This window comes from Rhizobium sp. WYCCWR 11146 (assembly GCF_013591995.1).
GTDB classification, from domain to species: Bacteria; Pseudomonadota; Alphaproteobacteria; order Rhizobiales; family Rhizobiaceae; genus Rhizobium; species Rhizobium indicum.
The window spans coordinates 127289-234860 of sequence record NZ_JACCEY010000019.1 but is presented as its reverse complement, the minus strand read 5'-3'; the positions used below and the strand labels follow the sequence as shown (position 1 = coordinate 234860).

General features: G+C 61.2%; 92 protein-coding genes, 1 tRNA gene, 1 pseudogene and 1 riboswitch. Of the genes and pseudogenes, 37 read left to right on the top strand and 57 right to left on the bottom strand.

Features of this window, described 5'->3' with window-relative positions; all coding sequences use genetic code 11:
- The 3 genes from HX899_RS14295 to HX899_RS14285 all read left to right on the top strand — a co-directional run.
- Positions 1–867: LysR family transcriptional regulator (locus tag HX899_RS14295; RefSeq protein ID WP_181292715.1), on the top strand; the 867-nt coding region annotated here is incomplete at its 5' end.
- A 68-nt stretch (positions 868–935) separates the two neighbouring features.
- Positions 936–1172: an Lrp/AsnC ligand binding domain-containing protein gene (locus HX899_RS14290; protein WP_138331878.1), complete on the top strand. Its 237-nt coding sequence runs from the start codon at positions 936–938 to the stop codon at positions 1170–1172.
- Between the two features lie 249 nt (positions 1173–1421).
- Positions 1422–2600, top strand: coding sequence for a glycosyltransferase family 4 protein (locus tag HX899_RS14285; RefSeq protein ID WP_138331879.1), 1179 nt, complete (start codon positions 1422–1424; stop codon positions 2598–2600).
- A gap of 72 nt (positions 2601–2672) precedes the next feature.
- Here HX899_RS14285 and HX899_RS14280 read toward each other — a convergent pair whose 3' ends face one another.
- The 9 genes from HX899_RS14280 to epmA form a co-directional block, all read right to left on the bottom strand.
- The gene (locus HX899_RS14280) at positions 2673–5984 is read right to left on the bottom strand and encodes an oligosaccharide flippase family protein (protein WP_181292714.1); all 3312 of its coding nucleotides are present in this window, start codon (positions 5982–5984) and stop codon (positions 2673–2675) included.
- Positions 5985–6066: 82 nt separating this feature from the next.
- Positions 6067–7245, bottom strand: a complete 1179-nt coding sequence (locus HX899_RS14275) for a glycosyltransferase family 4 protein (RefSeq protein ID WP_181292713.1) — start codon at positions 7243–7245, stop codon at positions 6067–6069.
- A 45-nt stretch (positions 7246–7290) separates the two neighbouring features.
- Positions 7291–9771, bottom strand: a complete 2481-nt coding sequence (locus HX899_RS14270) for a glycoside hydrolase family 2 protein (RefSeq protein WP_181292712.1) — start codon at positions 9769–9771, stop codon at positions 7291–7293.
- Positions 9772–9787: 16 nt separating this feature from the next.
- Positions 9788–10750, bottom strand: a complete 963-nt coding sequence (locus HX899_RS14265; protein ID WP_210273763.1) for a DUF1839 family protein — start codon at positions 10748–10750, stop codon at positions 9788–9790.
- An 8-nt stretch (positions 10751–10758) separates the two neighbouring features.
- Positions 10759–11667 (bottom strand): amino acid--[acyl-carrier-protein] ligase, encoded by a 909-nt coding sequence (locus HX899_RS14260; RefSeq protein WP_181292710.1) that lies wholly within the window; start codon positions 11665–11667, stop codon positions 10759–10761.
- A 5-nt stretch (positions 11668–11672) separates the two neighbouring features.
- Entirely contained in the window at positions 11673–12854 is a 1182-nt protein-coding gene (locus tag HX899_RS14255; protein ID WP_138331885.1) for an acyl-CoA dehydrogenase family protein, read from the bottom strand.
- Positions 12854–13105: an acyl carrier protein gene (locus HX899_RS14250; protein WP_003543737.1), complete on the bottom strand. Its 252-nt coding sequence runs from the start codon at positions 13103–13105 to the stop codon at positions 12854–12856. The genes HX899_RS14255 and HX899_RS14250 overlap by 1 nt, the downstream gene beginning before the upstream one ends.
- Positions 13106–13368: 263 nt before the next feature.
- On the bottom strand, positions 13369–14421 hold the full coding sequence (locus HX899_RS14245; protein WP_171600242.1) for a lysine-2,3-aminomutase-like protein: 1053 nt from the start codon (positions 14419–14421) through the stop codon (positions 13369–13371).
- Positions 14418–15479, bottom strand: a complete 1062-nt coding sequence (epmA, locus tag HX899_RS14240) for an EF-P lysine aminoacylase EpmA (protein ID WP_138331887.1) — start codon at positions 15477–15479, stop codon at positions 14418–14420. Before epmA ends, HX899_RS14245 begins: the two co-directional genes overlap by 4 nt.
- A gap of 149 nt (positions 15480–15628) precedes the next feature.
- Here epmA and efp point away from each other — a divergent pair, with 149 nt between their 5' ends.
- Positions 15629–16198, top strand: a complete 570-nt coding sequence (efp, locus tag HX899_RS14235; RefSeq protein WP_012759420.1) for an elongation factor P — start codon at positions 15629–15631, stop codon at positions 16196–16198.
- A 221-nt stretch (positions 16199–16419) separates the two neighbouring features.
- Here the strand turns inward: efp and HX899_RS14230 are convergent, their stop codons facing one another.
- The 6 genes from HX899_RS14230 to metA form a co-directional block, all read right to left on the bottom strand.
- On the bottom strand, positions 16420–17148 hold the full coding sequence (locus HX899_RS14230; protein ID WP_130822695.1) for an SIS domain-containing protein: 729 nt from the start codon (positions 17146–17148) through the stop codon (positions 16420–16422).
- Positions 17149–17165: 17 nt separating this feature from the next.
- Entirely contained in the window at positions 17166–18317 is a 1152-nt protein-coding gene (nagA, locus tag HX899_RS14225) for an N-acetylglucosamine-6-phosphate deacetylase (RefSeq protein ID WP_181292709.1), read from the bottom strand.
- Positions 18317–19348, bottom strand: a complete 1032-nt coding sequence (locus HX899_RS14220; protein ID WP_181292708.1) for an SIS domain-containing protein — start codon at positions 19346–19348, stop codon at positions 18317–18319. The genes nagA and HX899_RS14220 overlap by 1 nt, the downstream gene beginning before the upstream one ends.
- The gene (locus HX899_RS14215) at positions 19345–20118 is read right to left on the bottom strand and encodes a GntR family transcriptional regulator (protein ID WP_181292707.1); all 774 of its coding nucleotides are present in this window, start codon (positions 20116–20118) and stop codon (positions 19345–19347) included. The genes HX899_RS14220 and HX899_RS14215 overlap by 4 nt, the downstream gene beginning before the upstream one ends.
- A 134-nt stretch (positions 20119–20252) precedes the next feature.
- A complete protein-coding gene (locus tag HX899_RS14210) occupies positions 20253–21275 on the bottom strand; it encodes an aldose epimerase family protein (RefSeq protein ID WP_138331890.1) in 1023 nt (340 codons plus the stop codon).
- 226 nt (positions 21276–21501) lie between these two features.
- The gene (metA, locus tag HX899_RS14205; protein ID WP_027668526.1) at positions 21502–22425 is read right to left on the bottom strand and encodes a homoserine O-succinyltransferase; all 924 of its coding nucleotides are present in this window, start codon (positions 22423–22425) and stop codon (positions 21502–21504) included.
- A gap of 48 nt (positions 22426–22473) precedes the next feature.
- Positions 22474–22551: riboswitch (SAM riboswitch) on the bottom strand.
- A gap of 114 nt (positions 22552–22665) precedes the next feature.
- Between metA and HX899_RS14200 the strand changes: the two genes are divergently transcribed.
- Positions 22666–24555 (top strand): ABC transporter ATP-binding protein/permease, encoded by a 1890-nt coding sequence (locus tag HX899_RS14200; protein WP_181292706.1) that lies wholly within the window; start codon positions 22666–22668, stop codon positions 24553–24555.
- 71 nt (positions 24556–24626) lie between these two features.
- Here the strand turns inward: HX899_RS14200 and HX899_RS14195 are convergent, their stop codons facing one another.
- The 4 genes from HX899_RS14195 to HX899_RS14180 all read right to left on the bottom strand — a co-directional run bounded on the left by HX899_RS14195 (position 24627) and on the right by HX899_RS14180 (position 28439).
- Positions 24627–25256, bottom strand: coding sequence for a hypothetical protein (locus HX899_RS14195; RefSeq protein ID WP_181292705.1), 630 nt, complete (start codon positions 25254–25256; stop codon positions 24627–24629).
- 120 nt (positions 25257–25376) lie between these two features.
- Positions 25377–27194, bottom strand: a complete 1818-nt coding sequence (locus HX899_RS14190) for an ABC-F family ATP-binding cassette domain-containing protein (RefSeq protein WP_181292704.1) — start codon at positions 27192–27194, stop codon at positions 25377–25379.
- Positions 27195–27197: 3 nt separating this feature from the next.
- A complete protein-coding gene (locus HX899_RS14185) occupies positions 27198–27854 on the bottom strand; it encodes a thiamine diphosphokinase (RefSeq protein ID WP_017962520.1) in 657 nt (218 codons plus the stop codon).
- Positions 27855–27911: 57 nt separating this feature from the next.
- Positions 27912–28439, bottom strand: coding sequence for a MarR family winged helix-turn-helix transcriptional regulator (locus HX899_RS14180; RefSeq protein ID WP_164049083.1), 528 nt, complete (start codon positions 28437–28439; stop codon positions 27912–27914).
- A 116-nt stretch (positions 28440–28555) separates the two neighbouring features.
- Here HX899_RS14180 and HX899_RS14175 point away from each other — a divergent pair, with 116 nt between their 5' ends.
- Positions 28556–30094 carry an MDR family MFS transporter gene (locus tag HX899_RS14175; RefSeq protein WP_181292703.1) on the top strand — a complete coding sequence of 513 codons (1539 nt, stop codon included), beginning with the start codon at positions 28556–28558 and terminating at the stop codon, positions 30092–30094.
- Positions 30095–30485: 391 nt separating this feature from the next.
- A complete protein-coding gene (locus tag HX899_RS14170; RefSeq protein ID WP_129422071.1) occupies positions 30486–32030 on the top strand; it encodes a M48 family metalloprotease in 1545 nt (514 codons plus the stop codon).
- Between the two features lie 113 nt (positions 32031–32143).
- On the opposite strand, the gene HX899_RS14165 is transcribed toward HX899_RS14170, so the two are convergent.
- The 5 genes from HX899_RS14165 to HX899_RS14145 form a co-directional block, all read right to left on the bottom strand.
- Positions 32144–33007 carry an RNA polymerase factor sigma-32 gene (locus HX899_RS14165; RefSeq protein ID WP_012759432.1) on the bottom strand — a complete coding sequence of 288 codons (864 nt, stop codon included), beginning with the start codon at positions 33005–33007 and terminating at the stop codon, positions 32144–32146.
- A gap of 381 nt (positions 33008–33388) precedes the next feature.
- Positions 33389–33961, bottom strand: a complete 573-nt coding sequence (locus HX899_RS14160) for a CarD family transcriptional regulator (protein ID WP_003543775.1) — start codon at positions 33959–33961, stop codon at positions 33389–33391.
- Positions 33962–34354: 393 nt separating this feature from the next.
- Positions 34355–34693 carry a ferredoxin FdxA gene (gene fdxA, locus HX899_RS14155; protein WP_180194904.1) on the bottom strand — a complete coding sequence of 113 codons (339 nt, stop codon included), beginning with the start codon at positions 34691–34693 and terminating at the stop codon, positions 34355–34357.
- A gap of 194 nt (positions 34694–34887) precedes the next feature.
- On the bottom strand, positions 34888–35292 hold the full coding sequence (locus tag HX899_RS14150) for an RNA-binding S4 domain-containing protein (protein WP_180194905.1): 405 nt from the start codon (positions 35290–35292) through the stop codon (positions 34888–34890).
- A 2-nt stretch (positions 35293–35294) separates the two neighbouring features.
- Positions 35295–38531, bottom strand: coding sequence for a helicase-related protein (locus HX899_RS14145; RefSeq protein ID WP_180194906.1), 3237 nt, complete (start codon positions 38529–38531; stop codon positions 35295–35297).
- 823 nt (positions 38532–39354) lie between these two features.
- On the opposite strand from HX899_RS14145, the gene HX899_RS14140 reads away from it, so the two are divergent.
- Positions 39355–39510, top strand: a complete 156-nt coding sequence (locus tag HX899_RS14140; protein ID WP_007632343.1) for a DUF3309 family protein — start codon at positions 39355–39357, stop codon at positions 39508–39510.
- A 27-nt stretch (positions 39511–39537) separates the two neighbouring features.
- Positions 39538–39795, top strand: coding sequence for a YMGG-like glycine zipper-containing protein (locus tag HX899_RS14135; RefSeq protein WP_003589657.1), 258 nt, complete (start codon positions 39538–39540; stop codon positions 39793–39795).
- A 601-nt stretch (positions 39796–40396) separates the two neighbouring features.
- Here the strand turns inward: HX899_RS14135 and HX899_RS14130 are convergent.
- Positions 40397–41122 carry a beta-ketoacyl-ACP reductase gene (locus tag HX899_RS14130; protein ID WP_138331900.1) on the bottom strand — a complete coding sequence of 242 codons (726 nt, stop codon included), beginning with the start codon at positions 41120–41122 and terminating at the stop codon, positions 40397–40399.
- Between the two features lie 71 nt (positions 41123–41193).
- A complete protein-coding gene (locus HX899_RS14125) occupies positions 41194–42375 on the bottom strand; it encodes an acetyl-CoA C-acetyltransferase (protein ID WP_012759437.1) in 1182 nt (393 codons plus the stop codon).
- 238 nt (positions 42376–42613) lie between these two features.
- Between HX899_RS14125 and phaR the strand changes: the two genes are divergently transcribed.
- Positions 42614–43186, top strand: coding sequence for a polyhydroxyalkanoate synthesis repressor PhaR (gene phaR, locus HX899_RS14120; RefSeq protein ID WP_029870831.1), 573 nt, complete (start codon positions 42614–42616; stop codon positions 43184–43186).
- Here phaR and HX899_RS14115 read toward each other — a convergent pair.
- The 5 genes from HX899_RS14115 to mtgA all read right to left on the bottom strand — a co-directional run bounded on the left by HX899_RS14115 (position 43181) and on the right by mtgA (position 46342).
- Complete coding sequence (locus HX899_RS14115; protein WP_138331901.1) at positions 43181–43588, bottom strand: hypothetical protein; 408 nt, start codon at positions 43586–43588, stop codon at positions 43181–43183. The two genes, phaR and HX899_RS14115, sit on opposite strands and share 6 nt — an antisense overlap.
- Before the next feature lie 145 nt (positions 43589–43733).
- Complete coding sequence (rpmF, locus tag HX899_RS14110) at positions 43734–43919, bottom strand: 50S ribosomal protein L32 (RefSeq protein WP_003543812.1); 186 nt, start codon at positions 43917–43919, stop codon at positions 43734–43736.
- A 155-nt stretch (positions 43920–44074) separates the two neighbouring features.
- Complete coding sequence (locus HX899_RS14105) at positions 44075–44722, bottom strand: glutathione S-transferase family protein (protein ID WP_181292702.1); 648 nt, start codon at positions 44720–44722, stop codon at positions 44075–44077.
- 13 nt (positions 44723–44735) lie between these two features.
- Positions 44736–45458, bottom strand: a complete 723-nt coding sequence (locus HX899_RS14100; protein WP_181292701.1) for a DUF1868 domain-containing protein — start codon at positions 45456–45458, stop codon at positions 44736–44738.
- Between the two features lie 146 nt (positions 45459–45604).
- On the bottom strand, positions 45605–46342 hold the full coding sequence (gene mtgA, locus HX899_RS14095; RefSeq protein ID WP_128460421.1) for a monofunctional biosynthetic peptidoglycan transglycosylase: 738 nt from the start codon (positions 46340–46342) through the stop codon (positions 45605–45607).
- Positions 46343–46477: 135 nt separating this feature from the next.
- Between mtgA and HX899_RS14090 the strand changes: the two genes are divergently transcribed.
- Positions 46478–47392: a polyprenyl synthetase family protein gene (locus tag HX899_RS14090; RefSeq protein WP_181292700.1), complete on the top strand. Its 915-nt coding sequence runs from the start codon at positions 46478–46480 to the stop codon at positions 47390–47392.
- Positions 47393–47402: 10 nt separating this feature from the next.
- Here HX899_RS14090 and hisC read toward each other — a convergent pair whose 3' ends face one another.
- The 4 genes from hisC to HX899_RS14070 all read right to left on the bottom strand — a co-directional run bounded on the left by hisC (position 47403) and on the right by HX899_RS14070 (position 51858).
- Positions 47403–48464 carry a histidinol-phosphate transaminase gene (hisC, locus tag HX899_RS14085; protein WP_181292699.1) on the bottom strand — a complete coding sequence of 354 codons (1062 nt, stop codon included), beginning with the start codon at positions 48462–48464 and terminating at the stop codon, positions 47403–47405.
- 16 nt (positions 48465–48480) lie between these two features.
- Positions 48481–49731 carry a flavodoxin-dependent (E)-4-hydroxy-3-methylbut-2-enyl-diphosphate synthase gene (ispG, locus tag HX899_RS14080; protein ID WP_171378240.1) on the bottom strand — a complete coding sequence of 417 codons (1251 nt, stop codon included), beginning with the start codon at positions 49729–49731 and terminating at the stop codon, positions 48481–48483.
- Positions 49732–49827: 96 nt separating this feature from the next.
- Positions 49828–51018: an MFS transporter gene (locus HX899_RS14075; protein WP_181292698.1), complete on the bottom strand. Its 1191-nt coding sequence runs from the start codon at positions 51016–51018 to the stop codon at positions 49828–49830.
- A gap of 63 nt (positions 51019–51081) precedes the next feature.
- Positions 51082–51858 (bottom strand): DeoR/GlpR family DNA-binding transcription regulator, encoded by a 777-nt coding sequence (locus HX899_RS14070; RefSeq protein ID WP_181292697.1) that lies wholly within the window; start codon positions 51856–51858, stop codon positions 51082–51084.
- Positions 51859–52070: 212 nt separating this feature from the next.
- Between HX899_RS14070 and HX899_RS14065 the strand changes: the two genes are divergently transcribed.
- The 4 genes from HX899_RS14065 to HX899_RS14050 all read left to right on the top strand — a co-directional run bounded on the left by HX899_RS14065 (position 52071) and on the right by HX899_RS14050 (position 55409).
- Positions 52071–52940, top strand: coding sequence for a DMT family transporter (locus tag HX899_RS14065; RefSeq protein WP_181292696.1), 870 nt, complete (start codon positions 52071–52073; stop codon positions 52938–52940).
- A gap of 152 nt (positions 52941–53092) precedes the next feature.
- Positions 53093–53866 (top strand): amino acid ABC transporter substrate-binding protein, encoded by a 774-nt coding sequence (locus HX899_RS14060; RefSeq protein ID WP_181292695.1) that lies wholly within the window; start codon positions 53093–53095, stop codon positions 53864–53866.
- Between the two features lie 104 nt (positions 53867–53970).
- Positions 53971–54651, top strand: a complete 681-nt coding sequence (locus HX899_RS14055; protein ID WP_181292694.1) for an amino acid ABC transporter permease — start codon at positions 53971–53973, stop codon at positions 54649–54651.
- Complete coding sequence (locus HX899_RS14050; protein ID WP_181292693.1) at positions 54648–55409, top strand: amino acid ABC transporter ATP-binding protein; 762 nt, start codon at positions 54648–54650, stop codon at positions 55407–55409. The genes HX899_RS14055 and HX899_RS14050 overlap by 4 nt, the downstream gene beginning before the upstream one ends.
- A 44-nt stretch (positions 55410–55453) precedes the next feature.
- Here HX899_RS14050 and HX899_RS14045 read toward each other — a convergent pair whose 3' ends face one another.
- From HX899_RS14045 to HX899_RS14035, 3 genes are all read right to left on the bottom strand, one after another.
- Positions 55454–56026: an NADPH-dependent FMN reductase gene (locus HX899_RS14045; RefSeq protein WP_138331911.1), complete on the bottom strand. Its 573-nt coding sequence runs from the start codon at positions 56024–56026 to the stop codon at positions 55454–55456.
- 189 nt (positions 56027–56215) lie between these two features.
- The gene (gene pyc / locus HX899_RS14040) at positions 56216–59680 is read right to left on the bottom strand and encodes a pyruvate carboxylase (RefSeq protein WP_181292692.1); all 3465 of its coding nucleotides are present in this window, start codon (positions 59678–59680) and stop codon (positions 56216–56218) included.
- Positions 59681–59895: 215 nt separating this feature from the next.
- Positions 59896–60651: a LuxR family transcriptional regulator gene (locus HX899_RS14035; protein WP_181292691.1), complete on the bottom strand. Its 756-nt coding sequence runs from the start codon at positions 60649–60651 to the stop codon at positions 59896–59898.
- A gap of 318 nt (positions 60652–60969) precedes the next feature.
- Between HX899_RS14035 and HX899_RS14030 the strand changes: the two genes are divergently transcribed.
- From HX899_RS14030 to HX899_RS14020, 3 genes and pseudogenes are all read left to right on the top strand, one after another.
- The gene (locus tag HX899_RS14030) at positions 60970–62733 is read left to right on the top strand and encodes a glucan ABC transporter ATP-binding protein/ permease (protein WP_181292690.1); all 1764 of its coding nucleotides are present in this window, start codon (positions 60970–60972) and stop codon (positions 62731–62733) included.
- A 263-nt stretch (positions 62734–62996) separates the two neighbouring features.
- Positions 62997–63092: pseudogene (locus tag HX899_RS35660) on the top strand (transposase); the annotation flags it as partial.
- Positions 63093–63715: 623 nt separating this feature from the next.
- Positions 63716–64069: a VOC family protein gene (locus tag HX899_RS14020; RefSeq protein WP_181292688.1), complete on the top strand. Its 354-nt coding sequence runs from the start codon at positions 63716–63718 to the stop codon at positions 64067–64069.
- A 50-nt stretch (positions 64070–64119) separates the two neighbouring features.
- On the opposite strand, the gene HX899_RS14015 is transcribed toward HX899_RS14020, so the two are convergent.
- The 13 genes from HX899_RS14015 to HX899_RS13955 all read right to left on the bottom strand — a co-directional run bounded on the left by HX899_RS14015 (position 64120) and on the right by HX899_RS13955 (position 85453).
- Positions 64120–65358: an OpgC family protein gene (locus HX899_RS14015; RefSeq protein WP_181292687.1), complete on the bottom strand. Its 1239-nt coding sequence runs from the start codon at positions 65356–65358 to the stop codon at positions 64120–64122.
- A 100-nt stretch (positions 65359–65458) separates the two neighbouring features.
- A complete protein-coding gene (locus tag HX899_RS14010; RefSeq protein WP_181292686.1) occupies positions 65459–73978 on the bottom strand; it encodes a GH36-type glycosyl hydrolase domain-containing protein in 8520 nt (2839 codons plus the stop codon).
- 648 nt (positions 73979–74626) lie between these two features.
- A complete protein-coding gene (locus HX899_RS14005; protein WP_003543858.1) occupies positions 74627–74791 on the bottom strand; it encodes a hypothetical protein in 165 nt (54 codons plus the stop codon).
- Between the two features lie 127 nt (positions 74792–74918).
- The gene (locus HX899_RS14000) at positions 74919–75107 is read right to left on the bottom strand and encodes a hypothetical protein (RefSeq protein ID WP_020052143.1); all 189 of its coding nucleotides are present in this window, start codon (positions 75105–75107) and stop codon (positions 74919–74921) included.
- Positions 75108–75269: 162 nt separating this feature from the next.
- Positions 75270–76019, bottom strand: a complete 750-nt coding sequence (locus HX899_RS13995) for an ABC transporter ATP-binding protein (RefSeq protein ID WP_181292685.1) — start codon at positions 76017–76019, stop codon at positions 75270–75272.
- Positions 76016–76849: an ABC transporter ATP-binding protein gene (locus HX899_RS13990; RefSeq protein WP_138331920.1), complete on the bottom strand. Its 834-nt coding sequence runs from the start codon at positions 76847–76849 to the stop codon at positions 76016–76018. The genes HX899_RS13995 and HX899_RS13990 overlap by 4 nt, the downstream gene beginning before the upstream one ends.
- On the bottom strand, positions 76846–77781 hold the full coding sequence (locus tag HX899_RS13985) for an ABC transporter permease (protein ID WP_171600263.1): 936 nt from the start codon (positions 77779–77781) through the stop codon (positions 76846–76848). The genes HX899_RS13990 and HX899_RS13985 overlap by 4 nt, the downstream gene beginning before the upstream one ends.
- Complete coding sequence (locus tag HX899_RS13980) at positions 77778–78845, bottom strand: ABC transporter permease (protein ID WP_181292684.1); 1068 nt, start codon at positions 78843–78845, stop codon at positions 77778–77780. Before HX899_RS13980 ends, HX899_RS13985 begins: the two co-directional genes overlap by 4 nt.
- Before the next feature lie 18 nt (positions 78846–78863).
- Positions 78864–80507 (bottom strand): ABC transporter substrate-binding protein, encoded by a 1644-nt coding sequence (locus HX899_RS13975; RefSeq protein WP_181292683.1) that lies wholly within the window; start codon positions 80505–80507, stop codon positions 78864–78866.
- A gap of 37 nt (positions 80508–80544) precedes the next feature.
- Positions 80545–81603, bottom strand: coding sequence for a dipeptidase (locus tag HX899_RS13970; RefSeq protein ID WP_029874673.1), 1059 nt, complete (start codon positions 81601–81603; stop codon positions 80545–80547).
- A 249-nt stretch (positions 81604–81852) separates the two neighbouring features.
- Positions 81853–82878 carry an ABC transporter permease gene (locus tag HX899_RS13965; protein WP_181292682.1) on the bottom strand — a complete coding sequence of 342 codons (1026 nt, stop codon included), beginning with the start codon at positions 82876–82878 and terminating at the stop codon, positions 81853–81855.
- A 34-nt stretch (positions 82879–82912) separates the two neighbouring features.
- On the bottom strand, positions 82913–84454 hold the full coding sequence (locus HX899_RS13960) for a sugar ABC transporter ATP-binding protein (RefSeq protein ID WP_138389377.1): 1542 nt from the start codon (positions 84452–84454) through the stop codon (positions 82913–82915).
- A gap of 69 nt (positions 84455–84523) precedes the next feature.
- Positions 84524–85453 carry a sugar ABC transporter substrate-binding protein gene (locus tag HX899_RS13955; RefSeq protein ID WP_138331927.1) on the bottom strand — a complete coding sequence of 310 codons (930 nt, stop codon included), beginning with the start codon at positions 85451–85453 and terminating at the stop codon, positions 84524–84526.
- 375 nt (positions 85454–85828) lie between these two features.
- Between HX899_RS13955 and HX899_RS13950 the strand changes: the two genes are divergently transcribed.
- Complete coding sequence (locus tag HX899_RS13950) at positions 85829–86326, top strand: DUF1993 family protein (protein ID WP_181292681.1); 498 nt, start codon at positions 85829–85831, stop codon at positions 86324–86326.
- Between the two features lie 101 nt (positions 86327–86427).
- Here the strand turns inward: HX899_RS13950 and HX899_RS13945 are convergent, their stop codons facing one another.
- Complete coding sequence (locus HX899_RS13945) at positions 86428–87972, bottom strand: alkaline phosphatase family protein (protein WP_181292680.1); 1545 nt, start codon at positions 87970–87972, stop codon at positions 86428–86430.
- Positions 87950–88933, bottom strand: a complete 984-nt coding sequence (galE, locus tag HX899_RS13940; RefSeq protein WP_181292679.1) for a UDP-glucose 4-epimerase GalE — start codon at positions 88931–88933, stop codon at positions 87950–87952. Before galE ends, HX899_RS13945 begins: the two co-directional genes overlap by 23 nt.
- Positions 88934–89201: 268 nt before the next feature.
- Between galE and HX899_RS13935 the strand changes: the two genes are divergently transcribed.
- Complete coding sequence (locus tag HX899_RS13935) at positions 89202–89846, top strand: ThuA domain-containing protein (RefSeq protein ID WP_181292678.1); 645 nt, start codon at positions 89202–89204, stop codon at positions 89844–89846.
- A gap of 186 nt (positions 89847–90032) precedes the next feature.
- Here the strand turns inward: HX899_RS13935 and HX899_RS13930 are convergent, their stop codons facing one another.
- Positions 90033–90287: a DUF2934 domain-containing protein gene (locus tag HX899_RS13930; RefSeq protein ID WP_018448355.1), complete on the bottom strand. Its 255-nt coding sequence runs from the start codon at positions 90285–90287 to the stop codon at positions 90033–90035.
- A 201-nt stretch (positions 90288–90488) separates the two neighbouring features.
- On the opposite strand from HX899_RS13930, the gene HX899_RS13925 reads away from it, so the two are divergent.
- From HX899_RS13925 to HX899_RS13910, 4 genes are all read left to right on the top strand, one after another.
- On the top strand, positions 90489–91925 hold the full coding sequence (locus HX899_RS13925; protein ID WP_181292677.1) for a DUF6880 family protein: 1437 nt from the start codon (positions 90489–90491) through the stop codon (positions 91923–91925).
- Between the two features lie 36 nt (positions 91926–91961).
- Positions 91962–92522 (top strand): thioredoxin domain-containing protein, encoded by a 561-nt coding sequence (locus tag HX899_RS13920; protein WP_129422107.1) that lies wholly within the window; start codon positions 91962–91964, stop codon positions 92520–92522.
- A 301-nt stretch (positions 92523–92823) separates the two neighbouring features.
- Positions 92824–94455, top strand: a complete 1632-nt coding sequence (locus HX899_RS13915; protein WP_181292676.1) for a glycosyltransferase family 39 protein — start codon at positions 92824–92826, stop codon at positions 94453–94455.
- Positions 94452–94592, top strand: coding sequence for a hypothetical protein (locus tag HX899_RS13910; RefSeq protein WP_171600144.1), 141 nt, complete (start codon positions 94452–94454; stop codon positions 94590–94592). The genes HX899_RS13915 and HX899_RS13910 overlap by 4 nt, the downstream gene beginning before the upstream one ends.
- Positions 94593–94734: 142 nt before the next feature.
- Here HX899_RS13910 and HX899_RS13905 read toward each other — a convergent pair.
- Positions 94735–94824, bottom strand: a tRNA-Ser gene (locus HX899_RS13905).
- Between the two features lie 304 nt (positions 94825–95128).
- Between HX899_RS13905 and rplU the strand changes: the two genes are divergently transcribed.
- The 4 genes from rplU to HX899_RS13885 all read left to right on the top strand — a co-directional run bounded on the left by rplU (position 95129) and on the right by HX899_RS13885 (position 97117).
- On the top strand, positions 95129–95446 hold the full coding sequence (rplU, locus tag HX899_RS13900) for a 50S ribosomal protein L21 (protein WP_003543907.1): 318 nt from the start codon (positions 95129–95131) through the stop codon (positions 95444–95446).
- 34 nt (positions 95447–95480) lie between these two features.
- Positions 95481–95750: a 50S ribosomal protein L27 gene (gene rpmA / locus HX899_RS13895; RefSeq protein ID WP_003543909.1), complete on the top strand. Its 270-nt coding sequence runs from the start codon at positions 95481–95483 to the stop codon at positions 95748–95750.
- Positions 95751–95876: 126 nt separating this feature from the next.
- Positions 95877–96533 carry a GNAT family N-acetyltransferase gene (locus HX899_RS13890; protein WP_027668026.1) on the top strand — a complete coding sequence of 219 codons (657 nt, stop codon included), beginning with the start codon at positions 95877–95879 and terminating at the stop codon, positions 96531–96533.
- A complete protein-coding gene (locus tag HX899_RS13885) occupies positions 96530–97117 on the top strand; it encodes a GNAT family N-acetyltransferase (protein WP_138331935.1) in 588 nt (195 codons plus the stop codon). The genes HX899_RS13890 and HX899_RS13885 overlap by 4 nt, the downstream gene beginning before the upstream one ends.
- 37 nt (positions 97118–97154) lie before the next feature.
- Here the strand turns inward: HX899_RS13885 and HX899_RS13880 are convergent, their stop codons facing one another.
- Entirely contained in the window at positions 97155–98021 is an 867-nt protein-coding gene (locus HX899_RS13880; RefSeq protein ID WP_181292675.1) for an endonuclease/exonuclease/phosphatase family protein, read from the bottom strand.
- An 84-nt stretch (positions 98022–98105) separates the two neighbouring features.
- Here HX899_RS13880 and obgE point away from each other — a divergent pair, with 84 nt between their 5' ends.
- The 7 genes from obgE to modC all read left to right on the top strand — a co-directional run bounded on the left by obgE (position 98106) and on the right by modC (position 105670).
- Positions 98106–99182: a GTPase ObgE gene (gene obgE / locus HX899_RS13875; protein ID WP_064649458.1), complete on the top strand. Its 1077-nt coding sequence runs from the start codon at positions 98106–98108 to the stop codon at positions 99180–99182.
- The gene (gene proB / locus HX899_RS13870; RefSeq protein ID WP_138331937.1) at positions 99169–100338 is read left to right on the top strand and encodes a glutamate 5-kinase; all 1170 of its coding nucleotides are present in this window, start codon (positions 99169–99171) and stop codon (positions 100336–100338) included. Before obgE ends, proB begins: the two co-directional genes overlap by 14 nt.
- Positions 100331–101614, top strand: coding sequence for a glutamate-5-semialdehyde dehydrogenase (locus HX899_RS13865; RefSeq protein WP_138331938.1), 1284 nt, complete (start codon positions 100331–100333; stop codon positions 101612–101614). The genes proB and HX899_RS13865 overlap by 8 nt, the downstream gene beginning before the upstream one ends.
- Complete coding sequence (locus tag HX899_RS13860) at positions 101589–102251, top strand: nicotinate-nucleotide adenylyltransferase (protein ID WP_138331939.1); 663 nt, start codon at positions 101589–101591, stop codon at positions 102249–102251. The genes HX899_RS13865 and HX899_RS13860 overlap by 26 nt, the downstream gene beginning before the upstream one ends.
- 524 nt (positions 102252–102775) lie before the next feature.
- Positions 102776–103567, top strand: coding sequence for a molybdate ABC transporter substrate-binding protein (gene modA / locus HX899_RS13855; RefSeq protein WP_138331940.1), 792 nt, complete (start codon positions 102776–102778; stop codon positions 103565–103567).
- Positions 103568–103904: 337 nt separating this feature from the next.
- A complete protein-coding gene (gene modB, locus HX899_RS13850) occupies positions 103905–104606 on the top strand; it encodes a molybdate ABC transporter permease subunit (RefSeq protein WP_138389362.1) in 702 nt (233 codons plus the stop codon).
- On the top strand, positions 104603–105670 hold the full coding sequence (modC, locus tag HX899_RS13845; RefSeq protein ID WP_181292674.1) for a molybdenum ABC transporter ATP-binding protein: 1068 nt from the start codon (positions 104603–104605) through the stop codon (positions 105668–105670). Before modB ends, modC begins: the two co-directional genes overlap by 4 nt.
- Here modC and HX899_RS13840 read toward each other — a convergent pair whose 3' ends face one another.
- Positions 105671–106048, bottom strand: coding sequence for a winged helix-turn-helix domain-containing protein (locus HX899_RS13840; protein WP_181292673.1), 378 nt, complete (start codon positions 106046–106048; stop codon positions 105671–105673).
- 212 nt (positions 106049–106260) lie between these two features.
- On the opposite strand from HX899_RS13840, the gene rsfS reads away from it, so the two are divergent.
- Positions 106261–106701: a ribosome silencing factor gene (rsfS, locus tag HX899_RS13835; RefSeq protein ID WP_181292790.1), complete on the top strand. Its 441-nt coding sequence runs from the start codon at positions 106261–106263 to the stop codon at positions 106699–106701.
- A 117-nt stretch (positions 106702–106818) separates the two neighbouring features.
- The gene (rlmH, locus tag HX899_RS13830; RefSeq protein WP_181292672.1) at positions 106819–107301 is read left to right on the top strand and encodes a 23S rRNA (pseudouridine(1915)-N(3))-methyltransferase RlmH; all 483 of its coding nucleotides are present in this window, start codon (positions 106819–106821) and stop codon (positions 107299–107301) included.
- Positions 107302–107572 lie beyond the last annotated feature (271 nt).

Genomic DNA, 107572 nt, shown 5'->3' with positions numbered 1-107572 from the left:
CATCTCGCCGCCTTCGAAGCGGTTGCCCGTACCGGCAGCGTGACGGCAGCGGCGCGCGAACTCGATCTGACGCAGAGCGCCATCAGCCGCCAGGTCAGCGCGCTGGAAGAGCAGCTTGGCGTCGAGCTCTTCCGGCGCGAACGCCAGACCATGCGGCTGACGCTTGCCGGCGACGGATATGCCCGCGAGATTCGCGAGGCGCTGCGGCGGATATCGAGCGCCTCGCTGAATCTGCGCGCCAATCCGCATGGCGGCACGCTTAATCTCGCCATCCTGCCGACTTTCGGCACGCGTTGGCTGGCGCCGCGCCTGGGACGCTTTCTCGCCGCCAATGCCGGCGTGACCATCAATCTGGTGACCCGACTTTCGCCCTTTGATTTCCGCCTCGATTCGATCGACGCCGCCATCCATTTCGGCCATCCGCACTGGCCGGGCGCCGAACTCGCGCTTCTGATGTCGGAGCGCACGGTGCCGGCCTGCAGTCCGGATTTTCTGAAGCAATATGCGATCTCAGGACCGGAGGATCTGCTCGCCGTTCCGCTTCTGCATCTGACGACACGTCCTGACGCCTGGGAGCAATGGTTTGCCGGCAATGGCGTTTCCTTCGAAAACGTGCACGGCATGCTCTTCGACCAGTTCGCCACCGCCGCGCAGGCCGCAATCGCCGGCCTCGGCGTCGCCCTGCTGCCGACATTCCTGATGCAGGAGGAGATCGGGCGCGGCGATCTCGTCGCCGCTGTCGACCGTGAAATGGAAAGTCGCGAGCGCTATTATCTCGCCTTTCCGCCCGAGCGCGCCGATTATGCGCCACTTGCCGCCTTTCGCGACTGGATCGTCGCCGAAGCGACCGCCAATCCGACTGCGTGACGAACGGCTTGCATCGGCAGGGCGCTTTCGACCATTATGCCTACCAAACAACTTTGCAGGAAATCTCCATGAAGCCGATCTTCGTCCAGCTCCAATGCGCACCCGGCAAGACCTATGATGTCGCCGACGCCATCTACCAGACCGAACTGGTCTCGGAGCTCTATTCGACCAGCGGCGAATACGATCTGCTGCTGAAGGTCTATATCGAGGAAGGCCAGGATATCGGCAAATTCATCAACGACAACATCGCCAATATACCCGGCATCGTCCGCTCGCTGACGACGCTGACCTTCAAGGCATTCTAGAGCAATTCCAGCAAAAGTGTGCAGCGGTTTTGCGTCCGGAATTGCGTGAAAACAAAAGAGATGGAGCGTTTCCGTGATTCGAGAAAAACGGAAACGCTCTGAATTCCCGTCAGACCCGGTTAACCTTTTTCGCGAAGATTGGCCCACGCAAGCGGTCACCTAAACCGCGCCTTAACGCCGGGCATATCTGGTCGTTGTTATCACAGGCCCGCATCAGCGCGGGCCGGTACGTGCAGCGATAGGTGAAAAATGTCGATCGTCGAGGCAGAGAGGGCGCGCGCGATGCCGCAGTTGGAAACGGCTCCGCTGATCGTCCATGTCGTGCGCCAGTTCCTGCCCAATCGCGGCGGCCTGGAAGATGTGGTCGCCAATCTCGCCCGCCAGACCGTGCGCCGTGGTTACCGCGTGCGCGTCGTCACCCTGGATTCGCTCTTCACCGCGCCTAAAGACAAGCTGCCGCTTCGCGAAGATATCGACGGCATCGAGGTGGTGCGCATTCCCTGGTCCGGCACCAGCCGTTATCCGCTGGCACCGCAGGTTTTTCGTCATCTCGCCGATGCCGATCTCGTCCATGTCCATGCCATCGACTTCTTCTTCGACGCGCTCGCCTGGGGCCGGCTGCTGCACGGCAAACCGATGATCGTCACCACCCATGGCGGCTTCTTCCACACGCGGAAATACGCGACGATCAAGAAGATCTGGTTCCGGACATTGACCCGTGCTTCGGCGATGGCCTACCGCCGCGTCGTCTGCTGCAGCGCCTCCGACCTCAAGCAGTTTTCCGAGATCGTGCCCGACAGCCTGCTGATCGAAAACGGCGCCGATATCGGCAAGTTTGCCGACACCGCTTCACGCCGGGCAAAGCGCCGCATCGTCACGATCGGCCGATTTTCGGTGAACAAACGGCTGGACCACCTGCTCGATGCGATGGCCATGTTGAAGACCCGCGATCCGGAATGGCATCTCGACATCGTCGGCGCCGAATCCGACCTGAACCGGGCGGATGTCGAAGGCGCAATCGAAAGCCGTCATCTGTCCGGCCGCGTCACCCTGCATGTGTCGCCCGAGAACGACACCATCCGGCGCATCATCGCAGAAGCCTCGATTCTCGCCTCCGCCTCGGAATATGAAGGTTTCGGCCTGGTGGCGCTGGAGGCGATGAGCGCCGGCCTCCTGCCGGTGCTGAACGCCAACGATGCCTTTGCGACGCTTGCCGCCCGGCATCCCGTTCTCATGCTTGCCGATTTCACCAATCCTGAGAGCGCCGCCACGGCGATCGAAGCGGCATATGAACACCTTTCGCGCCAACCGGACGCCGTTCGCGCCGAGCTTCTCGACGCCGCCCGTGGCTATTCCTGGGATATCGTCGCCGGACGTTATATCGATCTCTACAGATCGCTTGATGTCAGCGCCGCGGAAAGCATCTGATCCTGTCTTCCTGCCGCATAAGCGCTACAGCGTTGCACGTGTGAAAAGACGCGCGGCGCCGTAAATCCCCAGTCACGCTCTCGCCAGACGGATGATCTCGTCGAGCACGAATTTGCGCGATTGCGGCGGCGTCAGATTGTGGTCGGCATCCGGCAACATCAGCAGGCGCACGTTCGGATAGCGGGAAAGCCTGGCGCCGCGCGGCCCGAAGTGGAAATAGACGTGGTCGAGCCCGACATCGCCTTCGCTGTAGATCAGCGTCAGCGGCACCTTGCGCTTGCCGAACAGCGCGAAGGAGTGCCGGACCTCGCGGGCGATATGGCGCCGGTCGGGAAGCAGCTCGAGCAGCGGCGCAATCCATGGCGACAACCGGCGGCCAGCGGCGATGACGATATTCTGCAGCGCTGCAACGACGTCCACCTGGCCGCGCAGCAGCCGCTTCAGCGTGTCGAGCCGCGCCAGGCGCTGGCTGTAATCATCGAGGCTGCGGGGAACGGAGACGACATGTTCCCTGCGCACCGGCATGTCAGGATCCCAGTAATAGACGAAGGGATTGATCGACACGACAGCCTTCAAGCGCTCATCGGCGACGCCGGCGCGGAAGGCGACATAGCCGCCGCTGCATCGGCCGGCGACCATGACGGGGCCGGCGACGACACCTTCGAGCAGATCGAGCGCGGCGACTGCATCTCCGGTCTGCGTATCCGAATAAAGCACCTGTTCCGGCGCATCCGGCCGCGGCGGACTGTCACCGACATTGGCGGAATCGAAGCGCAGCGAAACGACGCCTTGGCGGGCGAGCTCGCGCGCCATATCAACCGTCGTCCGTCCCCAGCCGGCATGCCGGTCATAGGCCGTCGACAAGAAGAGCACGGCATTGCCCTTGATCTCGCCGAGCGGCCGGCTGACGACGCCGACCAGATGATTATGGCTTCCGAAACGCACCGGAGCTTCGGCAAAACCATCGCCAGCAAGCGGCGGGTTGTCGATCGCCGTCGGCGAATGGGCGGCGGATGTCTCTGTCGTCGTTGCCTCCAGCCACGTCGTCAGCAGCGCCACGACAGCCATCGGCGTCTTGGCAAACAGCGGGTTGGTAGCGAGCTCGTCATAGCCTTCGAAAGCCTTCTGCTCGACATCGGCGCCAAGCGCCTTCAGCGCATCGGCAAAGCCGGTATCCTCGGCCTTGGCAGGACGTTCGAGGATCAGGTAGCGGGAGGTTGCGAGCCCCTGCGGCGAGGTGATGTTGAGCTTGCCGAGCTCGGCGGCGATCTCTTCGGGCATGACGAGCCCGGCAATCTGCACCTTGGCAGTCTGCACATGCTCCTTGCCGAGGCCGAGATCGGCATCGATGATCTTGGACCACATGTTGAGTTCGCGCAGATAGGCCCGGCCGCTCAGCACCGGCGCCAGCATGACGATGCTATCGACGCCCTCGATCGAGGAACCGACGCGATGAGCAAGCGTCGCGCCGAGGCCCTGAGCGATGAGGATGATACGGTCGCAGCCGCTCAACGACTTCAGCTTGTCGGCGGCCGCGCGGATCGAATCTTCCCAGGTTTCCAGCCTCGCCGGCAGTGCGTCGAAATTAAGCGCATCGCCGGTGCCGCGATAGTCGAAGCGCAGGCTCGGCACGCCGATATCCGAGAAATGCTCGGCCGCGACGCGGAAGAATTTACGGCTGCACATCTCCTCGAAACCCCAGGGACTGACGAAGAGCACCGCGGCCGAACGTTTCTTGGCGAGAGGATTTTCAGGCATGAACAGCCCGATCGTGCCGTCGAAGACCACAGGCAGGGCGGCGCTGCGTCCCGCCCCCTCGGCCGGTTCGAGCGAGAATTCACCGGGCGCGACCTTCGCACGATCGGGATCGCCGGGAAGCCGCGGCGCGATGAAATTGATCGCGTAGCCAACCGGTCGCCGCAGCAGGGACGGCATCTTCTCGACAATGGAGCGCATGACTTCGACATCCTCGCCCGGCACGGCGCGCAGCACCCGGAGTGCTGCAAAATAGGCGAATGCGCCGGCGATGATGGCGCCGACCAATCCGGCCGGACCCTGGACGAATTCCAGCACGGAAATCGCTCCGCAAGCACACAGCACGGAGGCGAGCGTCACCTTCGTCAGGCTTGCGTAGAGACCCGAAAGCTGGGATCCGAATCCTGTCTGTCTGATCATCATCACCGACATCGCAACGAATACGAGGATGCGCACGAGTGCGGCACCCTCGGCGGCAAGCCTAGGTACGATCAGTAAACAACCCGCTACCATCAGTAGGCCACCTATCACACTGATGTTCAGGCGGGAGCGGGCCCTGTCCATCGACAGCAAATAGAGGCTGAGGATCTGCATGAAGGTATAGGCGGGAGCAACGAGCGCAAGCAGCGCCACTACCGTCCCGCTGCGGCGGAATGCTTCGCCGAACACCACGAGCACCAGTTCGCTAGAGATCGCGGCGAGCCCCAGGCTCATCGGCAGCACGATATAGGCCATGCTGCGGGTAACGGCGGTAAAGACCTCGACCGGCAATGTCGAATCGTCGCTGCTGTGCCGCCGCTCGGAATAATAGGGCAGCAGGCTGCCGGTCATCTGGATCGGCAGTTGCAGCGCGATATTGGCGATCGACAGGCCGACGGCATAATAGCCGACCATCTCCACCGACCAGAACTGCTGCAGGAAGAGAAGCTCGAGGCGGTTGAGGAAAATGGAATCGATGATGAACTGGATCGACAGGATGACGGAAGAGGAGGCGAGATATTTCAGCGAGACCCCGCACCAGTCGCGCCGCGCCAGAAGGATCGGCAGCGTGGCGAAAAACAGCACGAGCTGGCCGAGCGCATAACCGACGAGAACGCCCTCGACGCCGTAGAAAACGGCGCCGACGGCAACGCCGGCAAGCTGCACGATCGAGACGGCGACCGTCAGCTTAAAGAAAGCGCCGAGCTTCTTTTCGCCGATCAGGTAGAATTTGACGAAGGATCCGATCGCCTGGATAAAGAACAGCACGCCCGTGACCAGAGCGACGGATGGCGCGGTGTCGGCCCAGTGCATCTTTTCGGAGGTGAGGAAGAACAGCGCGTAGAGCGCCAGCAGCACGACGGTCGAGAACATCATGAAGCTGACGAGGATGGCGGCAAAACCCCGCCGGCGGCGCGCGTCGAAGCCTTCCGCCGAAAGTTGCGGCAACGTCTTCAGCAGCGTGATGCTGGAGCCGAGCTCGGCGATCGAGGCGCCGGTCACCACCAGCCAGAGCGAGAAGGCGACGATGCCGTTGGCTTCCGGCCCGAGCAGCCGCGCGGTTATGATCGATGACACAAAGCCCGTCAGAAGCAGCAGCATGCCTGCCGCCGCGTTCATCACCGAGTTTGCGATAATACCCTTCGACATCTGTCCATCCGTCAGGATCGGCCTACCGCCGCATACCCGCCATCTCTAATGCGAAAATGTTAAAATAAAGCGGAGTGGCACCTTAGCTGGCCTGCATCGCCGCCAGCGTCTGAAGCGCCTTCTCGTAGCTGTTTTCCGCGAGGTAACGTAGCAGGAACTCCCGCGCCTTCTCGGCCTTCTCTCGTGCACGCTCGGGTGTGCGGAAGATATCTTGCAGGTGCGCGGCCGCCGCCTCGGGTGAGGGATCGGCCCAGACCGCGCCTTCGAGCCCGGCAAATTCGGGATGGGTATCGACCACCGGAATGAGGGGAGAGGCAACCAGCCAGCTATTGTCGGGATCGCAGAAATCCACCGTGCCCGACCAGGCCGTGGAAATGACGGGTGTACGCTGCATGATCGCCTCGGCCACCGTCAGCCCGAAACCCTCGGAACGATGCAGTGAAAGATAGGCATCTGAGCAGCGGATGAGGCCATTGATATCGGAATCCGACATCCTGTCGGTAACGATCCTGATCCGGGTATTGCCCGCGACCGAGGCGACCAGTTCGCGCAGGCCCTCATCCTTGTTGATATCGCCGCTGGCCTTCATCAACAGGAAGGCGCTGGGGCATTCGGCGGCAAATATCCGGAAGGCCTCGATGACGGCTTGCGGATTCTTCCGGTTGATCGAGGAGCCGGCGCTGAAGATGAAGCTGACGAGAAAGGCGTCTTCCTCGATGCCGAATCTCTGACGCATGCCTTCCGTCGCAGGCTTCTCGGTGACGGGATGCGGAACGACGATGACCGGTGCCGCAGTGAGGGGCGCAATCGCCCGCCTGGTGAATTCCGACGGCACGAAGACGGCATTCATGTAATGCATCGCATTGCGCCACTCGGCCGGCACGACTTCGAGCTCCCAGGCGAAATAGCCGATGTTGAAGGCGCGGGTGAAATTCGCCACGCCCTTCTTCAGGATGGCGCGCGGCAGCATCGGCGGATTGAGATGCCAGATCCGGCTTCCCGCGGGTTCGGTGGAGAGATGCGACGGCATCCATCCGGCGAAGGAATTCTCGTCATGATGCGTGCTGACGTCGGACAGCGAAATCGCCCGCCCCGCCTCCGACAATGCGCCGGCGCAGAGCCTTGCCGATTCGCCAACGCCGACCGCCATCGAGAGATAGCCGACGATTTCCACCGGCCTGCGCGGATTGAAAGCAAGACGCGACCGCGGGATCAGCCGCTGCAGAACATGGGCGCGCAGAAAGCGGTATATCGTTCTCAAATCACGGTCTTTCCCAATGGATCGGCATCATCCTTCGCAGCGGCGTCAGCCCTCGATTGCGACGCGATGCGAACTGCCTAGACTTCTGATCTCGCCCGCAGGCGGAATATCGCTTTCCACGCCGGACAGCGCGTGGAGCTTCACGCGCCGCATCGCGCCGGGGGCAAGGTGGAACCAGTCGTCGTCGGCCCGATAGCCTTCGACGTCGATATGCACAGATTGCGCCAGCCGGTCGGTCCTGAGGTCAACGAACCAGTCGTCGCCGTCTCTGGTGAATGATGCTTCGATACCTGCATCATGCAGCGCCTCCGCCCGTCCGCACGGGAAGTGGAAGCTCTCGGCGAGAATGGCGCCGTCCGCAAGCGAGCGCAGGCGCGCCACACCGACATCATGCGCCGGCGGCCCGAACCGGAAAGCATAGGTCGTGTCGAAGAAGGCGCCGAACAGCGCGGTGCAGGCAAGGCGCTCCGTGTCCCTTGCCGCCAGCTTGAAGGCCCTGCTGCCGCTGACGACCTGCTGTTTTCCGCCGCGCAGGCAGACAACCTCGAGCTCGACGTCGAGTGCTTCATCCGTCTCGTTGACGACATGCACGTCGAGACCGTTCGTTCCCTCGTCGGTGAAGACCACTTGCACCGGCCGGAATGCACGGCGCATCGCATACCAGACCGGCTTCGGCTCTCCGGTGGAGTCGATCACTCCCCAGCCGGGGCCGGGCAGCAGATCCTGCAGCGTCCAGACGAGCGCGCCATTGCAGGCGGAGCCCTTGCGCCGCCATTCGGCAAAAGTCTCCTCGATCACCTCGCCGGTAACGGCGCGGGAGAGATCGAGATAGCGTTCCGGATCTTCGCGGCGCAGCTCAGCCGGATCGAAACCGTAGAGAAGCTGCAGGTAGAAGTCGCGAACATCCTCGAAATCCCACGATGCACTGCGGTCGCGGGGCACGCGAGCCTTCCATAGCGGGCTGTGGACGGCGGGCACATCGAGATGACGCTGCAGCGTCCTTTGCTGCGGCACATGCGCGAAGGCGAGGCTTTCCGAGGCAAAACGCACATCAGCGCGGCGCGCATCGGCAATCGGCCGCATATAGGCACCGACGCCGTAATAATGCGCGATACCGGCATTGGGCGAAAAGGGCATCGCTCCGCCATATGGCGAGTTCGGCACATAGGGCACGTCGGGGCGCATGCGGGCGACGACCGCCGGGATGATTTCATCGGTGACCGGCCCGCTCCAGAATTCCGCCGGCAGGCCGAGCATTGCCGCCTGCTGGTGGACTTCGCTGCCGCCGCAGAGCACGGCCAGCGAAGGCGACGCCTGCACGCCGTGGAGGAATTCCTCGACCTCCGCATGCACGTGGCCAAGAAAAGCCTTGTCGTTGCGCGGATAATCAAAATTGGCGAACATGAAATCCTGCCAGACGAGCAGACCGAGTTCGTCGCAGAGCGCGAAGAAATCAGGCGTTTCGTAGGCCATGGTGCCGCCGATGCGGATCATGTTCATGCCGGCTGCAGCGGCAAGCCGCAGGAACGGCTCATAATCCGCCCGCCCGCCCGGCAATCGCGCGATATCGGCCGTCGTCCACACCGCGCCGCGGCAGAAGATGCGTTCGCCGTTGACGAGGAGCGCGAAGTCGTCGCCATCGGCACCACGGTCGACGTCGATACGCCGAAAGCCGGTCCTGCCGAGCGGATATTCCACGCCGTCGGAAACCAGCGTCAGCGCGTAGAGACGCGGAGCGCCATGCGTATGCGGCCACCAGGCCTCGATGTCGGAAAGCTTGAGGATAGCCGAATAATGACTGTCGCCGACCTTCTCGAAAGGCTGCTCCATCCCGCTGCAGCGCAGCAGCATTGAGGGATTCTCGGCATTGCTATGCAGGGAAACGCTGAGGCGGCCGACACCACTCTCCTCCAATACGGCGCGGATGGAGACATTGTCGATCGAGACGGGATGACGCCGCACCATCGCAATCGGCCGCCATGGCCCGACGGCATGGATATCGGGGCACCAGCCCGGCATATGGCCGAGCAGCGTCGTGCGGAAATTCTTCAAGCCCGCCGGCGTGATCATCTGCGGCCGCCAGCGCGCGCGCGGGCCCGGCTCCGACAGACGGGGGCCGAGCGCCCGGAAGCACAGTGCCAGTTCGTCGCCGCCCGAAAGCGTCACCGGAATCTCGTGCGCCGTGAACATGCTCTCGGAAAACAGGATTTCCTGGCCGTTTAGGAAGACATGGCAAAGCGTCGCCAGCCCTTCGAAACGCAGGATCGCGTCGCCGGGCTCGGCATCGAAAAGCCGGCAAAGATACCAGGCATCCCGCGTGTTCAGCGGCTCGGGATTTTCACGGTCGAAGAGCCCGGCTTTTTCGAGCGCGGCGGCGACGGTGCCGGGAACGGGTGCTGGAATGAACTGTGCGGAGAGCGGGATGTCGTGCGGCACGGCGCAGGCGCCCGGCTCCGTCAGGATCAGGTTCCAGCCTTCGGAAAGTAGACTTTCCTCGGCACCGATGCTCGCCAAACGCCCCCGCATGGTCAGATCTCCGGCCTCAGATTCGCCCCGCAAGCGACGTCATCATGGAATCCCATGCATCGGCGGCCGGATCAAGTGCTGCCTGCAACGGCTCGAACTTCCTGCGTGTGACGGCGCGGGCAAGCTGGAACTGCACCGATTTCGCCACCTCCGAAATACGCCCGGCATGCTCGGCGGCAGCCGCGAATTCACCAGGGGAAAGCCAGGTGAGGTAATCGGCCGCCAGCTCGAAATTGGCGCCCACCTGGCGAAGCGTGTTGAAGGCGTATTTGTGGAAGAAGCCGAACGGCCGTTCCGCCACCGCTTCGACCTGTTGCGGAAAGACGCTTGCAAAGGCGCGGATCGGATTTTCGCGGGGACGCCGGGCAAAATGAAAGCCGGCAAGCCGCCGCGCGGTCGCGCGCAGATGCGCCTCGTCTGCCGGCCTTTCCGGGAACCGAGCAAATTCCGTGTAGGGCAGGAATGGCGGGTCGTTTTCCGTCAGATGCAGCTGGAACAAACCGTCGAAATCCTCGCCTTCGAGACGGAAATAACCGGCATTGTGGAAATAATCGACGCGCTTGGCCGCAACGTCCAGCCGGTTGATCGCAACCGTCGTCTTGCCGTGCTCCTGCCGGTAGGCCGTGCCGCGCGTATCCGGCATGTAGAAGGAATCCATTTCGATCAGGCAGAGACGAGCCCGCGCGATCTGAACCTCGACATGGCGTTCGACACGGTCGTAGATGGCAAGCTCGGTCGCACGAATGCCGTAGAGCGCTTCGAGATCCTCAAGCGGCACTTTGAAGAAAGTGAACTGGTCGCCCTCGAAATCCTGCGTCAGGGTAAAACCCAGCATCGCCTCGGGCGCAACGCCTGATGTCGCCACAACCTCGATCCAGAGATCGACATAGCAATTGGTTTCCGGCCAGGCGCGCTCGCCGGTATGCAGCGCATGCGCCCGGTAGGTTTCCGGGTCGATTCCCGAAAAGACCGATGTCATCGATTTGCTCAGCCCCACAGCGCTTTCCGTACGCTGGCCGGCCAGTGCTTCACATCGAGTCCGTGATGATGGAAGAGGGCAAGGGCGATGCGCTCCAGTCCGAAGCCGACGCAGGCGGTGTGCGCGACACTGCCGTCCTCGAGATTGAGACCCCATTTCGTGCCGAAGGCATCCTGATGGTAGTTGAAGCTCATGCAGGCGGTCGGATTGGCAGCCGAGGTGATCGGGATCAGCAGCTCGAACTTCAGGTTCTGGTCGCGCTGATTGTTGGCGAGCATCTTGCCGGCGCGGCCGAAGAACGGATCATTGGCAACGTCGATCGTCACCTCGAGGCCGACGGTCTTCATCATCTCGACGCCGCGATCCATCCAGCGCTGGCGGAAATCGGTGACGTGCAGCTCTGTGCCCATGCAGACATATTCACGCATGCGGAACAGCTGCTGTCGGGCAGGGTCTTTCGACGGCTCATGGCGGAAGCAATAGGATTGCAGGTCGAAGAGGCCGCCCGTCTCCGGCAGATTGCCGCGCTTGGCGATCGTCGGATAGAGCGGATAGCAGGCAGCCGGCGTCAGCACGATGTCGGTCGCCTCCTGTCCCTTGGTCCAGTCTTCCCCGACTTCCATGCATTGCAGTAGGCTGACATGATCGAGCTCGCTGCCGCAGAAGCTGTGCACCGTGCCGGCGAGCTGCGGAAAGCTCTTCATGTAGCCGCTCTTTTCGAAGAAGGCGCGGTTCATGCCGGGCGGAAAACGCATGGCTGCGGCACCATCGGCGCCGCCGAACGTGTCGATCAGGCGCTCGAAGGCAGCGATCACGTCTTCGAACTGGCCGCTGCGGCCGTAGAGCCCGTCGATGCCGGTATCGATCAACAAGCCGGATTCGAAAAGCCGGTCCAGAAACGAGGTCTGCATATCCATGACTGTCACCCCAGTAGGCTAGTGTCCTGCTTATGGACAAGAAGCATGCTCGACGTGTTGCCGAGGATGCGGTCATTCGAAATCATGAGCTGTGCGGAATGCGCGTCGCGCAGATGGCGTCCGAGGCTGAAGGGCGTGCCGTTCTTGTAGCCCATGATGCCGCAGATCAGCATGGCATGGTTGACGATCTCCAGGATCGTCTCGGACGAGGCAATTTTGACATTGTTCATCGCCACCGCAAATCCCATCGAAGACAGCCTGTCGGCATCGGCCTTGGCATCCTCATAGGCCTTGAGGCCGGCAACCACGTTGGATTTCACCATCTGCAGCAGGTTCGAAACCTCGGCGAGGCGCAGCGCGCCCGGCGGCTGGGCATCCGGCGCCTTGCGGGCGGCAGCGCGCACGAAAGCCTGGGCGCGCACAACGGCATCGACGGCGATGCCGTACCAGACGCCGCTCCAAAGCAGATGCGAAGAGGCGAGCATGGATTGCGCCGCGATCTCAGCGAAAGGCTTCGGCAGGATCTGGCAAGCCGGCGCTTCGCCCTTGAACAGGAAACCATCGGAGCAGGTGCCGCGCATGCCGAGGGTATTCCAGACATGCGTTTTCTCGATCGTGTACTGGTCCTTGAGGAAGGCCGTCAGCACCTGATCGGAGGAAGCCGCCTGCGCGTGGGCGCGCGAGGTGATAAGGATGGCGTCGGCGTGCGAGCCGTAGGAAATGACGGTCGCATCCTTTTCGAGGCGGCACGTGTCGCCATCGACCTCGACCGCGCAGATGCTGTTGCGCAGATTTCCGCCGATACCGCCTTCGGTGGTGGCGGATGCGATCAGCAACTGCTCGGCTGCGATGCGGCGCATGAAACCGCGATGCCATTCGCTGTCGGCGCCATGTTCAACGAGGCTCGACAGCTTGATGTGGTGCATGGCGAAGACCATGGCGCTTGCAGCGCAGGCCTGGCCGAGCATCGAGCACAATTCGGCGATCTCGGTGATCGAGGCGGATTCGCCGCCGAAGTGGCGCGGCACCTGGATGCCGAGCAGCCTTTCGGCCTTCATCGCATCGACGGCTTCCCGGGGGAAGCGGGCCTCGGCATCAACGGTATCCGCGTGTTTCGCCGCGATTTCGGCGACACGGGCTACCCTTGTGACAAGACCGTCCTGCATGATCTTGACGGGGAAATTCATCAGGCGACCTTCCGGCTGTCCCGGATCAGATCGACGGTCCTGGCGATGGCCGAGATGCTCGCGAAGGATTTGCGGTTCAGGAGATTGTCGGGAAATTCGATGTCGAAGGCCTCTTCGAGGCCAAGCATCAACTGCACAGAAGCAAAGGACGTCAAACCTGCCGCATAAAGATCGGCGTCGTCGGCGACCTGGTCGATCGACCCAGGAAGCTTGCCGAATTTGGCTACGAGGTCGCGGATTGCCTTATTCATCCCATCACTCCAAGATTCTCATGATCCCGAACCGGCGTTCATCGCCTTGTCATGAGCGTTCTTTTAGTGCGGAAAACAGAACATTCCGCTAATTAATTGAGTTAAATATGACTGAGGCTCACAGTTAGGATTTTAGCGATCACTCCCGCTCCGTCGTAAACAACCACCTTAAATCAATGACTTAAGGTAATTTCGATACTGCGACACACTCTGGTTTCTGGCGTGGAGAGTACAGAAATGACACGCAAACGCCGCGTTTTGTCTCAATCGGCCGGCGGATAGGAATGCTCGCCGCCGCGATAATCGGTGACGGAATAACATCCGTCGCCTGTTGCCCGGATCGCGCTCCCACTGACGACGGCCTTGCCGTGACCGCCGGGGATATCGAGGATGTAGGCCGGCTGGCAGAGACCGGAAATCCGCCCGCGCAGCGCCGCGACGATCTCCTGCCCCTCCTCGATCGTCACTCTGAAATGGCTGGTGCCAGGCGCCAGATCCGGATGATGCAGGTAATAGGGTTTGACGCGGATTTCGACGAAGGCCTTCATCAGCTTCGCCAGCACGTCGGGATCGTCGTTGACACCCTTGAGCAGCACCGACTGGCTGACCATGGCGATGCCGGCATCGACGAGGCGGCCGCAAGCCGCCCGCGCTTCCGGCGTCAGTTCCCGGGGGTGGTTGGCATGCAGCGCGACATAGACCGTCTTGCCGCTCGCCTTCAGAGCGGCGATCAGCGCCGCATCGATCTTCTCGGGGTCGACGACCGGAACACGCGTATGGAAACGCACGATCTTCACATGCGCGATCTCGGCAAGCGCCTCCATGATCTCGCGGAGCCGGCGCGGCGAAAGCACCAGCGGATCGCCGCCGGTGAGGATGACTTCCCAGATCTCCTCATGACCGCGGATGTAATCGAAAGCGGCCTGCATCGCCGCCGCATCGAGCGTGCCGAGGCCTTGCGGCCCGACCATTTCGCGCCGGAAGCAGAAGCGGCAATAGACCGGGCAGACATGCACGGCCTTGAGCAAGACACGATCGGGATAGCGGTGAACGATGCCTTCGACGGGGCTGTGGGCATGATCGCCGATCGGATCGGTGCGTTCTTCCGGGGCGATCGTGAGTTCTGCCGCATCGGGCACGAATTGCCGAGCGATCGGATCATCGGGATCGGCTCGATCGATGAGCTTGCTGATCGCAGGCGTCAACGCAATCGCGTAGCGCGCCGCAACCTCCTCAAGCCTCGCACGATCGGCAGGCACGACCAGCCCCGCCTTCACAAGATCGTCGACGCTCTTGATCGATTTGACGACATTCATCTTCCATACTCCGCCACCGGCGCCCAGAGCACCTGGTCGATGCGCGATGCTCCCGTCGCCAGCATCACCAACCGGTCGAAGCCGAGCGCGATACCGCTTGCCTCAGGCATCAGCGACAGCGCGGCGAGGAAATCCTCGTCAATCGGATAGGTCTCGCCGTAGACCCGCGCCTTCTCGGCCATCTCGATCTCGAACCGTCGCCGCTGTTCGGCAGCGTTGGTGAGTTCACCGAAGCCGTTCGCAAGCTCGACGCCGCAGGCATAGAGCTCGAAACGTTCGGCAACCCTGGAGTCGCGCGCCGAGGGACGGGCAAGGGCTGCCTCCGAGACCGGATATTCGTCGAGAATGGTGATGCGGCCGAAACCGAGATGCGGCTCGATCTTTTCGACCAGCACCCGGCTGAAGAGATCGGCCCAGCCGTCGTCATCGGCAACACGCATGCCGACGCGCTTCGTCTCGGCCGCCAGATGGTCGCGATCGGTCGATCCGTCGGTGGCGACGGAGGCGAGAAGATCGATGCCGGCATGACGCTCGAATGCTTCGGCAACGCTGATCCGCTCCGGCCCGGCGAAGGGATCGCTCTCGGCGCCGCGATAGGCAAGCTTCCCGGTCTTCACCGTCTCAGTCGCCAGCGCCAGGATGCGCACGCAATCCATCATCAGGCTCTCGTAGCTTTCGCCGGCCCGATACCATTCGAGCATGGTGAACTCAGGATGATGCAGCGGCCCGCGCTCGCGATTGCGATAGACATGGGCAAAACACGAGATGCGCTCCTCGCCCGCCGCAAGCAGCTTCTTGCAGGCAAATTCCGGCGAGGTATGAAGGTAGAACGGCGCCTTTTGCCCATCCGTCGTCAGCGCTTCCGTGGCGAAGGCATGCAGATGCGCCTCGTTGCCGGGAGAGACCTGCAGCACGGCCGTATCCACCTCGATGAAATCCTCGCGCGCGAAAAACCCGCGCAACGCCGCCTGGATCGCATTACGTCCGATCAGGAGCGGACGGCGGTCGGCATGCACGGACGGGGTCCACCAGGGGGACGCTTTCGCCGAAGAGTTCATTCCAAGCTTTCTTCGCCGGAGAGGCCGGTATGGGGGGTGGCTATTTCCCGGATTTTAGGTTAGTTGCGCCCCAAAGAAAAACATTTGCGTCTTCGGGGGCGTCTCGACAGTCATTTACGACGCCGAAAGCCGAGTTACAAGGAAGTCTTATGGTCAAGGTCATCGCCTCTTCGGTCCGCAAGGGCAACGTTCTCGATGTCGACGGCAAGCTCTACGTCGTTCTCACCGCCCAGAACTTTCATCCGGGCAAAGGCACGCCGGTCACCCAGGTCGACATGCGCCGCATCGTCGACGGCGTGAAGGTTTCCGAGCGCTGGCGCACCACCGAACAGGTCGAGCGCGCCTTCGTCGAAGACGTCTCCTTCCAGTTTCTCTATGAAGACGGCGAAGGCTTCCACTTCATGAACCCGGCGAGCTACGACCAAGTCGTCGTCGATGTCGCCACGATGGGTGACGACAAGGCTTATCTGCAGGAAGGCATGTCCTGCATCCTCTCGATGCATGAAGGTATTGCGCTGGCGCTCCAACTGCCGCGCCACGTCACGCTCGAAATCATGGAGACGGAACCGGTCGTCAAGGGCCAGACGGCATCGTCCTCCTACAAGCCGGCGATTTTGTCGAACGGCGTGCGCGCCATGGTGCCGCCGCACATCAATGCCGGCACCCGCGTCGTCATCGCCACGGAAGACAATTCCTACGTGGAACGCGCCAAGGACTGATCCTGGTTTCAGCCTATCGAAGAGGCCGGCTCGCGCCGGCCTTTTTTATATCCGCCGTCTCAATAAAATAATCAGAGCATGATGCCGAAAACCGCACACACTTTTCGGCATCATGCTCTAAAGCGCGTCGCGATCTTTCAGATTCGCTCGTCGCGCTTTAGGTCTTTGTTTTTACGCATGTCGTTATCGCAAAACCGCGGCACACTTTTGCCCGACATGCTTTAGAGATGCGGGTTGCGCGGCCGGTATTTCTTGACGAGCTTCTGGTTGATCTCGGCAGCACCCGGCATGTTGGCGCTGAGATAAATTGGCGCATCGCCGGATTTGGAAAGCTCCGAGGCGACTTCGGCGAAGATCGCATTGATGACGGTCACCCCGACCGCCGTCGAGACTGGCCCAACCCGAAGCCCCGTGCCTTCGAGATCGACAACGGCGTCACCCGGTGGCAGCCCGTTGTCGAGCACCACATCGGCCACGTCGGCAAGCCGCCGGCGGCCATTGGCGATCGCTGAGGAGTAGGCGATCGAAGTGATGGCAATCACCTTTGCGCCAATTTCGCGCGCATAGTCGGCGGCCTCGATCGGCGCGGCGTTCACACCCGAATTGGAGGCGATGATGATGACATCGCCCGGCTGCATGCCGTAACGCTCCAGCATCGGCCGCACTAGGCCCTGCGTGCGCTCATAGACCGAACTGATGACCGCGCCCTCGTGCAGCATGGCCGAGCCGACGAGTACCGGCACGGTGAAGGCGAGCCCGCCGGCACGATAGTGCACCTCTTCCGCCAGCATATGCGAATGGCCGGTGCCGAAGACATAGACGCGCTTGTCGCCATGGGCAGCATCGAGGATGACGGCTGCTGCCTGCGCCATCGGCTGGGCAAGCGTCTGCTTGAGTTCTTCCAGCCGGCCGATCAGATTGGAGAAGTAGGCATCGGTAATGTCAGTCATCCGGCTTATCCTTGATTTCAGGCTACTTCGCCGCTGAGCCAGATGGCGGTGACGGCAAGCGCATCGGTGAGATGCACGAGATCGGCACGCGCGCCCGGCGAAAGATGGCCGCGATCGGCAAGCCTGAGAAACCGCGCGGGATAAAGGGTCGCCATGCGCAAGGCCTCGGCGAGCGTCAGGTCGAGATAGGTGACGCCGTAACGGATCGTCGAGATCATGTCGACGTCGGAACCGGCCAGCGTGCCGTCGGACAGCACCAGCTTCGAGCAGAAGCCGCCCCTTTCGCGCCGGACGGTGCGCCCGTTCAGCGTGAACGAGTCCTTTTCCGACCCGACGAGCGACATCGCGTCGGTGACGAAGAACAGCTTGCCTTCGCCGCGTTTGGCGCGCAGCGCCGTGCGCAGGGCCTTCGGATCGACATGATGGCCGTCGGCGATGATGCCGCACCAGGTCGAAGGATGATCGATCGCCGCGCCGACGAGACCGGGCGCCCGGTGTCCCAACTGGCTCATGGCGTTGAAGAGATGCGTGACGCCCCGCGCGCCGGCATCGAAACGTTCTTCCGCCGCCTCGCTCGAACAATCGGAATGGCCGATGCTGATGGTGACGCCGGCTTCCGCAAGCTCGCGCACCTGGGCAACCGTCACCTGCTCGGCGGCCATGGTGACCAGCAGCGTGCCGATCGCCTCGCGCGCCCGGATGAAGGCTTTGACATCGCGGTCCTCCACCGGCCGCATCAGTTCGGCCAGATGCGCGCCCTTCCTCGCAGGCGCCAGATGCGGGCCTTCGAGATGCAAGCCGGCGACGCCGCGGTTCATTTTCACTGCCTCCTTGGCGGCCTCGATGGCGGCAATGGAGGCCTCTGATGTGTCGGTGATCAGCGTCGGCAGCAGCGACGTCGTGCCATAGGGACGGTGCCCGCCGGCGATGATGTCCATCGAGGCAACGGAAGGCTGGTCGTTCAGCATCCGCCCGGCGCCGCCATTGACCTGCGCATCGATGAAGCCGGCCGACAGAACACCACCGGCAAGCGTCACCACCTCGCCGTCCGGCAGATCATTTCTTGCGACGATCGCTTCGACGCGGCCGCCGGCAACGATGAGGACTTTGTCGTCGTGGAAGCGCTCGCCGTCGAAGATGCGGGCGCCGAGGAAGATCTTGCGGGCCATCAGACCGTCTCCGTCACCTTGAGCAGGTTTGCCGGCTTGTCGGGATCGAAGCCCTTGCGGCGCGTCACCGACTCGATCAGCCGGTAGTAGACAAGCAGCGACACCAGCGGATCGACAAGGCCGTTGCCCGTCGTCGGTACGCGCAGATGGACGCCGGAAAGCGGCTGCGTCGAGAAGCCGACGGTGGTGGCGCCGAGTTTCTGCAGGCGTTCCAGCGCCTGCACATTGTTGGCGAAGGCCGCATCGTCGGGCGCAAAGGCGACGATCGGGAAGCCCGGCTGCACCAGGCGCATCGGACCATGCATCAGTTCCGCCAGCGAGAAGGCCTCGGCATGCAGGCCGGAGGTCTCCTTGGCCTTCAACGCCGCTTCGAGCGCGATCGCGAAAGCCGGGCCGCGGCCGGCGGTATAGAGCGAGGTCGCGTTGAAGAGCACTTCCTCGGCTGCCGCCGTGTTGATGCCGGCCGTTGCCGAAAGCGCCTCTGGCAGCTTACCGAGGGCAGCCTGCAGATCGGACGCGCCGCCGATCGCAGCCGTCACCCCGGAAAGGGCGGCGACCGAGGCGATGAAGGATTTTGTCGCCGCGACACTCTTTTCCGCGCCGGCATTGAGACCGAGAACGATGTCGGCCTGCTTCGCAAGCGGGCTATCGGTGACGTTGACGACGGCGATCGTCGTTGCTCCGCCCTTCTTCGCTGCATCCTGCAGCGCGACGATGTCGGGGCTGGCACCCGACTGCGAGACGGTGAAATGGACACCGCCCTTCAGATGCAGCGCCGCACCATAGACCGAAGCGATCGACGGGCCGAGCGAGGCGACCGGAACGCCACAGGTGATCTCGAACAGATATTTGAAAAAGGTGGCGGCGTGGTCCGAGGAGCCGCGCGCCGCCGTCGTCACCACGCTCGGGCGGGCGGACGAAAACAGCCGGGCGATCTCGGCAAAGACCGGTTTTTCCTTTTCGAGCAGCGTGGCCACCACCTCGGGCGATTGGCCGGCTTCCTGCAGCATCAGCGACTGGTTGTCATTCATAGGTCATCTCCGATTCTCAATTCGGCAACGAAATCATAGGCATCGCCGCGATAATGCGAGCGGGTGTATTCGACGACGCGCTGGTCTTCCAGGCGCGAGACACGTTCGATCAGAAGCGCCGGCGCGCCTGATTTGACGTTCAGAATCGCGGCGGAGGACGGATCAAGCGTGACCGCCGTCAACCGCTGCAGCGCGCGCACGGGCCTATGGCCACTGGCCGTCAGCGCATCGTAGAGCGATCCCTCGCCGCCGGCATCGTGCCCCAGGAACTTGATCGGCACCACGGCGCGTTCGATCGCCAGCGGCAGGCCGTCGGCAAGGCGCAAGCGGTCGAGTCTCAGCACCGGCTCGTCGCCGCCGAGGCCGAGCAGGAAGGATTCCTCCGGCGACGGCGTGTTGACCGCCCGCGACAATATCCGTGCGGCCGGCAGACGCCCGCGCGAGCGCATGTCGGCGGAGAAGGAGGAAAGCCGCCACAGCGACTGTTCCATGCGTTCCACCCTGCTCGATACGAAAGTACCGCTTCCATGGCGCGATTCCAGTGCGCCGGATGCCATCAGATCGCGATAGGCGGTGCGCACGGTGACACGGCCGAGCTTCAGAGCCTCGGCAAGGTCGCGCTCACCCGGGAGTACGGTGCCGGGCTTCAGCAGCCCTTCCTGAATGAGGCCGGTCAGCGTCTGCGCCAACCGCTTGTAGAGCGGTCCGGTCAGCGCCTCGTCACGCAGGCCGCGGCTGTTCAGTTCCGCTATCAGACTGGTTCTATCCATGGGCACACAATAGAACCTATATAGAACCAATCGGCAAGACAGAATCGAGCGCAGAAAGAAAAAACCCTCGCCGGCGGCGGACCGGCAAGGGTTTCATAGCGATCAAATTTGACAGTCGTGCGTCCGCGGGGCGCTCAGTTCTTGGTGAAGATATAATCCGTCTCCTGGCGCAGCACTTCGCCGGGGCGCAGGACCGCATTCGGAAAACCTTGGTGATTGATGGCATCCGGCCAGACCTGTGTCTCCAGGCAGAAGCCGGCGAATGGGCCGTATTTGCGCCCGCCGATGCCGGGCGCCGCGACATCGAGCTTGAAGCCGGCATAGAACTGCACGCCTGGCTCCGTGCTGCGCACTTCCAGCGACACACCGGAATAGAGGCTGCGGGCAAGCGCGACGCTCCGCTTGGCGGTACGCTCGCCCGACAGGCAGAAATTATGGTCGTAAAACGCTTGTTGGCTGCCGACGAAACGCTTCATCGGCGCCATCTCGCGGAAATCGAATTCCGTGCCCTCGACGGGACGGATCTCACCGGTCGGCACCTGCTTCTCATCAGTCGGCAGATAGTGATCGGCGGCTATCATGATGTCATGGCCAAGTGCATCTTCGCGGCCGTCGAGATTGAAATAGGCGTGCTGGCAGACATTGGCGAGCGTCGGCTGGTCGCTGGTCGATTCGTAGGTGATCGACAGTTCACCATTGCCATGCACCCAGAAAGTCGCCTGGATGGTGCAATTGCCGGGATAGCCGGCGCGGCCATCGGGATCGACGATCTTCAGCACCACGCGGTCGTGGTCATGCTCGACGATCGTCCAATTGCGTTTGGCGATATTGTCGCTGCCGCCATGCAGATGCGTGACGCCGTTTTCATTCGGCTCGAGCTGATAGTCCTTGCCGTCAAGCGTGAACCTGCCGCCGCCGACGCGGTTGGCGCAGCGGCCGGGCGTCGCGCCGAAGTAGGACGAATAGAGGAGGTAGCTGTCGAAATCGTCGAAGCCGAGCTGCAGCGGCGCATCATGTCCCTCGAGACGCAGATCCTGGATGACCGCGCCCCAGCTGATGATCTTGGCCGTCAGCCCGCCGCCCTTGATCACGACGCGATAGACGGTCTCGCCCGCCTGCGTCTGCCCGAAAACGTCCCGCTCCAACTTATCCGACATGATCGACCGTCCATTCTGTCCCTGCTGAAAATTCCTCAATTCGGAATCGATTTGAGGAATGTGCAGCGATTGAAAGTGTGCATTGCACGTCCGACGAAGACGCGCGGTGTGGTAGGCTTCAGGACAGGAACCTGCCCGGATTTGCTTCGATCCGCAACCGGCGGATCAGAAAGAAAAGCCACAGCAGTGGTGCGGCGGCATCGGCTCCAGGCGTGATCGGCAACGGTCAGAGATCGCTGCCGATCTCTTCCACATCAAAGGGCGTCGTCTGGTAGATTTCGTTGATCCAGTTGCCGAACAAAAGATGCGCATGGCTGCGCCAGCGGTTCTGCGGCGCAAGCGCCGGATCGTTATGCGGGAAGTAATTGTGCGGCATCTTGATCGGCACGCCGGCATTGACGTCGCGGAAATACTCGTCGGAAAGCGACGTGGAATCATATTCGACGTGGTTGAACATGTAGAGCCGCCGGCCCCTCTTCTCATGCACGAGGCAGACGCCCATTTCGCTGGACTCCATCAGGATCTCCAGGCTTTCGGATTTCTCGATATCGGCGCGGCGCACTTCGGTCCAGCGCGACACCGGCACTTCGAAATTGTCGGAAAAGCCGTTGAGATAGATCGAGGAAGGCTTCAGGTTCCGGTGGCGGTAGACGCCGAAGGCCTTCTCTTTCAGCTCGTATTTCGGAACGCCGTGAAAATGATAGACTGCCGCCATCGCGCCCCAGCAGACGTTCATCGTCGAATGGACATTCGTTTCCGTCCAGTCAAGAATCTCCTGCATCTCCGGCCAATAGGTGACATCCTCATAGGGCAAAAGCTCGATCGGCGCCCCGGTGATGATGAAGCCGTCGAACTTGCGGTGCTTTACTTCTTCCCAGGTCTGGTAGAAGGCAAGCAGATGGTCCTCGGACGTATTCTTCGCCTTGTGGCCGCCGATACGGATAAGCGACAGCTCCACCTGCAGCGGCGAGGCGCCGACGAGACGGGCCATCTGCAGTTCGGTCTTGATCTTGTTCGGCATGAGGTTGAGCAGCCCGATCTGCAACGGTCGGATATCCTGACGGATCGCCAACGTCTCGGTCATCACCCGCACACCCTCCTGAACCAGGGTTTCGAAGGCGGGCAGCGTATCGGGGATCTTGATGGGCATTGCGGTCACTCGATCAAAAACAAAAAACCGGCGGCGACAAAAATCGCTACCGGTCCGCACGCGGCCCTTTAGCGACTTTTTTAACGTGGCTGCAAGCCGGCCGGCCAAATCACCACGGAGGCCTTAATTAGACCCAGTCGGATTGCGAATCAACTGGCGAATACATGCAGGAGAGACTCATGCAAGCATCATCACACTTTAATGACTGATAGAATCTGTTGATAGACCGGTAACGCCACCATGTTATTTATAAGGGTATGGGCGATTTGGAAAAGCGTAATGGCAGATAAAGTCGAGGGGAGGCCGGGCATCCGGAGGCAGGATAGGGTAGGGTATGATTTAAGCCTGACATATCGCCTCGGCGTCATGTTCTCAGCATTCTGGAATTCGGAAGTGCGTGGCAAGGTGCTGTTTCTGGCGACCGTGCTGATCCTCGTTATCCTGGCGACGTCCTACGGCCAGGTCATTTTGAACGAGTGGAATGCGCCCTTCTACGACTCGCTGGAGCGCCGCGACCTCGGCGAATTCTTCCACCAACTCGAAATCTTCGCGATGATCGCCGGCACACTGCTGCTGCTCAACGTGCTGCAGGCCTGGCTGAATCAGATGACGGCGCTCTATATGCGCGAAGGCTTGTCCCGCGATCTGGTTGACCAGTGGCTGAAGCGCAAGCGGGCGCTGCGGCTTGCCTCCAGCGGCCTGATCGGCGTCAATCCGGACCAGCGCCTGCACGAAGATTCCCGCAACCTCGCCGAAAGCACGACGGGATTGGTTCTCGGCCTGCTGCAGTCGACCATTCTTCTGGTGAGCTTCATCGGCGTGCTCTGGGAACTTTCCAGCGGCTTCATCTTCCGCATCAGCGGCCATAGCTTCTCCATTCCAGGCTACATGGTCTGGGCGGCGATTTTCTATGCCGCTTCCGCCTCGGTGCTGAGCCAGGTCGTCGGTCGGAAGCTGGTGAAGCTCAATGCCGACCGTTTTTCGAAAGAGGCCGAGCTTCGCTTCACGCTGATGCATGCCAATGAGAACATGCCGGCAATTACTGTTGCCCGCGGCGAGGAGAACGAACGCCGGCGCATCAACACCGACATCAGCTCGGTCCTGACAGTCGTCAAGCGGCTTGCCATGGCCAATACCAATCTCACCTGGGTTTCGGCCGGCTATGGCTGGCTGGTGATCGTCATCCCGATCATCGTTGCCGCCCCCGCCTATTTCTCTGGCGGCCTCACCCTCGGCCAGCTGATGATGTCGGTCGGTGCCTTCAACCAGGTCAACACGGCGCTGCGCTGGTATGTCTCCAATTTCGGCCCGATCGCCGAATGGCGCGCCACGCTGATGCGCGTCACCGATTTCCGCCAGGCGCTGGTCGAGATGGAAGAGGACTTCGACCTCAAGGACAGCATCGCCTATGAAAACGCCGCGCCCGACACGCTGACGTTGAAGGATGTGGTGATCGTCGCCAAGGTCGGCGAAGACATCGAGGAATGCGGCGGTTTTCGCCTGCGTGAAACCGATGTCGTGATCAAGGCCGGCGAAAAGATCATGATCAACGGCGATCACAGCGTCAATCGCAAGCTGCTCTTCCAGGCGATGGCCGGCCTCTGGCCGTGCGGCAGCGGCACGATAGGCCTGCCGCCAATCGACGACATGCTCTTCGTTCCGCAGGTTGCCTATGTTCCCGGCGGCACGCTGCGCGAGGCGCTGGCCTTTCCCGAACGTCCCGAAGCCTACGAGAAAGCCGCCGTCGAGGCGGCCCTCGACAAGGTTGGTCTCCATTCGCTGATCGCAAGGCTCGATACCCGCGCCCGCTGGGACAAGATGCTCGACGGCGACCAGCAGAAAGCGATCGGATTTGCCCGGCTGCTTCTCGTGCGCCCGCGCTGGATCATCTTCGACGAAGTGTTGGAAGGCATGGAGCCGGAATTACAGGAAACGATGGCCAAACTGCTCACCTCGATGCCCGAAAGCGGCATGATCTATATCGGCCGCTCCGAGGCCTATCTCGAGGCGCTGAGGCCGCGCGTGCTGCATCTGCAGGCGCTGCCGTCAGCATCCGAGGAGCCGCCTGCCGTCCAGACCGGCGCCAGCGCCAGTGCGGGCGCTGCCGCCGTGCCCGCGCCGGCGCTTTAATGCATGCCGCCCAAAAGTGTGGAGCGGTTTTGGGATGACGGCACGCATAAGACAAGGATTTGAGCCGCTGGTCACATCGGCGGTATGACGTCGTTGAGACCGACGGCGATCTGGCTGGCCGAGATGCTGCCATCCGCCGCCTTCTCGCCGGTGACGACGACGCCGGCGCCGGGCTTCAGATCATCCTTGGTCGCAGGCGCCAACGTCACGATCGGCGTGCCATCGGCAATCGAGATGGTCTTTTCCTTGCCCTGATAGGTCAGCGTGATCGTGTGGCCGTCGACGGATTTGACGGCGTTGCTGACAGTCGCGTTGGTCATCTGGCTGTTCGGCTGCGCATCCCAGGGACGGTTGCCCTCACCGGTTCCCTTCATCGACGCCGGAAAGATCAGCACCTCGATCGCCCCGTCCGGGCCCGTGCCCTTCGGAAGCGAAGCGACGCCGACGAAATCGCCGGGTTTGATATCCTCAACGGAGGCTTTCTTGATGCCGCCGACCTTCCAGCCGGCTTTTAGCGCGACCGTCGCATCACTGCCCTCGCGCGTCTTGACGACGAGCGTATCGCCGCTGAGGCTTTCGATTGCGCCGCGAACACGAATGCGCTGGGCATCCTGCGCCTGTGCGGCTTGCGACAGGGCAAGCGCAACGAGGCTGCCGGCAGTAAGTGCTGTGAGAAAACGGGAATGAGGCTTGCGAGACATATGACTTTTCCTTGTCGCCATTGCGATCGGCAATATCCCCGGCTGCCGGACGGCACCTTATGCCGCAGGACGACACACTGACGAATCAAGGAAAAGTGAGCCTCGAGCCTCGAGAAAATCTCAGCCTTCCAGCTCTTCCCGCAGCATTTCGAGCTCCAGCCACTCCTCTTCCATGTCGGTCAGGCTGGTGCGCAGTTTTTCCATCTCGCCGGCAAGCCGGTTGAAGGCTGAGGGATCGCGCGTGAAAAGATTGGGATCTGCCATCACCTTTTCGCGCTTGGCGATTTCGGCTTCGGTCTTCGCCATTTCCTTCGGCAGGTTTTCCAGTGCAAATTTCTGCTTGAAGGAGAGCTTGACCTTCGAGCTGCCTGACCCTGTTGCTTGCTGCGTCTTCGGCTTCTCCGCCGCCTTCTCGGCCCTCTTGCGCTCCTCGAGCGCGCCCTTGCGCTGTACAAGCATGTCCGAGTAGCCGCCGGCATATTCGATCCAGCGACCATCAGGCGCATCCGGCACGGCGGGTGCAATCGTCGAGGTCACGGTGCGGTCGAGGAAATCGCGGTCGTGGCTGACGAGAATGACGGTGCCGGGAAAACCGGCGACAATCTCCTGCAGGAGATCGAGCGTTTCGATATCGAGATCGTTGGTCGGCTCGTCGAGGATCAAGAGGTTCGTCGGGCGCGAAAGGATGCGCGCCAGCATCAGCCGGGCGCGTTCGCCGCCGGAGAGGTTTCTGATCGGCGTACGCGCCTGTTCCGGCTGGAACAGAAATTCCTTCATATAGCCGGTGACATGGCGCTGCTCGCCGTTGACGAGCAGGTTTTCGCCGCGCCCATCCGTCAGATAGTTGGCAAGCGTATCCTCGGGATCGAGATCCTCGCGTTTCTGGTCGAGCGTCGCAATCTCCAGATTGGTGCCGAGCTTGACGATGCCGCTATCGGGCGAAAGCTGCCCGGTCAGCATCTTCAGCAGCGTCGTCTTGCCGGCCCCGTTCGGCCCGACCAGACCAATGCAGTCGCCCCGATGCACGCGGATCGAAAACGGCGTGACGATTGCCCGCTCGCCGAAGCTCTTGGTGATCTTGTCGGCCTCGATCACCAGCTTGCCGGATTCCTGCGCGTCCGAAACCGTCGCCTGCACCGTGCCCTGCGGCCCCTTGTGCCCGCGATAGTTCGATCGCATCGTCTGCAGCTCGCCGAGACGGCGCATGTTACGCTTGCGCCGCGCCGTGACGCCGTAGCGCAGCCAGTGCTCCTCACGCTCGATCGACTTGCCGAGCTTGTGCTGCTCCAGCTCCTCGGCCTCCAGCACCTGGTCGCGCCAGGCTTCGAAATGCGCAAAGCCTCTGTCGAGCCGGCGTGAGGTGCCGCGGTCGAGCCAGACGGTTGCCGTCGAGACCTTTTCGAGGAAACGCCGGTCGTGCGAAATCAGCACCAAGGCGCTGCGTGTCTTTTGCAGCTCGCCTTCCAGCCATTCGATGGTCGGCAGGTCGAGATGGTTGGTCGGTTCGTCGAGCAGAAGAATGTCCGGCTCTGGTGCCATAACGCGGGCAAGGGCTGCGCGCCGCGATTCGCCACCGGACAGCATTCTGGGGTCTTCATCGCCGCTCAGCCCGAGATGCGACAGCAGATAGGTGACACGGTAGGGGTCATCGCCTGGCCCGAGGCCGGCCTCGGCATAGGCCTGCACCGTGTTGAAGCCGGCAAAATCCGGCGCCTGTTCGAGATAACGCACCGTCGAGGACGGATGGCGGAAGACCTCGCCGGACTGCGCCTCGACCAGGCCGGCGGCAATCTTCAGCAGCGTCGATTTTCCCGAGCCGTTGCGCCCGACGAGACAGATTTTATCACCGGGCTCGATCTGCAGGCCAGCACCCGCCAGAAGCGGTGCGCCGCCAAAGCTCAGGAAGATATCGTCGAGTTTCAGAATGGGAGGGGCCAAAAATCAGACTCCGGAAAGATCGTAGGGCCGGGCGAGCACGATTGCCCGGCCGCTGCGGAGCGAAAAGCGAACCTTGCCTTCCGCAACATTGGAAATGGTGCGCGACGAGCCGAAAGGCAGATGGAAATCTGCCAGCGGATAACGCGCATTCTCGATGGTAAGCCCTCTCAGCTCGCTGAATCCAGGCACGGAAAACAGGCTGCCTTTGGGAAGGTCCAGTTCGATCGTACCAGCAACCAGCGGCACCGCCTCTTCCTTGCCCGAGGTCAGCAGCAGGTCGAAACCCTCTTCCGCCAGGCTGACGGCCGACAGCAGATGCTGAAGCGCGTGGTCGGAACGCTCGCCGCCGAGCGCACCGGCGAGGATCAGCCGCCGCGCGCCCCGCGCGATTGCCTCCGCCACGGCGATTTCACCGTCCGTCGCCGCCTTCGCAGCCGGATAGGGCTGTTTCGGCACATCGGGAAATGCACCCGCGAGATCATCAGGCGTCGAATCGAAATCGCCGACCCAGAGCTCCGGCGTAATGCCGAGTGCTGCCGCATGCCGCATGCCGCCATCGGCCGCAATGAAGCGGCTGTCTTCGATGGCATCGCGCAGGCGCTCCGTCAGGCTGAGTTCGCCGCCAAGGAGAATGGTGAAGGTGGATTGGCTCATGGGCATTGCCCTTAGCGCAAACGAGGGGTCGAGGGGAAGGGCCGGCGAACGACCGCGTCTGCCTCAGCCCGGCGTATCCTTGTCGCGCGACAGGAAAACCGCCTCGTAGCCGCCGATGAAGCGCTCGAAAAGCGCTGCGAAGCGCTCGACATCTTCCTGCGGCCAGTCGGAAACGATCTCGGAAATGATCGCAAGCTTCTGCGCGACGATCTCGGCAAGCAGGTCCTGGCCGACCTCGGTCATGACGACGACGATCCGCCGCGCATCGGTCTGCGAGGCCTCGCGGCGCAATACGTTGCGCCCGACCATGTCGGCCACCACCCGGCTTGCCCGTGACGGATCGATGCGCAGCATCTCCGCGATCATGCCGACCGTGACCTCGCCGGCAGGCTGCGCCCTGCGCACGGCATCGAGCACGTCGAGATGCGAAAGCTCGAGGCCTGGTGCAGCACTTTGGATCGCCAGCCGGCCGATCAGCCGCCGCCCGGTCATCAGCCGCATGCGCGCCATGCTCCGGCCGATACGCGGCACGTTTTCACGATCCGGCTCGGCCGGCTCCACAGAAGGGGTCTTGGTCAGGACGTCGCTCATCACAGGACCATAACAGAGCCGATTCAAAAATTGAATATGCCGATGTCATTAATGTGCCATTGACAACTATATGCTGTTAGCACATAAAAGCACGTCAACCCGGAACGATGCCTCCCATGGACATGCAACTCGCGCCTGCGCCACTCGTGACGGATCCTCGTCGCCGGCTTATCCTCTTCTTCTTCCTGATGACCGCCATGTTCATGGCGACGCTTGATAATCAGATCGTCTCCACGGCGCTGCCGACGATCGTCGGCGAATTCGGCCATCTCGAGCGCTTCGGCTGGATCGGCTCGGCCTATCTCCTGTCGCTCAGCGCCGTCATGCCGCTTTACGGAAAGCTCGGCGACCTGTTCGGCCGCAAATACGTGATGATGACGGCGATCATGATCTTCACCGTCGGCTCGACAGTCTGCGGCCTTGCGGTCTCGATGAATACGCTGATCGCCGCCCGCGTGCTGCAGGGCCTTGGCGGCGGCGGCATCATGGTATCGATCTTCGCCGTCAACGCCGACCTGTTCGAGCCGCGCGAGCGGGCGCGCTACCAAAGCTATTCCAGCCTCGTGCTGATGGCATCGGGCGCGATCGGCCCGGTGCTCGGCGGTACGATGAGCGATCTCTTCGGCTGGCGCTCGATCTTCCTCGTCAACGTGCCGATCGGCTTCATCGTGCTCACCGGCCTTGCCTTCATGCTGCCGTACCGCAAACCGCATCGTCGCCCCAAGATCGATTATGCCGGTGCGCTCCTGCTTGCCATGACGACGACAAGCATCGTGCTTGCGACCGACAGCAGCGAACTGTTCGGTGCATTAATTTCGCCGGAGAGTATCGGCATCGTTGTCTTCGGCATCGTCTGCGCCGTCACCTGGGTGTTCGTCGAGCGTCGCGCGCCCGAACCGATCGTTCCCCTGCAGCTGTTTCGCAATTCGACCTTCAGCCTGCTCCTGGTGATCTCGATCATGGGCGGCGCCATCGCCATCGGCATGGTCAATTATCTCGCCCTCTTCCTGCAGACCACGACCGGCCTTTCGCCGTCGGCCGCCGGCCTGCTCTTCATCCTTCTGACCGGCGGCCTCGTCTGCGGGTCGCTTTCCGCAGGCCGCATCATCTCGAAGACGGGGCGCTACAAGCCCTTCGCCATCGCAAGCCTCACCTGCAGCGCCATCGCCTTTGCGCTGATGTCGCAGATTCACGCCGGAACGCCGATCGCCTTCATCGGCGCGGTCATGATGCTGCACGGCATCGGCATCGGTCTTGCCCAGCAGGTTCCCGTCATCGGCGTACAGAATGCAGCACCCGCCCGCGACGTCGGGGCCGCCACCGGCTCGGTGACGTTGTCGCGCATGGGCGGCGCCTCGATCGCCATTTCCATCTATGGCGCCATCATCGCCTCTGAGCTCGGCAAGGTCGGCGTCTCCATTCCCGGCGTCGCCGATATCAAGCAGCTGACGCCGAAAATGATGGCCGCCCTTCCCGAAGCGAGCCGCCAGGCCGTCGCCGATACCTATGCCGCCGCTTTCTCGCCGCTCTTCATGACTTCCTGCGCCATTGCGCTGATCGGCCTTGCCGCCGCCATCATGCTGAAACCCGTACAACTGCCCCGCGCCGGCGAGGCGACGAAGCCGCAACCGGCGACGGCGGAAGCCGCCGAATAGTCGAATCGTTACCTGCGAGAGAATGCTTCATCAGGAGGCGCTCCCTCTCGATGCCTGTATCAAGGGTTGCAATTTTCTCGGAGGACTGTCGCTATCGAGCCGGTTGCTTCAATCGGGCCGTTCTTTTTCCGCGCCGCCGTCGAATCTCGGCTTTGTGACGGAACTTTCGCCATAATTTCATCCGAGCGAAAGGAAGCCTTAATGCCTGAGGCTTGCTAAAATGCAACGGCGCCACATTTAAACAGAGTCTCGCTATGCAACCGATGCGTAAATCAGCTACAGCAACGACTTGTATCGGCCGATTGTGCAGCGCGAGATCAGGGGTGCGCACCTGTTGAGTTCCCCTTGCCACGGTCGGTCTGAATCTGCGGCAAACCGGCAAAACAGCGACATGATGCGGAGAATCAGACTGGACAGCTTGACGACGTGGAAATCGCCCGCGCTTTCCAGTGATGCCATCTCCGCGCCGCGGCGCTTCGCGCGTCGCATGATGCTGCTTTCGGCCCTCGCAATGGCGCTGAATGGCTGTCAATCGCTGATCGACCAATCCTATCAGCCCAGTGTTTCGCCTTCATCCAATCCGCAGATCGTCGACGAGGTGCAGAAGAACGATCCGCGCGCGGCGATGGGTGCTCGTGAGCATCCGCGCATCGTGGCGAGCTACGGCGGCGAATACAAGGACGCCAAAACCGAGCGCCTCGTCGCCCGCATCGCCGGCGCGCTGACGGCGGTGTCGGAAAATCCGAGCCAGTCCTACCGCATCACCATCCTGAATTCGCCGGCGATCAACGCCTTCGCGCTGCCGGGCGGTTATCTCTATGTTACCCGCGGCCTGCTCGCCCTTGCCAACGACGCCTCGGAAGTCGCCGCCGTGCTGTCGCACGAAATGGGCCATGTGACCGCGAACCACGGCATCGAGCGGCAGAAGCGCGAAGAGGCTGAGGTCATCGCCAGCCGCGTCGTCGCCGAGGTCCTCTCCAGCGACATCGCCGGCAAACAGGCGCTTGCCCGCGGCAAGCTGCGGCTCGCCGCTTTCTCCCGCCAGCAGGAGCTTCAGGCCGATGTCATCGGCGTGCGCATGCTCGGCGAAGCCGGCTACGACCCCTATGCCGCCGCCAGGTTCCTCGATTCGATGGCCGCTTACAGTCGCTTCATGTCGGTTGATCCCGAAGCCGACCAGAGCCTTGACTTCCTGTCGAGCCATCCGAATTCGGCCCAGCGCATAGAACTTGCCCGCACCCACGCCCGCGCCTTCGGCCAGGAAGGCTCGGTCGGCGACAAGGGTCGCAATTATTATCTCGACGGCATAGACGGACTGCTCTACGGCGACAGCCCGGAAGAAGGCTATGTGCGCGGCCAGACCTTCCTGCATGGCGGTCTCGGCATCCGCTTCGACGTGCCGCCGGATTTCCACATCGACAACAAGGTCGAAGCGGTGATGGCCACCGGCCCGAACGACATTGCCGTCCGCTTCGACGGCGTCGCCGACAATCAGAACCAGAGCCTCACCAACTACATCTCCAGCGGCTGGGTGACCGGGCTCGACCCGTCGACCATCCAGCCGATCACCATCAATGGCATGGAAGCAGCCACCGCGCGCGCCAGCGCCGACCGCTGGGATTTCGATGTGACCGTGATCCGCAACAATTCGCAGATCTTCCGTTTCCTGACCGCCGTGCCGAAAGGCAGCGGCGCCCTTGAGCCAACGGCGAATGTGCTGCGCGCGAGTTTCCGCCGCATGACGCCGGCAGAGGCCGCCTCGCTGAAGCCGCTGCGCATCCGCGTCGTCACCGTCCGGCCGGGCGAGAACATCTCGACACTGGCCGCCCGCATGATGGGCACAGACCGCAAGCTCGATCTCTTCAAGCTCATCAACGCCCTGCCCACGGGTGCAGCCGTTGCAACAGGCGATCGCGTCAAGATCATCGCCGAATAAAAGAGGCCCGGCTTGCGCCGGGCCAGTCTGTGCTGCTGGAGGGGATAAAACATCTCGCGCAAAACTGTGCGGCGGTTTTGCGACAATGACCTAATGCGCGACGCGCTTTCGGTTCAGGCGTAGGCCGCCATATGCGGATCGGCGCTGACGAGCGCGCTGCGAAGCTTCTCCATCGCCCGGCTTTCGATCTGACGTACGCGCTCCTTGGAAATGCCGAGATCGGCACCGAGCTCTTCGAGCGTGGCACCGTCTTCCGCCAGACGCCGGGCGCTGATGATCTTCATCTCGCGTTCGTTGAGATGTTTCAGCGCCGAGGCGAGCCAGACGCGGCGGCGTTCGCCGTCGATCATGTTGGACACCTGCTCGTCCGGCAGGGGATCGTCGCTGACGAGGAAGTCCATCTTCTCCGCGCTCTCGGCATCTCCGGAGACCGAAGGCGCCTGCAGCGAAGCGTCGTTGCCGGAAAGCCTGGCATCCATCGTCTGCACATCGGAGAGGCTGACGCCGAGGGCCGCGGCGATTTCCTGGTGAATGGATTGCAGCGTCAGCTGGGTGTCGCCCTTGGCGAGCTTGGCGCGCAGACGGCGCAGATTGAAGAACAGCGCTTTTTGCGCCGAACTCGTGCCGCCGCGCACGATCGACCAGTTGCGCAGGATATAATCCTGGATCGACGCCCTGATCCACCAGCTTGCATAGGTGGAAAAGCGCACGTCGCGTTCCGGCTCGAAGCGGGCGGCGGCCTCGAGCAGACCGACATAGCCCTCCTGCACGAGGTCGCTCATCGGCAGGCCAAAATTGCGGAACTTGCCGGCCATCGATATGACGAGGCGCATATGAGCCATGGCGATCTGGTTGCGCGCGCCGCGGTCGTCATGATCCTTCCAACGGGTGGCGAGATCGTGCTCTTCCTGGCGGGCGAGATAAGGCGCGGCCATCGCGATTTTGATCATGCGCCGATCTGCAGACATGTTCTTCATTTCGATCTCCCGAAACAGGCCTCTCTCGCCCTGAAATGAACAATAAAACTCATCTTCCGGAACATCGCTGTCCGGATTGAATGGGGTTCTGAATGCATAAAAGCCTCGCCCCTGGACTTTTCAGGGGGAGGCCCTATTTCTCATCATGTGCCGGTAAGACGGCCGGGCTGGACCTGTTTCTTCACTTTGCCGGATGGGCAATATAGAAAAGGCATGATCCGCTCCTCATCGAACATTGACGGAATAGCAGTTCGCCCGTTGAGGCCGTTGCCCGACGAGCAGTTCGCAATTACGTGTGATAAACGCGGCAGTCGGGAAAAAGTTCCAATAAAAAAACCCGGCTCGAAGGCCGGGTTTTTTGATAGAAGACAGGCGTCGCTTTTATGCGGCTTCGTCCTGTGAATCGTCTTCTTCGATCGCCTTGCCGCGCTTCGGACCCTTGTTGAGATTGGTCTCGACGAGGCGAACGGCTTCGGTTTCCGACATCTTGTTGACAGCGGCGATTTCGCGCGCCATGCGGTCGAGCGCAGCCTCATAAAGCTGGCGCTCGGAATAGGACTGCTCGGGCTGGTTCTCGGCACGATAGAGATCGCGCACGACTTCAGCGATGGAAATCAGGTCGCCGGAATTGATCTTGGCATCATATTCCTGGGCGCGGCGGGACCACATGGTGCGCTTGACGCGCGCCTTGCCCTGCACGACCTTCAAAGCACGCTCGACGAAATCCGTTTCCGAAAGCTTGCGCATACCAATGCTCATCGCCTTCGCGACCGGAACCTTCAGACGCATCTTGTCCTTCTCGAAATCGATAACGAAAAGTTCGAGCTTCATGCCGGCAACTTCTTGCTCTTCGATAGCGGTGATGGTACCGACGCCATGAGCGGGGTAGACGATCGATTCACCGGTCTTGAAGCCGTGACGTGCTGTAGAAGGCTTTTTCTGCTGAGTCGTCATTCTATTCAAAAACTCCCTGTTACGCTTCCGGCGGCGGCCGGAGCCGGGTCAGTCAGGCCCGGGTGAGACGGTAGTATCCGTCGGGTGACTTCACTCTGGTCCCATCGGGCAAAAGCAAAGACTTCTTGCGCACGATCTTGGGACCCGGCGCTCAAAGCGTTGATATGTCACGGAAACCGTGTACGGATTTGTTTTGCTTTCGTGATGGTTTTGGGCATGCGTCATGCCACAAATGGAACAGTAGACGAAACCTATCATAAAAATATGAGGAAATCAATAATTTGCTTCGCTTGAGTCATGCGGGCAACACATGTCACCCATATGCCTCACGCAGCTTTTAAAACGTTTTGCCCCGCGGTCCCCCGAATCCGGGGACCGAATGTGGGCGCTGTCTCAATCGCCGGAACCGGGCTTGTCCGAAAAATACTTTTCGAATTTTCCGGTCTCGCCATCCATGTCCTTGGCCTCGGGCAAAGGGTCCTTCTTGACCGTGATATTCGGCCAGATCGTGGCATATTCGGTGTTGATCTTCAGCCATTTGTCGAGGCCCGGCTCGGTATCGGGCTTGATCGCCTCGGCGGGACATTCAGGTTCGCAGACGCCGCAATCGATGCATTCGTCGGGATGGATGACGAGGAAATTCTCGCCCTCATAGAAACAGTCGACAGGGCAGACTTCCACGCAATCGGTGTATTTGCACTTGATGCAATTGTCGGTCACGACATAGGTCATGAAGAACTCCAGGATTTCCATGCGGATGGGGCCGGGCAACCTGGAACGTCGCGCCTATCCCCGTGCCGGAGGAAAAGCGTGAGCAGGCTTGGGAGGCAAGCACGCTTCCGGCAGGTTGTCAGTGACCTATCGGCTTTATCGCCGGATTTCAAGGATAAACGATCTGCAAAAGCCGCCGCCGCAGACAGAGTTTTCTAATCCTCGTCCGACATCAGCCTGTCGATTGCACGTCTTTCCTTTTTGGTCGGACGGCCGGTGCCGCTGGCCCGGATCGCCTGCTCGTAGGCCGTGAGACGTTTTGCCTCATCGGGCGGCGGGGATTGGTCGTCGTAGAGCAGACGCGCCTCCTCGTAAGGCCCCCGCCGTTCGCCGGCAAGGCGCATGACGAGAACGACATCCCGCCGCTCCAGCGTCAGCTCGATACGGTCGCCCGGCTTGACCATCTGGCTTGGATGGCTGCAACGCTCGCCGTTGATGCGCACATGGCCCGATTGGATATGGCTCTGCGCCAGCGAGCGCGACTTCACCATGCGCGCGAAGAACAGCCACTTGTCGATGCGCTGGCGCGAACCGCTTGTCGGCTGTGTCTCCCCGCTCATGATTACTTCTTCATCTGCTCCTTGAGAGCTGCGAGCTTGGCGAAAGGCGAATCCGGATCGATCGGCTTCTCCTTGCGCGGCGGCTTGGCCTCGAAGCGCAACGGCTGCGAGCCGCCACGATTGTTGTTGCGGTCGTTGCGATCGTTACGCTCGCCGCGATCCTTGCGATCACCACGGTCCTGCCGGTCACCGCGCGGCTGGTCGCCCCGTGGTTGGTTATTGCGGTCGCCTCTTGCCTGCTGCGGCCGGCCACCATCGCGACCGCCGCCTTCCTTGCCACGGTTCTGGCGATTGTTGTCGCGGCCGTCGCCATTGCGATTGCCCTCGCCGCCTTCACCGCCGCCCGGCCGGCGATTGCGGTCGCCGCGCTCCTGGTTCTGACCGCGCTGCTCGCCCTGGCCGCCACGGCGTTCGCCATGCCCGCCGCGCGCCTGGCGCTGATTGTCGTTGCGACCGCCAAGACGCCACAGAAGAACCGGCTTCGGTTCCGTCGGCTCGCCGGCTTCCCCAGGAGCAGATCCTGCTTCCTCGGAAGCCGATACCGCTTCCGCAGGAGCGGATGTCTCGATCGGTTCGGCCGGAGCGGGAGTTTCGACCGCTTCCGTCACCGGCGCGTCGGCGACCGCCGAAGCCGCCTCGGTTGCGGATGGCTCGGCAGCAGTCTCTTCCGCAGCGCCATCGGCATCGTCGTGATCGGCCTTCTCGGCTGTCTCTTCCGCAGGCGTTTGTGCGCTGGCGGCAGGCACCGAGGCCACATCCTGCGCTGCAAGATGTAGTGATGCCTCTTCCGCCTTCACGGCATCGGCGCGATAGCCGAGACCCTTGAGGATTTCTTCCATGTCCTCGAGCGTCGCACCGAGGATCGACAGCATCGCCGTCGTCGTCGTGAAGCGGCGGCCATCATAGGCGCCCTCCGGACGGTTGTTTTGGCCGGGCTTCCATTGCAGCAGCGGACGGATGATATCGGCCAGCCGTTCCAGGATGTCGATGCGTACGGCTCGCTTGCCGAGGAAACGGAAGCCGGCGAGCTTGTAGAACATCCGCTCGAAGGTCGGATCCGTGACGACGGAGGTGCGGCCGGCGGCAAGCACCGGAATGAGATCACCGTAGCCGGGCTTGTCGAGACCGTCGTTCTTCAGCGCCCAGAGCAGCGTGATGAGCTCGGCCGGCGCCGGCTTCAGAAGTGCGGGAACGAAGATATGATAGGCGCCGAAACGCACGCCGTAGCGGCGCATGGAGGCACGGGCCTCCTGGTCCAGCGACTTCACCTCTTCGGTCACGTCGCGGCGGAAGAGCACCCCGAGATTCTCGACGAGCTGGAAGGCAAGCCCTTTGGCAAGGCCCTGCAGATCCTCGGCGCGCGACAGATCATCGAGCGGCTTCAGCACCGTGCTGATATGATGATTGACGAAGCGCTCGATGCGGGCGGCGACGTGATCGCGGGCATTGCCCGTCAGTTGTTCGTCGGCCAGCAGGATCACGCGCGGACGCATGATGTGATCGCTGCCCGAAAGCCGCGCCACCGGGTCGCCCAGCCAACGGATCAACCCATCCGAACCGATCACCAGATCGCTGTTGCCGGCGGCATGCATCCGGGCCGCGCGGGCTTCGAACTCGAGCCCGAGCGCCTTCTGCGACGCAGCCTGAACCGCCTTGGCATCCGGTCCGTCCGTTCCCGCCACCGGCGTGAAACGGAACCCGCTCAATTGCCCTACATGATGTCCTTCAACGAAGACATCGCCATTCACACTGATTTCAGCTTCCAGCATCGCATTCTCTCTCAGGCGCTTCATGAGCACAGATGTCCTGCGATCAACAAAGCGTTTCGTCAACCTTTCATGTAACGCGTCGGACAATCGATCTTCGATTTCCCGCGTCTTTTCCTGCCAGTGTGTCGGATCGGCAAGCCAACCGGGCCGATTCGAAACGTAGGTCCAGGTCCTTATCTGCGCGATTCGCGCCGAAAGCGTGTCAATTTCCCCATCTGTTCGATCGGAGCGATGAACCTGCTCCGCAAGAAACTGCTCATTCACCGTGCCATAGCGGACAAGATCGGAAAAGAGGGTCGAGATAAGATCGGCATGTTGTGCTGGGGTGATACGCCGATAATCGGGAAGCGCGCAAGCCTCCCAGAGTTTTTCGACGCGCGCCGGCCTGTCGGCAAGATCGATGACCTCGGGATAGCGCGAAAGCTGTTCCAGCGCCTGCTGGTCGACCGCAGGCAATGCCCGCGTCAGCCCCGGCACGCGCGGTCCCACCTCAAGGCTGGCGCGCAGCGATGCGATTGAGGAGAAGTCCATCTCCGTCGTCCGCCACTGCAAAACCTTGACGTTGTCGAATTCGTGCCCCTCGATGCGCTGCACCAGTTCGTCGTCGAAGGGCGAGACTTGCCCGGTGACGCCGAAGGTCCCGTCCCGCACATGCCGTCCGGCGCGCCCGGCGACCTGGCCGAGTTCGCCCGGATTGAGATTGCGGAACTGGTAACCGTCGAATTTCCGGTCCTGGGCAAAGGCGACGTGATCGACATCGAGGTTGAGGCCCATGCCGATCGCATCGGTCGCCACCAGATATTCGACGTCGCCCGCCTGATAGAGCGCCACCTGCGCATTGCGGGTGCGCGGGCTGAGCGCGCCGAGCACCACCGCCGCGCCACCGCGCTGCCGGCGGATGAGCTCGGCGATGGCATAGACCTCGTCGGCAGAGAAGGCGACGATGGCCGAGCGCTGCGGCAGCCGTGTGATCTTCTTCTGCCCGGCGTAGAAAAGATGCGAAAGCCGTGGCCGCTCGACGATAGTGATGCCGGGCAGGAGCTGCTGCAGGATCGGCCGCATCGTTGCCGCGCCGAGCAGCAGCGTTTCCTCGCGGCCGCGAAGATGCAGGATGCGGTCGGTGAAGATATGGCCGCGTTCGAGATCGCCGGCGAGCTGCACCTCGTCGATCGCGACGAAGGCGGCCTTGGTCTCGCGCGGCATCGCTTCGACAGTGCAGACGGAAAAACGCGCATTGGGCGGCGAAATCTTTTCCTCGCCGGTGACCAGCGCCACATTCTGCGCGCCGACCTTCTCTACCACCCGCGTATAGACCTCGCGCGCCAGAAGCCGAAGTGGCAGGCCGATCACGCCCGTCCCGTGCGCAACCATGCGCTCGATGGCATAATGGGTCTTGCCGGTATTGGTCGGCCCGAGCACCGCGGTCACACCGCGCCCGCTCAGAATCATCGGCTGCGAAATCAGAGTCATGAGTCCATGCAAATGAGGCGGGTGGCCCCAGGAAAATCTCGGCTCCTCGATGGAAGCTGGACAACACATGGACAGCTGCCGTCGCAAACGCAAGGGCAGATTTCAAAATGCATCGGGGATTACGACCTTTGCGAGTCCCGTGGAACGCCCGAATTTCCGATTCGGAACAGCGCAAGAACGAATCAGCGACGAATCGATGACTCCCGCTGATTCAGCTTTTGTTCACGGCTAAGTATTGATTTTGAATCACTTTTTCCCACTAGATGCTGAATCGCGAGACTCTCACCTGTTCATATTTTCGCTATCGCGACTCCGCAATTCCCGCCCGATCTTGGATAGGCGAAAATCCGCCCGAAATTAACCTCTCGACCAAAGCCGGAACGAATCGGAGACGAATCGCTGACTCCGCCGTTTTCGCCTTTCGTTCACGCCCACATCTTGTGGCGCTATCAGGTCCAGGTCCTAGATGCGCATGGGCGGCAGATCCTTCGCCCCGCCCTCGTCAGATCGGCATTAATCTTTCGGAAACCGGATTCAGACGGCGTTAAGTCGCAGCGTTAACTCAGGGGCGGCCGCTCTCGGCTCGCCGATCAAAAACGGAACGAATCGCTGACGAATCGGCGACATCGCGATTTTCCCGCTTTGTTCACCGCAACATATTGTATTTAAATGTCTTTTTAACCATAGCGGCAATTTTCGGAAATGACGGAAATTAAACCGTGAATCAGGCTTCGTCACATTTCCAGAGCTTAACCGGGAACAAAAATCGCCAATACGTGTTTCCAGTCCATCCAAATTGCGGATGAAATGAAGGAAACACACCATGCTTGGCACGATACTACTTGTTATCCTCATTCTGCTCTTGATTGGAGCCTTGCCGAATTGGGGTTATAGCCGTGGCTGGGGCTATGGACCTTCTGGCGGTTTGGGGCTAGTTCTCGTGATTATCATTATCCTTGTACTAATGGGCCGCGTCTAAAGGCCAACTAACCTGGGGAGTTACGACATGATGAAGAAGATTGTTCTTATTGGTGCGCTCGTGGGCGCACTCGCATCTTGCACAGCGACCGAGCAAGGCACGGCGATCGGCGCCGGCACTGGCGCTGTTATCGGCGGTGTCGTCACCAACAGCTGGGGTGGCGCCGCCGTCGGCGCCGTTGCCGGCGGTCTGACTGGCGCTCTGATCGGCCAGTCGGTCGAACGCCGCGGCTACTGCGTCTATCGCGACCGCTACGGTCGCCGCTATGAGGCTCGTTGCCGCTGATCGGCACAAGCATATCGGACTCCCAACGGGCGCTTCGGCGCCCGTTTTCTTTGCCGGTCGTATCCGTCAACGAGACGTTGACAATCGGTTGCGAAAGTCAAATCTAGCGCCGCCCAACGGGCAGGCACATATTTCCTTCAGAGCATGATGCCGAAAAGTGTGAGCGGTTTTCGGACGACATCATGCTCTGACTGTAAATGTAGAACAGGATGATTTTAGGCCGACCCGGCCTAAGATCATCCTGTTTTGGAGCGCAACGGACAGGCAGAGCCTCCCGACGCACCGGAAAGGAAACGCTTCCATGATTCAGATTTTGCTGAATTCCCTCGTCGCCGTTCTCATCGCGTCGGCTTTCCTGACAACCGCAATATCAGCCCTCAGCGCCAATGATCTTTCACTGCGCAAAGTGCCGGCCAGAGTTCGGCCACAGCGACGTCCGAACACAGACCGCCGCTCTTGATCTTCTCGAAACAGCGCGACTGCTCCGGCCACAAAATCGCAACCGGCATCACGAGACGCCCATAAACAGCGATGGCGCGATCCTGCCGGACGCGCCATCGCTTTGAATCTAATTCCTAATGTCGACGTGAAGACAGAAAGCCTAGGCGAAGAACTGTCCGCCATTGGCCGTCAGCGTCGAACCGGTGATGAAGCCGGCATCGTCGGAGACGAGGAAGGTGACGCAGCGCGCGATCTCTTCCGGTTCGCCGAGCCGGCCGACGGGGATCTGCGGAATGATACGTTCGTTCAGCACCTTCTCCGGCACGGCAAGCACCATTTCCGTTCCGATGTAACCGGGGCAAATGGCGTTGACGGTGATGTTCTTGTTCGCCCCCTCCTGAGCCAGCGCCTTGGTAAAACCGAGATCGCCCGCCTTGGCCGCCGAATAATTCACTTGGCCCATCTGGCCCTTTTGGCCGTTGATCGACGAGATATTGACGATACGGCCGAAGCTGCGGTCACGCATGCCGGTCCAGACCTGATGCGTCATGTTGAACAGGCCGGTGAGGTTGGTATTGATCACCTCGTGCCATTGCTGCTGCGTCATCTTGTGGAACATCGCGTCGCGGGTGATGCCAGCATTGTTGACGAGGATTTCGACCGGGCCGATCTCGCTTTCGACCCTGGCAATTCCCTCGCCGCAGGCGAGGTAATCCGAAACATCCCATTTGAACACCGGAACGCCGGTAACATCGTGGAAGGCTTTGGCCTTCTCGTCGTTGCCGGCATAGCTGGCGGCGACCCTGTATCCGGCATTTCTCAGTGCCATGGATATTGCCGCGCCGATGCCGCGTGTACCCCCGGTGACCAAAGCCACTCTGCTCATGTTCCGCTCCCCTTTTGTTTTTCGCCCCGCCGCTTGGCGGGATCTTCAATCAAATATGGATCGTATGCTATTTAAAGCGCTTCAAAGCACATGGCCACACCCATGCCACCGCCGATGCAAAGCGTGGCAAGACCCTTCTTGGCGCCGCGGCGCTTCATTTCGAACAGCAGCGTGTTGAGAACGCGCGCACCGGAGGCGCCGATCGGATGGCCGATCGCGATCGCTCCGCCATTGACGTTGACGATCGACGGATCCCACCCGAGATCCTTGGTGACGGCGCAGGCTTGCGCCGCGAAGGCCTCATTGGCTTCGACGAGATCGAGATCGTTGACCGACCAGCCGGCCTTCTCGAGCGCCTTGCGCGAAGCCGGGATCGGTCCGGTGCCCATGATCTGCGGATCGACACCCGCTGTTGCCCAGGAAACGATGCGGGCGAGTGGCTGGACGCCGCGCCGGACCGCCTCCGCTTCGCTCATCAGCACCGCCACAGCGGCACCGTCGTTGAGGCCGGACGCGTTCGCGGCCGTGACCGTGCCGTCCTTGTCGAAGGCCGGGCGCAGCTTCCCCATCGCCTCGATAGTCGCGCCGTGACGGATATATTCGTCAGCATCGACCGTAACGTCGCCCTTACGTGTCTTGATGACGTAGGGGATGATCTCGTCGACAAAGCGACCGGCCTTCTGCGCTGCCTCCGCCTTGTTCTGCGAACTGACGGCGAACTGATCCTGGTCGTCGCGCGAAAGCTGCCACTGGCGCGCAACATTCTCGGCGGTGATGCCCATGTGGTAGCCGTGGAAAGCGTCGGTCAAGCCGTCCTTGATCATCGTGTCGATCATCTTCATGTCGCCCATCTTGACGCCGCCGCGTAAGTGCGCGGCATGCGGGGCCATCGACATGGATTCCTGGCCGCCGGCAACGATGATCTTGGCGTCGCCGGTGGCGATCTGCTGCATGCCGAGCGCGACGGCGCGCAAGCCCGAGCCGCAGAGCTGGTTAACGCCCCAGGCCGTCGCTTCCTGCGGAATGCCGGCCTTCATCGCCGCCTGGCGGGCCGGGTTCTGACCCTCGCCGGCGGCAAGCACCTGGCCGAGGATGACCTCATCCACCTCGCCGGCATCGACGCCGGCACGCTCAAGCGCGCCCTTGATGACGGCCGCCCCGAGCTCATGCGCGAGGACCGTCGCGAAAGCACCGTTGAAGGCGCCGACTGCTGTTCGCCCTGCGCTGGCGATGACGATGGATGGATTGCTCATGGGGACGCTCCTCGTTTTCGTCTCACTTACATAAGTGGAAACTGGCAAAGCTTGGAGCACAAGTCAAACGCGAAGACCGGCTGCTGTCATTTTTCGGCAAAGCCTTTCAAAGCCCAATTCATCTGCTCTGTTAAAGGTTTGCCGCATCGCACAAAGAGATTGTCACCGGCCTTCTTTTGCGTTTACAGTCTCAAGTGGAGGAATATCCATAAATCAGACGGGGGTTCAGGAGACTGATATGGCGAAGCATGAGGGTCAGATCGTTATCAAGAAATACGCCAATCGCCGCCTATACAACACAGGCACCAGCACCTATGTGACGCTGGAAGACCTGGCGGAGATGGTGAAGAAGGGCGAAGAATTTAACGTACAAGATGCAAAAAGCGGAGATGACATCACCCATTCGGTGCTGACCCAGATCATCTTCGAACAGGAATCGAAGACCGGCAACACATTGCTCCCGATCTCCTTCCTGCGCCAGCTCATCACCTATTACGGCGACCAGATGCAAATGGTCGTGCCGAGCTTTCTCGAACATTCGATGCGCTCCTTCACCGAACAACAGGCCCAGATGCGCGAGCAAGTAAACCGCGCCTTCGGCGAAACGCCGCTCGGCAAGAACCTGCAGTTGCCGATGCAGATGGTCGAGGACCATGTTCGCCGCAACACCGAGCTGTTTCAGCAGGCGATGCAGATGTTCTCGCCCTTCATGACGCCGCCTGCCAAGGAAAGCCGCAAGGCCGAGGCCAAGGATATCGATGAGCTGAAGGAACAGCTCCGCGCCCTTCAGAACAAACTCGACAACCTATAATCCGATCGAGACATCCCGCCCGGCGCTTCGGATCGATACGGCAAAACCGCCGATGACATCGATCAGAGCGATCGTCATCAAAATGAAGAAGACCTGCGTCGCAGCATCCCGGACGAGCAAAAACTCGACCAGGAAAGCGATGAACACCAGCATCGACAGCATGTGGTTGACGAGATTGCCGGGACCAGTTCTGGTCGCTTTGAGGATTTCGAAGAACAGCACGACAAGTGCGATGACGATGAAAAGATCACCGAGCGCCATGCTCCAGATCGCGCCCGAGATCATCGACAGCACGATGATATCATGTTGCAGTGCTGGAATGCCGCCATTGCCCATCAGGCCTAGCATCGCAAGATTGTAAAGAATAAATGGGATAATCATCAGGGGCATGGCGGCTATCATCGGCAATCTCCCAGTGCATCATGGAACAATACTGCCGCAAACCCTTGCCCCACCGCAAGTCATTGCAAATATTATATTGTCGAAATGCAAAAGGCCGGCGTGACGCCGGCCTTGAAACTTCGATCGGACAAGCCGGATCGGGAAATTATGCGCTTTCCTTCGGCGTCAGAACCTGGCGTCCGCGATACATACCGGTCTTCAGATCGATATGATGCGGGCGGCGCAGTTCGCCGGAATTCTTGTCTTCGACGTAGGTCGGAGCCTTCAGGGCGTCTGCCGAACGGCGCATACCGCGCTTGGACGGGCTTGTTTTTCTCTTCGGTACAGCCATTTCTCTTACTCCACTTGCGGGCAAAACATTCCCACGGCCACACCGGCGGCCGAAACGGACATGTCGCGATTTCGGAATTTGGCGCGCTTATACATGCAAGGGGTGACCTTGACCAGTCCCCATGCGTATTTTTTGCGAAGCTGATGATTCCGGGCTCAGACTTCGTCTTCTGGCACGATCCAGGGCTCGGCGCGGGCCGCCTCTTCCCATTTCCGCCAGGCCGGATGCGCCTTCATGGTCTCCATATAGGCCAGCGTATCGTTTCGGCTGACGAGATCATAAATGTCGAACCGGTTGACGACAGGCGCAAACATCGCATCCGCCCCGCTGAACGCGCCAAACAGAAACGGTCCGCCGGATTGCTGCAGGAGGTCCCGCCAGATCGTCTCGATGCGGCTGATATCGGCGTCGACACCATCCGGCAACGCGATCCTGCCCTTCGGCCGGCGGATATTCATCGGGCAGGCGCTGCGCAGAGCCCGGAAGCTTGACAGCATTTCCATCGAAACCGAACGGGCGAGCGCCCGCCCGGCGCGATCCCTCGGCAGAAGGCCGGCGTCCGGATAAAGCTCGGCGACATATTCGATGATCGCCAGCGATTCCCAAATCTTCAAAACGCCGTGCTTGAGAAGCGGCACCCGCCCGGTCGGCGAAATCGCCTTGATATCGGGATTGCCACCAGGATAGTCGAAGGGGATCAGAACCTCCTCGAAATCGACGCCGGCGCCCGTCAGCGCCATCCACGGCCGGAACGACCAGGAGGAATAATTCTTGTTGGCGATGTAGAGCGTCGGTCTTTCCATGGGCTTCTCCCGTTCAGGCTTCAAAATCGAAGATCAGCAATTCGTGGAAATGGTTCATGTCCTCGAACACGCAGAATGCCGGCGGGGTCAGCTCGAAAACAGGGGCCTTGCGGCGGACATCGTCGGCCACGTTGTCGAGCATTGCCTGCCATCGCGGCAAGGCTTCGTCCTCCAACCGTTCGATCGCATAGGCGAAGGTCATGTGGAACTTATAGTCCTCATGGTTCGGCTGGCGATAGCCCAGAAGCTCGGCCAGCGCATTGCGCCAGGCGCGCATGACCTTGCGGTCGTTCTCGGTCGCCCCGTCGACGAGCAGGCCCGACGGGCGAGCTTCGACGATGGCGACCTTGAAGGGATCGGCCATCGAGAAGCCTTCGAGCCGGGCCGCCATCAGCGCTATCATGTCGTCGATCGGCGCATCGAGAGGCAGATCGCCCGGCCAGCAATCCTGCCGGCGCCTGGTCTCGATGACACCTTCGAAAAGCGTCATGTGAATGCTTGATATCGGCGTGAAGAGGAACTGCGGGGCTTCGGGCATCGCCAGATATTTCTCACGCGCCTCGATCAGCACCGCCTGCGTTTGCGAACCCTTCTCGATATGGCAAACGATGGTGTTGCCGGCTTCCGGCAGAAAGCCGCCGACCTTGCGATAACGGCTGCCGAGATGGGCGGGCGGGGTTGGATTGTGCCTCTTCGAATAAAAGAGAAGCTCGGGCGAAAATGTCGTGATGGTCATGGGCGACTCGGGGGCTCTGGTTGGACTGCATTCGCCCATATGGCAGAACCAAGAATGTCAGATGACACTTGCCACGTCTCGAGCACGATACCGAAAAGTGTGAGCGGTTTTCGGACGACATCCTGTTCTAACGATAAGTTCTGATCTCAATCATAGATGCACCTGATGTAATCGCCTGAACCTTGTGCGCGTCTCTCGATTACGCCGGCGAGCCGGCGAAGACCTCGTCCGGGCTTGCCGGCATTGCGGTCGATCGGGTTCGGCAGCGAGACGGCAAGCAGCGATGCCTGGCGCCGCGTCAGCTTCGAGGCCGGCACCTTGAAATGATGCTGGGCCGCCGCCTCGATACCGTAAATGCCGGGACCCCATTCGGCGATATTGAGATAGATTTCCATCAGCCGCCGTTTCGACAGGACGAAATCCGTGCTCACCGCGAGCGGAAGTTCCAGCGCCTTGCGCACGAAGGAGCGGCCGTTCCAGAGGAAGAGGTTTTTCGCCGTCTGCATCGGGATGGTGCTGCCGCCACGTGTCGCCTGACCTTTCAGCGTATCCTCGACCAGCATGCGCATTTCCGCCCAGTCGACACCGCCGTGAAAGCAATATTGCCCGTCCTCCGACATCATCACCGACTGCACCACAACCGGGGCAATGTTATCAAGCGACACCCATTGCCTGTCGTAACCCCGCAGCAGCACGAGATCGCGCAGCATCAGCGTCGAGACGGGATGAATGAAAGGCAGCAGATAGAAAAAGATCAGCGCATAGGGAAGAATCAGCAAGACCAGCACGGCAAGAACAATGCGTTTCAACACACGCCCGTCTCCGAACCATCGCCGACGAGCCGGCATGTCGACGCTGTCCTCTCTCTCCGGCGCTATATCCAATGTCCCCAGTCCGATTTCGCTCCTGTCGTTCTCATAACGCCTGTGCAGAGCTTATGCCAGAGTGTGCGGCGAATCTTGCTGCCGCCATCGACAATTCCGTTGCAAGCCCGGGGGCGCTCATGCCAAACAGCGCCCATGGACGCGAACCGGGACACTTTCGAGACGAGGCTGAAGAACAACGCCCGCGACATCGAGGCGCTGCTCGACGCATTGCTTTCACCGAGTGCCCTTTCCGATGAAATCGCCAGGCCCGAGACGCTGCGCGATGCCATGCATTATGCCGTGCTGAACGGCGGCAAGCGGCTACGCCCGTTTCTCGTCGTCGAAAGTGCAGCCCTTCTCGGCGGCGACGCCGAGGCGGCACTTCGCGTCGGCGCCGCTCTCGAATGCGTCCACTGTTATTCCCTCGTGCATGACGACCTGCCGGCCATGGACGATGACGACCTGCGCCGCGGCAAACCGACGGTACACATAAAGTTCGACGAAGCGACGGCGATCCTCGCAGGCGACAGCCTGCTGACCTACGCCTTCGACATCATCGCCGCGCCGGAAACGACCCTTGCCGATACGAGCAAGGCATCGCTGGTGCTGGCCCTTGCCCGCGCAGCCGGTCTCGGCGGCATGGCCGGCGGCCAGGCGCTCGACCTCGCGGCGGAAAAGCAGGCCCCCGACGAGGCCGGCATCATCCGCCTGCAGGCGATGAAAACAGGCGCGCTGATCCGCTTCGCCTGTGAAGCCGGCGCCGTCATCTCGGCAAGCCCGCCGGAAGATCGTCGCCGCCTGCGCGCCTTCGGCGAAAAGATCGGCCTTGCCTTCCAGCTTGCCGACGACATTCTCGACCTGACCTCGGATGCGGCGACCATGGGCAAGGCGACCGGCAAGGATGCGGCCCGCGGCAAGGGAACACTCGTCGCCCTGCGCGGCATGGAATGGGCCGAGACCCAGCTCCGTGAGCACGTCCGCGATGCCGAAGCGCTGCTTGCTCCCTACGGCGCCCGTGCCTCAATTCTTATTGCTGCGGCGCATTTCATCGCCGACCGGAAGAACTGACCCCAGCAGGTCAGGCCGCCAGTATCTCTTTGAGAGCGGAAACCAGACGGGCACACTCTTCATCCGTGCCGATGCTGATCCGCAGGAAGTCCGAAATACGCGGCTTGGCAAAATGCCGGACGAGAACGCCGCGCTCCCGCAGGGCGGCTTGAAGCGCTGCCCCCGAACGGCTTTGGTGCCTCGCGAAAACGAAATTCGCCTGCGACGGCAAGACCTCGAAACCCAAAGCTCCAAGTTCAGAGATGAGGCTTTCCCGGCTGGCGATGATGTTCCTCCGGCATGTCTCGAACCACGCCTCGTCCTTGATCGCCGCCGTCGCGGCAAGCTGCGCCAGACGATCGAGCGGATAGGAATTGAAGCTGTCCTTGACCCGCTCCAGCGCCTCGATCAGCGGCCGCTGCCCCAGTGCTAAGCCGATGCGCAGACCGGCAAGCGAACGGGACTTCGACAGGGTCTGGATCACCAGTAGGTTGGGATAGGTTGAAACGAGCCCGGCGGCGCTCTCGCCGCCGAAATCGATATAGGCCTCGTCTATGACGACGACCGCATCCGGATGGGCGGCAAGAAGTGCCTTTATCCCGGTGAGCGGCAAGCCGATGCCGGTCGGCGCATTCGGATTGGGGATAATGATCGCGCCGCAGGGCCTGTTGTAATCTTCCAGCCGGATGCGAAAGCCGTCATCGAGCGGAATTTCGACAGCATCGACACCATATAGCAGGCTATAGGTCGAATAGAAGCTGTAGGTCACATCGGGATAGAGCAGCGGCTGTTCGTGTTTCAACAGCGCCTGGAACGTATGGGCGAGGACCTCGTCGGAACCGTTGCCGACGAACACTTCCTCCGCCGTCAGGCCGAAGCGGGCCGCGATCGTCTCGCGCAATTCCGTGGCAGTGGGATCGGGATAGAGCCGCAGACGATCGTCCGCCGCTTCCCGGATCGCCTCGAGCGCCTTCGGAGACGGCCCATAAGGATTTTCGTTGGTATTGAGCTTGACCAGGCCGGGAATACGCGGCTGCTCTCCCGCGACATAGGGCCGAAGCTTGCTGACGATGGGCGACCAGTACTGGCTCATCCGAATTTGCGGGCGTTCATTCCGCCGCCGTCCGCTGGCCGAAACGCTTCTCGATATAGTCGACAACAAGCGCCTCGAAATCGGCGGCGATATTGGGACCGCGCAATGTCAGCGCCTTCCGGCCATCGATGAAGACGGGGGCGGCCGGCGTCTCGCCGGTGCCCGGAAGCGAAATGCCGATATCTGCATGTTTGCTTTCGCCCGGCCCGTTGACGATGCAGCCCATGACGGCGACGTTCAGCGCCTCGACCCCAGGATATTTCTCGCGCCAGACCGGCATGTTCTTGCGGATGTCGTTCTGGATGTTCTGGGCAAGCTCCTGGAACACCGTCGACGTCGTGCGTCCGCAGCCCGGACAGGCCGCAACGACAGGTATGAACTGGCGGAAGCCCATGACCTGCAGGATTTCCTGCGCCACCTGGACTTCGCGCGTGCGGTCGCCGTTCGGCTCCGGCGTCAGCGACACGCGGATCGTATCGCCGATGCCGTGCTGCAGCACGAAGCCCATCGCCGCCGACGAGGCGACGATGCCCTTGGTGCCCATGCCGGCTTCGGTCAGGCCGAGATGCAAAGCATGATTGGAGCGTTCGGCGAGCATGGAATTGACGGCGATCAGGTCCTGAACCTGGCTGACCTTGGCCGACAGGATGATGCGGTTGCGCGGGAGGCCGATTTCTTCGGCAAGGGCCGCCGACAGCAGCGCCGATTGCACGATCGCCTCGCGCGTCACCTGCCGGGCCGAAAGCGGCGATCCGGCTTCGGCGTTCCGGTCCATCAGCGCCGTCAGCAGATCCTGATCGAGCGAGCCCCAATTGACGCCGATGCGCACCGGCTTGTCATAGCGGATCGCCATCTCGATGATCTCGGCGAACTGCTTGTCCTTCTTGTCCTTGAAGCCGACATTGCCGGGGTTGATGCGGTATTTCGCCAGCGCTTCGGCACAAGCAGGATGATCGGCGAGCAGCTTGTGGCCGATATAATGGAAGTCGCCGATCAAGGGCACGTCCATGCCGAGGCGCAGCAGCCGCTCGCGGATCTTCGGCACGGCGGCCGCACTCTCGTCGCGGTCGACGGTGATGCGCACCAGCTCCGACCCCGCCCGGTGGAGGGCGGCGACCTGCGCGACGGTGGAATCGATATCGGCCGTATCGGTGTTCGTCATGGATTGCACGACGACCGGCGCCCCGCCGCCGACGATGACGCCGCCGACATCGACGGCAACGGAAGCGCGGCGCGGTTTCGGATCAAAATCGGCGGCTGAAGACATGGAGAGTTCTTGCACCCCTAAAAACAGTGCTTTTCAGGTGGATCAAGGCCGACTGCTTGTCAACCGCCCCTGATATCACTTTTGTTGGGAAGTGGCTCAGTGACCGCCTCCGGCGGTCTCATCGGCATAATGGGCCAGGTTGGACAGCAGCAGAACGACGAGCAGCAGCGCCGGCAGCGCCATGAAAACGACGGCAAAACCGATATGCTCGGCGACGAAGCCGATCAACGATGGCGCAACCAGCATGCCGGAATAGCCCATGGTGGTGACCACCGAGATGCCGATGCCGGGCTTGAGTCCTGGAATATTGCCCGCCGCCGAGAAAGCGATCGGCACCATGTTGGAAATGCCGATACCGCAAAACGCAAAGCCCAGGATGGCAAGCTCGGCATTGGGCGCCAGGCCAGCAAGCAGCATGCCGACAATGGCAAAAAGCGTGCAGATCCGCAGCGTCTTGACGCCGCCCAGACGGTCGCGCACCAGGTCGCCGCCAAAGCGCATGATTGCCATGGTGGCCGAAAAGGCTGCGAAACCAAGACCGGAAAGTGCCACGGACGCATCCATTTCCTGCCGAAGATAGAGCGCGCCCCAGTCGAGAACAGCACCTTCCGGCACCATGCTGAACAGCGCCATCAATCCGAGCAGCCACGGCAGCGGCACCATCGGCAGCTTCGTCTTTTCCTTCTTGGTGTCGGGATGCGGCGGATCCGCAAGGATCATCGGCCAGGCGACGGCAAGGAAGATTGCCGCCAGCACCGTCGCCAGTTGCGCATGGCCGAGAATGCCGAGCTTGGAGATCACGATGCCGCCGAGACCTGAGCCGATCAGTCCGCCAAGGCTCCAGAAAGCGTGGCAGGACGACATGATGGCGCGGCGCATGGATTTCTCGACCGACACTGCATTGGCATTCATCGCCACGTCCATTGCGCCGATGAAGCCGCCGAACAGGAAGAGCGAGATTGCCCCGGTGAGCACATTTGGCGCCAGCGTCAATGCCAGCAGCAACGGCAGCACGCAGACGGCCAGGACCTGAACGACGATGCGCGAGCCGTGTTTGGCAATCTGCGCACCGGCGATCGGCATCATGACCAGCGAGCCGACGCCGAAGACCAGGATCATCAGCCCTAGCTCGAACTTGGTCAGCGCCAGGCGCTCGGCAAAATCCGGGATCTTCGGCGCCCAGCAGCCGACGACAAAACCATTCATAAGAAAGAGCAGGGAAACCGCCGCCCTGCTTCTGGTAATGAAGCCGCTCCGGGCTCCCGGCGTACTCACATGACTATCCATTTCCGGTCTTCCTCATTGCCGGGCTTTCACCCGCCCGGTTTCCCTAAACTCTATGACGTCGCCTCAGTTCGTTTTCTCGGCGAGAACAGTTCTGCATCCGCGCTCGCGGTAACGGGCGAGAATGGCCGGATCGGCATCGTGCTCGACGACCAGGCATTCGCAATGGGCAACCGGCAGGATGCTATGGGGGGCGGCAGTGCCGAATTTCTCCGAGGTTGCAGCCACCAACACTTGTCTGCTCCTGGACGTCGCAAACCGCTTGAACTCCGCATCCTCGAAGCCGAACACCGTGATGCCGGCTTCGAGATCAACCCCGCAGGCGCCGAGAATGCAGAGATCGGGCGAAATCTGTTCCATATCCCGCAAGGCCTTGGCGCCGAGCGAACCGCCCGTCTGCCGGTCGACCATCCCGCCGATCAGAATGACGTTGACGCCAGGCTTGTCGATTAGCGCCGCGGCAATCGCCGGCGCATTCGTCGCAGCCGTGAGTGCAAGTTCGGCCGGTAATGCGTTGGCAATCGCCAGATTGGTGCTGCCGGCATCGAAGAACACAGTCGAACCGGCGGCAATCTGCTTTGCCGCTGCGCGCGCCAGCGCCTGTTTCCGGTCAGCGGCAAAGCCGATGCGTTGCGTCAGGCTTCCATGCGCCGGCGAGACAGGCAATGCACCGCCATAAACCCGCTCGCAGAGCCCTGCCGCTGCCATCTCCCGCAGATCCCGCCGCACCGTATCCTCGGAGACACCGAATTCGAGCGCCAACTCCGTCGCCAGCACGCGGCCGTTCAGCCGCAGCCTCTCGGAAATCACGCCTTGGCGCTCTCGCAACAAAAAATCCTGCATGTTCCTACCGGGTCCGTAGCTTACGAATTAGAAACGTGCATAAACGCTTATAATCATGCAGGCAATATGCACGATCACACGTTTTCTGACGTTCGGAAACAAAGCTGCATCACCAGAGCGAATATGCCCTATTGACCGGTCCGAGAGGCGGGAATATCGATTGATCATTCCCGATTCCCGCCGGCATATCCGCCACCTGGTGCGTTCTCCCCGTGAAAAACTCCGTCAGCCTGGGCATCCTGCTCACGACCGTCGCCTATATGGCGTTCACCTTCCATGACGCGATCATCAAGGTCCTGGCTTCAAGCATTCCCGTCTGGCAGATCCTGTTTTTCCGCAGTCTCACCATCCTCGTCGGTTGTCTCGCCTATGGTCGCGGCAAGCTCGTCCGTCAGACGATGACGTCGCCGATCATCAAGCCGATGATCGCCCGCAGCATCCTTCTTCTCTGCGCCTGGCTTTCCTATTATTCCGCCGCAAGCCGCCTGCAGCTTGCCGAAGTGACCACGCTTTATTACGCCGCGCCTGTCGTCGGCACCTTGCTTGCCTGGTTCATCCTGAAGGAGAAAGTCACGCCGGCGCGTTGGCTGGCCGTCGGCGTCGGCTTCGTCGGCGTCCTCATTGCCTGCAATCCGATCGGCCTCACCATCTCCTGGCCGGTCTATCTGGCGCTTCAGGCGGCTGTGCTCTGGGCCTCAGCCATGGTATTGCTGCGCAAGACCTCGCTGCACGAGAAGACGATTATCCAGCTCGCCGTTTCCAACGTCTTTTTTCTTGCCATGACCAGCATTGCCGTTCTCTACACTTGGCGGACACCCGATATGACGCAGCTCGCGCTCCTCATCGCCACCGGCGTCGTTGCCGGCTGCGCGCAGTTCGCCCTTTTCGAAGGCATGCGCCAGGCGCCCGTCTCCGTGCTTGCGCCATTCGAATATAGCTCTCTCATCTGGGCCTTCCTCCTCGGTTATCTGATCTGGGCCGATATCCCCACACCCAATGTGGTCGTCGGCGCGGCGATGATCCTCGGCGCCGGATTGATCATCATCGTCAGCGAAAAACTGCGCCGCCGCATCACCGCCTGATGCCTGTTTCTGCAGGTTTCATGGTTCGAGCGGCCGTTTGAGAAAAATATTTGCAGTTGCTGCTTTTATTCGCAGTTTTCTACGCTTCCGGCGCCCTAATTTTCTGCAAACTATCTCCACCCGATGACAACCTCCCAAGGATGGATAAAACAATGAACTGGTTGAAAACCGTAGCCGCTGCTGCGCTCATTCAGGCCGCAGCCCTCCTGCCTGCCCATGCCGGTGAAAACCTCGCCGCCATCAAATCGGCCGGCGTCTTCAAGATCGGCACCGAAGGCACCTATGCGCCCTTCACCTATCATGACGAAAGCGGCAAGCTTGTCGGCTTCGATGTCGAGATCGGCGAAGCGATCGCCGCCAAGCTCGGCGTCAAGGCCGAGTTCGTCGAAGGCAAGTGGGATGGCCTGATCGCCGGCCTCGATGCCAAGCGCTACGACACCGTCATCAACCAGGTCGGCATCACCGAAACCCGCAAGCAGAAATACGATTTCTCCGAGCCCTATATCGCCTCCAAGGCCGTGTTGATCGCCCGCGACGGCGACGACAGCATCAAGTCCTTCGCCGATCTGAAGGGCAAGAAGGCCGCCCAGTCGCTGACCAGCAACTTCGGCAAGCTCGCAACCGAAGCCGGTGCCGAACTCGTCGGCACCGACGGTTTCGATCAATCGATCCAGCTGGTGCTGACCAAGCGCGCCGACGCCACGATCAACGACAGCCTCTCCTTCCTCGACTTCAAGAAGCACAAGCCGGACGCGCCGGTGAAGATCGTCGCCGAGCAGGAAAACGCCGACTATTCCGGCGTCATCATCCGCAAGAACGAGCCGGAGCTTCTGGCCGAAATCAACAAGGCGCTTGCCGACATCAAGGCCGACGGCACCTACAGGAAGATCGCCGACAAGTATTTCGGCCAGGACGTTTCGAAGTAAGCCCTGACACCAGCGGTTTCCCACTGCCGTCATATCATTTATAGCTGCATGGAAAAGCGTTCGGCGAAACCTCGCCGGACGCGTCTTTTCTTGAGGAAATGCCCTTGCCGCACTGGCTCCAACTGATGGCGGATTCGCTTCCCTCGCTCCTCTGGGCAGGGCTGATCTTCACCATCCCCTTGACCCTGCTTTCCTTCGCGTTCGGCCTGATCTTGGGCTTGGCCACCGCAATCGGACGTCTCTTCGGCCCAGAGCCAGTTGCAGCCATTGCCCGCTTTTATGTTTGGGTCATTCGCGGCACGCCGCTGCTCGTGCAGCTCTTTGTCATCTTCTACGGCCTGCCGAGCCTCGGCATCCTGCTCGATGCCTTTCCGGCCGCCCTCATCGGTTTCACGCTGAATATCGGCGCCTATAGCTCCGAGATCATCCGCGCCGTCATTTCCTCGGTACCGAAGGGCCAGTGGGAAGCCGCCTATTCGATCGGCATGAGCTGGCGCCAGGCGATGAGCCGCACCATCCTGCCGCAGGCGGCCCGCGTCGCCGTGCCGCCTTTGTCGAACACCTTCATCTCGCTGGTCAAGGATACCTCGCTTGCCGCCGCCATCACCGTGCCGGAGCTGTTCCAGGCCGCACAGCGCATCGTCGCAACCACCTATGAGCCGTTGATCCTCTATATCGAAGCGGCGCTTGTCTATCTCGTCCTGAGCTCCGTCCTCTCGCAGCTGCAGGTGCGGCTGGAACGCCGCTTCGCGCGGTACGGCGGCATGCTGGAGGCAAATGCATGATCGAGCTTTCCAACATCGAAAAACGCTTCGGCGACGCCGTCATCCTCAAGGATATCAGCATCCGCATCCCCGAAGGCAGCGTTACCGCGCTCGTCGGTCCTTCCGGCGGCGGCAAGAGCACGCTGCTGCGCTGCATCAACCTGCTCGAAATTCCGACCGCCGGCTCCATCCGCCTCGGAGAGGAAACGCTGGCCTTTGCACCGGGCAAACGAACGAGCTGGCCGGCGATCCAGAAGATCCGCCGCCAGACCGGCATGGTCTTCCAGAACTTCCAGCTCTTTCCGCATCAGACCGCGATCGAGAATGTCATGGAAGGCCTGGTGACGGTGCTGAGATGGCCGAGGCCAAAAGCTCGCGAGCGTGCGATGGAATTGCTGACCAAGGTCGGCATGACCCACAAGGCCGATGCCTGGCCTTCGACATTGTCGGGCGGCCAGCAGCAGCGCGTCGCGATCGCCCGCGCACTGGCGCCGTCGCCGCGCGTGCTTCTGTGCGACGAGCCGACATCCGCCCTCGATCCCGAGCTTTCGGCCGAAGTGGTCGATGTGCTGGGCAAGCTTGCCAGCGAAGGCACGACGATGGTGATGGCGACCCACGATCTCCGGCTCGCCTCGAAGATCGCCAATGACGTGGTTTTCCTGGAAGCCGGCAGGGTGGTGGAAACTGGCAGCGCCAGAGCAATCTTCAGTGCGCCGGAGCGCGAACGCACCAAACGTTTCATCTCGACGATCAACGCCGCCCATACTTACGATATTTGAGCCAATGCCGGGATGCGAACATCCCGGCATGGCTGGAACTCCAATCAGGAGGCCGTGACGACCGAGCGCGCCGCCTTCAGCGCATTGCCCCACCAGGTGAGCTGGTCGAGCTGGTTCTTCGCCGCTTCGTTGAGATGCGCGTAATCGCTGAGGCTCTTGCCTTCCTTGAGGACGCCGAGATATTCGCCAAGCGCGATATGCACGCCCGTTTTCACCGAAGCCGCACCCATTTCCACGAAGATCAGCCGGAGATGCTCGACCGCACGTGCGCCGCCGACGCCGCCGTAACCGACGAAGCCGACCGGCTTGTGGATGAACTCGCCGAGGTCGATGGCGTTCTTCAGAACCGCCGTCGGAGCGTGATTGTACTCGGCAACGGTGAAAATGAAGCCGTCGAATTCACGCAGCTTCTTTTTCCAGCGTTCTGCCGTCTCGCTTTCAGCGGTCGTGGCACGCTGCTCACCGAAAAAATGCATGGGGTATTCGAGCAGGTCGAGAACCTCGACCTCGATGTCCTGGCGCTCTGCGGCGATAGCGGCAATCCACTTGGCCGGATGCTCGGCAAAACGGCCAATACGCGTGCTGCCGACGATGACGGCAATCTTCAACTTGCTCATGGATATCATTTCCTGATTGGTCTTGGGGGCGGATGGTGGGAGCGCAAGTTTATGAGAAAGCCTCCGCGCCGGGCAAGGCGCGAAGGCTTCGGAAAATCAGCTTTTTGACAGGCCGATCGTACACAATCGAGTGAAGGGAGCCCGCTCGCAAAGTCGGCTGACGGACACCTTTGCGAAGACGGCAGCCCTTCAGCCTGCGTAGACGACGAGCAGGTCCTTGGCATCGATCTGATCGCCGGCCCGTACCAGTACTTCGGAAATAGTCCCATCCTTTTCCGCATGCAGCGCCGTTTCCATCTTCATCGCCTCGATGGAGACGAGCACGTCGCCGGCATTGACGGCCTGGCCGGGCGAGACGAAGACACGGCTGATGACACCCGGCATCGGCGCGCCGACATGAACGGCATTGCCTGGTTCGGCCTTGCGGCGGACGGCGGCACCCGTCGCCCCATGGGCCCGGTCCGGCACCTTGATGCGGCGCGGCTGGCCGTTGAGCTCGAAGAAGATGGTCACCATGCCTTGGCTGTCGGTGGCGCTCATCGCCTGGTTGACGATGACGAGCGTCTTGCCGCGCTCGATATCGGCAAACAGCTCCTCGCCATCCTTGAGACCATAGAAATAGGCGGGCGTCGGCAGCACCGAGACCGGGCCGTAGGTATCTGAGGCGAGCGCGAAGTCGGTGAAGACCTTCGGATACATCAGGTAGGAAGCAAATTCGAAGTCGCTGACCTCGCGCTCGAGTTTCGTCTCGATGACTTTACGCTCCGCATCGAGATCGGCCTCCTTGAGCAGCGAGCCGGGGCGCACCGTATAGGGCTTGTCACCCTTCAGCGCCTTCTTCTGCAGCGCTTCGGGCCAGCCTGACGGCGGCTGGCCGAGATCGCCCTTCAGCATCGAGACCACCGATTCCGGGAAGGAGACTTCCTTGTCGGGGCTGACGACGTCGGCAACAGTCAGGTCCTGGGACACCATCATCAGCGCCATATCGCCGACGACTTTGGAAGACGGCGTCACCTTGACGATATCGCCGAACATCTGGTTGGCGTCGGCATAGGCCTGTGCCACCCGATGCCAGCGGGTCTCGAGGCCGAGCGAGCGGGCCTGTTCCTTGAGGTTGGTGAACTGGCCGCCCGGCATTTCATGCAGATAGACTTCGGATGCCGGGCCCCTCAGATCGCTTTCGAAGGCGGCATACTGGTTACGCGCCGCTTCCCAATAGAAGGAGATGCGGCGGATCCATTCCGGATCGAGGCCCGGATCGCGCTCCGTACCGCGCAGCGCCTCGACGATCGAGCCGAGACAGGGCTGCGAGGTATTGCCGGAAAGCGCATCCATGGCGGCATCGACGGCATCGACGCCTGCATCGACGGCGGCAAGAACGGTCGCGGCCGCAATACCCGATGTATCATGCGTGTGGAAATGGATCGGCAGGCTGGTCGCCTCGCGCAGCGCCTTGAACAGAACCTTCGCAGCCGCAGGCTTGAGAAGGCCCGCCATATCCTTGAGCGCGATGATATGCGCGCCTGCCTTCTCGAGCTCGACCGCGAGGTCGGTGTAGTATTTCAGATCGTATTTCGGACGGGCCGAGTTCAGGATATCGCCGGTATAGCAGATCGCCGCCTCGCAGAGCTTGTTCTCCTCGGCAATGGCATCCATCGAGACGCGCATATTCTCGACCCAGTTCAGGCAGTCGAAGACGCGGAAGAGATCGATGCCGCCCCTGGCCGCCTGGCGGACGAAATATTTGACGACATTATCGGGATAATTGGTGTAGCCGACGCCGTTGGCGCCGCGCAGCAGCATCTGCAGCAGAAGGTTCGGCGCGCCCTCGCGGATCAGCGCCAGGCGTTCCCACGGATCCTCGGTCAGAAAGCGCATGGAGACGTCGAAGGTCGCGCCGCCCCAGCATTCGAGCGACAGAAGGTTCGGCAGCGCATGCGCATAGGTGTCGGCAATGCGGGCGATGTCATAGGTGCGCATGCGGGTGGCGAGCAGCGACTGGTGGCCGTCGCGCATCGTCGTGTCGGTCAAAAGCACGCGCTTCTCGTTGCGCATCCATTCGCCGAATTTCTTCGGGCCGAGCGTGTCGAGGAGTTGCTTCGTACCATCCTTGACCGTATTGCCGTTGGCGTAGGGAACCACCGGCTCGGCAGCATTTTCCAGCGGCCTCGGCCTGTCCTTGGCCTCGGGATGGCCATTGACGGTGACGTCGGCGAGATAGGTCAGAAGCTTCGTGGCGCGATCCTGGCGCTTGACCTGCTGGAAGAGTTCCGGCGTCGTGTCGATGAAGCGTGTCGTGTAACTGTTATCCCTGAACTTCGGATGGCCGATGATCGCTTCGAGGAAGGTCAGATTGGTTGCCACGCCGCGAATGCGGAATTCGCGCAGCGCCCGGTCCATGCGGGCGATCGCTTCGGACGGATTGGGCGCCCATGCCGTGACCTTGACGAGAAGCGGATCATAAAAGCGGGTGATGATCGCGCCCGAATAGGATGTGCCGCCATCGAGGCGGATGCCGAAACCGGACGCCGAGCGATAGGCGGTGATGCGGCCGTAATCCGGAATGAAATTATGCTCCGGATCTTCCGTGGTGATGCGGCACTGCAGCGCATGGCCGTTGAGACGGATATCCTCCTGGCGCGGCACGCCCGATTCCGGCGTGCCGATCGCAAAGCCGTCGAGGATGTGGATCTGCGCCTTGACGATATCGATGCCGGTGACGACTTCGGTCACCGTATGCTCGACCTGGATGCGCGGATTGACTTCGATGAAGTAGAATTTGCCGGTATCGGCATCCATCAGATATTCGACGGTGCCGGCGCCGATATAATTGGTGGCGGCCGCGATCTTCAGCGAATAGGCGGCGAGTTCCTGGCGCTGCGCCTTAGAGAGATAGGGCGCCGGCGCGCGCTCGACGACCTTCTGGTTGCGGCGCTGGATCGAGCAGTCACGCTCGAAGAGATGCACGACATTACCATGCGTATCGCCGAGAACCTGGCTTTCGACATGGCGGGCGCGCTCGACGAGCTTTTCCAGATAGACCTCGTCCTTGCCGAAGGCCGCCATCGCCTCGCGCTTGGCTTCCGTCACCTCGCGGGCGAGATCCTTTGGATCGCGGATCGCGCGCATGCCGCGTCCGCCGCCGCCCCAGGAGGCCTTCAGCATGACAGGATAGCCGATCCCCTCCGCCATCTTCGCCACTTCGGCCATGTCCTCCGGCAACGGCCCGGTGGCCGGCACCACGGGAACGCCGACCGAGATCGCCAGGTTGCGCGCTGCGACCTTGTTGCCGAGCTGGCGCATTGTATCGGCCTTCGGGCCGATGAAGATGATGCCGGCCTTGTTGCAGGCATCGACGAATTCGGGGCTTTCCGACAGCAGGCCGTAGCCGGGATGGATGGCATCGGCGCCGGAGAGTTTGGCAACGCGGATCACCTCCTCGATCGACAGATAGCTCTCGATCGGGCCCATGTCCTTGGAAAGATGCGGGCCGCGGCCGACCTGGTAGCTCTCGTCCGCCTTGAAGCGGTGCAGCGCCAGCTTGTCCTCCTCCGCCCAGATCGCCACGGTTTTTATTCCAAGCTCGTTGGCCGCGCGGAACACGCGAATGGCAATTTCGGAGCGATTGGCAACGAGAATCTTGGAAATGGGCAAAACGGTCTCCTCAGACGTTCAGACGCGGGAATGCTGCACCCGCGAAGGAAATTCTTAACTTCTTGTCACAGAAAGTTCAATTTATCTTGCGACTGCGAAATGCAATTTTTCGACATGCTGAAGCAATTCCAGGAAAAGTGCGAAGCGGTTTGCGTCCGGAGTTGCGTAAAAATAAAAAGCAGAGCGGTTTCGCTTCGATGAGAAGCGGAATTGCTCTAACTTATCAGGCCATGACGGAAGGCAAGCGCTACCGCCTGCTGCCTGTTTTTCGCCTTCAGCTTGTCCTGCAAGCCGTTCATATACCAGTCGACGGTGTGGTTTGAGATCTTCAGCATCTTGCTGATCTCCATCGAAGTCATGCCTTCGGCGAGATAATGCAGGATTTCCATCTCGCGCCGCGTCAGCGGCGTGTCGGCCGGCAGCACGGTTTCCAGTGCCTGCGCCTCACCTTTCAGATCGAGCAACCGCCAGAAGGCCTTGCGCGCCACCGCCTCCAGCAATGCGATTTCCACCGGCGACAGCTCGATCGGCTTGCCGGCGAGACTAAGGCTGGCGAGAATGCCGTTGCGTCCGTGGATGGGAAAGATGTAGCCATCCTCCAACCCGTGCCCGAAGGCATCGACCATCATCTGCTCCATGCGGCGATGATAGGCGTCCTTGCGGAATGCCGCCATCGCCTCCCGCCAGCGGAAAGGCCGCTGCGCATGAGCGAGATAGCGCACCATCGGATCGATCAGAGCATATTTTTTCGCGGTATATATCTGCGGCCATTGTTCCGGCCAGCGGCCGGCAAGCGCCGCAGCCCAAGGCTCCGGATTCTGCTGCATCGGGGTCTGCGGCAAATGGCGTGGCAGACCGTAATATTCGAAGCCACAACCGTGGAGGATCTGCTCCAGCTCGGTGACGACAGCTTCAGGATTTGAGCATTCTTCCAGAATTACAAGCAATTGAATTAACGAATTAATATTCACAAAAATGCCCCTTGGCCGGACCTGATGCCCGCATGAGGCCGTCGGCGGCTGGTCAAACTGGTCGCGAAACGGTCTTCAATAAATGCAGTCTGTAATTTAATGCTGCGCTAAACATTTAATAAAATGCAAGCGCAAATTGTTGCCAGATATAGCCGAACGGCAATTTCGGCGCCATGGCCATCTCGTCGCATCCTGCGATAGTATGATCGTATTAATCATCACATCGGTTGAAGCCTGAATACTCCGTTAATCGCCCGTTCAGGTAGCCTTTTGTAGCATCGCATCATCCCGTTTTCGCAGATGCACAAGAGGTTCGACGTGACGCTATTTAAGGTCTATGCAAGGGCTCTGCGCTATCTTGGCGCCTACAAGCTGCGCGTATCCCTGGTCGTTGTCGCAAACATTGTTCTTGCGACGATCACTATCGCGGAGCCGATCCTGTTCGGTCGCATCATCGATGCGATTTCGGGCAAGGGTGAGGTCAAGCCCATCCTCTTCATGTGGGCGACTTTCGCCGTCTTCAACACCATTGCCTTCGTTCTGGTGGCCCGCGAGGCCGACCGGCTAGCCCATGGCCGGCGGGCGACGCTGTTGACGGAAGCCTTCGGCCGCATCATTTCCATGCCGCTTGGCTGGCACCATCAGCGCGGCACCTCCAACGCGCTGCATACATTGCTGCGCGCCTGCGAAACGCTGTTCGGCCTCTGGCTGGAATTCATGCGCAACCACCTGTCGACGGTTATCGCGCTTGCCCTTCTGATACCGACCGCAATGGCGATGGACATGCGCCTTTCCGCCGTGCTCATGGTGCTTGCCATCGCCTACTGGCTGATCGGCCGCGTCGTCATGAGCCGCACCAAGGACGGTCAGGCTTCGGTCGAGAACCATTATCACACCGTCTTTTCGCATGTCAGCGACTCGATCAGCAACGTTTCGGTCCTGCACAGCTATAACCGCATCGAGGCCGAAACCAGGGCGCTGAAATCCTTTGCCGACCGTCTGCTCGAAGCCCAGTATCCGGTGCTCGACTGGTGGGCGATCGCCAGCGCACTGAACCGCATGGCGTCGACCATCGCGATGATGGTGGTCCTGATCATCGGCACCATGCTCGTCCAGGCCGGCCAGCTGCGCGTCGGCGACGTCATCGCCTTCATCGGCTTTGCCAATCTCCTGATCGGCCGTCTCGACCTGATGCGCCAGTTCGCCACGCAGATTTTCGAGGCCCGTTCCAAGCTCGAGGAATTCTATGCGCTGGAAGACTCGGTGCGTGAACGTGAAGAGCCTGCCGGCAACGGCGAGATCAAGGACGTCAAGGGTTCGATCGAGTTCCGCGACGTCTCCTTCGGCTTCGGCAACAGCTCACAGGGCCTGCACAACGTCTCCTTCTCGGTGAAGGCAGGCCAGACGGTCGCGATCGTCGGCCCGACCGGCGCCGGCAAGACGACGCTTGTCAACCTGCTGCAGCGTGTCTACGATGCCCAGGGCGGCAAGATCCTCGTCGATGGCACCGATATCACCAAGGTGACCCGCAAGTCGCTGCGTCGCCACATCGCCACCGTCTTCCAGGATGCGGGCCTGCTGAACCGTTCGATCAGCGACAATATCCGCCTTGGCCGCGAGGGCGCCAGCGAGGAAGACATGCGCCGTGCGGCCGAAGCCGCCGCCGCCGCCGACTTCATCGAGACGCGTGAGGATCGCTACGATACGCATGTCGGCGAACGCGGCAACAAGCTCTCCGGCGGCGAGCGCCAGCGCATCGCGATTGCCCGCGCCATCCTCAAGGACGCGCCAATCCTGGTGCTCGACGAGGCGACCTCGGCGCTCGACGTCGAAACCGAAAACCGCGTCAAGGCCGCAATCGACAATCTGCGCCAGAACCGCACCACCTTCATCATCGCCCACCGCCTGTCGACGGTCCGCGAAGCCGATATGGTGCTCTTCCTGGATGACGGCCGTGTCGTCGAACAGGGCAGCTTCGACGAACTCAGCCACAGCAACGGCCGCTTCGCCGCCCTGCTGCGCGCCAGCGGCATCCTGACGGACGAAGAGGTCCGCAAGGCCCATACGACCGAAGCCGCCTGATCGATTTGGGTTCAAGATAAAGGCCGGAAGGGTAACTCCTTCCGGCCTTTTTGTTTGCTCTGGGGCTGAGGACAGATCGACATTCAGGATTCCCAAATCGGTTGATCACTGATTCATAGGGTACCGTGTGCAGCACGGAGGCCTTTGATGGGCGTGAAGCGATACGAGTTGAACGAGGCGCAATGGTCGAGAATTGCGCCTTTGTTGCCAGACAAATCCAGTGATCCGGGTCGAACGGGAGTAGACAACCGGACGTTTGTGAACGGGTGTTTGTGATACTGCGCTCGGGCGCGCACTGGCAGGACCTGCCGGAGCGCTACGGCAAGTGGAAGACGGTCCACCGCCGGTTCAGTCGCTGATGCCATGCCGGCGTATGGGAGCGGGTCTTTGATGCCCTCACTGCTGACCGGGACAATCGGTACTTAATGATCGACAGCACCATCATGCGTGCCCATCAACAGGCTGCGAGCGGAAAAGAGGGGCCAAGGATCAGGCGCTGGGGCGTTCCAAAGGTGGACTGACGGTCAAGGCCCATATGCCGATCGATACGCTCGGGCGTCCCCTGCTCTTTACCTCGATGGCCGGCAAGGTCGCGACATCACGCAAGCTCAATAACGAGACAGCTCAAGCCATCTGGGGCGATAAAGCCTATGACAGCAATGCCTTGCGCAACGATCGCAAAGATGGAGGCCGAGGCAGTTATAGCCTCAAACCGTTCCCGAAAACCGAGAGACGGTGTCGCGCCCTGCCGGGCATCTCTCCGCCAAACCATGCCGACCTCCCGAGAAATCATCGCGGAAGTGTCAGGCATGTCTCCGAACATCTGCCAGGTATGTATCAAGACCGACACCTGTGGGGGAGATGCCCGGCAGGGCAGAGGGGGTAACACACGGCACAACATCTCCGCTCCAACCCACACGATTGATCACCCCGCCGATCTTCCCTATCCTTCGCCAGTCAACGGAGCATAGGGAGAAAACCCATGAAGGTCCTGCGCATCGTCGCCAATATCCAGGCAGCGGATATCACCCCGGCCCGGCGCTTCTATCAGGATATCCTCGGTCTTGACGTCATCATGGACCACGGCTGGATCACGACGTTCGGCGCCGCACGCTCAATGAACATTCAGCTCAGCATCGCCAGTGAAGGCGGTTCCGGAACGGAGGTGCCCGACCTCTCGATCGAAGTCGATGACCTCGATGCTGCTTTCGCGGCGATGTCGGCTTCAGGCTTTCCGATCGAGTACGGCCCGGCCGACGAGCCTTGGGGCGTCAGGCGCTTTTATGTGCGCGATCCCTTCGGCAAGCTGGTGAACATCCTCGTCCATAAAAATTGAGCCGGCGGCCATCGGCCACCGGCTCCTTCATTTCGGGAAAAATCCGAGCCCTATTTCCGATCGTTCCGGCGATAGGCATTTGCCGTTCCGCCAATGCGGACCGGAACGGGGATGGTGGCGGTATCGGTGACAAGTTTCCCCTTGACCTTGCCCTGCTGGCGTTTGCGCTCGAGATAATAGGCATAGGCGAATTGTATCGCGATCCCTGCAATCACGAAGAGCGGACCGACCAGTTGGTCCTTGTTGGTGATGTAGAGCACCACCTGGCCGATCATGGCGAGGATCGTGCCGGCGACGAAGATGTTCAGCGAATGGCGGCCGAGGATCGTCAGCGGATGGTCCACAGGACGGCGCAGGATACGCGAGAGCGCGGGGATGCTGATAACGAGATAGGTCAGCGCCAGTACATGCAGCAGCCGCGGCAGCGACAGGAAGGTCTTGTCGAAACCGGTGATAACAGTCGGCAGGCCGAGTGCTGCCAGCGAGTTGCCGAAAATCCAGAGATGGCCGGTCACCCAGACGAAGGACAGCACGACGTAACCGGCAGCGGCCGTCAGCAGCAGCGGATGCTGCCGGATCGTGCCGCCGCGCTTGATATGCAGCATCGAGACGATGCCGATCGAAAATAGGAACTGCCAGGAGAGCGGATTGAGGAACCAGTAGCTCTCGATCAGCATGTTGTGCGGCGCCACTTCATAGATGCCCGCAAGCAGCCAGACCGTGGCCGATACGCCGAGCGCCAGCCAAGGGCTGCGCGCATTTAAGAGCAGGATAATAGGCACCATCAGCATCAGCGCGCCGTACATCGGCAGGATATTGTTGTAGCCGATCTGGTGGCCGAGCAGGAGCAGTGCCGGAATGCCTTCCTTCAGGTTCATCAGAACCGCCAGGATATTGATTTCAACCAGCAATCCCGGCCGATGGAACAGCCAGGCACCGCAGATGAAGAGCGCCAGCGTCATGAAGGTGGTGATCATATGGGCGAGGTAAAGCGTGAAGGCGCGCTTTACCGCCTTGATCGCCACCGTCAGCCGGCTCCCCGGCTGGAAGCGGCCCCCATAGGCAAGGCCGACGGCAATGCCCGAGATCAACACGAAGGCCTCGGCGGCATCGGAGAAACCGAAATTCTTCGTCGTCACATATTCGAAGATCTGTCCGGGAACATGATTGATGAAGATCATGATCAGCGCCACGCCGCGCAAGACGTCGAGCCTCGTGTCACGCACCGGCGCAGCTGCGGATAGGGAACTGCGCCCCGTGAAGATGGCTTCGGTCGGCGTGCTTGCCATGGGTTTCTCCTTATTATCCGATTTGCAAACGCGACGACGGCCAAAAGGGTTCCCTTTTGGCCGTCGCGAATCGCCGTGTTTTTCAGCGTGGAGAACGCTGTTATCCGAGCGGATATCCCTCTTCGGGATCGGTGACTTCGCAGCCGTTGATTGACAGAGTGTAGCCGCTGTCATTGGACGCTTTTGAGACCGAAATGCGGTATTTGCCGCCGCCTTGCTCCACCTCTGCCGCAAAACCGTCCCATTCTGACGGGAGCGACGGGCGCACATAGAGCCGGCCGTCCTTCAGCCGGATGCCGAGGATGCCCTCGACGGCGGCACGGTAGAGCCAGCCGGCAGACCCGGTATACCAGGTCCAGCCGCCGCGCGACGCATAGGGCTCATGTCCGTAGACGTCAGCCGCCACGACATAAGGTTCGACGCGGTATTGCTCCGCTGAAGCCTTGTCGAGCGAGTGGGTGATCGGATTGAGGATCTGGAAACAGCGGAAAGCATCGTCGCCTCGCTTCAGCTCCGCCAGCGCCATCACCACCCAGGTTGCGGCATGGGTATATTGCCCACCATTTTCGCGCACACCCGGCGGATAGGCCTTGATATAGCCGGGATCCCTAGCGGAATTGATGAAAGGTGGCGTGAACAGCCGGATGATCCGGGCATCCTCGTCGACCAGCTGATCGAGCACGGCCTCCATTGCCGTGACGGCGCGGGCCGGATCGCCCTCGCCCGACAGCACGCTCCAGGACTGCGCGATCGAATCGATCCGGCATTCCGGACTTTCCCTGGAGCCCAGCAGTGCACCGTCGTCGAACGTGCCGCGGCGATAGTAGCCGCCATCCCAGGCAGCTGTTTCGAGCGCCTTCTTCAGCTCGGTGAGATGCGCCGACCAGCGCTCTGCCCGGACCGTGTCGCCGCGCTCTTCGGCATAGGGAATGAAGGAGCGCAATGCACCCGCCAGGAACCAGCCGAGCCAGACGCTGGTGCCGCGCCCACCGATGCCGACGCGGTTCATGCCGTCGTTCCAGTCGCCGCCAAGGAACAGCGGCAGGCCGTTTTCCCCCTTGCGGGCGATGGCGAGATCGAGCGCCAGCGCCGCGTGTTCGTAGACGCTCGCCTTGTCCTCGGAAATTTCCGGCTTGTAGAAGGAGTCGTGCTGGCCTTCGAGCAGGGCAGGCCCTTCCAGGAAGGCGATCTCCTCGTCGAGGACGTTTTTGTCGCCGGTAACGCTGCAATAGTGATGGATTGCATAGCTGAGCCAGACGACGTCGTCGGAGATCAGCGTGCGCACGCCGGCACCCGTTCCCGGCAGCCACCAATGCTGTACATCGCCTTCACGGAATTGCCGCGAAGCAGCATTCAGGATCTGCCGGCGGGCAAGCGAGGGTTCGTGCAACACGAAGGCCAGCGTGTCCTGCAGCTGATCGCGGAAGCCGAAGGCGCCGCTTGCCTGGTAGAAGGCGGTGCGCGCCATGATGCGGCAGCCGAGGCTCTGATACGGCAGCCAGGTATTGACGAGATTGTTCATCCCGCGATCCGGCGTCGATATCTGCAGCCTGCCGGTGAAGTCTTGCCAGAAGGCACGGTTCGCCTCGACGGCATCGTCGAACGAAGCCTTGCGGATATCGGCGATGACGGCGCGCGCTTCTTCTTCCGTCGGCGTATCGCCGAGGAAGAAGGTGAAGTCGCGCTCCTCGCCGGCGCCGAGCTCGATGTCGATCGCAAGAGCCGCGGCCGGATCACCGTCGAGATCGGTCGTACCGGAAAGGGCAGCGGCGGAGGTGACGGCCTGCGGCGTCTGGATCGTTCCCGCCTTGCCGATGAATTCGCGCCGGCTTGCCGAGAAGCTCGAAAGCGTCTCGCTCGCCGCGAAAAAGGCGGTGCGGTTGGAAAAATCGATGCTGTAGGGATTGGTGGCAAACAGCGCCCCCGTCTCCTCGTCATGGCTCGACAGGATGAAAGGCACCGTGCGGGCCGGATTGCTGCCGAGGACCCATTCGACATAACCGTAGAGACGCAGCTTACGGCTAGCCGAACCGGTATTGCGCAAGCGCAGGCGCTGCAGTTTCACCGGCTTTTCGCGGTCGATCGTCTGTGTCAGCTCCAGCGCGATATCGTGCTGAACGCTGGAGAAGACGGAATAACCGAGCCCGTGGCGGGCTTCGAAACGAATGTCCGGCCGGCGGGAAAGCGCTGCGAACGGCGTCATGACGACACCGCTGTCCAGATCGGTGAGATAGAACGCCTCGCCCGAACGGTTGACCACTGCATCGTTCGACCAGGAGGTCAGCTGATAGTCGCGCGAATTGACGCTCCAGGTGAAGCCCGAGCCTTCGGCCGACACGTGGAAGCCGAAGCTGTCGTTGGAAATGACATTGATCCAGGGCTGCGGCGTCGCGTGACCTCCGGGCAGCCGAACGACATATTCGCGTCCGTCGCGGGCAAAGCCGCCAATGCCGTTCCAGAAGTCGAGATCGCCTTCCTCCTCGATGACGACGGCGGGCACGACAGGCGGCGGCACCGGCGCAACACGCTTGACGGGGGCCTTGTTGCGCTCGGCCCGTTCCATCTCCTGCAACTCCTCCTTGGAGGGGGCAAACAACGCGACGGCGCGGTTGATCTGGTCGACCACCTTGCCGTTCTTGGTGTGCAGCGTGACGCGGGAAGCCGCGATCAGCGCATGATAGGTGGCTTCCTCCATCAGGTCCTTGCGAACCGCAAAGATATGCTGGCGCAACCCGTCGGCCTGGCCCATGCGGCGCACGTTCTCGCACATGGCGTCGAGCGCATGCTGCATGTCCTGCGCATAGGACGAAGCGCGTTCGTTCATGATCACCAGATCGGCGGTGACGCCGCGCGAGCGCAGATATTCCTGCGCCAGCAGCGCCTCGCGGGCGATGTCGAGATCCATGTCGTCGTTGATGCGCAGCGTGAAGATCGGGAAGTCGCCGGAGATTGCCAGCGGCCAGAGCGCCGATTGCGACTGCAGGCCGGCCTCGACGGTCGCCTCGTCCTTGCGCAGTTGCATGTCGGGATAGACGAGGTAGCGTCCGAGATGCTGGAAGGCCGCCGCCTGCTGGGAGGTGACGCCGACATGGCGCATCTGCACCTGCGTGCGTGTCCAGGCCTGGACGAGCTCGTGGGTGAAGGCATCGGGATGACGGTAGCGATTAACCGCCTTGTCGACTTCCTCGCGGCTTGGCGCCGCAATCGTCCAGAAGATCACGCTGACTTTCTTGCCGGCCGGTACGCGGACGGTGCGGCGCAGCGACATCACGGCATCAAGCATGAAGCCGTCGCTGCCGGAAAGCGTGGCACCCGGATCGAAGGCCGCCGCATCGGCAAGACTGCGGCCACGGCCGATGAACTTGCGCCGGTCGGTCTCGAATTCGGTATGGCGGGTGTCGCCGGCATTGTCGACGATCAGATGCGCGATGCTGATGTTCGGCTCGTTCGGATCGCGCTTGTTGCGTTCGGCGCGGATGACGTCGCCGCGCTTGCCGATCTCTGTCTTGACGAACATGCGGGCGAATGCCGGATGCGCATTGTCGGTATCGTCGGAGGTGATCACCGGTTCGAGATAGGAGGTGACCTCGATGAAACGGTCTTCCGTGCCCATGTTGAGCAGGGTGACGCGGCGGGCCTCGGCATCATGCTCGGTCGCGACGATGCACTCCACCTCGCTTGTGAGGTCGCCGACCATCTTGGTGAACTGCGCCTTCTCGTCGGCGAATTCGACCTTGATCTTTTCGCCTTCGACGCCCTTCGGCTCTGATGTCGCCGACCACCATTCATTGGTGGCGGTATCGCGCAGGAAGATGAAACTGCCCCAGCGGTCTTCAGTCGGATCAGGCTTCCAACGGGAAACGGAAAGATTGTTCCAGCGGGAATAACCGGCGCCCGTCGCCGTCAGCATCACCGAATAATGACCGTTCGACAGGAACACGAGTTCGCGGTCGCGGGAAGCCGGATCGCTGATCTTCCTGAGCTCCGGCCGTAGGAGATCGTCCTGGATGCTGGCCGGCGTGTCGGACTCGTGCTTGCCGCTCATGACGGGAATGTCGCGCGGCGCCTTTTCCTGCAGCAGCAGTTCCGCCGCCTCGATGACGGGATCGGCGTGAAAGAGCTCGCGCAGATGACCGTTGAAGGCGACGTTGGCGACCGCCGCGATCGACATGCCGTGATGGTGGGCATAATAATTGTAGACCACCGCGCATTTCTTGCCTTCCGGCACGCGCGTCGGCGTGAAGTCGACGGCGTCGTGGAAGCCGAACTTGCCGAGTGCACCGACCTTGCGCAGCCTCTGCAGGTTTTCCAGCGCGGCCGGCGGGTCGTACTGGGCGGCGAGCAGCGAGGCGTAGGGCGCGATGACGGCGTTGTGGCCGAGACCGCGCTTCAGGCCGAGCGTCGGCACGCCGAAATTCGTGTACTGATAGTTGAGGTTATGGTCGCGGGCATTGAAGGCCGCTTCCGAAATGCCCCACGGAATACCGAGCTTGCGGGCGTAGTTCATCTGCTCGACGACGACCAGATTGTTCGTCTGGTTGAGAATCCCCCCACCGCGCTCCTGCATGACGAGCGGCGGCATCAGATATTCGAACATCGAGCCGGACCAGGAAACCAGCGCGCCGCGCGACCCCACAGGCACGACCTGACGGCCGAGGCGGTACCAGTGTTCCGTCGGCAGATCGCCCTTGGCGATGCCGAAGAGGCTGGTCAGGCGGCATTCCGAGGCGAGAAGGTCATAGCAGGCCTGGTCGAGTTCACCGCTTTCGACGCGATAGCCGATCGACAGCAGACGCCGCTCTGGCCGGAACAGGAAGCCGAAATCCATCGAGAAGGCGAGATCGCGCGCCTTGTCGCGCAGCGCCACCAGCCGCGGCCTCAGCGCATCGACCTTGGAAAGATCGAAGGTGCTGTCGGAAATATGCGCCTCGCAGACCTTCACCAGCGATGCCGCCCACAAGGTGACCTCTTCGCTCTGCTTCGACTTGACCTCATGGTCGAGATTGGCGGCGAGCTTCTCGATGTCACGCGCGAGAACGGCGAGGTTGATGATGCGGATGGAGGCGAATTCGTGCTCGCGCTTGACGGCGGCAAGCGCGTTCTGGAAACCGACAATGCGCTCCTCCAGGCGTCGGCGCAGCGGGCGCACGGTCTTGCGATCGTCGGGCAGGTCCGCCAGCACTTCGCCGAGAATGCCGGCCGTGTCGCCAACGCCGTCGAGATTGCCCTGCATATGAGCGGACGGCGCCTCGGCCCAGTTGCGGCAGGCCGATGAAATGGCGATCAGATGGCCGGCGAGATTGCCGCTGTCGACGGCCGAGACATAACGAGGACCAAGCGTCTGCAGCGTATCGGTGTGGTACCAGTTGAACAGGTGACCGCGGAATTTCTCCATTTTGTCGATCGTCGCGATCGTCTGCTCCAGCCGCTCGAGCGTCTCCTCGAAGGAGAACCAGCCGAAATGCCGGCCGGAGACGACGGAAAGCAGATAAACGCCGATATTGGTCGGCGAGGTGCGCGCCGCAACGATCACATGCGGCGTTTCCTGGATATTGTCCGGCGGCAGATAGTTCTGCTCGGCCGTCGTGAAGGTCTCGAAATAGCGCCAGGTGCGCCGGGCGATCTTGCGCAGTTCGCTCGACACGGAATCGGCAACCTCGAGCCGGTCCTCGGTCTCCGCCGACTGGCTGACATACCAGGCGACAACCGGCGATAATATCCACAGCAGCGCGAAGGGAATGCCGACGAGGAAGGCGTTGTCGCCGGGAAGGGCTGCGAAACCGAGTGCCAGCAGAGCCAGCGCCGGTGCATGCCACATCGCCTTGTAGTAGGAGATCAACGTGCCCTGGCCGCCGGCCTGAACGCTGGCGGCGGTCCGCCATTGCAGCATCAGCTTGCGGCTGACGAACAGGCGGTAGAGCGAACGGCCGATCGCATCCGCCATCATGCAAGCCGAATCGGCGATGAAGACGATGCGCAGCGCAACCTGCGCATTGGCGGCCGTGATATCGGCCCAGACCGTATAGAGATGAGCGCGGGCAATGATATCGCTGGTGCGCGGGATGATGCCGTTGATGAGCGACAGTGTCGGCGCGACGAAGAGGCAGAAGATCAGCAGAATCTGCCAGATGAGCGCGCCGAGCGGCCCCATGAAATACCAGCCGAGCACCGAGGCGAAGAACCAGGCGATCGGCGTCAGCGAGCGGCGCAGATTGTCGAACATCTTCCAGCGGCCGAGTGCCGTGACGCCGTATTTCGGATTGAACATGTAGGGGAGAAGCTGCCAGTCGCCACGCGCCCAGCGATGCTGGCGCGAGGTTTCCACCTCATAGCGGATCGGGAAATCCTCCACCAGTTCGAGATCTGTGACGAGCGCGCAACGCGCCATCGAACCTTCGAGAAGATCGTGGCTGAGCACGGAGTTCTCGTCGATCCGGCCCTTCAGCGACGCTTCGAAGGCATCGACATGGTAAAGGCCCTTGCCGGTGAAGGTGCCTTCGCCGGCGAGATCCTGATAGACGTCGGAAACGGTGAAGACATAAGGATCGAGGCCGCGGTTGATCGAAAAGACGCGCTGGAAGACCGACGCGTCCTTGCCCGTCGTCAGCGACGGGGTGACACGCGGCTGCAGCACGCCATAGCCACTTTCGACGCGGCCGGTTTTCGGGTTGATGACCGGGCGGTTGATCGGATGATAGAGCTTGCCGACGAGCTTGGTGACGGCATCGCGCATCAGGCGCGTATCGGCATCGAGCGTCATGACATATTGCACATTGGCCGGCACGGTATTGGCGCCCGGCAGGTAGGTCGTGTCGCGGTCGCCGCGCAGAAGCATGTTCAGCTCATGCAGCTTGCCGCGCTTGCGTTCCCAGCCCATCCAGACGCCTTCCGAGGGATTGTAGAGGCGGCGGCGATGCAACAGATAGAAACGCGTTTTGCCGTCATAGGCATAACGAGCGGAGAGATTGGCGATTTCGCGCCTGGCATAATCGAGAACCTCGAGATCGGCAGGCGTTTCCTCGACGTCGCTGTCTGGCCAGTCGCTCAGCATCGCGAAGTAGATCTCGCCGCGCGGATTGGCGAGGTAATGGACCTCGAGATTGCGCACGTGGTCGTCGACGCTGTCGCGGTTCGAGATCAGGCAGGGCACGACGAGCAGCGTGCGCGCATCTTCCGGAATGCCTTCCTTGAACTCGTAACCGACGAGGCGCGCCGGCGTCACGAAGAAGGACAGCAAGGTGTTGAAGAGGCCTGTCGCCCCTTCCGACGCCGGCACCGAGAACATGATCAGCAGCAGGACGATTTCGACCGCACCCATGCCGGCATTCGCCATGAACTTGCCGACGATCGCCATGGCGATAACCGTCAGCAGCATGACGGGCACGGCAATCGCCAGCCAGTTGAACCGGCGCACAGCGCGCACGAAATGCTGGGTGACCGTCGGGCGATAATTCGCCCGCGCCTCGAGCTTCGGCCGCTGCGCGCCCGACAGGAAGCCGCCGACATTCGGTTCATGCGGCTGCGGCTCGTCGGAGGCCTTGGCGGCATCGGTCATGTCGAGCGCCAGCTGGGCGATTTCCATTTCCGACAGCGGCGAGCGCTTGGCCAGCTTCTCGATCTGCTTGCGATATTTGTTGCGCGAGCCGGAATCGAGGATGCCGTAATCCGAATGCTCCCAGAGCAGCTTGTCGACATGGCTGACCTGCTCGACCCAGACCGACCATTCGGCATCATCGATCTCGCGAAGGCTGCGGATGATGTTGCCCATCGTCACGTTGCCGGAAGAGAGCCGGCTGTGTTCGGCCGTGGTCGCCTCTTCGGTGTTGCGGCCGAGCTCTTCCAACCGCTCGTCAAGCCAGGTGATCGCCAGGCTCGACGTCTGCGAGCCGTCGCGCAAGCGATAGAGGAACTGCGTCGAGAAGGTATTGTCCTCGGCAAGCGGTTCCAGCGTCTTCAGATAGGCGGCCGCCCCGGCCGGATCGGTCAGGCGCACCAATTCGTCGGCCGCCTCGTTGGCGCGGCGGCGCAGCCGGCGGCTGGCTTCGACGCGGCTCGAAATACGGCGAAGGTTTTCCACGAGCACGTAGCGCACGAGAGAGGGCAACGCCCATAATTCGCCGATCCTGAGCGTCTCGCTGGCCTGGAAGCCGTCGACCAGCGCCGTCAGACTTTCCTGCGAGATCGTGCTGTGGGTATGGGCGACATAGAGCCAGGCAAGTACGAGGGTGCGCGGCACCTCGACGCCGCCGACGACCATGGTCGGCAATTCGCGATAGAAGCGCCGGGGGAAGTCGCGCCGCACCTCCTGGATCGCCTCTTCGACGATATAGTGATTATCCAGCAGCCATTCTGCCGCCGGCGTGATCGTCTCGCCGGCCTCGACGTCGGTCGCCGTTGTCCGGTAGACGCGCAGGATTTCCTTCTCGTTTTCCTTATGGCGCGCAAAGAAATCGAAGGGGGCGAAAGCCGGCAGCTGGTCGACGCCGTTGCGGGCGACCGCATCGCCCATCGCCTTGATGTCCTCGATCGACAGATAGGTCGAACGGATCGAACCGTTGTGATCGATCTGCTTCATATCGGGTTCGCGCGGAAGGCTCGGAGAAAGATGAGAAATAGACATGGGTTCGGTTCTGGATCCAAACGAAGTTATGGCTGTTTTGCTCAGCCTTTTGCACTGCTTATCATGACTGCTACATGAACGGGGCCCTATTCTTCAAAGATCGATGAAGCCGGGGTGAACGACACTCGGGCCAAGCAATACAAACGGGCTACGCCCTGTTCAGGACGTGACCCGACGGGATCAAGACCATCGATACCCTCTGCGCGAAAGCCATGTCGAAAATTTGGACACCCTCGGGAAAATTCAAGTCAAGAGGCATGCGCCGCGGCCCGGCGAGCTTGTCTGGGCGGTGGAAATGACGAAAATGCCGGCACCTGGTTCCGACAAGGCAAGAGCTCTTCGATTTCAGAAAAACGAAAGACGCATGAGCGCCTGACCATGCGTGGCGGCGGTTTGGACGGCTTGTGACCCACGCCGCTTCCGTTTGAGATCAAGATCGCTCGGGCGTGTTTTGGATGGCGTGAAAAAAAGTACGGAAGAATGATGGGGATCGGAATGCCGATCGCCATGCCAAAATGCCTCTCGTGACCATTCTCCCTTTGACATTCGAGTGCCAGGAGAATGCCGAGACAAATTAAATGTTCCGAAATTCAATAAAGGCGGAAACCGCCGCAGCGCCGGCATCTGCCGACGCTTGCTCAGGCCGGATTATCCGACGACGCCGCAAACCATGGCTACGACGAACAGGAATGCTGCAGTGAAGATCGCGCCGTGGAGCATCGTCTGAAGCCTGTGGCGTGTGGTAAGCGGCTTCTTGGTCGGTACGGAACCATACTGGTTCACGTGAGCATGCGAAATACCCAGATCTGCCATATGTCGCCTCCGTTGTTCTCGTGCGGCCGGTTGTGCGGCTCGCGTTTATATTCTTACTTTCTCTATCAAGTAGGTAGAGATAAATTTCCGTCTAGAGCGAGCGGAAGAGAAAATTCAACCAGCCCTTTTAGCAGAGCGTGCGCCATGCCCAGATCAACGAGCGCTCGACGGCGTTCTCGTTCTGCGACGGGTTGGAGGAAGTCTCGATCAGCCGACGGTCCTTTTCCGCAGGAATGGATGCCGAAATCTGTTCCCGGCGATCGGCTCGAACAGGAGGATCGAGGTAACCCATGGTCATCCCACCGAGAAAGAACATGCATCAACCTCCATCGATCACGAAAGCTAACAATCGTTAACGGGATCATGACAGAAGCGAGGCAGCTGTCAATAGTCTAGCTGAATGGTCGTCTTTTAGGGAAGCATTATCCTTAACACCGCTGCCGGTCTTTTCTTTTCAACGGTTTGAAAAGATTGACTTTCAGGCTTTGACGAAACCCTTGCTCGCGATCATCAAATTTCTCGTATATTCCTCGTGAACCGCGCCTTGCGCCAGTTCTTGCGAGCTCAGCCGCTCGACGACGGCGCCGTTGCGCATCACGGCGAGCCTTTCACACATATGGGTGACGACCCCGAGATCATGGCTGACCATCACGAAGGTGAGCTTGCGGTCGCGTCGGATCTCTTCCAGCAGGTTCAGCACCTCGGCCTGCACCGAGGCGTCGAGCGCCGATGTCGGCTCGTCGAGCAGCAGGATCGACGGTTCCACGATCAGCGCCCGAGCGATCGCCACGCGCTGGCGCTGGCCGCCGGAGAGCTGATGCGGGTAGCGGAAACGGAAACCATTGCCGAGACCGACCTCGTCCAGCGCGCGGGCGATCCGCTTCTCGCTGTCGGCGATGCCGTGGATCGCAAGCGGTTCGAGCAGAAGCCGATCGATCGTCTGGCGCGGATGCAGCGAACCATAAGGATCCTGGAAGACCATTTGCACGCGTCGATAGAAGACTTTGCTGCGCTTCGAACCCTTCAGCGCCTCACCGTCGATGTTGATCGCGCCGCCGCTGATCGGCGCAAGTCCGGCAACGGCCCGCAGCAAGGTCGATTTTCCCGAGCCGGACTCGCCGACGAGACCAAAGGATTCGCCGCGTTCGACAGTAATGCTGACATCCTTCAGCGCATGAAAATGGTCGTAAACGACGCTGAGATCGTCGGTCTCGAGAGCTGCGCTCATGCCGCCCACTCCGGCTTGCGGTCGAGCACCGGCAAAGGATGACGGTTCGCGCCGATCTCGGGCATGCAGTTCAGCAGCCCCTGTGTATAGGGATGCTGCGCATGTTTGAGATCGGCCGCCGCCAGCTCCTCGACGACCTTGCCGGCATACATGACGATGACGCGGTCGCAGAAGGAGGAGACCAGCCTCAGATCGTGGGAGACGAAGATCAGCCCCATGCCGCGCTCGGACACCAGCCTGTCCATGATCCGCAGCACATCGAGTTGCACCGTCACGTCAAGCGCCGAGGTCGGCTCGTCGGCAATCAGCAGTTCAGGCCCGGCAATCAGCATCATGGCGATCATCGCACGCTGCCCCATGCCGCCCGAAACCTCGTGCGGATGCAGGTCGAAGACACGTTTCGGATCGCGGATCTGCACCGCTTCCAGCATGGCGAGCGCGCGATCGCGCGCCTCCGCCTTGCCGACCTTCTCATGCGTGCGCAGCGTTTCGCAGATCTGCCGTCCGATCGACATGACGGGATCGAGCGAATATTTCGGATCCTGCAGGATCATGGCGATGCGCTTGCCGCGCAGCCTCCGCCTTTCGCCGGCAGACGCATTGATGAGATCGATGCCGTTGAAATTAAGCCTGTCGGCCGTGACGATACCGTGTTTCGGCGTTAGGCCCATGATCGCCCGTCCGGTCTGCGACTTGCCGGAACCGGATTCGCCGACGATGCCGAGCCTTTCCTTGCCGAGCGTGAAGGAGACGCCGCGCACGGCCTCGATCACGCCGGTGCGCGTGGGGTAGCTGACCTTGAGTTTGTCCACGGTTAGAAGTGTGGTCATTGGCCGCTCTCCTTCGGATCGAGCGCGTCGCGCAGGCCGTCGCCGAGAAGATTGAAGCCGAGGCTGACGATGAGGATGGCGATGCCGGGCATCGCCGCGACCCACCATTGATCGAGGATGAAGCGCCGTCCCGAGGCGATCATCGCACCCCATTCTGGCAGCGGCGGCTGCGCCCCCAGGCCTAGGAAACCGAGACCGGCCGCCGTCAGGATGATGCCCGCCATGTCGAGCGTCACACGCACGATCAGCGAGGAAATGCAGAGCGGCATGACATGCCGCACGATAATGCGAAGCGGCGAGGCGCCCATCAGCCTCACCGCCGAAATATAGTCCGACCGCCGGACCGTCAGCGTCTCGGCGCGCGCAATGCGAGCATAGGGCGGCCACGATGTAATGGCGATGGCGATGATCGCGTTCTGGATGCCGGGACCGAGGGCTGCGACAAAGGCGAGCGCCAGCACCAGCTTCGGAAAGGCGAGGAAGATATCGGTGATGCGCATCAGCGTCGCATCCACCCAGCCTCCGGCATAACCGGAGACCGTGCCGACAATCAGGCCGACCGGCGCGGAGATGACGGCGACGAGCACGACGACGAGCAACGTCAATCGCGATCCGTAGATCAGCCGCGAATAGATATCACGGCCCTGATCATCCGAACCGAGCCAGAATCCCCCCGTGCCGGGCGGCAGCAGCCGAGCATTGCGCAGATCGCCGACAACGGGATTATGCGTGGCGAGCACATCGGCAAAGGCGGCGATGAAAAGCAGCGCCACGATGATCAGCAGGCCGACGACCGCGAGCCTGTTTGCCGTGAACTGCCGCCAGGTGACATAAGTGCGGCCGAGGCGGGCTTGCAGGCGCGATTGCGGCCGGTCGGAAAGCAGCCATTCGCGGCGGCTCATCGGCTGGGATGGGCTGGCGGGAACCGTCATCGGTTTCGCGTCCTCGGGTCGAGCGTCCGGTAGAGAAGATCGGACAGAAGGTTGATGCCGATGAAGACCGTACCGATGACGATCGTGCCGCCGAGTACGGCGTTCATATCGGCGTTCTGCAGCGAATTGGTGATGTAGAGCCCGATGCCCGGCCAGGAAAAGACGGTCTCGGTCAGCACCGATCCTTCGAGCAGGCCGGCATAGGAAAGTGCAATCACGGTGACCAGCGGCACGGCGGCATTGCGCAGCGCATGGCCCCAGATCACCCGCGTTTCCGAAAGCCCCTTGGCCCGCGCGGCGACGATATATTCCTGGGAAAGCTCGTTCAGCATGAAGCTGCGCGTCATGCGGCTGATATAGGCGAGCGAGAAATAGCCGAGCAGCGAGGCAGGCAGGATGATGTGGCGGAAGACATCATAGAAGACGTCCCATTGTCCCTGCCAGGCGCTGTCGAGCAGGTAGAGGCCGGTGATCGGCGTGAACGTATATTCGAAGACGATGTCGATGCGGCCGGGAAAGGCCACCCAGCGCAGTCGCGCATAGAAGATGACGAGCGAGATCAGCGCCAGCCAGAAGATCGGCACCGAATAGCCGACGAGGCCGACGACGCGCACCACCTGGTCGGCAATGCTGCCGCGGCGCACGGCGGCGAGAACGCCGAGCGGTACGCCGACAACGGCGCCGATGATCGTTCCGAGCGTTGCGAGCTCGATTGTCGCCGGCAGCACCCGGCGGATATCGACCATCACAGGATTGGTCGTCAGCACCGAATTGCCGAAGTCACCGGACAGGATGCCTTTGATATACATGAAGAACTGCTGATAGAGCGGCAGATTGAAGCCCATTTCCTGGCGTACGCGCTCGACGACATGGTTGGGCGCGCGGTCGCCGAGGACGGCGAGCACGGGATCGATCGGCACGACGCGGCCGATGAAAAAGGTGACGGCCAGAAGGCCGAGATAGGTGGTGACGGCGGCAAACAGAAACCGCCCTGCCGCCTTTGCAAAGGCCCTAGCACGGCCCTTTCGGGGCCGCGCCTCCTGCGTTGTTTCGACGGTGCTCAAGCGACCAATCCTGCCGGACTATTCCTTGGCGATCGGACCGACGAAATTGGTGTCGAAGCTCGGACCCAGCTTGAAGTCCTTCACGCTTTTGCGGTAGCCGGCCACCTCGGTCTGCTGGAAGATGAAGACGAAGGGGCTGTTTGCCAGATACTTCTTCTGGATGTCCTGATATATGGCGGCGCGCTTGGCAGCGTCGCGTTCCAGAAGTGCAGCCTTGGCTTGCTTGTCGAGCTCCGGCGCTTCCCAGGTGTTGCGCCATGCGAGCGTCTTCACCGTGCCGGCATCGGAATTGTCAGGATTGGCGGTAAAGGTGTCGGCATTGGAATTCGGGTCGAAATAGTCCGAACCCCATTGGCCGATATACATGTCATGGGTGCGGGCGCGATATTTGGTCAGCGTCTGCTTGCCGTCGCCGGGGATGATTTCCATCTTCACCCCGGCCTGCGCCAGCGTCTGCTGCATGGATTCGGCGATACCGGTCACCGGCTGGCTGTTGCGCACGTCCATGGTGATCGAGAAACCGTCTGGTACGCCGGCCTTGGCCAGCAGTTCCTTGGCCTTGGCGACATCGAGCTTGTAGGGATTCTCGTCGAGTGCGCCGAGCTGACCCTTTGGCAGGAAGGTCTGATGGATCTCGCCGATACCCTTGATCAGCGTTGCGCTGATCGCATCGTAATCGACCAGATATTTGAAGGCTTCCTGGACTTCCGGCTTCTTCAGGTTCTCGTTCTTGTTGTTCAGGCTGACATAATAGATCGTGCCCTTCGGCGCACTCGTTGTCGCCAGATCGGCATTCTTCGAAACCGCGTCGATATCGCCCGGCTCGAGATTGCGGGCGATATCGATATCACCGGCTTCGAGCGCCAGGCGTTGGGCAGCGCTTTCCTTCATGTAGCGGTAGATGACGCGGTTGAGCTTTGCCTTGTCGCCATAATAATTGTCGTTGCGCTCCAGCACGACGACTTCGTTGGCGCGCCATTCGCGCATCTTATAGGGGCCGGAGCCGGCATAGCCGGTCTTCAGCCATTCATTGCCGAAGTCGTTGTCGTATTTGTGGTCGGCATCGGGCGTCACCGCCTTCACATGCTCCAGCACCAGCTTCTTGTCGACGACGGAAGCGACGGTTGCCGTCAGGCAGTTGAGCACGAAACTCGGTGCATAGGCCTTGTCGACCGTGAAGACGAAGGTGCCGGCATCGGCCGCCTTGGCCTTTTCCGCGACGTTGTCGCCGGTCAGGCCGAATTGGGTGAGGATGAAGGCCGGGCTCTTGTCGAGCTTGACGGCGCGCTCGAACGACCAGGCAACATCTTCGGCGGTGATCGGGTTGCCGGAGGCGAATTTCAGGCCGGACTTTAGCTTGAACGTATAGGTAAGACCGTCATCGGAAACGCTCCAGCTCTCGGCCAGATCGCCCTTCACCTTGGATGTGTCGTCCATGTCGAGACGGACGAGCAGGCTGTAGCTGTTGGTGGTGATTTCGGCCGTCGAAAGCTCGAAAGCCTCGCCCGGATCCATCGTGATGATGTCGTCGATGGCGAAGCCTTCGACCAGCGTATCCTTCGGCGTCTCGGCAAAGGCCGAGGGTGCGGCCATCATCAGCAGTGAAAGCGCAGCTCCCGCGGAAAGCATGCGGAAATTGCGGTTGAGCTTGGTCATCATCATGGTCTGTTCCCCTGTTTTTTGATTGGATACGAAAGGCTTAGGCGTGGTCCTCCCGCCAAGCCTGAGCCAGAATGCGAAGCCAGTTTTCACGGGCAAGTTTTGCCAGGTCGGCGTCAGCATAGCCAACCTCTCTGAGAGCGGCAATCAGCTTCTGATTACCGGCTGCATCACCGATTTCCTCGGGAATGGTGGCCCCGTCGAAGTCCGATCCGAGCGCCACGCAGTCGATGCCGATGCGGTTCACAAGATAGTCGATATGGCGGATCATGTCGGCAAGCGGCGTATCGCTGTCCGAGCGGCCATCGGCACGCAGCATGGCGGTGGCATAATTGATGCCGACGAGCCCGCGGCTTTCGCGGATCGCATCGAGCTGCCTGTCCGTCAGGTTGCGCGCAACCGGCGTCAGGGCGTGGGCATTGGAATGGCTGGCGACCAGCGGCTGATCCGTCTTCTTCGCCACGTCCCAGAAACCCTTCTCGGTGATATGGGCAAGATCGATCAGGATACCGAGACGATTGCATTCCCTGACCAGCGCGAAGCCGGCATCGGTGAGGCCGGGCGCCGTATCCGGCGACATCGGGAAGGCGAAGGGCACGCCGTGACCGAAGACATTGTGCCGGCTCCAGACCGGACCGAGCGACCGCAGCCCTGCCGCATAGAACACCTCCAGCGCCGAGAGATCGGCGCCGATCGCCTCGCAGCCTTCCATATGCATGACGGCGGCGAAAATGTCGTCCGCCATGGCGCCGCGGATATCCTTCACCGTCCGGCAGAGCCGCCAGGCGCCGGCCTGGTCGAGCCGCAGCGCGATCGCCGCCATTTCATTGGCGATGGCAAGCGAAGGCAGCGGATCGAGAGGGGCCGCCATCGGCGTCATATAGCGGCCATCGGCATCCGGATCGGCGAAGACGAGATCGCCTGAAGGAATATAGATGGCGCAGAGACCGCCTGAAAGACCGCCCTCTCTAGCCCGATGCGCATCGATATGGCCGACCGTCGTGCCGTCTGCGAATTCCGCGATCGGGTCGCTGCCATCTTTTGAATGTGTCCAGAGTCGAAGGAGAACGTCGTTGTGACCATCAAATACGAATTGCATCTGTCTTCCTGCGCTGCCCTACTGCATAATTCCTTAAATCAGAATCGATTTAAGAATAAAATTATGCAGCATTCAAAGTGCTACAGCGTCCTTTGCGCGTCTTTTCAGACGCGCGGCGCTGTAGAGGGCGAATGAAGCGGCAGAATAGAAAAGCTGACGGAATTCGCCACCTCTTTTTTCAGAATTCCGTCGATGCTGAAAATGAAACGGGAGCCGAAGCTCCCGTAAAAAATCATTGCATGCCAGAAATCAGTGCTTGCGGCGTTTCTTCTGTCTGTAGACGTCGATGACGACAGCCGCGACGATGATGAGGCCCTTGACGATCTCCTGGTAATAGGCGTCGATCCTGAGGAACGTGAAGCCCGAGGTCATGACGCCGAGAATGATCGTGCCGATGACGGTGCCGGTGATGCGCCCGACACCGCCGGTGAGCGAGGTGCCGCCGATGACGGTCGCGGCGATCGCGTCGAGTTCATATCCGACACCCATGCTGGCCTGTGCGGTTTCAGCGCGTGCCGCCGTGACGATACCGGCAAGGCCGGCGAGCAATCCGGCAATCACATAGACCTTGACGAGATGCGCCTCGATGTTGATGCCGGAAACGCGCGCGGCCTGCGGGCTCGCGCCGATGGCATAGGTGAACTTTCCATAACGGGTGTAGCGCAGCGCAATATGAAAGATCAGCGCAACCACCAGGAAGACGACAACCGGCCAGGCTTTCGTTCCGATGAAATGAAACTGCTCGGTGATCCCGGAAACCGGCTGCCCCTTCGTATACCACTTCGCCACGCCCCTGGCCGAAACGAACATGCCAAGCGTGGCAATGAACGGCGGGATCTTCGTGTAGGCGATGAGCGCGCCGTTCGCGAGGCCGGCTGCCGCCCCGATCAGCAGACCAACGACGATCGGCACGAAAGCCGGCAGGTCGGTCAGCGAGGGAAAAACGGCCCGTCCCCAGGTCGAGGACTGGGCAAAGCTCGTTGCGATCATCGCCGTCATGCCGACGACCGAACCCGACGAAAGATCGATGCCGCCGGTGATAATGACCTGCGTGACGCCGACGGCGATAATGCCGATGACGGAGACCTGCAGGATCATGATCGTCAGACGCTGCGAATTCATCAGGAAGCTTTGGCCGATGAACATCCAGCCGAGCACTTCGTAAATGAGCGCGATACCGACGAGCACGAGGAAAATGCTGAGTTCCGTCGGTATGCGCCGCCGCCTTTGCCGGGTTGCGAGCGGAGCCGCGCCCTCTGCTGCCTTGGTAGTCATGTCAAACCTCCCTTGGGCGATCGCCGTCAACGCATCACTGCGCAGCCAGCTCCATCACCTTGATCTGCGTTGCTTCGTCGCGATTGAGGAAACCGGTCACGCGTCCCTCGTGCATGACCATGATGCGGTCGCTCATCCCGAGAACTTCGGGCATCTCGGACGAGATCATCACCACCGCCACACCATCTCGCGCCATTTCCGTGACCAATCGGTGGATTTCCGCCTTGGCGCCGACATCGATGCCGCGCGTCGGCTCGTCGAGGATGAGAATGCGCGGATTGGTGAGCAGCCAGCGCCCGATCAGCACCTTCTGTTGATTGCCGCCCGAAAGATTTTCCACCCGCTCGTACAGATTGGGCGTTTTGACGCGCAGCTTTTTTGCCATGTCTTCGCAGGTTGCCTCGACTGCGCCCTGCTGTACGAAGCCGCCCCTGACGTATCTGTCCTGCAGAACGGCGATCTGCATGTTCTCGAGAATATCGAGAATCAGCAGGCAGCCGGTATCTTTGCGGTCTTCGGTCAGGAACGCCATCCGATTGCGGATGGCCTCGGTCGGCGAAGAAATGGCCGCCGGCTTGCCGTAGAGCTCGATCGAGCCGGAACTTGCCGGCGTCACGCCAAACAGCGTTTCGGCGACATTCGACCGGCCGGAGCCGACCAGGCCGGCCACGCCGAGGATTTCGCCGGCCCTGACCTCGAAGGAGACGTTGTTGAAGACGCCCTTGAGACAAAGATCCTTGACGGAAAGCACGACCTCGCCGATCGGCACCTCTTCCTTGGGAAACATCTGGGTGATCTCGCGCCCGACCATCATGCGGATGATGTCGTCGCGTGTGACGTCGGTCGAGGCATGCGTGCCGATATATCGGCCGTCGCGGAAGACGGAGAACTCGTCGGCGATCTCGAAAAGCTCGTTCATCTTGTGGGTGATGTAGACGATGCCGATACCCTGGGCCTTGAGGTCGCGGATGATACGGAAAAGATGCTCGACCTCGCGCTCCGTCAGGGCCGAAGTCGGCTCGTCCATGATCAACACGTCGGAATTATAGGAAACCGCCTTGGCGATCTCGACCATCTGCCGGTTGGCGACCGACAGGAACCGGACCTCGATATCGGGATCGATGGCGATATTGAGCCGAGTAAACAATTCCTCGGTCATGCGGTGCATCACGCCGTGATCGATGAAACCGAGGCGGTTCTTCGGTTCGCGGCGAATCCAGATATTTTCTGCGACCGTCATGAACGGCATCAGGTTCAGCTCCTGATGGATCATGGCAATGCCGTTCTCCAGCGCGTCGAGCGGAGATTTCAGCTGGATCTCGATCCCCTTCAGGCGAATATCGCCCTTGTCCGGCGTGTAGATGCCGGCGAGGATCTTCATCAATGTCGATTTGCCGGCGCCGTTTTCGCCCATCAGCGCATGCACGGTGGCGCGCTTCAGCCGGAACTGCACGTCGTCAAGTGCGACGACTCCAGGAAATTCCTTGCGGACACCCTCGGCGCTCAAGAGATATTCCGCATTCGGGACCGCGCCGCTCGCGCGCACGGCGGCCATGGTTGTCGGGCTGACGGCCATATCATCTCCTCCGGATACGGGTAGGCGAAAAGGATGCGGGCAAAGCCCGCATCCTGTGTGCCGTTCGCCTCAGTTCTTGCTGACGAAGTCCTTGACGTTGGCAGGCGTGACGAGCTGGAAGGGAATGTAGACCTTCTTCTCGATCTTTTCGCCCTTGGCGAGCTTGAGCGCTGCATCGAGCGAGCCCTTGCCCTGGCCGGCGGCATCCTGGAACACCGTGACGTCGAGATCGCCCGCCTGCATGGCGGCAAGCGCGTCCTGCGTGGCGTCGACACCGCCGACGACGACCTTGCTCATATCCTTACCGGCCGCCTTCAGCGCCTGGATGGCGCCGATCGCCATTTCGTCGTTGTTGGAGATCACAGCGTCGAATTCAATACCGCTGGAGAGCCAGTTGGTCATCAGGTCGGCGCCCTGGGTGCGGTCCCAGTTGGCCGTCTGCTCTTCGACGATCTCCAGGCCCTTGCACTCATCCGTCTTGATGACGTCATGGATGTCCTGCGTCCGCATGCGCGCAGCCTGGTTGGAGAGCTCGCCCATGATGACGACGGCCTTGCCCTTGCCACCGAGAATGCGGCAGATTTCTTTGGTTTCCAGCGTGCCGGATTCCTGCTCGTTGGAAGCGACGAAGGCCTGATTGTCCGGCAGCGTGTCGACGTTGACCGGTTCACGGTTGACATAGACAAGCGGAATACCAGCATCGGCCGCGAGCTTCGACATTGCCGTGGTCGCATCGGTATCGACAGGGTTGACGACGATTGCATCGACCTTGGAGGCGATGAAATTCTGGATCTGGCTTTGCTGCTTGGAAACGTCGTTCTGTGCGTCTTCGACCTGCAGCGTCACACCGCTCAGTGTCTTTGCATAATCGGTCATGCCGTTGCGCAGAACCGTCAGGAAATTGTCGTCGAATTTCGCCATCGAGACGCCGACAGTTTCCGCGTGAGCGGCCGTCGACATGACGAGCGCCATCGCAGTGCCCAGGATAAACTTTTTCATTTTCACTTCCTCCACAAAGCGGTGCCCGGCTGCACCCTCCTCACGCCGGAGCTCCAGGCATTTGCTCTGAAGCCGCAATTCCCCTGCGCCACCTCTCCCGCGGCGCTCCGCAAAACGGAACAAACAAACCGTTAAATCTGTTCTGCGGAATATTCATTCCATTTTCTGGGAACGGCGTCAAGTATCTTTAGCGGCGACGAGATATGGATGAGAGCGAAATGCCGTGGGACCTCACGACCGACGCCCACATTCCTCGTGTTGTGAAAGACCAAGCGAGCATCCATCTATGGGAGGATCGAAGGCAGGCTCACGGCCGCAGGCGCCTTCGACCTCTCGCCGCGACCCAATCATTTGAAGATTTTGGAGACAGGACAAATGTCCATTTCGATGTATCGCCTCACCGTTCCGATGTTCCAGCGCGGCCTCGCCAGCCTAAAAACCTACCTCGACAAGGCCGAAGCCTATGCGAAGGAAAAGAATATCGATCCTGCAATATTGGTCGCCGCTCGCCTGGCGCCCGACATGCTGCCGCTCTCCGGCCAGTATCAACGCGCCAGCGACAGCGCCAAATTTGCGCTCGCCCGCCTCACGGCGACCGACGCCCCGAAGTTCGAGGACAACGAAAAGACGTTCGACGAGCTGCGCGAGCGCCTGGCAAAGACCGACGCCTATCTCGCCGGCTTCTCGGCGGAAGCATTGGAAGACACGCAAACCCGCCAGATCACCCTGCCGGGAAAGAGTGGTATCGTGCTGCCGGGTGACGAATATATCGCCACCTTCGCCCTGCCGAATTTCTATTTCCATGTCGCGACGGCCCACGCCATCCTGCGCAACCAGGGTGCGCCGATCGGTAAGCGCGATTATCTCGGCTGAACAAAGCAATTCCAGCAAAAGTGTGCAGCGGTTTTGCGTCCGGAATTGCGTAAAAGAGAAAGAGAGTATCGCCGTCATTCGAAGAAGACGGCGATGCTCTATCAGGGCCGGTGCGTCACCGGCCCTCTTTCCGTCAGCTCGGTATAGGCGAGCGTCTGATCGAGATGGCGCGCTCGGAGCGACAGCAGCTTCTCGGCATAGTCGAGCCGTATCGCCGCATAGGCCGGATCCGCCGCGACATTGTCGAGCTCCTTCGGATCGTCGCGAAGATTGAAGAGCAGCGGCCGCAATGCGGTAAAATGCACGTATTTGAACCGCGCGTCGCGGATTACCGCGAGGTTGCATTCGTTGGACCGCAGCCGGAAATGCTGCTCGGCATCGCCATGGGCAATGTCGCGGAAATCGAATTCCCAGAATGCCGCATCCCGCCAACCCTGTCCGCTCCCACCCCTGACAAACGGCATGAGCGACCTGCCATCGAGCCCGTTCTTCGCGTCGATGCCGAGCCTTTGGCAAAGTGTCGGAAAAATATCCGCAGCGCTGGTGAATTTGTCGACGACCCCACCCGCAGCACTGCTTGCGGGATCGCGAATGACAAGCGGAATATGATAGCTGCCATCGAAAAAGCCGCCCTTGCCGAGCGTCCAGTGATCGCCCGCCATCTCGGCGTGGTCAGAGGTGAAGACAATAAGCGTGTCGTCCCAGGCGCCCGCATCCTTGAGAGCCTGCCAGATACGGCCGAGCTGCGCATCGACCTCTGATATCATGCCGTAATAGATCGCCCGGATCGCGGCGAAATCTTCGGCGTTCCAGCCGCTGAGCGGCCCCGCTGCACCGTGGATAAAGTGGCCTTTTTCGGAACGCGGCATGGCATAGGCGAGATAGGGATGACTGTCCTGTTCGGCTTCGCAGTTTGCCGCGCGTGCAAAAGCCGGTCCCTCGCCCGGCGTAAACATTCGGTTGAACGGCTCCGGCACGGAGAATGGCGGATGCGGACGTAAGAAAGAGACATGCGCGAACCACGGCCTGTCCTGTTCGCCCACCCAGCGGATGAACTCGCCGGCCAGGAACGCCGTCTGGGTCTCGTCGCGCGAATAGGCCGGTGACGCATCGGAAATGTCTCCGGCTCCAGCACCGACAGGAATATGGATATCGCGGCTGATGGCATCCGCGTGGCCGCGGGACCTGAGCCAGGAGAGCCATTGTTTCTCATGCTCCGGCAAAAGCTGGCGAGCCGTAAAGCCCAGCAGCACGCCTTCGTAGGTCGTCAGATGCGGATCGCCGGCATCCATCCCGCGCGGGTCGGGCGCCGTATCCGTGTAGCCGAACAGCGTCGGGTCGTATCCCGCCCGCCGGGCCGCCAACGCCAGATTGTCGAAGCGGGCATCGAGCGGCGAACCGTTGCGGCAGACGCGGTGGTTCATCTGGTAAAGGCCGGTATAAAGTGTGGCCCGCGCCGGTGAGCAGGGTGCCGCCCCGGCATAGTGCCGCCGGAAGAGCGTGCCTTCGCGCGCCAGCGCATCGATACCAGGCGTCTTCACGCAGGCATGACCGATAGCCGACAGGCAATCGCCGCGCCACTGATCCGCCGTGATCAGCAGGATGTTCGGCCGACGTGCCTTCTCAATGCTGGTTGGATTTTGCATGCCAGTCCCAGGCGGAGCGGATGATCTGAGACAGATCATATTGCGGCACCCAGCCGAGCACGTCGCGCGCCTTGTCGTTATTGGCGACCAGCGTATGCGAATCGCCTTCGCGACGGCCGATATATTCGACCGGGAAAGGCCGGTTCGACACGTCCTCGATGGCGCCGAGCAATTCCTTGACTGTCGTGCCGGTGCCGGTGCCGAGGTTGAGCGCGACGGAATCGCCGCCCTTCAACAAATATTCGACGGCGCGCACATGCGCATCGGCAAGATCGAGCACATGGATATAGTCGCGCACACAGGTGCCGTCGCGTGTTTCGTAATCGCTGCCGAACACCTTGAAACCCTGACGGCGGCCGAGCGCCGCGTCGATCGCTAGCGGTATTGCATGCGTTTCCGGCTGATGCCATTCGCCGATCCGGCCCTCGAAATCGGCGCCGGCTGCATTGAAATAGCGCAGCACCACCGAGCGCAGGCTCCTGTACTGGTCGTAATCGGCAAGCGCCTGCTCGACGATATATTTCGTCCGCCCGTAAGGATTGATCGGCACCTGCCGGTGCGTTTCGTCGAGCGGCACGCTCTGCGGCAGGCCGTAGGTCGCGCAGGTGGAGGAGAAGACGAAGGCGTTGATATCAGCCGCCTGCGCCGCCGAAAGCAGCGTCAACGTGCCGATCACATTGTTCTCGTAGAAGGAAACCGGATCCTTGACCGATTCGCCGACCTCGATCAGCGCCGCGAAATGCAGGATCGCCGCCGGCTTGTGCTTGGCCAGCACCTCATCCAGACGGGTGCGATCGCGAATATCGCCTTCCTCGGCCGGCCCCCATTTGACGAACTCGCGATGACCGTTCGAAAAATTGTCGAAGACGACAGGCGTATAGCCCTTGTTCGCCAGGTCGAGGCACGTATGCGAGCCGATATAGCCGGCGCCGCCGACGACAAGAACCGTTTCACCTGCCATGCACCACCCTTACTATTCATTGAGAGATGGGAGAAACCTAGACGAGATACACGTCAATAAAAAGAAGGAACTGCGATCGGCGTCAACGGACAATACGTCAAATGCCGAAGCCACGCTCGACCGGGAGCGATACGCCGCCTGCGCAATTTGTGCCGGATCAGGAAGAAACATGAATTATTCGCGTGATTTGCATAGCCGCCAGATCTAAGGGGCTTGCACCACCATGTGATGATCAACGGTCTGCAACCATCAGGCAGGGAGAGCGCGAATGAGGAAGGCATTGGTCGTTTGGGGCGGCTGGCAAGGCCATGAGCCGGAGCAATGTGCCTATATCGTCGCCGATCTCTTGCGCGAGGACGATTTTACGGTCGAGGTGACCGGCGATCTCGGGGCGTTCGGATCTCCGACGCTGGCGAAAGCCGATCTGCTGGTGCCGATCATCACCGGTGAAAAGCTTGAGAAGGAGCATGCCGCTGCCCTCGTCGAAGCCGTGCGTGGCGGGCTCGGGCTTGCCGGCCATCACGGCACGCTTGCCACTTCCTTCAAGGAAAGCGCGCCTTTCCGCTATGTCTCCGGCGTCACCTGGGTCGCCCATCCCGGTAATATCATCGACTTCCGCGTCGCCGTCACCCGCCAGGACGATCCCGTCATGGAGGGCATTCCCGATTTCGACTATCGTTCGGAGCAATATTATCTCCATTACGATCCGACCGTCGAAGTCCTTGCGACCACCACCTTCACCGGCGCCTACGATCCGGCAGCCCGCAATGTCGTGATGCCCGTCGTCTTCAAGCGTCATTTCGGTGCCGGCCGCATCTTCTATTCCGCCCTCGGCCATGTCGCAGCCGAATTCGACCATCCCTATATGCCGCTCATCCTGCGACGGGGCCTGAGCTGGGCCGCACGCCAGTAGCGTCGGGACGAGCCGTATGCAGGCGAATGCCGACCGACGGCGGCAGCCGTCGGGCAGCCTCGCCTGATTGGGCTATCGATGTTTCTGGATGCCGGTTTCGTCGAAGTGAAGGCGCCTGCCGGCAAGACCGTCGTCCGCCTGGAATGCCGCTGAATATTTCGGCAACCCAGGGATTGATAAATACGCCTAGCGAGCCGCTTTGATCTGTCGGTCGTTCTCGACGGCGGGCGCCGCCTCGTCATAGATCCGCATCAGCCGCCCGGCTGCTTTCAGCTTCTCGATGAGATCGTTTCCATCAGGCGAGGCCTTCGTCAGCTCAAGCTGCTCGAACTCCCTCAACGCCTGCGCCCAATGGCTTTCCCCGCGCCCATCCGGCCTGCCTTCCGATTCCCACAACGAATAAGCGCGCTGGCTGACCCAGGCGTCTTTATTATGACTCATAATCAACCCCAGCGAGAAATTTGGAAGCAATATTCGACAGGCAACAAGGTGCCAAAACCGGCTTTAGGAGTCGTTACGAGGCAGCGTTAGTTTTTAGCTAATAGCGAGGTGCCGAAGGATTATCCTGTGCATACATTCCAGGAGCTTGGCCTCGTACTGCCCCCGGGGTAGGGTCACCCGCAGAAACGACAGCGATCACCGATGGCAGCCAAGACGACACTCAATGCGAAAAATCTCGAATCCCTTGGAGCGCAACGCCTCGCCGAGCTGCTGATCGAGGTCAGCATGGGCAGTGCCGCCCACAAGCGACGGCTTCGAATGGAGCTTGCCGGCAATCACGGCGGCGCCGAAGTGGCGCGTGAGGTGCGAAAGCGGCTTGCGAGCATTGCCCGGGCTCGCACCGTCATCAACTGGCGCAAAGTCAAGGCGCTGAAGAGCGATTTGGAAACGCAGCGCAAAACGATCGCAGAGACCGTTGCCGCCGATGATCCCCAAGAAGCTTTCGAACTGATATGGCAGTTCCTCGCATTGGCGAATTCGATCTTTGAGAGATCCAACGAGAGCAGCGGTTCTCTCATCCAAAGTTTTCATCAGGCTTGCGAGGATGCTGCCGCAATCGCCGCGTCCGCCAAGATCGACTCCAATGTCCTGGCCGAGAAGGTGTTCAAAGCCGTGCAAGACGATGGTTACGGCCAGTACGACAACCTGATTGCGGCGATGGCGCCAGCTCTCGGCAAGGATGGTCTCGATTGCCTGAAAACCCTCTTCGTCCAATGGTCCAAGGAGCCGAAAGACAAGCCGACGGAAGACAAGCGCGAGATCATCGGCTGGGGCAGCGGAGGCCCCCTTTACGAAGATGAGATTTACGGCACTCAGCGAGATCTGACGGTGCGCATAGCCTTGCAGGAAATTGCCGACGCCCAGGGCGATGTTGATGCCTACATCGCGCAGCAATCCGAGAAAACGCGCAAGATGCCGATGATTGCGGCCGACATCGCCAATCGTCTGGTCTCGGCCGGCCGGGCGAAGGAAGCACTTGAGGCGCTGAATGAGGTCGATACAAAAGGCCAGGCCGACATGCCATTCGAATGGCAGCTCGCGCGCGTCGAGACGCTCGAGACCCTGGGGCGCACCGAGGAGGCCCAAACCTACAGATGGACTTGTTTCGAGCAGTCGCTGCATGGCGAGCACCTGAAGGCTTTCCTCAAGCGACTGCCGGACTTCGACGATCTGGAGGCGGAGGAGAAGGCATTCGCTTATGCCCAGGCTTTCCCGGACGTCCACCAAGCACTTACATTTTTCCTGAATTGGACGGCACCTGCCGAGGCAGCGAAACTCGTGATGAGGCGGAAGGCGGAACTGAACGGCGATCTCTATGAGTTGATGCCGGCGGCGGCCGAAGCTCTGGCAGAGAAACATCCGCTTGCGGCAACCATCGTCTTGCGCTCCATGATCGATTTCACGCTCGATAGCGGCCGGTCCAGCCGCCATAAGCATGCGGCGAGGCATCTCGCGGACTGCGCGTCGCTTGCGCCTCATATCGATGACTTCGGCAACACCAGACCCCATGACATCTATGTCGCGGAACTCAAACGTCGGCACGGCAAGAAGCATGGCTTCTGGAGCCTGGTGACCTAAGTTTCTCCCGATACCTTACCTTCAGAGAGGAATCCCATGACGACCACTTCCTGGCACGCCGATCCGCTCACCTGGGGAACCGGGCCCCGCATCTTCGAAGCTTTCCTGGAGCCGACTTGCCCCTATTCGGTCAGAGCGTTTAACAAGTTCGACGAACTGCTGAGCCAGGCCGGCGAAGACAAGATCACCGTGAAGATCCGCCTGCAGTCGCAACCCTGGCACATGTATTCCGGCGTCCTCGTCCGCTGCATCATCGCAGCTTCGACTCTGGAAGGCGGCAAGGAAACTGCAAAGAAGGTGATGGCTGCCATCGCCGCCCATCGCGAGGAGTTCGAGTTTGAACGCCATGCCGGCGGCCCGAATATGAACGTCACGCCGAACCAGATCATCGAGCGCCTGGAAGGCTACAGCGGCATCAAGCTGAAAGAAGCCTTCGCAATCCCGGATCTCGACCGGGAGATCAAGTGGCACTGCAAATATGCCAGGCAGAACGGCATCCATGTCTCGCCGACTTTCATGATCGACGGACTGGTGCAGCCCGACATGAGCAGCGGCGATGAGGTTGGCGCCTGGGTGAAGAAGGCGCGGGGCAATTGACGCTGGCCGTGTGCCTGAGACTATCAAGCTGAGTCGTCTTGCCGATGCCCTTATTGTGTTCGCATGGCGGATGGAGTCGGTAATGAATCTGGGCTAATTGCTTTTTAAGGCATTGCTGATGAACTGCCGTCATGACAAAGCCGCCCCGCAAGCCTTCGAAGCTACTGCTCGGTGAAGCCTACGAGCCGCCCCGCAGCCGACCGCGCCGGCGGCGAAATTCCGCTCAGCCTCATCTTCCTCTCGATTCGATGCCGGCGCGTATCGCGCCGTGTCCGGCGTCAGTGGGAAGGACACAGTTCAGATGAACGACGACCCGAAATTGAATCGGGCCGAAGGTCAGCAATGTCAGCAGCAGACGAGCGACTGGGACATGGCTGCTCGCAATTACCCTAGCCTCAACACGGTGATCTTGCTGGGGATCCTGTGTATTGCCATCATCTTCAGGTTCCATAAGATCACCTTGCCGCTGGTCGACAGCTTCAGCTGGCGCGAGATAAGCACCGCAATGATGGCCGACAATTTCCAGCAGCGCAGCTGGAACATCTTTTTTCCAGAGGTCAGCTGGACCGGACCCGGGCCAAGCTATCAGGGCCGCGAGTTTCAGATCGTCAGCTATCTGACCGCCTTGCTCTACCAACTCTTCGGCTGGCACGACTGGTTCGGCCGCGCGGTTGCTGCCTCCTTCGGTCTGGTGACAGTATTTTCGCTCCACAGGCTAACGGCGCTATGCTGGAATGAGATGCACGCCCACGCGGCGGCACTGGCCTACGCGCTGATGCCGGCGGCGATCATGATCGACAGTTCGTTTCTTCCCGATCCCGCTATGCTGGCCTTGATCACTCTTGGTGTCTGGCTGTTCGCCAAATACTGGGCCGGCGGCAGCGGCTGGCTCTTGCCGCTCGCCACGGTCAGCTTCTCGCTCGGCGTGCTGTCAAAGCCACCCGGCATCGCGGCCGGCGCTGTCATCTTCTATCTGATGGTCTGTTGGATTCTGGAAAGTAAAGGAAAGCACGCGACTTGGGTCTTCCTGTCGGGGCTTTTGAGCCTGGCCATCATTGGCGCTTATTTCAGCTGGGCGATTTATCTCGGCCGCAGCTATCCGCCGTTTCATATCGCCGGCACCGGCGGCTATATCTGGGATTTCGGCTTCTGGACATACTACAGGAACAGCTTCTACTTCAAATCCGTATGGAACACCTCGGTTTTGTGGTTCTACGGCTATCCGTTCATGGTGCTGCTCGCGGTCGGCTTGTGGCTACCGCCCAGCCCCGCCGAAGACCCGAAGCAACGCACCCTTTCGGCCATTCCTTATGTGTGGCTGGCTGCGGCCCTGATCATCTATCTGGCGGCGGCGGGCGAGATCACCAGCAATGTGTGGAATCTCCACATCTTCCATGTGCCGGTTGCTATGTTCTGCGGCCACGGCGCGCTTCTTCTGGCAACGCTTGCATCGAGAACCATTCTAACGCCGTCGGTTGTGCTTCGCTCGATCTGCATCGTGGCCCTCACGCTTGCCTGGTCGACCGTTCCCCTCGTCAGGACGATGAAGAAGCCAATCGCCATGAACGGCAAACTGCTTGGCGAGGAACTGGCGCGGTTGGCGCAACCGAGCGACCTTGTCGTCGCCATCGCGCCCGAGGTCGGCGATCCCGTCGCAGTCTACTACAGCAGGGCGCGCGGCTGGGTGTTCCCGCCTGGCGGAGGCGATGCCGAATGGTCGAAATTCGTTGAGGATGACGCCACCGCGATCGCGCAACTCGAGGAACTGCGCGCGCAGGGCGCGGATTTGTTCGGCGTGGCCAAGAACGCCGCCGACAAGGACGGCCGGCTGTTCATCGAGCATCATGATGGGGTTATCGACCATCTTGACAGGACTGCAACCAAGCTTGTGGATTTGAATAATTTGCTGATCTATAGGATCACCCGTCCATGAGAGCCGCGACAGTCTGGTTGGGTGCGCTGCGCGTCTGCGACGAGTTTCGCGACCTGGTGCACGGCCGTTTCGGCGCCGGCCGCAATCGGTCGCGCACCGCTCACCTCAAGCAGCCGGGCTGCAGCATATGGCTCTGACGACCGCGGCTTGAGCCCGCGCGGAGTGTCTGCGCAGATGGTCAAGGAGACGGCCAATCTCGACGTCCAGTTCTACGCAGGCTTCGCCGAAAGATCGAAAAATAGCAGGAGGACGCGAACACCCATTACGGTCGAAGGCCAATGGCGGAGAGGGTGGGATTTGAACCCACGATACCCTTGCAGGTATGCCGCATTTCGAGTGCGGTGCATTCGACCACTCTGCCACCTCTCCGCGGTCTGGTCGGCGCTTGTTCGGCGCGGGCGTTCTCATAACGGGCAAATGACAGGCTGGCAAGCCGAAAAGTCGAAGCATTCCATCCTTTTGCCTTGACACCTTTTTGTCACTCGCGTATCTCGACTGCGCAATAGGTTTGGAGAAATCCGCGCCTTGGCCGTCCCGCGCTCGCGCGGGGCTTCACCGGCAGGAAGAGTTCGAGGATTAGACCTCTGAAATCCCTGCTTAACTTCGACTGATAAAAAGACAGCCACCTGCTCAATTAGCGGGGAGCGCTGGAACGAACATGAAAGGATAAAAAATGTTCGCAGTCATCAAGACCGGCGGTAAACAGTACCGTGTGGCAGCCAACGACGTGCTGACCATCGAAAAGCTGGAAGCCACCGCTGGCGACTCCATTGAATTCACCGAAGTGCTCGTGATCGGCGAAGGCGCCGACGCTGCGATCGGTGCGCCCTTCGTAACCGGCGCCTCTGTCAAGGCAGAAGTCGTCGAACAGAACCGCGGCAAGAAGGTCATCGCCTTCAAGAAGCGCCGCCGTCAGAATTCGAAGCGTTCGCGCGGCCATCGTCAGCATCACACGGTCGTCCGTATCACGGACATCGTGGCTGCCAAGTAAGATCAACGAGACAAGGTTTTAAAGGAGAACTCCAATGGCACACAAAAAAGCTGGCGGTTCATCGCGCAACGGTCGCGATTCTCAGTCCAAGCGCCTTGGCGTGAAGAAGTTCGGCGGCGAAGCCGTCATTGCAGGCAACATCATCGTGCGTCAGCGCGGTACTGAGTGGCATCCGGGTTCCAACGTCGGCCTCGGCAAGGATCACACGATTTTTGCGCTTACCGCCGGCAATGTGAACTACCGAACCAAGGCCAACGGTCGCGTCTACGTGTCTGTCATGCCGAAAGCGGAAGCAGCGGAATAAGCCGGTAGCGCTCAAAAACAGCCGGCGTCTCATCGACCCGGCTGGCCGTATCAGGTTCAGTCTAGAAAACAGGGGAGATGGGGCGCCATCTCCCCTTTTTCTTTACCCCTCAAGGAGGACTGAACCATGCAAGGCGAATTGTTAAGGGTAGACCAATCACGGTCTCCCCGGGAAGACCAGCGGTCTTCCACGGAGCGGCTGAGGCCGGAACGGTTAAGGACCGATTGCCCTGTCTTGTTATCGGAAAGGCTCGTCATGCGCGCGCCCCACGAAGAAGACATCGACGCCCTTGCCCATCTCGCCAATAACGCCAAAGTCGCCACCATGGTATCGCGTATGCCGCACCCCTATACCGCCGATGATGCTGCCGACTTCGTGCGTCGCACGAAAAATGGCGAGATTGGCAAGTGCGTCTATGCGATCACCAAGGCCGAAAATGGCGCCTTTATCGGCTGCTGCGGTGTGGAGCCGCAGACAGACGGCAAGACCGTCGAGATCGGCTATTGGCTGGGCGAGCCCTATTGGAACAAGGGTTATACGACCGAGGCCTGCCATGCCCTGGTCGATATGGTGTTCAGGACCCGTCAGGACGTCGATCAGATCGACGCCCGTTGCCGGGTAATGAATGTCGCCTCGCGCCGCGTCATCCAGAAGTGCGGCTTCCAGTTCCAGGGTTCGGGGCTCGCCGCCTCGCTGGCGCTCGGCAGCAACGTGCCGGTCGAATGGTACAGGCTCGACCGCAAGACCTGGATGTCTCTCAGAAGCTGGGGGAACATCGCATGAGCACGACTGCGCTGCAAAGGCCAGAGGTCAAGCCGATGATGCCCGGCCCCGCGCCGGTTATCTCGACCGCCCGGCTGACGCTCCGCCCCCACAGGCTGAGCGATGCGCCTGATATCGCGGAATCGCTTTCCGATTTCGCGGTCACGCGCATGCTGTCCCGCGTACCCGCGCCGTTCGATCGGCAGGATGCGCTGGACTGGCTGATCCCGGTCACCTCGGGCACCCTGCCCGATTGGCCGCTGGCGATCACCGGCAAGGACGATGTCCATATCGGCAACGTCTCGATCGAGTTGCGCCACGGTCGCTGGCACCTCGGCTACTGGCTGAACCGCTACTACTGGCGGCGCGGCTATATGAGCGAAGCGGTGGCAGCGATCATCGAGCGCTTCTCGCGCCGCATGCCGGAGACGCCGGTCCATTCCGGCGTCTTCGCCGACAACCCGGCTTCGCTGCGACTGCAGGAGAAGCTCGGTTTCCGCATGACGGGTTGCGGCGAAATCTACTGTTTCGCCCGCAACACCATGGTGTCGCACATCGAGACCGTGCTGCAGCCGGGCACGCTGCAGCCGCGAAAGGTCGCCTGATCAAACTCGAGACGTCGCCGCACTGGCGGCGTCTCCATCAATCACCGATCTCGACCCATAGAGGGAAATGGTCGGAACCGACGGATCGCGTATCCATCCGGGCGGATTTCAACCGGCTTTGCAGGCCGCAACTGACGAAGCAATAATCGAGATGCATGCGTTTGCCGTGATCTTCAGGATCCATCCAGCTGTAGCTCTCCGGAGAGTAAGCCTCCAGCGCCGCAAAGGCGTCGACCGGCGTGCCGATCCTTGCCACACGGCCGTAATATCCGCTGCCAGCCCCAGCAAGCGCGCAATATTCCCGCGATTCCGGCTCCATGTTGAAATCACCCATGATGACATAATCCTCCGGCAGCGGCGGCTCCGGCAGGTCGAATTCACTACCCCCTGTCAGCGACCCACCCTCCTGGACGAAGGCATTGATATGCGCGTTCAAGAATTGCAGTTGGCGGATGCGCTCGTCGGCGGAGACATGGTCGAGATGCACGGAGTAGACGCGGATCGCACCGCCGGGTGCGTCGATCACCGCCTCGGTTGCGCCGCGCTGCAGGTTGATCTTGCCGATCGTCCGGCTGCGCGGCAGAAGCAGCGTTCGGGTCGAGACAACAGGCCAGCGCGACAGCACCATGTTGCCGAACTGGAAACGGGTGCCCGCCACCGGCTGCAGCCCGCCTTCATCAGCTTCGACATGCATGTCGCAAGCCGGCCCATACACCCAGAAATAGTCGGGAAAGAAGGCTGCAACATCGGCGGCCATGTCGGCAAAACCGTTGCGCGAGAAGCCACGAGTCACCTCCTGCAGCGCGATGACATCGGCTCCCTCGAGACTTCGGGCAATGCGCGCCAGATCGTATCTGCCGTCGAGACCGAAGCCGTACTGTATGTTATAGCTCGCAAAATTCACGATAATCTTTGACCTCCGTCGGAACCGCCTATATCGAATGGGCCAAGACGGGCCGTCCAACTGCCACTGAATATTGGAAGTAAAATGAAATTTCTCGACGAAGCAAAGGTCTATATCAAGTCCGGGGACGGCGGCGGCGGCAGCGTTTCCTTCCGACGCGAGAAATTCATTGAGTTCGGCGGCCCGGATGGCGGCGACGGCGGACGCGGCGGCGACGTCTGGGTCGAGACCGTCAACGGCCTGAACACGCTGATCGATTTCCGCTTTCAGCAGCATTTCAAGGCGACGATCGGCACCCATGGCATGGGCAGGAACCGCACCGGCGCCAATGGAAGCGACGTGACGTTGAAGGTTCCCGTGGGCACCCAGATCTTCGAGGAAGATCAGGAAACGCTGATCTGCGACCTGACCGTCGAAGGCCAGCGTTACTGCCTTGCCCATGGCGGCAATGGCGGCTTTGGCAACGCCCATTTCAAGACTTCGACCAACCAGGCGCCGGATTGGGCCAATCCCGGTCTGCCCGGCGAGGAAAAGACCATCTGGCTACGCCTGAAGCTGATTGCCGATGCCGGCCTCGTCGGCATGCCGAATGCCGGCAAGTCGACCTTCCTGGCATCAGTCACCCGGGCCCGGCCGAAGATCGCCAACTATCCCTTCACCACGCTGCATCCCAATCTCGGTGTTGCCACCATCGACGAGCGCGAATTCATCCTTGCCGATATTCCGGGCCTGATCGAAGGCGCCCATGAAGGTGTCGGCATCGGCGACCGTTTCCTCGGCCATGTCGAGCGCACCCGCGTGCTGCTCCACCTCATCTCCGCCCAGGAGGAAAAGGTCGGCAAGGCGTATAAGACGGTCAAACACGAACTCGAAGCCTATGGAAACGATCTGACCGACAAGGCCGAGATCGTGGCGCTGTCGCAGATCGACGTGCTCGACGATGCCGAACTGAAGAAGAAGACCAAGGAATTGGCCAAGGCCTGCGGCAAGACGCCGTTCCAGATTTCGGCCGTCACTGGCAAGGGCATGACCGAGGTGCTGCGTGCGCTGCGCGACATCATCGTCGAGGCCAATACCGAAGAAAAGCCGGCCAAGGTGCCGAAGCTGCGCCATCGCGACATGGTCGTCACCGATGAGGGCGAGGACGATGACCAGCCGTAAGCCGCTTGGCCGCTACCGCCGCATCGTCATCAAGATCGGATCCGCGCTTCTAGTCGACCGCAAGGCCGGGCTGAAGAAGGCCTGGCTCGACGCCATGTGCGCCGATATCTCAGGCCTGAAGGCCAAGGGCATCGATGTGCTCGTCGTCTCCTCGGGCGCAATCGCGCTCGGCCGCTCGGTGCTCGACCTGCCGTCAGGTGCGCTCAAGCTCGAGGAAAGCCAGGCGGCGGCCGCCGTCGGCCAGATTGCGCTGGCGCGCGCCTGGTCGGAAAGCCTGTCGCGCGACGAGATCGTCGCCGGCCAGATCCTGCTGACGCTCGGCGATACCGAGGAGCGCCGCCGTTATCTCAATGCGCGCGCCACCATCAATCAGCTTTTGAAGATCGGCGCCGTGCCGATCATCAACGAGAACGACACCGTCGCCACCAGCGAGATCCGCTATGGCGACAACGACCGGCTGGCCGCCCGCGTCGCGACGATGACCGGCGCCGATCTGCTCATTCTTCTCTCCGACATCGACGGCCTCTACACCGCGCCGCCGCATCTCGATGCGAACGCGACGTTCCTCGAAACGATTGCCGCAATCACCCCGGAGATCGAGGCGATGGCCGGAGGTGCGGCCTCCGAGCTTTCGCGCGGCGGCATGCGCACCAAGATCGATGCCGGCAAGATTGCGACCGCATCAGGCTGCGCCATGATCATCGCCTCCGGCAAGACCGACAACCCTCTGTCGGCGATCGAAAACGGCGCGCGTTCCTCCTGGTTCGCGCCATCGGGCACACCCGTGACCGCCCGCAAGACCTGGATTGCCGGGCAGCTGCAGCCGGCCGGCGAACTGCATGTCGACGACGGCGCCGTCGCAGCCCTCGGGGCCGGCAAGAGCCTGCTTCCTGCTGGCGTTCGCAGCGTTTCCGGCCTCTTCAGCCGCGGCGACACGGTGGCGATCATCGGTCCGGCCGGCCGCGAGATCGCCCGCGGTCTGGTAAGCTACGATGCCGACGACGCCCGTCGCATTGCCGGCCGCAAGTCGGCAGAGATCGAGGCCATTCTCGGCTATGCCGGGCGCGCCGCCATGGTCCATCGCGACGACATGGTGATGACCGCGCAGGTCGGTTCGAAATCGGAAAGGCAGAAGAAGGACGCGAGCTATGCTTGATACCGTTGCGCCGGGCCCTGACATTGACGTGCTGATGAACGACATCGGCCGCAAGGCAAAGGCTGCCGCACGACCGCTGGGCTTTGCGTCCACCGAGGCGAAGAACAGCGCGCTGAATGCCATGGCCGATGCGATCCTGGCGAACAAGGCGCAGATTCTTGCCGAGAACGCCAAGGACCTGAAGGACATCGAAGGCACCGAGATGCTCGCTTCCTTCGTCGACCGGCTGACGCTGAACGACAAGCGCATCGCCGAAATGGCCGAGGGAATCCGCGCCATCGCCGCCCTTTCCGATCCGGTCGGCGAAGTCATCGCTGCCTGGGACCGGCCGAACGGCCTGAAGATCGAGCGCGTCCGTACGCCGCTCGGCGTCATCGGCGTGATCTTCGAAAGCCGGCCGAACGTCACCGCCGATGCCGGCGCCCTCTGCCTCAAGGCGGGCAATGCCGTCATCCTGCGTTGCGGCTCGGATTCGCGCCGTTCATCGCAGGCTATCCATGCCTGCCTGGTCGAAGGCCTGAAGGCGGCGGGACTTCCAGAGCATGCTATCCAGCTCGTGCCGGTCACCGACCGCGCTGCCGTCGGCGCCATGCTGCGCGGCTTGGACGGCGCGATCGACGTCATCGTGCCGCGCGGCGGCAAGAGCCTGGTTGCCCGCGTGCAGAGCGAGGCCCGCGTGCCGGTTTTTGCCCATCTCGAAGGCCTTTGCCACATCTATGTCGATGCCTCGGCCGATATCGAAATGGCGAAAAAGATCATCGTCAACGCCAAGATGCGCCGCACCGGCATCTGCGGCGCAGTCGAAACCCTGCTCGTCGATGGTGCTGCGATCGGCACGCATCTGACGCCGCTGCTCGAGATTCTGACAGAGGCCGGCTGCGAGGTCCGTGCTTCGCCAACGGTGCTGAAGGTTGCACCCGGCATGAAGCCCGCGACCGAGGAGGACTGGTCGACCGAATATCTCGATGCGATCATTTCGGTTGCCGTCGTCGACGGCATATCGGGCGCCATCGCCCATATCCAGACATATTCCTCGAACCACACCGAGGCGGTCATCGCCGAGGACCCTGACGTCGTCGCGCGTTTCTTCACCGAGGTCGATTCGGCGATCCTGCTGCACAATGCCTCGACGCAGTTTGCCGATGGCGGCGAGTTCGGCATGGGTGCGGAAATCGGCATCGCCACCGGCAAGATGCATGCCCGCGGCCCCGTCGGCGTCGAACAGCTCACCTCCTTCAAATATCGGGTGCATGGTGCCGGACAGACGCGGCCCTGACGTGACGACCGAGAATGTGGACCGGCACTATCTCCGCATGCCGCACAGCGAGCGCGGCATGGTCGTCGGTCTGTTCGGCGGTTCGTTCAATCCGCCGCATCAGGGCCACGCGCTCGTCGCCGAGATCGCCATCAAGCGTCTCGGCCTCGACCAGCTCTGGTGGATGGTCACCCCCGGCAATCCGCTGAAGAGCCGCAACCAGCTCGCACCGCTTGCCGAGCGCATTGCCGAAAGCGAGCATGTTGCCCCCGATCCCCGCATCAAGGTCACCGCCTTCGAACAGACGCTCGGCACCAGCTACACCGCCAACACGCTTGCCCGCGTCAAGGCCCGCAATCCGCATGTGCATTTCATCTGGATCATGGGCGCAGACAGCCTGCAGACCTTTCATAAATGGCAGAAATGGCAGGAGATTGCCCGCACCTTCCCGATCGCGGTGATCGACCGGCCGGGCGCGACGCTGTCCTTCCTCTCCTCGAAAATGGCCAGGACCTTCGATTTCGCCCGTGTCGACGAGGACGATGCCCGTGTTCTCTGGAAGAAACGTGCCCCGGCCTGGACCTTCATCCACGGACCGCGCTCCGGCCTGAGCTCGACGGCAATCCGCAACGGCTCGTCGCACAGCGACGCTGAATAGAGCGCCGCGCGCCCAGCAAGACGCATGCGCTGGCCTGATTTCAGAAGATCCCGAAAACGAGAAAGCCCGACGGGGGAGGATCCGTCGGGCTTATAAACTCGATCGACAACTGGGAGGAGGAGTGTTGTCGATCCTACCGAACGGCTATGGGAGGAGGAGAAGCCGTTTCGATGAGTGTGTTGTAGCATATTTCGCAGGAAGATGAATATCGATTGGTGCATTGCAGCAATGCATCGCGTGCAATCCTGCGCAGCCTCATGGCTTTGGCATTGCCGTTTTTCTTGGCAGAAATCGACGGAGCATGCTCTGCCGCCGGGAGTCCCTGCGGTTTGCCAACCTGTCGCTCAAGTATTTCAACCCTATGGATCTCACGCTGCGGCTCAAGCCATGCACTTCGACAACGCGTAACCATGGTCGTTGCGGACACCGCAGTCCAATACGGTTATATTTTCCTGGATATATCCCTAGCCAAGATGCCTCGCCCGTTATATTCGTCTCAATATTTCGAACTCCGGGAATGAATCATGCAAAACCGCCGCCGATGGATGAAACTGGCAACCGCCGCGATCATGGCCTTCTGGCTTGGCGCAGCAGCGCTTCCGGCGCCTGCCGCCGCAGCCGAAAAACTCACCGTCTTTGCGGCGGCGAGCCTCAAGGATGCACTCGACGCCGCCAATGCCGCCTGGACGAAGGAAAGCGGCAAGGACGCCGTCACCTCCTATGCGGCGAGCGGCGCGCTGGCCAAGCAGATCGAAAACGCGGCCCCCGCCGATATTTTCATCTCGGCCGACCTCGACTGGATGGATTACGTCGCCAAGAAGAACCTGATCAAGGCCGATACCCGTTCCAACCTGCTCGGCAACCGCATCGTGCTCGTTGCCGAAAAGGACAAGGCAAAACCGGTCGAGATCAAGCAAGGCTTCGATCTTGCCGGCCTTTTGGGTGACGGCAGGCTTGCCATGGGTGAGCCGAAATCGGTTCCAGCCGGTAAATACGGCATGGCCGCGCTCGAAAAGCTCGGCGTCTGGAAATCGGTCGAAACCAAGGTCGCCGGCGCCGAAAGCGTGCGCGCTGCCCTTGCCCTCGTTTCGCGCGGCGAAGCGCCTTATGGCATTGTCTACCAGACGGATGCCGCAGCCGATAAGGGTGTTGCCATCGTCGGCACCTTCCCCGCCGATTCCCATCCGCCGATCATCTATCCGATCGCAATCCTCGCCGAGAGCAAGAACCCGGATGCATCAGCCTATCTCGACTTCCTGAAATCCGACAAGGCAGCCGCCTTCTTCACGGCGCAGGGTTTCACCATTCTCAAGTGATCGAGGGGCGAGATGATCGCGGAATCGGCGACCGCAGCGCTAACAAAGTCGGCCAATTACTGTTTCGTCATGCTCGGGCTTGTGTCCTAAGCATCCGCATCGATAGATATCAGGCATAGGGCTAATGGGTGTCCGCTTCGTGCCGATGGTTGCCCCTCACCCTAACCCTCTCCCCGTAAACGGGGCGAGGGGACGTGCCCAGCGAGACGTTGGCGAGGCGAGGGACGGAGAGGGTTGCGGCTATTCCCCTTCGCCCCGCGAGCGGGGAGAAGGTGCCGGCAGGCGGATGAGGGGCAGGCATCGGGTGACACCGGATTTTCCAGGGAGACAGCTGCATTTGGATATCTTCGGCTTGAGCAATGAGGAATGGACGGCGATCCTGCTCAGCCTGCGCGTCTCGATCGTCGCCATGCTGGCGAGCCTGCCCTTCGGCATCCTCGTCGCTCTGCTGCTTGCCCGCGGCCGCTTCTGGGGCAAATCGGTGCTGAATGGCGTCGTTCATCTGCCGCTGATCCTGCCTCCGGTCGTCACGGGTTTTCTTCTCCTCATCCTGTTTGGCCGCCGCGGTCCGATCGGCAGCCTGCTCGACCAATATTTCGGCATTGTTCTCTCCTTCCGCTGGACGGGCGCGGCCTTGGCCTGCGCCGTCATGGCCTTTCCGCTGATGGTGCGCAGCATCCGCCTGTCGATCGAGGCGGTCGACCGGAAGCTGGAAGAAGCGGCCGGAACGCTCGGCGCCGGCCCTGTCTGGGTCTTCCTGACGATCACCCTGCCGCTGACCCTGCCCGGCATCATCGCCGGCATGATCCTTTCCTTTGCCAAGGCGATGGGTGAATTCGGCGCGACGATCACCTTCGTCTCCAACATTCCGGGCGAAACCCAGACGCTGTCGGCGGCGATCTACACCTTCACCCAGGTGCCGGGCGGCGATGCCGGCGCGCTCCGCCTGACGCTCGTCGCGGTCGTCATTTCCATGGCCGCCCTGCTCGCTTCCGAATTCCTCGCCCGCCTCGCCGGCCGGAGGATCGACCCGGAATGACGCTGATCGTCGCGGCAAAACAGAGGCTCGGTGCTTTTTCGCTCGATGCCGCCTTCACCTCCGAGCGGGGCGTCACCGCGCTGTTCGGCCGCTCCGGCTCCGGCAAGACCTCGATGATCCGCATCATCGCCGGCCTCGCCCGCCCGGACGAAGGCCGCGTCGTCCTCGACGGCGAGGCCTTGACCGAAACCGAAACCGGCTTCTTCGTCCCAAAACATCGCCGCCGCTTCGGTTATGTCTTTCAAGAAGCGCGGCTTTTCCCGCATCTCAGCGTTCGCGCCAATCTATTCTATGGCCGCTGGTTCGCGGCGAGAACGGCGCGCGGCGAGAGCTTCGACCATATCGTCGACCTGCTCGGCATCGAGACGCTGCTGGAGCGCAGCCCCGCAAAACTCTCAGGCGGCGAGAAGCAGCGCGTCGCCATCGGCCGCGCCCTTCTTTCCTCGCCCCGCCTGCTGCTGATGGACGAGCCGCTCGCCGCCCTCGACGAGGCGCGCAAGGCCGAGATCCTGCCTTATCTGGAGCGATTGCGCGACGAAACCGACATCCCGATCGTCTATGTCAGCCACTCGATCGCCGAGGTGGCACGGCTGGCCAACCAAGTCGTCGTCATGCATGACGGCAAGGTGGAAGCGACGGGCCCCGCTATCGACATATTGAGCCGCCCCTCCACCGCCTCCGACCGGCGGGAAGCGGGCGCACTGCTGGAAGGCACGGTGGATAGCTTCGATGCGCGTCACCGTCTATCGACGGTCGCGCTGAAATCCTGTCAACTCCATATTCCGGGTGCGGCCCTTGCGCCCGGCAAATCGGTCCGCATCCGCATTCCCTCCCGCGATGTCATGCTGGCGACCGCAAGGCCTGAGGGCCTCAGCGCGCTGAATATCCTGGAAGCAAGGATAGAAGCGATGTCGTCGACCGAGGACGGAACGGTGGAAATCCGGCTCGATTGCGGCGGCGATATCATTCTTTCCCGGATCACCATGCTGTCCTGCGAGCGTCTGGATCTTCAACCGGGAAGGGCGGTCTTCGCCGTCATCAAGACGGTTGCCCTGGAGGCCTGATCAGCCGCGCTCGCCCTGCTGCAGGTTGCGCTTGGCCTCGAGCCAGGCGAGGTCCTCCGCAAGGCTGGTCCGCACCGTCTTTTCCATCCGACGGAAACGCTCGAGCAGTTCCTCGCCGAAGGGCGTTAGCACCGCGCCGCCGCCCTTTTGCCCGCCGCGCTGCGATTCCACCACCTGCTCGTTAAACATCCGGTTCATCTCGCTGACCAGCAGCCATGCCCGCCGATAGGACATGTCCATCACCCGCCCAGCCGCCGAGATCGATCCGGTCTGGCGGATATGCTCCAGCAGTTCCATCTTGCCATGGCCGAGGCGATCCTCGTCCGGAAAGCTGATTCGCAGGACGGGCACGAGTGTTTTTGCGGCTGAGTCGGTCATTGAAATCTGGAGATCGTGGAATTTGCCGCACTTTACGCTGCGGCATGGAAACTGTACACCGCCCGCACAAGGCCGCCCCGAGCAGTCAAATACTTCAATTCGAACGGTAGATCGGATTTTCGGCCGTTCCGTACCTTAGCATGTCTTGAAACATTAATGGTTTGATGCCTATCTTAACCATGATCCGGTCTCGATCGGATCTCGTGTTGTGCATAGTTTGTCATTCCAGGAAAGGGAAAGCACTGACAACAGTACACGCCAAGGGAAAAACGCTCGCCGTTATCCCGAAGAGTGCGGAACGTGGCGCCGATGCCGCCGCCCGTGCCCTAGAAACCGTCCTCGCCAGCCTCGAGGACTCCAAAGCTGAAGATATCGTCACCATCGACATTGCCGGAAAATCGGCCCTGGGAGACTACATGATCGTCGTCTCCGGCCGCTCGAACAGGCATGTCATGGCGATCTCGGATCACCTGCTCACCGACCTGAAGGACGACGGCCTCGGTACGGCCCGCGTCGAAGGTCAGGAAGGCGGCGATTGGGTCCTGATCGACACCGGTGACATTATCGTGCATGTGTTCCGTCCCGAAATCCGCGAGTTCTACAACATCGAAAAGATGTGGGCGGCTCCGGATATGGATGAAACACGGCACTGACAGGCAAGCCGGCATTCTGTCCGGCGCCTGAGACGTGGCATTGGCTGGCCGGCAAACAGATAAGCCGGCCGGTGGCGTGGTGTGCGCCCGATGTGCTGCATGAGCGGGAGCGGATGAATGCGAATAGGTCTTTTTGCGGTGGGACGGCTGAAGTCCGGCCCGGAAAAGGATCTTGCCGCCCGTTATTTCGACCGTTTCGCCAAGGCCGGCCCTGCCGTCGGCCTCGAATTGACCCGCGTTGCCGAAGTTGCCGAAAGCCGTGCCTCCAATGCGGAGACCCGCAAGCGTGAAGAGGCGGCGATGCTTCTCAAATCGCTTGCCGATGGCAGCATCCTCATTCTTCTCGATGAACGCGGCAAGGCGCTCGACAGCGAAGCCTTCGCAAACCTGCTCGGCTCCTATCGCGACCAGGGCAAACGCGAGCTGACCATCGCGATCGGCGGCGCCGACGGCCTCGATCCCTCGCTTTACGACCGTGCCGACGCCACGCTGTGCCTGGGCAAGATGACCTGGCCGCACCAGCTCGTGCGCGCACTGATTGCCGAGCAGCTCTATCGCGCCGTCACCATCCTGTCCGGCCACCCCTATCACCGCGTCTGATACCGCGTCGGCCCCGATGCGTCGACAATCGCAATGTCACGCAGCCGTGTTTTGCTAGGCAGCCCGTTCTCCTGCAAACGTTATGGCAAAGCGCACCAAATCAGCTTAGTCTCCGCGCGATTTGAGAAAGTGCCCCAACACGCATGACGAGAGCATCCACCAGGCGACACCGCATGATCCTGCCGGCTATCGCCGCCGGCGTCGGTGTGGCGGCGATTGTCATATCGGCAGATCCGTTCATCGTCTGGGCGCAGGATGCCGCGCCCGAGGC

Bases quoted from the DNA above. Each gene is read 5' to 3' on its own strand.
- HX899_RS14290 (WP_138331878.1), top strand. From the start codon at position 936: ATGAAGCCGATCTTCGTCCAGCTCCAATGCGCACCCGGCAAGACCTAT.
- HX899_RS14285 (WP_138331879.1), top strand. From the start codon at position 1,422: ATGTCGATCGTCGAGGCAGAGAGGGCGCGCGCGATGCCGCAGTTGGAA.
- HX899_RS14280 (WP_181292714.1), bottom strand. From the start codon at position 5,984: ATGTCGAAGGGTATTATCGCAAACTCGGTGATGAACGCGGCGGCAGGC.
- HX899_RS14270 (WP_181292712.1), bottom strand. From the start codon at position 9,771: ATGCGGGGGCGTTTGGCGAGCATCGGTGCCGAGGAAAGTCTACTTTCC.
- HX899_RS14265 (WP_210273763.1), bottom strand. From the start codon at position 10,750: ATGACATCGGTCTTTTCGGGAATCGACCCGGAAACCTACCGGGCGCAT.
- HX899_RS14260 (WP_181292710.1), bottom strand. From the start codon at position 11,667: ATGGATATGCAGACCTCGTTTCTGGACCGGCTTTTCGAATCCGGCTTG.
- HX899_RS14255 (WP_138331885.1), bottom strand. From the start codon at position 12,854: ATGAATTTCCCCGTCAAGATCATGCAGGACGGTCTTGTCACAAGGGTA.
- HX899_RS14250 (WP_003543737.1), bottom strand. From the start codon at position 13,105: ATGAATAAGGCAATCCGCGACCTCGTAGCCAAATTCGGCAAGCTTCCT.
- HX899_RS14245 (WP_171600242.1), bottom strand. From the start codon at position 14,421: ATGAATGTCGTCAAATCGATCAAGAGCGTCGACGATCTTGTGAAGGCG.
- epmA (WP_138331887.1), bottom strand. From the start codon at position 15,479: ATGAACTCTTCGGCGAAAGCGTCCCCCTGGTGGACCCCGTCCGTGCAT.
- efp (WP_012759420.1), top strand. From the start codon at position 15,629: ATGGTCAAGGTCATCGCCTCTTCGGTCCGCAAGGGCAACGTTCTCGAT.
- HX899_RS14230 (WP_130822695.1), bottom strand. From the start codon at position 17,148: ATGACTGACATTACCGATGCCTACTTCTCCAATCTGATCGGCCGGCTG.
- nagA (WP_181292709.1), bottom strand. From the start codon at position 18,317: ATGGCCCGCAAGATCTTCCTCGGCGCCCGCATCTTCGACGGCGAGCGC.
- HX899_RS14220 (WP_181292708.1), bottom strand. From the start codon at position 19,348: ATGAATGACAACCAGTCGCTGATGCTGCAGGAAGCCGGCCAATCGCCC.
- HX899_RS14215 (WP_181292707.1), bottom strand. From the start codon at position 20,118: ATGGATAGAACCAGTCTGATAGCGGAACTGAACAGCCGCGGCCTGCGT.
- HX899_RS14210 (WP_138331890.1), bottom strand. From the start codon at position 21,275: ATGTCGGATAAGTTGGAGCGGGACGTTTTCGGGCAGACGCAGGCGGGC.
- metA (WP_027668526.1), bottom strand. From the start codon at position 22,425: ATGCCCATCAAGATCCCCGATACGCTGCCCGCCTTCGAAACCCTGGTT.
- HX899_RS14200 (WP_181292706.1), top strand. From the start codon at position 22,666: ATGTTATTTATAAGGGTATGGGCGATTTGGAAAAGCGTAATGGCAGAT.
- HX899_RS14195 (WP_181292705.1), bottom strand. From the start codon at position 25,256: ATGTCTCGCAAGCCTCATTCCCGTTTTCTCACAGCACTTACTGCCGGC.
- HX899_RS14185 (WP_017962520.1), bottom strand. From the start codon at position 27,854: ATGCCCATGAGCCAATCCACCTTCACCATTCTCCTTGGCGGCGAACTC.
- HX899_RS14180 (WP_164049083.1), bottom strand. From the start codon at position 28,439: ATGAGCGACGTCCTGACCAAGACCCCTTCTGTGGAGCCGGCCGAGCCG.
- HX899_RS14175 (WP_181292703.1), top strand. From the start codon at position 28,556: ATGGACATGCAACTCGCGCCTGCGCCACTCGTGACGGATCCTCGTCGC.
- HX899_RS14170 (WP_129422071.1), top strand. From the start codon at position 30,486: ATGATGCGGAGAATCAGACTGGACAGCTTGACGACGTGGAAATCGCCC.
- HX899_RS14165 (WP_012759432.1), bottom strand. From the start codon at position 33,007: ATGAAGAACATGTCTGCAGATCGGCGCATGATCAAAATCGCGATGGCC.
- HX899_RS14160 (WP_003543775.1), bottom strand. From the start codon at position 33,961: ATGACGACTCAGCAGAAAAAGCCTTCTACAGCACGTCACGGCTTCAAG.
- fdxA (WP_180194904.1), bottom strand. From the start codon at position 34,693: ATGACCTATGTCGTGACCGACAATTGCATCAAGTGCAAATACACCGAT.
- HX899_RS14150 (WP_180194905.1), bottom strand. From the start codon at position 35,292: ATGAGCGGGGAGACACAGCCGACAAGCGGTTCGCGCCAGCGCATCGAC.
- HX899_RS14145 (WP_180194906.1), bottom strand. From the start codon at position 38,531: ATGACTCTGATTTCGCAGCCGATGATTCTGAGCGGGCGCGGTGTGACC.
- HX899_RS14140 (WP_007632343.1), top strand. From the start codon at position 39,355: ATGCTTGGCACGATACTACTTGTTATCCTCATTCTGCTCTTGATTGGA.
- HX899_RS14135 (WP_003589657.1), top strand. From the start codon at position 39,538: ATGATGAAGAAGATTGTTCTTATTGGTGCGCTCGTGGGCGCACTCGCA.
- HX899_RS14130 (WP_138331900.1), bottom strand. From the start codon at position 41,122: ATGAGCAGAGTGGCTTTGGTCACCGGGGGTACACGCGGCATCGGCGCG.
- HX899_RS14125 (WP_012759437.1), bottom strand. From the start codon at position 42,375: ATGAGCAATCCATCCATCGTCATCGCCAGCGCAGGGCGAACAGCAGTC.
- phaR (WP_029870831.1), top strand. From the start codon at position 42,614: ATGGCGAAGCATGAGGGTCAGATCGTTATCAAGAAATACGCCAATCGC.
- HX899_RS14115 (WP_138331901.1), bottom strand. From the start codon at position 43,588: ATGATAGCCGCCATGCCCCTGATGATTATCCCATTTATTCTTTACAAT.
- rpmF (WP_003543812.1), bottom strand. From the start codon at position 43,919: ATGGCTGTACCGAAGAGAAAAACAAGCCCGTCCAAGCGCGGTATGCGC.
- HX899_RS14105 (WP_181292702.1), bottom strand. From the start codon at position 44,722: ATGGAAAGACCGACGCTCTACATCGCCAACAAGAATTATTCCTCCTGG.
- HX899_RS14100 (WP_181292701.1), bottom strand. From the start codon at position 45,458: ATGACCATCACGACATTTTCGCCCGAGCTTCTCTTTTATTCGAAGAGG.
- HX899_RS14090 (WP_181292700.1), top strand. From the start codon at position 46,478: ATGGACGCGAACCGGGACACTTTCGAGACGAGGCTGAAGAACAACGCC.
- hisC (WP_181292699.1), bottom strand. From the start codon at position 48,464: ATGAGCCAGTACTGGTCGCCCATCGTCAGCAAGCTTCGGCCCTATGTC.
- ispG (WP_171378240.1), bottom strand. From the start codon at position 49,731: ATGTCTTCAGCCGCCGATTTTGATCCGAAACCGCGCCGCGCTTCCGTT.
- HX899_RS14075 (WP_181292698.1), bottom strand. From the start codon at position 51,018: ATGGATAGTCATGTGAGTACGCCGGGAGCCCGGAGCGGCTTCATTACC.
- HX899_RS14070 (WP_181292697.1), bottom strand. From the start codon at position 51,858: ATGCAGGATTTTTTGTTGCGAGAGCGCCAAGGCGTGATTTCCGAGAGG.
- HX899_RS14060 (WP_181292695.1), top strand. From the start codon at position 53,093: ATGAACTGGTTGAAAACCGTAGCCGCTGCTGCGCTCATTCAGGCCGCA.
- HX899_RS14050 (WP_181292693.1), top strand. From the start codon at position 54,648: ATGATCGAGCTTTCCAACATCGAAAAACGCTTCGGCGACGCCGTCATC.
- HX899_RS14045 (WP_138331911.1), bottom strand. From the start codon at position 56,026: ATGAGCAAGTTGAAGATTGCCGTCATCGTCGGCAGCACGCGTATTGGC.
- HX899_RS14020 (WP_181292688.1), top strand. From the start codon at position 63,716: ATGAAGGTCCTGCGCATCGTCGCCAATATCCAGGCAGCGGATATCACC.
- HX899_RS14015 (WP_181292687.1), bottom strand. From the start codon at position 65,358: ATGGCAAGCACGCCGACCGAAGCCATCTTCACGGGGCGCAGTTCCCTA.
- HX899_RS14010 (WP_181292686.1), bottom strand. From the start codon at position 73,978: ATGTCTATTTCTCATCTTTCTCCGAGCCTTCCGCGCGAACCCGATATG.
- HX899_RS14005 (WP_003543858.1), bottom strand. From the start codon at position 74,791: ATGGCAGATCTGGGTATTTCGCATGCTCACGTGAACCAGTATGGTTCC.
- HX899_RS14000 (WP_020052143.1), bottom strand. From the start codon at position 75,107: ATGTTCTTTCTCGGTGGGATGACCATGGGTTACCTCGATCCTCCTGTT.
- HX899_RS13995 (WP_181292685.1), bottom strand. From the start codon at position 76,019: ATGAGCGCAGCTCTCGAGACCGACGATCTCAGCGTCGTTTACGACCAT.
- HX899_RS13990 (WP_138331920.1), bottom strand. From the start codon at position 76,849: ATGACCACACTTCTAACCGTGGACAAACTCAAGGTCAGCTACCCCACG.
- HX899_RS13985 (WP_171600263.1), bottom strand. From the start codon at position 77,781: ATGACGGTTCCCGCCAGCCCATCCCAGCCGATGAGCCGCCGCGAATGG.
- HX899_RS13975 (WP_181292683.1), bottom strand. From the start codon at position 80,507: ATGATGATGACCAAGCTCAACCGCAATTTCCGCATGCTTTCCGCGGGA.
- HX899_RS13970 (WP_029874673.1), bottom strand. From the start codon at position 81,603: ATGCAATTCGTATTTGATGGTCACAACGACGTTCTCCTTCGACTCTGG.
- HX899_RS13965 (WP_181292682.1), bottom strand. From the start codon at position 82,878: ATGACTACCAAGGCAGCAGAGGGCGCGGCTCCGCTCGCAACCCGGCAA.
- HX899_RS13960 (WP_138389377.1), bottom strand. From the start codon at position 84,454: ATGGCCGTCAGCCCGACAACCATGGCCGCCGTGCGCGCGAGCGGCGCG.
- HX899_RS13955 (WP_138331927.1), bottom strand. From the start codon at position 85,453: ATGAAAAAGTTTATCCTGGGCACTGCGATGGCGCTCGTCATGTCGACG.
- HX899_RS13950 (WP_181292681.1), top strand. From the start codon at position 85,829: ATGTCCATTTCGATGTATCGCCTCACCGTTCCGATGTTCCAGCGCGGC.
- HX899_RS13945 (WP_181292680.1), bottom strand. From the start codon at position 87,972: ATGCAAAATCCAACCAGCATTGAGAAGGCACGTCGGCCGAACATCCTG.
- galE (WP_181292679.1), bottom strand. From the start codon at position 88,933: ATGGCAGGTGAAACGGTTCTTGTCGTCGGCGGCGCCGGCTATATCGGC.
- HX899_RS13935 (WP_181292678.1), top strand. From the start codon at position 89,202: ATGAGGAAGGCATTGGTCGTTTGGGGCGGCTGGCAAGGCCATGAGCCG.
- HX899_RS13930 (WP_018448355.1), bottom strand. From the start codon at position 90,287: ATGAGTCATAATAAAGACGCCTGGGTCAGCCAGCGCGCTTATTCGTTG.
- HX899_RS13925 (WP_181292677.1), top strand. From the start codon at position 90,489: ATGGCAGCCAAGACGACACTCAATGCGAAAAATCTCGAATCCCTTGGA.
- HX899_RS13920 (WP_129422107.1), top strand. From the start codon at position 91,962: ATGACGACCACTTCCTGGCACGCCGATCCGCTCACCTGGGGAACCGGG.
- HX899_RS13915 (WP_181292676.1), top strand. From the start codon at position 92,824: ATGAACGACGACCCGAAATTGAATCGGGCCGAAGGTCAGCAATGTCAG.
- HX899_RS13910 (WP_171600144.1), top strand. From the start codon at position 94,452: ATGAGAGCCGCGACAGTCTGGTTGGGTGCGCTGCGCGTCTGCGACGAG.
- rplU (WP_003543907.1), top strand. From the start codon at position 95,129: ATGTTCGCAGTCATCAAGACCGGCGGTAAACAGTACCGTGTGGCAGCC.
- rpmA (WP_003543909.1), top strand. From the start codon at position 95,481: ATGGCACACAAAAAAGCTGGCGGTTCATCGCGCAACGGTCGCGATTCT.
- HX899_RS13890 (WP_027668026.1), top strand. From the start codon at position 95,877: ATGCAAGGCGAATTGTTAAGGGTAGACCAATCACGGTCTCCCCGGGAA.
- HX899_RS13885 (WP_138331935.1), top strand. From the start codon at position 96,530: ATGAGCACGACTGCGCTGCAAAGGCCAGAGGTCAAGCCGATGATGCCC.
- obgE (WP_064649458.1), top strand. From the start codon at position 98,106: ATGAAATTTCTCGACGAAGCAAAGGTCTATATCAAGTCCGGGGACGGC.
- proB (WP_138331937.1), top strand. From the start codon at position 99,169: ATGACCAGCCGTAAGCCGCTTGGCCGCTACCGCCGCATCGTCATCAAG.
- HX899_RS13865 (WP_138331938.1), top strand. From the start codon at position 100,331: ATGCTTGATACCGTTGCGCCGGGCCCTGACATTGACGTGCTGATGAAC.
- HX899_RS13860 (WP_138331939.1), top strand. From the start codon at position 101,589: ATGGTGCCGGACAGACGCGGCCCTGACGTGACGACCGAGAATGTGGAC.
- modA (WP_138331940.1), top strand. From the start codon at position 102,776: ATGCAAAACCGCCGCCGATGGATGAAACTGGCAACCGCCGCGATCATG.
- modC (WP_181292674.1), top strand. From the start codon at position 104,603: ATGACGCTGATCGTCGCGGCAAAACAGAGGCTCGGTGCTTTTTCGCTC.
- HX899_RS13840 (WP_181292673.1), bottom strand. From the start codon at position 106,048: ATGACCGACTCAGCCGCAAAAACACTCGTGCCCGTCCTGCGAATCAGC.
- rlmH (WP_181292672.1), top strand. From the start codon at position 106,819: ATGCGAATAGGTCTTTTTGCGGTGGGACGGCTGAAGTCCGGCCCGGAA.